The organism is bacterium, assembly GCA_030693205.1.
Classification (GTDB): domain Bacteria; phylum Patescibacteriota; class Minisyncoccia; order JAHIHE01; family JAHIHE01; genus JAHILZ01.
Genome location: JAUYBG010000006.1, coordinates 57,672 through 138,567, shown reverse-complemented (window position 1 = coordinate 138,567; position 80,896 = coordinate 57,672). Strand labels below are relative to the sequence as shown.

At 38.4% G+C, this 80,896-nt stretch carries 78 protein-coding genes and 5 tRNA genes (1 of these 83 running past the window's edge); 62 read left to right on the top strand and 21 right to left on the bottom strand.

The window, feature by feature from the left end; translation table 11 throughout:
- Positions 1–123 precede the first annotated feature (123 nt).
- The 5 genes from Q8N37_01555 to Q8N37_01535 form a co-directional block, all read right to left on the bottom strand.
- Positions 124–1,044, bottom strand: a complete 921-nt coding sequence (locus Q8N37_01555) for an FtsQ-type POTRA domain-containing protein (GenBank protein MDP3057190.1) — start codon at positions 1,042–1,044, stop codon at positions 124–126.
- A gap of 42 nt (positions 1,045–1,086) precedes the next feature.
- Complete coding sequence (locus Q8N37_01550; protein MDP3057189.1) at positions 1,087–2,121, bottom strand: peptidoglycan bridge formation glycyltransferase FemA/FemB family protein; 1,035 nt, start codon at positions 2,119–2,121, stop codon at positions 1,087–1,089.
- Between the two features lie 5 nt (positions 2,122–2,126).
- The gene (locus Q8N37_01545; GenBank protein MDP3057188.1) at positions 2,127–3,422 is read right to left on the bottom strand and encodes a DegT/DnrJ/EryC1/StrS family aminotransferase; all 1,296 of its coding nucleotides are present in this window, start codon (positions 3,420–3,422) and stop codon (positions 2,127–2,129) included.
- Positions 3,423–3,427: 5 nt separating this feature from the next.
- Entirely contained in the window at positions 3,428–5,104 is a 1,677-nt protein-coding gene (gene murF / locus Q8N37_01540) for a UDP-N-acetylmuramoyl-tripeptide--D-alanyl-D-alanine ligase (protein MDP3057187.1), read from the bottom strand.
- Positions 5,105–5,327: 223 nt separating this feature from the next.
- Complete coding sequence (locus Q8N37_01535) at positions 5,328–6,002, bottom strand: alpha/beta hydrolase (GenBank protein MDP3057186.1); 675 nt, start codon at positions 6,000–6,002, stop codon at positions 5,328–5,330.
- Between Q8N37_01535 and gatA the strand changes: the two genes are divergently transcribed.
- On the top strand, positions 6,001–7,512 hold the full coding sequence (gene gatA, locus Q8N37_01530; protein MDP3057185.1) for an Asp-tRNA(Asn)/Glu-tRNA(Gln) amidotransferase subunit GatA: 1,512 nt from the start codon (positions 6,001–6,003) through the stop codon (positions 7,510–7,512). The two genes, Q8N37_01535 and gatA, sit on opposite strands and share 2 nt — an antisense overlap.
- Positions 7,513–7,547: 35 nt before the next feature.
- Entirely contained in the window at positions 7,548–8,117 is a 570-nt protein-coding gene (locus Q8N37_01525) for a hypothetical protein (protein ID MDP3057184.1), read from the top strand.
- Between the two features lie 86 nt (positions 8,118–8,203).
- On the opposite strand, the gene Q8N37_01520 is transcribed toward Q8N37_01525, so the two are convergent.
- From Q8N37_01520 to Q8N37_01510, 3 genes are all read right to left on the bottom strand, one after another.
- Positions 8,204–8,278: transfer RNA gene (locus tag Q8N37_01520), tRNA-Asp, on the bottom strand.
- Between the two features lie 49 nt (positions 8,279–8,327).
- Positions 8,328–8,401 (bottom strand) — tRNA-Met (locus tag Q8N37_01515).
- An 89-nt stretch (positions 8,402–8,490) separates the two neighbouring features.
- Positions 8,491–8,562: transfer RNA gene (locus Q8N37_01510), tRNA-Met, on the bottom strand.
- Between the two features lie 183 nt (positions 8,563–8,745).
- Between Q8N37_01510 and Q8N37_01505 the strand changes: the two genes are divergently transcribed.
- From Q8N37_01505 to Q8N37_01450, 12 genes are all read left to right on the top strand, one after another.
- Positions 8,746–9,147: a hypothetical protein gene (locus Q8N37_01505; protein MDP3057183.1), complete on the top strand. Its 402-nt coding sequence runs from the start codon at positions 8,746–8,748 to the stop codon at positions 9,145–9,147.
- On the top strand, positions 9,116–10,189 hold the full coding sequence (gene pheS, locus Q8N37_01500) for a phenylalanine--tRNA ligase subunit alpha (GenBank protein ID MDP3057182.1): 1,074 nt from the start codon (positions 9,116–9,118) through the stop codon (positions 10,187–10,189). Before Q8N37_01505 ends, pheS begins: the two co-directional genes overlap by 32 nt.
- Positions 10,190–10,400: 211 nt before the next feature.
- On the top strand, positions 10,401–12,914 hold the full coding sequence (pheT, locus tag Q8N37_01495; GenBank protein MDP3057181.1) for a phenylalanine--tRNA ligase subunit beta: 2,514 nt from the start codon (positions 10,401–10,403) through the stop codon (positions 12,912–12,914).
- 116 nt (positions 12,915–13,030) lie between these two features.
- On the top strand, positions 13,031–14,680 hold the full coding sequence (locus tag Q8N37_01490; GenBank protein ID MDP3057180.1) for an ABC-F family ATP-binding cassette domain-containing protein: 1,650 nt from the start codon (positions 13,031–13,033) through the stop codon (positions 14,678–14,680).
- Between the two features lie 9 nt (positions 14,681–14,689).
- Positions 14,690–16,756 carry a DNA topoisomerase (ATP-hydrolyzing) subunit B gene (gene gyrB, locus Q8N37_01485; protein MDP3057179.1) on the top strand — a complete coding sequence of 689 codons (2,067 nt, stop codon included), beginning with the start codon at positions 14,690–14,692 and terminating at the stop codon, positions 16,754–16,756.
- Positions 16,757–16,813: 57 nt separating this feature from the next.
- Positions 16,814–17,665, top strand: coding sequence for a DNA damage-inducible protein D (dinD, locus tag Q8N37_01480; protein MDP3057178.1), 852 nt, complete (start codon positions 16,814–16,816; stop codon positions 17,663–17,665).
- Between the two features lie 26 nt (positions 17,666–17,691).
- Entirely contained in the window at positions 17,692–18,249 is a 558-nt protein-coding gene (locus Q8N37_01475) for a hypothetical protein (protein ID MDP3057177.1), read from the top strand.
- 109 nt (positions 18,250–18,358) lie between these two features.
- Complete coding sequence (locus Q8N37_01470) at positions 18,359–18,925, top strand: SprT family zinc-dependent metalloprotease (protein MDP3057176.1); 567 nt, start codon at positions 18,359–18,361, stop codon at positions 18,923–18,925.
- A 383-nt stretch (positions 18,926–19,308) separates the two neighbouring features.
- Complete coding sequence (gene uvrB, locus Q8N37_01465; protein ID MDP3057175.1) at positions 19,309–21,273, top strand: excinuclease ABC subunit UvrB; 1,965 nt, start codon at positions 19,309–19,311, stop codon at positions 21,271–21,273.
- A gap of 215 nt (positions 21,274–21,488) precedes the next feature.
- On the top strand, positions 21,489–22,019 hold the full coding sequence (gene rplJ / locus Q8N37_01460) for a 50S ribosomal protein L10 (GenBank protein ID MDP3057174.1): 531 nt from the start codon (positions 21,489–21,491) through the stop codon (positions 22,017–22,019).
- A 184-nt stretch (positions 22,020–22,203) separates the two neighbouring features.
- Complete coding sequence (gene rplL / locus Q8N37_01455) at positions 22,204–22,617, top strand: 50S ribosomal protein L7/L12 (protein MDP3057173.1); 414 nt, start codon at positions 22,204–22,206, stop codon at positions 22,615–22,617.
- Between the two features lie 125 nt (positions 22,618–22,742).
- Positions 22,743–23,375, top strand: a complete 633-nt coding sequence (locus Q8N37_01450; GenBank protein ID MDP3057172.1) for a hypothetical protein — start codon at positions 22,743–22,745, stop codon at positions 23,373–23,375.
- A 259-nt stretch (positions 23,376–23,634) separates the two neighbouring features.
- On the opposite strand, the gene Q8N37_01445 is transcribed toward Q8N37_01450, so the two are convergent.
- Positions 23,635–24,207, bottom strand: coding sequence for a hypothetical protein (locus tag Q8N37_01445; GenBank protein MDP3057171.1), 573 nt, complete (start codon positions 24,205–24,207; stop codon positions 23,635–23,637).
- A gap of 343 nt (positions 24,208–24,550) precedes the next feature.
- Here Q8N37_01445 and Q8N37_01440 point away from each other — a divergent pair, with 343 nt between their 5' ends.
- Positions 24,551–26,353 carry a NosD domain-containing protein gene (locus Q8N37_01440; protein MDP3057170.1) on the top strand — a complete coding sequence of 601 codons (1,803 nt, stop codon included), beginning with the start codon at positions 24,551–24,553 and terminating at the stop codon, positions 26,351–26,353.
- 124 nt (positions 26,354–26,477) lie between these two features.
- Here Q8N37_01440 and Q8N37_01435 read toward each other — a convergent pair whose 3' ends face one another.
- Positions 26,478–28,751, bottom strand: coding sequence for a hypothetical protein (locus Q8N37_01435; GenBank protein ID MDP3057169.1), 2,274 nt, complete (start codon positions 28,749–28,751; stop codon positions 26,478–26,480).
- A 133-nt stretch (positions 28,752–28,884) separates the two neighbouring features.
- On the opposite strand from Q8N37_01435, the gene Q8N37_01430 reads away from it, so the two are divergent.
- The 3 genes from Q8N37_01430 to Q8N37_01420 all read left to right on the top strand — a co-directional run bounded on the left by Q8N37_01430 (position 28,885) and on the right by Q8N37_01420 (position 30,543).
- Positions 28,885–29,478: a hypothetical protein gene (locus tag Q8N37_01430; GenBank protein ID MDP3057168.1), complete on the top strand. Its 594-nt coding sequence runs from the start codon at positions 28,885–28,887 to the stop codon at positions 29,476–29,478.
- 6 nt (positions 29,479–29,484) lie between these two features.
- Positions 29,485–29,558: transfer RNA gene (locus Q8N37_01425), tRNA-Val, on the top strand.
- Positions 29,559–29,925: 367 nt separating this feature from the next.
- A complete protein-coding gene (locus Q8N37_01420) occupies positions 29,926–30,543 on the top strand; it encodes a M23 family metallopeptidase (protein ID MDP3057167.1) in 618 nt (205 codons plus the stop codon).
- Between the two features lie 77 nt (positions 30,544–30,620).
- Here the strand turns inward: Q8N37_01420 and Q8N37_01415 are convergent, their stop codons facing one another.
- A complete protein-coding gene (locus tag Q8N37_01415; GenBank protein ID MDP3057166.1) occupies positions 30,621–31,274 on the bottom strand; it encodes a hypothetical protein in 654 nt (217 codons plus the stop codon).
- Positions 31,275–31,602: 328 nt separating this feature from the next.
- On the opposite strand from Q8N37_01415, the gene Q8N37_01410 reads away from it, so the two are divergent.
- The 15 genes from Q8N37_01410 to Q8N37_01340 all read left to right on the top strand — a co-directional run bounded on the left by Q8N37_01410 (position 31,603) and on the right by Q8N37_01340 (position 45,991).
- Entirely contained in the window at positions 31,603–32,013 is a 411-nt protein-coding gene (locus Q8N37_01410; GenBank protein MDP3057165.1) for a hypothetical protein, read from the top strand.
- A 114-nt stretch (positions 32,014–32,127) separates the two neighbouring features.
- Positions 32,128–32,778: a hypothetical protein gene (locus Q8N37_01405; protein ID MDP3057164.1), complete on the top strand. Its 651-nt coding sequence runs from the start codon at positions 32,128–32,130 to the stop codon at positions 32,776–32,778.
- A gap of 328 nt (positions 32,779–33,106) precedes the next feature.
- On the top strand, positions 33,107–33,229 hold the full coding sequence (locus Q8N37_01400) for a hypothetical protein (GenBank protein ID MDP3057163.1): 123 nt from the start codon (positions 33,107–33,109) through the stop codon (positions 33,227–33,229).
- Between the two features lie 139 nt (positions 33,230–33,368).
- Positions 33,369–34,811: a fibronectin type III domain-containing protein gene (locus Q8N37_01395; GenBank protein MDP3057162.1), complete on the top strand. Its 1,443-nt coding sequence runs from the start codon at positions 33,369–33,371 to the stop codon at positions 34,809–34,811.
- Positions 34,812–34,825: 14 nt separating this feature from the next.
- The gene (locus Q8N37_01390) at positions 34,826–35,164 is read left to right on the top strand and encodes a hypothetical protein (GenBank protein MDP3057161.1); all 339 of its coding nucleotides are present in this window, start codon (positions 34,826–34,828) and stop codon (positions 35,162–35,164) included.
- Positions 35,165–35,250: 86 nt separating this feature from the next.
- On the top strand, positions 35,251–35,466 hold the full coding sequence (locus Q8N37_01385; protein ID MDP3057160.1) for a hypothetical protein: 216 nt from the start codon (positions 35,251–35,253) through the stop codon (positions 35,464–35,466).
- Positions 35,467–35,553: 87 nt separating this feature from the next.
- Entirely contained in the window at positions 35,554–36,507 is a 954-nt protein-coding gene (locus tag Q8N37_01380) for a hypothetical protein (protein MDP3057159.1), read from the top strand.
- On the top strand, positions 36,504–38,489 hold the full coding sequence (locus Q8N37_01375) for a GAF domain-containing sensor histidine kinase (protein MDP3057158.1): 1,986 nt from the start codon (positions 36,504–36,506) through the stop codon (positions 38,487–38,489). Before Q8N37_01380 ends, Q8N37_01375 begins: the two co-directional genes overlap by 4 nt.
- Before the next feature lie 173 nt (positions 38,490–38,662).
- Entirely contained in the window at positions 38,663–40,147 is a 1,485-nt protein-coding gene (locus Q8N37_01370) for an SPASM domain-containing protein (protein MDP3057157.1), read from the top strand.
- Positions 40,148–40,221: 74 nt separating this feature from the next.
- Complete coding sequence (locus Q8N37_01365; GenBank protein ID MDP3057156.1) at positions 40,222–40,974, top strand: hypothetical protein; 753 nt, start codon at positions 40,222–40,224, stop codon at positions 40,972–40,974.
- On the top strand, positions 40,975–41,181 hold the full coding sequence (locus tag Q8N37_01360) for a HAMP domain-containing sensor histidine kinase (GenBank protein MDP3057155.1): 207 nt from the start codon (positions 40,975–40,977) through the stop codon (positions 41,179–41,181).
- Positions 41,182–41,528: 347 nt separating this feature from the next.
- A complete protein-coding gene (locus Q8N37_01355) occupies positions 41,529–42,848 on the top strand; it encodes a radical SAM protein (protein MDP3057154.1) in 1,320 nt (439 codons plus the stop codon).
- 97 nt (positions 42,849–42,945) lie between these two features.
- Positions 42,946–43,689, top strand: coding sequence for a class I SAM-dependent methyltransferase (locus Q8N37_01350; protein ID MDP3057153.1), 744 nt, complete (start codon positions 42,946–42,948; stop codon positions 43,687–43,689).
- A 14-nt stretch (positions 43,690–43,703) separates the two neighbouring features.
- Positions 43,704–44,381, top strand: coding sequence for a class I SAM-dependent methyltransferase (locus Q8N37_01345; GenBank protein ID MDP3057152.1), 678 nt, complete (start codon positions 43,704–43,706; stop codon positions 44,379–44,381).
- Positions 44,382–44,569: 188 nt separating this feature from the next.
- Positions 44,570–45,991 (top strand): hypothetical protein, encoded by a 1,422-nt coding sequence (locus Q8N37_01340; GenBank protein MDP3057151.1) that lies wholly within the window; start codon positions 44,570–44,572, stop codon positions 45,989–45,991.
- A gap of 26 nt (positions 45,992–46,017) precedes the next feature.
- Here the strand turns inward: Q8N37_01340 and Q8N37_01335 are convergent, their stop codons facing one another.
- Positions 46,018–46,806, bottom strand: a complete 789-nt coding sequence (locus Q8N37_01335; protein MDP3057150.1) for a hypothetical protein — start codon at positions 46,804–46,806, stop codon at positions 46,018–46,020.
- 649 nt (positions 46,807–47,455) lie between these two features.
- On the opposite strand from Q8N37_01335, the gene rplU reads away from it, so the two are divergent.
- The 3 genes from rplU (at position 47,456) to Q8N37_01320 (ending at position 50,389) form a co-directional block, all read left to right on the top strand.
- Positions 47,456–47,773, top strand: a complete 318-nt coding sequence (rplU, locus tag Q8N37_01330) for a 50S ribosomal protein L21 (GenBank protein ID MDP3057149.1) — start codon at positions 47,456–47,458, stop codon at positions 47,771–47,773.
- A 444-nt stretch (positions 47,774–48,217) separates the two neighbouring features.
- Positions 48,218–49,606, top strand: coding sequence for an SPASM domain-containing protein (locus Q8N37_01325; protein ID MDP3057148.1), 1,389 nt, complete (start codon positions 48,218–48,220; stop codon positions 49,604–49,606).
- 81 nt (positions 49,607–49,687) lie between these two features.
- Positions 49,688–50,389 (top strand): hypothetical protein, encoded by a 702-nt coding sequence (locus Q8N37_01320; protein ID MDP3057147.1) that lies wholly within the window; start codon positions 49,688–49,690, stop codon positions 50,387–50,389.
- On the opposite strand, the gene Q8N37_01315 is transcribed toward Q8N37_01320, so the two are convergent.
- The 5 genes from Q8N37_01315 to Q8N37_01295 all read right to left on the bottom strand — a co-directional run bounded on the left by Q8N37_01315 (position 50,381) and on the right by Q8N37_01295 (position 55,596).
- Complete coding sequence (locus Q8N37_01315) at positions 50,381–50,956, bottom strand: non-canonical purine NTP pyrophosphatase (GenBank protein MDP3057146.1); 576 nt, start codon at positions 50,954–50,956, stop codon at positions 50,381–50,383. The two genes, Q8N37_01320 and Q8N37_01315, sit on opposite strands and share 9 nt — an antisense overlap.
- Positions 50,957–51,060: 104 nt before the next feature.
- Positions 51,061–51,705 carry a recombination mediator RecR gene (recR, locus tag Q8N37_01310; GenBank protein ID MDP3057145.1) on the bottom strand — a complete coding sequence of 215 codons (645 nt, stop codon included), beginning with the start codon at positions 51,703–51,705 and terminating at the stop codon, positions 51,061–51,063.
- A gap of 4 nt (positions 51,706–51,709) precedes the next feature.
- Positions 51,710–53,170, bottom strand: a complete 1,461-nt coding sequence (gene dnaB / locus Q8N37_01305; GenBank protein MDP3057144.1) for a replicative DNA helicase — start codon at positions 53,168–53,170, stop codon at positions 51,710–51,712.
- A 99-nt stretch (positions 53,171–53,269) separates the two neighbouring features.
- The gene (gene cysS / locus Q8N37_01300; protein MDP3057143.1) at positions 53,270–54,655 is read right to left on the bottom strand and encodes a cysteine--tRNA ligase; all 1,386 of its coding nucleotides are present in this window, start codon (positions 54,653–54,655) and stop codon (positions 53,270–53,272) included.
- 14 nt (positions 54,656–54,669) lie between these two features.
- Positions 54,670–55,596 (bottom strand): magnesium transporter CorA family protein, encoded by a 927-nt coding sequence (locus tag Q8N37_01295; GenBank protein MDP3057142.1) that lies wholly within the window; start codon positions 55,594–55,596, stop codon positions 54,670–54,672.
- A gap of 304 nt (positions 55,597–55,900) precedes the next feature.
- On the opposite strand from Q8N37_01295, the gene Q8N37_01290 reads away from it, so the two are divergent.
- Positions 55,901–56,443: a nucleotide exchange factor GrpE gene (locus tag Q8N37_01290; GenBank protein ID MDP3057141.1), complete on the top strand. Its 543-nt coding sequence runs from the start codon at positions 55,901–55,903 to the stop codon at positions 56,441–56,443.
- 160 nt (positions 56,444–56,603) lie between these two features.
- Here the strand turns inward: Q8N37_01290 and Q8N37_01285 are convergent, their stop codons facing one another.
- Entirely contained in the window at positions 56,604–56,780 is a 177-nt protein-coding gene (locus tag Q8N37_01285; GenBank protein ID MDP3057140.1) for a hypothetical protein, read from the bottom strand.
- A gap of 285 nt (positions 56,781–57,065) precedes the next feature.
- On the opposite strand from Q8N37_01285, the gene dnaK reads away from it, so the two are divergent.
- A complete protein-coding gene (dnaK, locus tag Q8N37_01280) occupies positions 57,066–58,916 on the top strand; it encodes a molecular chaperone DnaK (GenBank protein MDP3057139.1) in 1,851 nt (616 codons plus the stop codon).
- Between the two features lie 87 nt (positions 58,917–59,003).
- Here the strand turns inward: dnaK and Q8N37_01275 are convergent, their stop codons facing one another.
- On the bottom strand, positions 59,004–59,183 hold the full coding sequence (locus tag Q8N37_01275; GenBank protein MDP3057138.1) for a hypothetical protein: 180 nt from the start codon (positions 59,181–59,183) through the stop codon (positions 59,004–59,006).
- Positions 59,184–59,345: 162 nt separating this feature from the next.
- On the opposite strand from Q8N37_01275, the gene Q8N37_01270 reads away from it, so the two are divergent.
- The gene (locus Q8N37_01270) at positions 59,346–59,519 is read left to right on the top strand and encodes a hypothetical protein (protein ID MDP3057137.1); all 174 of its coding nucleotides are present in this window, start codon (positions 59,346–59,348) and stop codon (positions 59,517–59,519) included.
- Between the two features lie 169 nt (positions 59,520–59,688).
- The gene (dnaJ, locus tag Q8N37_01265) at positions 59,689–60,813 is read left to right on the top strand and encodes a molecular chaperone DnaJ (GenBank protein MDP3057136.1); all 1,125 of its coding nucleotides are present in this window, start codon (positions 59,689–59,691) and stop codon (positions 60,811–60,813) included.
- A 136-nt stretch (positions 60,814–60,949) separates the two neighbouring features.
- Here dnaJ and Q8N37_01260 read toward each other — a convergent pair.
- Positions 60,950–61,022: transfer RNA gene (locus Q8N37_01260), tRNA-Lys, on the bottom strand.
- A gap of 126 nt (positions 61,023–61,148) precedes the next feature.
- Between Q8N37_01260 and Q8N37_01255 the strand changes: the two genes are divergently transcribed.
- The 18 genes from Q8N37_01255 to murD all read left to right on the top strand — a co-directional run bounded on the left by Q8N37_01255 (position 61,149) and on the right by murD (position 76,386).
- The gene (locus Q8N37_01255) at positions 61,149–61,523 is read left to right on the top strand and encodes a hypothetical protein (protein ID MDP3057135.1); all 375 of its coding nucleotides are present in this window, start codon (positions 61,149–61,151) and stop codon (positions 61,521–61,523) included.
- Positions 61,524–61,678: 155 nt separating this feature from the next.
- Positions 61,679–62,596 carry a phosphoribosylaminoimidazolesuccinocarboxamide synthase gene (locus tag Q8N37_01250; GenBank protein MDP3057134.1) on the top strand — a complete coding sequence of 306 codons (918 nt, stop codon included), beginning with the start codon at positions 61,679–61,681 and terminating at the stop codon, positions 62,594–62,596.
- A 106-nt stretch (positions 62,597–62,702) separates the two neighbouring features.
- Positions 62,703–64,442 (top strand): arginine--tRNA ligase, encoded by a 1,740-nt coding sequence (gene argS / locus Q8N37_01245; GenBank protein ID MDP3057133.1) that lies wholly within the window; start codon positions 62,703–62,705, stop codon positions 64,440–64,442.
- A gap of 170 nt (positions 64,443–64,612) precedes the next feature.
- Positions 64,613–64,807 carry a hypothetical protein gene (locus Q8N37_01240; GenBank protein MDP3057132.1) on the top strand — a complete coding sequence of 65 codons (195 nt, stop codon included), beginning with the start codon at positions 64,613–64,615 and terminating at the stop codon, positions 64,805–64,807.
- Positions 64,808–64,908: 101 nt separating this feature from the next.
- A complete protein-coding gene (locus tag Q8N37_01235) occupies positions 64,909–65,397 on the top strand; it encodes an NUDIX domain-containing protein (GenBank protein MDP3057131.1) in 489 nt (162 codons plus the stop codon).
- Positions 65,398–65,592: 195 nt separating this feature from the next.
- Positions 65,593–65,799 (top strand): hypothetical protein, encoded by a 207-nt coding sequence (locus tag Q8N37_01230; protein ID MDP3057130.1) that lies wholly within the window; start codon positions 65,593–65,595, stop codon positions 65,797–65,799.
- Between the two features lie 10 nt (positions 65,800–65,809).
- Positions 65,810–66,136: a hypothetical protein gene (locus Q8N37_01225; protein MDP3057129.1), complete on the top strand. Its 327-nt coding sequence runs from the start codon at positions 65,810–65,812 to the stop codon at positions 66,134–66,136.
- 169 nt (positions 66,137–66,305) lie between these two features.
- Positions 66,306–67,673, top strand: coding sequence for an aspartate--tRNA(Asn) ligase (gene aspS / locus Q8N37_01220; protein MDP3057128.1), 1,368 nt, complete (start codon positions 66,306–66,308; stop codon positions 67,671–67,673).
- Positions 67,674–67,701: 28 nt separating this feature from the next.
- Entirely contained in the window at positions 67,702–68,421 is a 720-nt protein-coding gene (locus tag Q8N37_01215; protein MDP3057127.1) for a protease complex subunit PrcB family protein, read from the top strand.
- A 98-nt stretch (positions 68,422–68,519) separates the two neighbouring features.
- Positions 68,520–69,056 carry a YbaK/EbsC family protein gene (locus Q8N37_01210; GenBank protein MDP3057126.1) on the top strand — a complete coding sequence of 179 codons (537 nt, stop codon included), beginning with the start codon at positions 68,520–68,522 and terminating at the stop codon, positions 69,054–69,056.
- A gap of 82 nt (positions 69,057–69,138) precedes the next feature.
- Positions 69,139–69,852: a segregation/condensation protein A gene (locus Q8N37_01205; protein MDP3057125.1), complete on the top strand. Its 714-nt coding sequence runs from the start codon at positions 69,139–69,141 to the stop codon at positions 69,850–69,852.
- A 46-nt stretch (positions 69,853–69,898) separates the two neighbouring features.
- Positions 69,899–70,429, top strand: a complete 531-nt coding sequence (scpB, locus tag Q8N37_01200; GenBank protein MDP3057124.1) for an SMC-Scp complex subunit ScpB — start codon at positions 69,899–69,901, stop codon at positions 70,427–70,429.
- 5 nt (positions 70,430–70,434) lie between these two features.
- The gene (locus tag Q8N37_01195; protein ID MDP3057123.1) at positions 70,435–71,469 is read left to right on the top strand and encodes a serine hydrolase; all 1,035 of its coding nucleotides are present in this window, start codon (positions 70,435–70,437) and stop codon (positions 71,467–71,469) included.
- Between the two features lie 28 nt (positions 71,470–71,497).
- Positions 71,498–72,541 (top strand): phospho-N-acetylmuramoyl-pentapeptide-transferase, encoded by a 1,044-nt coding sequence (mraY, locus tag Q8N37_01190; GenBank protein MDP3057122.1) that lies wholly within the window; start codon positions 71,498–71,500, stop codon positions 72,539–72,541.
- Between the two features lie 22 nt (positions 72,542–72,563).
- On the top strand, positions 72,564–73,562 hold the full coding sequence (locus Q8N37_01185) for an NlpC/P60 family protein (protein MDP3057121.1): 999 nt from the start codon (positions 72,564–72,566) through the stop codon (positions 73,560–73,562).
- Positions 73,563–73,587: 25 nt separating this feature from the next.
- Positions 73,588–74,304 (top strand): HD domain-containing protein, encoded by a 717-nt coding sequence (locus Q8N37_01180; protein MDP3057120.1) that lies wholly within the window; start codon positions 73,588–73,590, stop codon positions 74,302–74,304.
- Between the two features lie 26 nt (positions 74,305–74,330).
- Positions 74,331–74,867 carry an isopentenyl-diphosphate Delta-isomerase gene (idi, locus tag Q8N37_01175; protein MDP3057119.1) on the top strand — a complete coding sequence of 179 codons (537 nt, stop codon included), beginning with the start codon at positions 74,331–74,333 and terminating at the stop codon, positions 74,865–74,867.
- Between the two features lie 19 nt (positions 74,868–74,886).
- Positions 74,887–76,386 carry a UDP-N-acetylmuramoyl-L-alanine--D-glutamate ligase gene (gene murD, locus Q8N37_01170; GenBank protein MDP3057118.1) on the top strand — a complete coding sequence of 500 codons (1,500 nt, stop codon included), beginning with the start codon at positions 74,887–74,889 and terminating at the stop codon, positions 76,384–76,386.
- A gap of 102 nt (positions 76,387–76,488) precedes the next feature.
- Here murD and Q8N37_01165 read toward each other — a convergent pair whose 3' ends face one another.
- Entirely contained in the window at positions 76,489–76,644 is a 156-nt protein-coding gene (locus Q8N37_01165) for a lysine biosynthesis protein LysW (GenBank protein MDP3057117.1), read from the bottom strand.
- Positions 76,645–76,989: 345 nt separating this feature from the next.
- Here Q8N37_01165 and Q8N37_01160 point away from each other — a divergent pair, with 345 nt between their 5' ends.
- From Q8N37_01160 to ftsW, 4 genes are all read left to right on the top strand, one after another.
- Positions 76,990–78,069 carry a pyridoxal-phosphate dependent enzyme gene (locus Q8N37_01160; GenBank protein ID MDP3057116.1) on the top strand — a complete coding sequence of 360 codons (1,080 nt, stop codon included), beginning with the start codon at positions 76,990–76,992 and terminating at the stop codon, positions 78,067–78,069.
- Between the two features lie 103 nt (positions 78,070–78,172).
- Complete coding sequence (locus Q8N37_01155; GenBank protein ID MDP3057115.1) at positions 78,173–78,634, top strand: small multi-drug export protein; 462 nt, start codon at positions 78,173–78,175, stop codon at positions 78,632–78,634.
- Positions 78,635–78,733: 99 nt separating this feature from the next.
- Positions 78,734–80,158, top strand: a complete 1,425-nt coding sequence (locus Q8N37_01150) for an ATP-grasp domain-containing protein (protein ID MDP3057114.1) — start codon at positions 78,734–78,736, stop codon at positions 80,156–80,158.
- On the top strand, positions 80,155–80,896 hold the 5' portion of the coding sequence (gene ftsW, locus Q8N37_01145) for a putative lipid II flippase FtsW (GenBank protein ID MDP3057113.1). The gene runs 368 nt beyond the window's last position; the window shows 742 of its 1,110 coding nt (coding positions 1–742); the start codon lies at positions 80,155–80,157; its stop codon lies beyond the right edge, outside the window. Before Q8N37_01150 ends, ftsW begins: the two co-directional genes overlap by 4 nt.

The window sequence follows — 80,896 nt, the reverse complement described above, 5'->3', positions numbered from 1 at the left end:
TTAAATTTTAAGGGAACAATTTTTATCCCGAACCTTATATGGTTTGGGGCCTCCTTATTAAAAAAGGAAGATAAAATCTCCCCTCGAACCAAAGATTAGCACATTCAAATACGTATGTCAAATTCATTGTTTTGCCTCATTTTTCGGTTTTACATTAATCCTGTCGACGATTCGGAGATCGATATATTCATAATTCATGCTTTTATTACCGTTTTTCTTCAATTCATCTTTTATAAATGCACTTAAATCACTGATCTGCTCGTCAGCACCGCGATTCAGATCGAAATATATTTTCAAATTCTCATTTGTTATCAAATGTAATTCCCTTTCAGCCAATGGAAGAATATATAAATAAGCCAGGTTTAAACCGGTTTTATTGTTAAAATCATATGAAATTTTCCGAATGAAATTTTTCAGATTTTCATCGCCAATTTTAATCCCCATTTCAATCGGCTCATCCCGAAAAACTTTTACAGAACCGCCGGAGACACTGTCGCCAATTTTTTCATAGATCAAACCATTTTCATCGCTTAAATAACATTGTGGGATCTCGTATGACAATACTTCATCGCTTGGAGCATTTTTATCATTTGTAATTTTTTCAATTTTTATTTTATTGCACCAGGAAATATCTGCCGGTTTTTCAGTGATAATAACTTTGATGGTTTGAGGAAATTTTTTTTCGATCTTGACAGCATTAATATTGCCAAACCGGTTTATAACAGCGCTTTCCATGCCGGCCGGATCAATTAATAAAAGGTTATTGTTGATCATTTTAAAAATTTTCTGATTGGCGCGCGATATGATCATTTCCCTGATCTCATCGCTATTTACAACTTTATTTCCTTCAACGATAACATTTTTTACGGCTAATATCGGCGTAAAGAAAATTTCATAAATTATTCCGCCAATCAAAAAAACAACACTCATTCTAATAACAAAATTTTTTATAGCATGAAGTTTATTGCTTAGCGCCCGCCGACCCCGCGGTTCGCTTCCGCGATTCGAATAATAATTTTGACTGGATGATCGCCCTCTGAACATTTTTTTAAAAAATAATTAGAAATTAGAAATTAGAAATTTTATCTAATACCCTCTTTTCCATCGCCTTATTGATTCTACTGTCCAGTTCAACCAATATTTTAGCGTGATCGGCAGGTCCTGGCAATGCAAATACTCTTCTTTGTATCCGCCAAAGCCGGTTTTAAAAAGGGTCAGCCCCGCCCAGGGATGTTTTGGTTTATTCTCCGGCGCAATCCCCCAAAAATTGAATATTCGGCATCCGCGTTTTTTTGCTTCCAAAATTATCTTCCAGAGCAATAAATATGACGCGGGAATTTTAGAAGCCTCGGATGCGCCATGATGATAAAAAGCTGATCCGCCGCAAAATACGATGATCGCCGATGACAGGATTTTTCCATTATGTCTGGCAAAAAAAACGGATATCTCGTTATCGGGCATAAACGCCTCAAATTCTTTTTTTAAATAATCTCTGGAAAACGGCACAAATCCATGCCGGCCGACAGTTCGTTCGTGAATTTTGTAAAACTCTTCGATTCCCGCAATATTTTTAACTTCCGTAATCTCAATATTCTCGCGTTCGGCCCGGCGAATGAGATTGCGCGTGGTTTTTCGCATTGATTGCAAAATCTCATCTTCGTTTTTGGAAATATCCAAAAGCCAAGAAAGTTCCGGATGCATCATGTGAATTGGCGCGTTTCGAAAACCGTAATCCTGGAATATCATTAAATTATCCGGCGTGTTTCCCGCCAACGGACAAATTCTCACAAAATCCACCTTTTCCGAAATTGCCAAATTTTTCAAATGATCAAATAACGAATTCCAATATTTTTTATTTAATAGCAAGTGCGGACAAAAAAGAAACCTGACTCGCTTTGCGATTATTTTAATTACAAGCACGACACCAACCAGTTCTTCACCGTCAAAAAACCCCAGCCGCCAAATTTTTCTTGCCCCGTTGGCTTGTCCTGCGGGGTCTCCCATTTTTTCATTAAATTCGCCCCAATTCCACGATTGTAAAAATGTATTCGGTCCGCCAGCCGGCGGATTGTAAATAAAATTTTCCCATTGAATTTTGTCGGTTATCTCTTTGATTTCCATTTTTTTTACGATTTGAAAAATTCTTTGATTAAATCTGCCACTTTTCTCGCATCCTCTTCACTTGTGTTTATATTCGTCGGAAGATCAAGCGATTTTAATCCTACGCGCTCCGCAATCTGACAATCGCCTTTTTTATAACCGAATTTTTCTTCCTCGATCCCTTTTGGCCCCAGCGCGCCCGGAAACCAGTCTCCTAAAATTATATGCTTTTCGGCGGCAAAATTCAATAACTTATCGCGGCGCGCAACCTGAATAGTATAGTATAAAAAAGTTGATTTAGCGGCGGAAGAAATTGCGGGCATTATTATTTCAGTATGATTTTTAAAAGAACTTCCGTAAATCTCTGCGATTTTCCGCCGATGATCATTAAATCGTTCCATTTTTTTAAATTGATTGAACGCTAAGACAGCCAAGATATTTGGAAATTTATAGCCGTAAAAATCAACAGCATTCCCCGTTTTTTCTTCCGCGCTATATGCTCGGCTTATTAATCCTATTTTCTGCCAAAATAAAATTTTGATCTTGCCCAAGGAAAAAAAATAATAAACCGGCAAAGAACACCAGAATACGAGCGGGTGCGCCAGCTGCTGAAAAATCCATTTTAACGGCGGAAAATCCATGTTACTTTGAATTTTTTTTATTTTTTCCGCTAATATTTGATCTTTAACGATCGCCATCCCGCCGCTTGTGGAAGAAATTATTTTATCGCGGCCAAAACTGAAAAAAGCAGCGTCACCGAATGTTCCTGTTTTTTTCCCGCCAAATTCTGCGCCGAGAGAATGTGCGCAATCCTCGATCAATAATAAATTATGCTTCTGGCAAAGCGCTGTAATTTTATCCATTTCCGCCGGAATGCCGAAAGTATGCTGAACGATTATCGCTTTGGTGTTTTCCGTAATTTTTTCCTCAACTTTAACAGGATCAATATTATAAGTATCCTCCTTGATATCTGCATATACAGGAACAAAACCTGCCTGTTTAACCGCGATAGGAATAGCAATAGTGGTATAGGCCTGAATAATAATCTCTGAGCGCTGAACAGTGAATGCCGAGCCTAAAAAAATAGAAATACTTTTCAAAATCGCATATAATCCAACCCGGCCGGAAGAAAAACTAAACGCATGCTTTACACTAAAATATTCCTTGAATTTTTCTTCCAATTCGCTAATTTCTTTTCCTGACCGCCATTTGCTCCAATTCCACGGCAAAAACATGCTCAAAACAAGCTTAATATCGTCAAATTCGGCGTTTGGCAAAAGCGCGGCAGAAACAGGAGCATATTTTTTAAAAATCCTATGCATAATAATTAATCATATTTTAGCAATTCTAAAATTTTTCCCGCTCCACGGCTGACGAATAACACTGTATCACTCGACTTTAATTCATTTTCTAAATATTCCGAGATTTTTTTAGCATTCTTTTCATTTTTTATTTCTATGTTCGACTCTTTGTTTTTCGCTGCACCTTTCCTGATATCCGAAATATAATAATTGTCAAGGAAAAAAAGCTTCGCGGCGATCGCGGAAATTTCCTTTCCAAGCTTTTGATGGATTTCATGCGCGCGAGAACCCAATTCGATCAATGACGACATAACTATAATTTTTCTTCCTCGCTGATTCTTAATATAATTCAATGCGGCAAATACTCCGTCCGGATTTGCGTTGTAAGTATCGTCAACCATGCTTGAACCGTTCGGCCCGGCCAAAATTTTAAGGGTAAAATCCAAATGGCTGATTTTTTTAGCTATTTGGGAAATTTCATCCAAATCCATGCCAAGCTCTTGTGCGGCAATAATTGCCGCTAATACATTGGAAATATTATGCGTGCCTGTAATATTGACGGCAAAATCCTTGATATCAGCCCCTGAAATAAATTTAAATTTTATATTTTGGCGATCGTTCGCTTCGCCAATCGCGTAAACATCCGACTTAGCGCCGACCGAATATAGTTTTATTCTCGCTTTGATCTTTTCAGCCAGTGAATTACTGAGCTCCAAGCCATCCTGAATATTCGCATCTCCAGCATTCAAAATCGCCAGTCCGTCTTTCGGCAATGAATCGACAAGTTGAAATTTCGCCTTAATTGTATTTTTAATACTCCCGAAAAGCGCCAAGTGCTGCTCATTTATGGCGGTAATTATGCCGATTTTAGGCTTCACTATGTCGCAAATTTCTTTTATCTCGCCGATTTTATACGCGCCCATCTCCACCACGAAAATTTCATAATTTTTATCCAGTTTATCCAAAATTAATTGCGCTATGCCGATCGCCGTATTGATATTGGCAGGGGTTTTAAGGATTTTTTCGCCCACGGCGGATCCGCCAGAGGCGGAATATTTTTTAGATTTAGATAAAATTTCATAAAGTATTTCCTTGGTCGTGGATTTCCCATAGCTTCCGGTAATACCGATTACTTTTAAATTTGAAAATTTGGCGATCTTCACTCTTGCCCTTCTAATCGTCCAGGCTTTAAAAATTCCGCTTATGATGTTTAAAATAGTTACAAACAAGAAAATAACCGCCGGCATAATGAAAAAAATAACCGCCATAATTATCATTACCATCTTATAATCATCCAATGCGCTAATAATATTTAAAAGTAAAGATCTTACGACCAACAGATTAACTGAATCTATTGATAGGTTTAATTTTGAAAAAGAAAATGGATCAAAAGAAAGAATGGCTGAAAAAGTTTGCGGTAAATAAATTTGAAACGCTAAAATCAATGCCGCAATTCCGGATAAAAATGAAAGAATACCGATAATAATTGCCTTTACGGTAAACTTAAAAAACTTTTTTTGCCTTAACGCGGAATAACCAATCAGCGTCAAAAAAACGTTTTTGGCGCCAATGTCCTGAAAATGCGCCCGCACCCTATCACAGCGATATTCTTTTAATTGCCAAAGCCAGCACCAAAACAAAACTTGTTTTTGAATACCCAATATAAAAAATACCGCTAAAACAATAGGAATAATTTGTTGCATAATCGTGAAAAATATTTTATAATGCCTTTAGTAGGAGGAGAATGGATCTTTTGATCTTGCTTAAAACCGCCATAAACGCCATAAAAAGCAAAATGTTCCTTACTATTCTAATAAACTTATTCTTTACTGTTACGTTTATTGCGATAGTATTAATAACCATTACTGGAACAAGCGCTTATTGTATAGGCATAAAAATAAAAAAAGCTTTAAAATGACATGGTTTTTAACCATTGTCTTTTTTTATAAATTCCGATACAATTTTAGCAAATTTTTCGGGATATTGATAGGGCAAACTATGATTGGCCTCATTGATAATTTTCAATTTACTCCGCCCACCGGCGGATTCAATTTTCAAATTCATTGCTTTGGCATCACTCAAGGACGTTGACCGGTCTTGTTCACCCCAAATCAGCAACGCTGGAGTCTTAATTTTTTTCAAACAGTCAGTCAAATCTTCATCGATAATCTTTTTAAAAGTTTCTCTCATTACGCCTTTCGTCTCGTAATAATCATTCTCCCGCGCGGCTTTGTATAATATTTTTTGCGCTGATTTTTCCAATCGGTTGATCAACGGCAAAGAAAATACTGTTTTCCCTGCTTTTGCCAGCACAAAAAATATTTTCTGTTTTAACGTCGGACTATGCTTGATCCCTGCAGCGCCGGTTAAAACCAATGCCCTTAATTTTTCCGGATATCGAGCGCTAAACTTTATAGCAATGCGTCCGCCGAATGAATGTCCGATCAAAATAAACTTTTCTAATTTTAAAATATCGCTCAGTTTTTTTACCAATTCAACATAATCTTCTACGCCCCACGCTTGCCGCGGATTATCGCTTTTGCCAAAACCTGGCAAATCCGGAATTAAAATCGTAAATCGTAAATCGTAAATCGTATTCATGAATTTAACTGACATAACAATTGAACAGGCGCATTCTGGCTTGGTAAAGCGAGAATTTTCTGCCTTAGAGTTGGTAAAAAGCTGTTTGACGCGAATTAAAAGCATTGACAGCAAGACAAAATCTTTTATTACGGTTACCGAAGAAAAAGCGTTAAGTGACGCAAAAAAAGCGGATAAAGAGATTAATCAATTATTGGAAGACGGGGAAGAGATTGATTTTTTGACGGGAATTCCGGTGGCAATAAAAGATAATATTTTGGTAAAAGGAATTTTATGCACCGCTTCTTCCAATATTCTGGCAAATTATGTTGCTCCTTATAACGCGACAGTGGTTGAAAAGATAAAGAATAAAAAAGGAATTATTCTCGGCAAAGTTAATCTGGATGCTTTTGCGCATGGAGCTTCGACAGAAAATTCCGATTTTGGCCCGACTCATAATCCTTGGGACTTAGACAGAACTCCGGGCGGGTCATCCGGCGGATCAGCCGCCAGTGTGGCCGCCGGCGAGGCTTTATACGCTTTGGGAACGGATACGGGAGGTTCAATAAGATGTCCGGCGTCATTTTGCGGCGTGGTCGGATTAAAGCCCAGTTATGGCCGAATATCCCGTTATGGCTTGATTAGCATGACTTCATCCACCGATTGCCCGGGAATTATCACTAAGACAGTAAAAGACGCGGCGATAGTTTTGGAACGTTTGGCGGGTCAGGATAAAAAAGACCTGACAACGCCGAATATCGCGGTGTTTGATTATGTAAAATATTTGGATAAGGAAAATATTAACGGCTTGAAGATCGGCGTGCCCGATGAGTATTTTGCCGAAGGATTAGATCCGGAAGTTTTGAAAGCGGTTAGGGAAGCCATCGCGCTTTTGGAAGAAAAAGGCGCAAAGGCAATTCCTGTCAGTTTGCCCAATACAAAATATGCTGTTCCGGTTTATTATATTATCACTCCCGCCGAAGTTAGCTCGAATTTGGCGCGTTTTGACGGGATAAGGTATGGTTACTCGGTGGAGAACGACGGCAAGTATAGCTCGGAAATAAAAAATCTTTGGGAAGTTTATTTAAAAAGCCGGCGATATGGGTTTGGCGATGAAGCCAAAAGAAGAATAATGCTGGGAACCTATACGCTTTCCGCCGGTTATTACGATGCGTATTATTTAAAAGCGCAAAAAGTCAGGACTTTGATCAAAAAAGATTTTGATGAGGCTTTTAAAGAAGTTGATTGCCTGATAACCCCAACCGCGCCTCATGTGGCTTTCAAGATCGGCTCAAGAGCTACTCCTCTGGAGATGTATTTGGAAGATATTTTTGTCAGCGCGGTGTCGCTGGCCGGCCTTCCGGCAATTTCCATTCCTTGCGGTTTTGCCAAGCCTAAGGACGGGGATATTCCTATGCCGATCGGCATGCAGATAATCGGAAAAGGCTTTGATGAGCAAACTGTCTTATCGGTGGCTAATATTTACGAAAAAGCGACGGACTGGCATAAAGCGAGGCCGAAATTAAAATAATTAGATCAACCAATAATTAGTTTAATTTACAATATATGTTTTTACTACAAGTAGCCGCTATTACCGCCAACGATTTTGCTTCCGCGACAAACATGGTTTCATCTTTGCAAACATCCCCTTTTGCTTTGAAGGTTTATTATTTTTTTAAAATCATTTTAATTATTTATAGCTTTGTTTTGCTGGTGGCGATCATTTTGATCGTATCCGCCGCCAGGCCTAAAAAAACCGCCTTGGAAGTCAAGGCAGGCATCGAGAATATCATAGGCCAAGGAAAAGGCGAAGAAAGAAAAATTACAATTAGCGGCTGGAGTGAAATCGCTAAATTAGTTCAAGCGGGGCAGGAATCGAGCTGGCGTTTGGCGGTTATCGAGGCTGATAAGTTTTTTGACGAAGTGTTAAGGCGTCTGGGTTATAGCGGAGAAACTTTTAACGAGAGATTAAATCAGGTTCATCCGAGCGAAATTCAAAATATAAACGATGTCTGGAACGCGCATCGAGTGAGAAATTCTTTGTCGCATGATGTAAATTTCAAGCTTTCCGAAGGAGAAGCGAAAAAAGCGGTTGCCGCTTTCGAGAGGGCGATGGAAGACCTGGAAGTTATGTAGGAATATTTTCGCAAATAATAAAAAGCGCCAAAAGCGCTTTTTATTATGATTTATAAAATTCAATAAATTTTTCATTCCAATCAAAGCGGACCGTGCGGGATTTGAACCCGCGGTCTTCTCCGTGACAGGGAGACGTGTTAACCGGGCTACACCAACGGTCCGCCTTGCGCGGAATAATCAGGTTTTAAAATTTCAAATCAATGATTTTTGTGCCGGGAGAGAGAATCGAACTCTCGACCTTGGGCTTATGAGTCCCACGCTCTAACCGGCTGAGCTATCCCGGCCTAATCAATTCATAATCAATAACCCATAACTTATAACAAAAAATTTTTTATCGTTATTAGTTATATGTTATGAGTTATGGGTTTGATAGTTGCGGGGGCTGGATTCGAACCAGCGTCCTCAAGGTTATGGGCCTTGCGAGCTGCCGCTGCTCTACCCCGCGATAAAAACACTCTAAAAGTATACAGTTTAAATGGATTTTTGGCAAGTATTTGCAAGTATTTTCCCTTGCCTTTTGATGAAAAATAGTGTAAAATATAAGTAAGTAAAAGGCTGTCTTTTTATTCATATAAAAAGAAACGTTTATTTAAAAAAGAATTTTTGACCATTAGTTTAGGCTATTTTTATGACTATTCGGAGTTTTTTGGTTGGAATAGCGATTTCAACTTTAATTTGTTTTATAGCCTGGTTCGCGGTGATCGCGCTCAGCGATCCGGCCGGCGCCGGGATAGGCGGTTTATTTCTTTTTTATTTCAGTCTTTTTTTGTGGCTTTCCGGATTTTTAGTTTTGATCGGTTTTTATTCCAGAACTATTTTTTCTCCCCAAAAAATGCCTTTTAATGTTCTATCCAATTCGGTGCGCCAGGCGATCATTTTCGCGCTGGCGATCGATACCCTGCTAATTCTTAAAAGTCTGCAGATGCTGAACTTGGTTAACGTGATTTTATTGATCATTTTCGTAATATTTATCGAAGCATATTATTTAAGCTCCAATCATGAGTATAATAGAAGAAATCGAAAAAATTAAATCATTCGCCTTGGAAGAAATTTCCAAAGCGCAGGAAATAAACGGATTGGAAAATCTGCGGGTTAAGTATTTGGGCCGCAATGGTGATTTGACGCATATTCTCAGAAGTCTCGAAAAATATCCGCTGAGCGACAGAAAAAACATCGGCAAGCTTGCTAATGAGATCAGGTTGATATTAGAGAAACAGATGAATGAAAAGAAAAAATATTTGGAAAATCTCAAATACGGGAAAATACTTGAAAGCGAAAAGCTTGACGTAACCGCTTCGGTAAATAAAATTTCTGCCGGGCATTTGCACCCGATCACTCAAACTTTAAAAAAAGCGGAAAAAATATTTTCTTTTCTCGGTTTTGAGATCGTGGAGGGTCCGGAGATAGAAACCGAGTTTTACAATTTTGACGCGTTGAATATTCCTGCCAGCCATCCGGCGAGGGATATGTGGGATACGTTCTGGTTGCGCGGCAACCATGAAATCCCAAATCCCAAATCCCAAATCCCAAACAAATCAGAAAGATTATTGATGCGGACTCATACTTCGCCGATGCAAGTAAGATATATGCAAAAAAATAAACCGCCTTTCAGGATTATTGTTCCAGGCAGGGTTTTCCGCCATGAAGCGACAGACGCGCGGCACGCATCGACTTTTTTTCAGCTGGAAGGATTGATGGTGGGAGAGGATATAAATATAGCCAATATTAAAAGTGTTTTTGAAACATTCTTTAGTAATTTTTTTGAGGCTGATGTGAAAATAAGATTACGGCCGAGCTATTTTCCTTTTGTCGAGCCCGGACTGGAAGGAGATGTCAGTTGCATGATCTGCCAGGGAAAAGGCTGCCGGCTTTGCAAAGGAACCGGATGGCTTGAGATTTTTGGCGCGGGAATGGTCAATCAAAAAGTTTTTACCGCCGCCGGATATCCGAAAAATAAATATCAAGGGTTTGCTTTTGGTTTTGGTTTGGATCGGTTTCCGATGATGCTGCATGGCATTGATGACATTAGATTATTTCACAGCGGCGATTTGAGATTTTTGAAACAGTTTTAGTTAGTAGCTAAAATAAAGTTAAAGCAATGTTTAAATTTTATTTAAAGACGCTCGGACGGTACCATATTTTTTAAAAAGCTTAGTCACACCTCGCTCTAATTTTAGCTCTTCAAAAGAATAAATAAAAATACTTGTTTATTTGAGTCGCTAAAATGAGCTTTAAATAAAATTTAAACATTGCTTTAACAGAAGAGTTAAAATATTAAGATCTATGAAATTTTCCTATAATTGGCTGAAAGAATACGTTGACATCAAAGAATCGCCGGAAAAACTGGCTGAAGTTTTGACAATGCATTCTTTTGAAGCGGAAGGGGTTGAAAAGATGGATAAAGGTCTGGAAAAGGTTATTGTTGGCAAGGTCTTAGAAATCAAAAAACACCCTAATGCCGATAGATTGACGGTTGCAACGGTAAACACGGGCAAGAAAGTTTTAGAGATAGTCTGCGGCGCTCCCAATGTGGCGGCAGGGCAAAAAGTAGCCGTGGCATTAGTTGGCGCGGAACTCCCCAATGGCATAAAAATTGAAGAGCGGGAGGTGAGGGGAGTAAAATCTTATGGTATGATCTGCGCGGAGGACGAGTTAGGTCTGGGCGTTAATCACGCGGGAATTTTTGTTTTGCCTGCCTCGACTAGCGCGAGTCTAGGCGGGCCTGCCTCGCCGGTAGGCGGGCCGGAGGAGGCTAAGATCGGAATGTCCGTTGCTCGTTTTTTGAATTTAGAAGATACGCTTATAGATCTGAATATTTTGCCTGACAGAGCTCATGATGCTTTGAGTTATTGGGGCATCGCTCAGGAAATTGCGGCTGTGCTTGCCAGGAAGACGAAAAAAGGGATCTATGATGGCGCTAAGAGTGAATTCGCGGAAAATAAAAAAGAAAGCGTAAAAAAAATAATTGACGTGAATATACAGGATAAAAAATTATGCCGCCGCTATTCAGCCAGAGTGATTAAAAATGTATTGGTGGCGCCCGCGCCGCTTTGGATCCAAAATAAGCTGAAATTGTCATCCATCAGGCCAATCAATAATTTGGTGGATATCGCCAATTTGGTGATGCTGGAAACAGGGCAACCTTTGCATATATTTGATTTTGACAAAATTGAATCGAAAAAAATCATTGTGCGGAAGGCGAAAAAAGGCGAGAAAATATCGGCACTGGACGGAAAAGAATATATATTGAACGAGAACAATCTGGTTATTGCCGATATTAAAAAACCGCTGGCTATTGCCGGAATTATGGGCGGGGAATATTCCAGTGTAACAAATAAAACAAAAAATATTGTGATCGAAGCGGCGAGTTTTGATCCTGTGAATATTCGGCAATCTTCGAGATCCTTAGGGTTAGTTTCAGATTCTTCTTATCGTTTTGAGCGGGAAATGGACAGGAATTTGACATTGATAGCGTTAAACAGAGCAGCTGAATTGATCCAGGAAATTTCCGGCGGCGAGGTTATGCGCGGCGTGATCGATGCTTATCACGCGAAAACCAGGCCGATAAAAATAAAGCTTGAGCTACTCGCGGTGGAGAAACTTTTGGGCGTTAAAATTCCCGCGGAAAACATTATCAAAATTTTAAATGATCTGGGATTAAAAGCGCGAAAAATTAAAAAAGAAACTTTGGAAATTATCGTGCCGACTAGAAGATTGGATATTACGGGGCCGATAGAAGTAATTCGCGAGATAGGCAGGATCTATGGCTACCAGAAGATTGTTCCGGCGCCGCCGAAAGTGGATTTATTTTTGCCGGAAATAAATTTGGCCGTAAGCTATCGGAACAAGATGAAAAACGCGCTGATCGCCAATGGTTTTACCGAAACATATAACGATTCATTTATCGGAGAAAAAGATCTATCCAACGCGGGTACGGGCAGTAAGCATCATTTGGAGCTGGCCAACCCTCTTAATCCGGAGCATAAATATTTACGCTTGAGCCTGATTCCCTCCGTCCTGAATAATATATCGGATAATAGCCGGACTTTGGCGGATGAAAAAATAAAAATTTTTGAACTGGGAAAAGTTTATTATCGAAATTATATGGGCAATAATACTTGCGCTCTTGATGGATCGTTTGCGCCGGGCGCGAGCGGCGTTGACGAAAAATTTATGCTGACCGGGGTAATTTATGATAAAAATTCCAAAGAGCTGTTCTATCAAACAAAAGAAACAGTGGAATTGCTATTGAATTTTTTGGGAATAAAAAACGCCGTATATTCTTCTGTCTCGGAGCAATGCGCGCATATGCCGGTTTGGCATTTGGGACGGACTGCATTTTTATCAGTTAACGGGAGCGTTGTCGGTATTATGGGCGAAATAGATCCGAGAATAAGAGAAAATTTTAAAATCGAAGGAAGAGTCGGATTGTTCAATCTGGATTTTAAAAAGATCGCGGCGATCGCCGCCGCCGAAAAAATTACTTATAAGAAATTTTCTAAATTTCCGGGCGTTAAGCTGGATATTGCCGTATTGGCGCCGAAAAACATTTTATGGAGTCAGATCGAAAAAGCGGTTTATGGCGCGGGAAGCGGATTGGTCAGGAATATTGAATTGTTCGATATTTACGAAGGAAAAAACATTATTACCGATAATTTAGCCGGCAAGAGAAGTCTGGCTTTCCATATTGTTTTTCAGTCGCCGGAAAAAACCCTGAAAGACGAAGAAGTAAAGAAAGTTATGGATAAAATAATCGCGGAATTAAAAAATAAACTCGGCGTAAGCCTGAGAGTATAAGAGCGAATATGACTTTTAGACAATATTATAAAATTTTAACTGATTGTCTCGAGGGTTGATAGAGATAAGAAAGCGATAGTTGCGCGGTAATTTTTTATTTGGTTAATTTTTTATTTATGTTGAAAAGTGATATTGAAGTTAATTATGAATATATTGATGAACCATTGGTGATATTGAACGACATCTCAATGAAGTTTTTGGGACAGGAAGTTTTTTCCGATGTCGAGATGGTGGTGAATAGCGGAGATAGGATTGCGATAATCGGTCCGAATGGCGCGGGAAAAAGCACTTTGCTTAAAATAATCATCGGATTGTTCCAGCCGGATAGCGGGTCTGTTGCCAGATATCGAGATATTCGTTTTGGCTATTTGCCGCAAGAAACGCACTGGGATTCTTTGGATAATGAAATATTGAAAGAAGCAAAAACCGCCGATTCCAAGATTTGCGATCTGATAAATAAAAAGAAAGAATACGAAGCGCTGATCGCGAACACGAAAAGAAAAGATTTGAAAGCAAAAGTTGCCGAGTATGGCGCAGTGAGCCATTTATACGAATCGAGCAAGGGTTATGAATATGAAAGGCAGGTGGAAGAAACCTTGAAAAAATTCAATTTTCCTGAAAAAGACTGGAAAAGAAAAGTTAAATCTCTAAGCGGCGGAGAACGCACTCGCCTGGCATTGGCAAAAATTATTTTATGCCGGCCGAATATCCTGATTTTGGACGAACCGACCAATCATCTTGATTTGGAAACAATCGAATGGCTGGAAAGTTTTTTAGCTGAATGGCAGATGGCGCTGATCGTAGTTTCCCATGATCATCAGTTCTTGGATAAGATATGCGACAAGACCTATGAGCTTAATAAAACCGGAATTGAAAAATATTTCTGTAATTATTCGGAGTATCTGATTCAGAAAGCGGAAAATCTCAAGAAACAAGAGGAAGCTTTTAAGAGGCAAGAAAAATATTTATCTCAGCAGTCAGAATTTATTGAGCGATTCAGATATAAAGCTACAAAAACAAGGCAAGTGCACAGCAGGATTAAATTACTTGATAAGATGGAAAAAATAGAAGATCCCGAAACGGCGAAGAAAAAAATTAAAGTCAAGCTGAAAGATTCGGAAGGATTGCCGGCAAAAGTTTTGGAAATTGAAGATCTGATGGTTGGGGCAAAAGATATGCCATTATTGACAATGGAAGGAGTTTGGGAGGTTGAAAAGAACGATAAGATTGGTATAATCGGGCCGAACGGCGCGGGAAAATCGACGCTTCTGAAAACGCTGGTTTATAAAGAAAAAGCCCTGGAAGGAAAAATAAAGTTTTTTGGAAATACTAAAATAGGTTACTATGCTCAAGCGCACGAAGAGCTTGATCCTGATAAGAATATTTTGGATGAAGTGCGGTCGAAAACCGAAGTCGCCGATGGGGCGATCCGGAGTATTCTTGGTTCTTTGCTTTTTTCCGGGGAAGATGCTTTTAAACTGGTTGGGGCTTTGAGCGGAGGCGAGCGGGCCAGAGTGGCAATTGCCGAATTGATCCTGAATAATTCCAATATTCTTTTGCTTGATGAACCGACCAATCATTTGGACCTGGCCAGCAAAGACGCGGTGGCGGAGGTTCTGAAAAATTTTAAAGGTCCGATCATTATGGTTTCTCATGACAGGCATGTTCTGAATAAAGTCGTTAATATCATTTGGGAGGTCGGGAACAACGAAGTCAAGAAATATCTTGGAAATTACGAAGATTATAAGTATAAGTTAAAACATTAATTAAAAACTATGGTAAACAGTAAAAATGAAAAAGCGGCAGCGAATAAAGGCGAATATACCGCCAAACAGATCCAGGTTTTGGAAGGTCTTGAACCTGTCCGAAAGCGCCCCGGTATGTATATCGGCGGAACCAGCTTGGAAGGGTTGCATCATTTGGTCTGGGAAGTTGTCGATAATTCCATTGATGAGGCGATGGCCGGATACGCTAAAAATATTATCGTTGAATTATTGCCCGGCAATCAGGTGAGAGTGGCGGATGATGGACGCGGCATTCCCGTGGATAAGCACGCTCAGACCAAAAAATCAGCCTTGGAAACTGTTATGACCATGCTTCACGCCGGCGGAAAATTCGGCGGAGAAGGGTATAAAGTTTCCGGAGGTTTGCATGGAGTCGGCGTATCGGTAGTTAACGCGTTGAGCTCATGGCTCCGGGTGGAAGTAAAACGCAACGATAAGATCTACGCTCAGGAATATAAAAAAGGCAAGCCGTCTTTTGAGGTGAAAGTGGTTGGTAAGGTGGAAAAAGATGAAACCGGAACAACGGTGATCTTTGAGCCTGATTCGGAAATTTTTCCTGAGATAAAATTTGATTATAATAAGATATTGTCTCATCTTCGCCAGCAGGCATATCTGACCAAGGGAGTGCATATCAGCGTCTTCGACAGGAGAGAAGTAGCCGTTGGGAAAAAAGTAACGGAAGAAGCTCCTGATTTATCTTACGCGCATTCGTTCTATTTCGAGGGAGGCGTGCGCACTTATGTCCGATATCTTAACAGCGGGAAAAAAGTCATTCATCCGACAGTTTTTTATTACGAGAAAAGCGGCGAGGATACTTCTTGCGAGATCGCTTTCCAGTACAATGAGCATTTTAATGAAAATATTTATACTTTCGCCAACACCATTTATACCGTTGACGGGGGAACTCATTTGGTGGGTTTTAAATCGGCTTTGACGCGCGCGGTAAATGATTACGCCAGAGCGCAAAGCTACTTAAAAGAAAAGGATGAAAATCTTACTTCTGATGATATGAAGGAAGGTTTGACTGCGGTAGTTTCCGTGAAATTGAGAGAACCGCAATTTGAAGGCCAGACCAAGGCAAAACTGGGAAACGTTGAAATTAAATCATTCGTAAGCTCGGTGTGCCTGGAAGGATTAAAAGATTTTTTCGATACTCATCCGGCAGATGCCAAGGAAATTATCGGCAAGGGTTTGCTTTCTGCTCGGGCACGCATGGCGGCTAGAGCGGCTCGAGATTCAGTCATCAGAAAGGGTTTGCTGGAAGGTTTGGCATTGCCGGGAAAATTAGCCGATTGTTCGGAACGCGATGCGACAAAAAGCGAAATATTCATCGTTGAAGGAGATTCCGCAGGCGGCTCGGCTAAGCAAGGGCGCGACAGGAGATTTCAGGCGATCTTGCCTTTGCGGGGGAAAATTTTGAATGTCGAGCGTGCCAGAATAGATAAAATGATCGCCAACAATGAAGTTAAGTCTTTGATCATCGCTTTGGGCACGGGAATCGGCGACCAATTCGATATCAAAAATCTTCGTTACGGAAAAGTCGTGATTATGACCGATGCCGATGTTGATGGAGCGCATATTCGGACGTTGCTTCTGACGCTTTTTTATCGGCATTTCAATGGTTTGGTAGGCGCAGGCAATATTTTTATCGCTCAACCGCCGCTTTATCGGGTCAGCCACGGCAAGACTTTTCGCTATGCTTATTCCGATGAAGAGAAAGACAAGCATATTAAGGATCTTTTAAGCGAGAAAAAAGCAAAAGGCGAAAAAGCGGAAGTGGTGGAAACGGAAACCGATGTGCCGGAAGCTGCGGAAGAAAACGAAAAAGACGTAATAAAGGGAATTTCGATTCAGCGGTACAAAGGTTTGGGAGAAATGAACCCCGCGCAGCTTTGGGATACCACTATGGATCCGGCCAAGCGTTTTATGAGAAAAGTGACGGTTGAGGACGCGGCGGCGGCGGATCAGGTTTTTGATATCTTGATGGGATCGGAGGTGGAACCTCGCAAAAAATTCATCCAAACTCATGCCAAAGCGGTCAAGAATTTGGATGTATAGTTTTTTGAAAATATTAAAGAAGGGATTTTGTTTTTAACAAAAAATCATCATAGAGTCATGGAAAAACAACTAATTGTTAGGTTGCATAAAAATTTTGAAGATTGCGCTCATGAAAAAGACGGGGTGGAGTTTTGGTATGCTCGTGAACTGCAAGGATTATTGGGTTATGACAAATGGAGCAATTTTGAAAATGTTATCAATAAAGCAAAAACAGCTTGTGAAACCGCTAAGCAAAAGGTTTCCGATCATTTTGCCGACGCCGGCAAAACGATACCGATGCCTAAAGGAGCTAGCAAAGAAATAGCCGATATTATGTTAACTCGCTACGCCTGTTATCTTATAGCTCAGAATGGTGATCCACGAAAAGATGAGATTGCTTTTGCTATGACTTATTTTGCCGTCCAAACCAGAAAACAGGAAATCGTGGAACAGCGTTTGGCGCAATGGGAGCGAGTGCACGCCAGAGAGAAACTTTCAATTTCTGAAAAGGAACTTTCTGGGGTTTTATTTGAGCGTGGTGTTGACGGCCAAGGATTTGCTAGAATTCGCAGCAAAGGCGATCAAGCTTTGTTTGGCGGATACAATACTCAAGAGATGAAAAAGAAACTCGGCATACCGGATAAACGGCCGCTGGCGGATTTTTTGCCGAGCGTTACTATAAAAGCTAAAGATCTGGCTACTGAAATTACCAGTTTTAATTTAAAGAAAGACCAAGCGCTTAAAGGCGAAACGCCAATTACTTCGGAGCATGTAAAGAATAATAAAAATATGCGGGATATGCTTGTTAAAAGCGGTATTCGTCCGGAAGCTTTGCCGCCGGAAGAGGATACAAAAAAACTTGAGCGAAAATTAAAGTCGGAAGACAAAAAATTACCCAAAGCGGTTAAGAAATTGAAAGAGGAAAATTAAATTTTTGAAGATTAGGAGATAAAAATATGAGATTATTTTTCTTAAAAAATTTATTTTCCGATAGTGTAAAAACAATAAAGGGATCGTTGACTGTTTCATGCGGCATGAGAGAAAATCTTATAAAACTGTTAAGACATTTTGAAGAAGAAAGTGGTTTTCAAAACTCTTATGCCGATAATTTTGGAGATCTGCTATGTGATTATTCAGTTGAAGAATATCTTGATTTTCCAAATTATAGACTAATTACAAGGCGTTATAATGAAAAATATCCATTGCTTAAACATAGAGGTCAAACTCCTGTAATCCTAAGTAATAGTATAAGAGCGGAATTAAAAAGAATGGAAATGGATGGTTTTTTAATGATAAGTACACAAGAAGCTATTAAATACGCTTACGCAGATAGTAAATATGGACCTGATTATGATGAAGGTGTTAGCTTTACTTCCGAAAGCATTATATTGACAACCAAAGGAAAGAGTGGTTGGATATATTTTTTAGAGGATGCTAAAAAAAATCCTTTTGCTACATTACTATCAATTGCTGCTATTATTATTTCTATATTTGCATTATTTTTACGAAAGTAATAAGTGTTACGTAAATATTATCTTTTGTAGTAAAAAATTAAATTTAAGATTTTTGAAGTTTAGGGAGAAAATAATATTTTTTCCGAGAACTGTTATCGGATATATTTTTATGAAAAAATATATTGAACTTCGCGGCGAAAAGATAGAGTATATTTTAAAAATAAGCGTTCGCGCGAGAAGAATAAGATTCGCGATCTATGGCGGCGGGAGATTTGTGGTGACTGTGCCGCGCAAATTCAGAGAATCAGATCTGGAAAGATTTATGCGCGAGAAAGCGGGTTGGATTTTGGAAAAAACCGCCGAGTTTAAGGATTTTAAAAAACCTTTATCTTTTCCAAACGAAAGGCATGCTTATCTGACCCATCGCCAGACAGCCTTGGAGATGGTGCGAAAGCGTTTGGAATATTATAATAATATTTATAATTTTGCTTTTAATAAAATTCGGGTAAAAAGCCAGCAAACTTGCTGGGGAAGCTGTTCAAGAAGGAAAAATCTTAATTTTAATTTTAAGCTGGCGTTTCTTCCCGAACACATAGTTGATTATGTCGTGGTGCATGAATTATGCCATTTGGGAGAAATGAATCATTCGAAAAATTTTTGGAATTTAGTCGCGAAAACAATTCCGGATTATTTGCGAATTAGGAAAGAATTAAGGCGGCATAGTTTAGGGTGTTGACTTTCGGTTGATTTTGGTTTAGGATTTGGGATAAGGAGGAAAAAATGACAGTAGATGCATCATTAATTTTAATAGCCGTTATTATAATCGCAATATTGACCATTGTGGCTATAATATTACTCTGTATATTTGTTAGCAGAATGAATAGAAAAAAAGCGAAACCGATAATACCAAGCAGCGATTTTGACAGGGGACATTAAACCCCTTCTTTTTTTGCCAAAGTTCGCCAAAATGCTACAATAAAACTAGTAAATACTTTCATTTGTCATTGCGAGGAGCCGAAGCGACGAAGCAATCTATAGTCGAGTTTTGAGATTGCTTCGCCCTGAATACAGGGCTTGCAATGACAGAAAAAAAGCGAATTTGCAATAACAGAGAATATTATGCATAAATTTAAAATACAATCCAAATTCAAACCCAAGGGTGATCAGCCTAAGGCAATAAAACAGCTTATTGATGGGGTGAAGAAAAAATATCGGCATCAGACATTATTGGGTGTGACCGGTTCAGGCAAGACTTTTACTGTTGCCAATGTAATTGCGGCCGTTCAGCGACCGACGCTCGTGATCGCGCCGAATAAGACTTTGGCCGCCCAGTTGACTAGCGAGTTTCGCGAATTTTTTCCGGCTAATGCCGTGGAATATTTTGTCAGTTATTACGATTATTATCAGCCGGAGGCGTATATTGCTTCCAGTGACACATATATTGAAAAAGAAGCGGAGATAAACAAAGAAATTGACCGATTGCGCCATCGCGCCACTTCAGCGTTGATGAGCCGCCGCGACGTGATAATTTGCGCCACGGTTTCTTGTATTTACGGTTTAGGTTCGCCCGGGAGCTATAAGGATTTTGTGACGCAGTTTGCGGTCGGACAGATCATCGGGCGAGATGATATTATTGAGAATCTCGTAAAATTGCATTATGTCCGCTCCGTGGTTTTGAAGCGGAGCGTGTTTCGCGCCCAAGGCAATATTATCGAGATTATGCCGCCGTCGGATGATTGGATAATTCATATTGAGCTTGACGGCGATCGAATAAAAAAAATCCAGATCCTCAATGAATTAAACCGGAATATTATTCAAAACCCAAAGCACGTTGATATTTTTCCGGCCAAGCATTTTGTCGTGCCGGAACCGATAATGGGAGAGGCGCTTGATAAAATTGAAAGCGAGCTGGAAGATCGCCTCGGTTATTTTAAAAAACATAATAAATTTTTGGAAGAGGAAAGATTGCGGCGCCGGACTCGCTATGACTTGGAAATGATGCGCCAGATCGGCTATTGCAACGGCATTGAAAATTATTCGCGGTTTCTGACCGGCCGCGCGGCAGGCGAGGCGCCTTATACGCTGATGGATTATTTTCCTAAGGATCTATTGATTGTGATCGATGAATCGCACATTACGATTCCCCAGCTGGGAGGCATGTATGAAGGCGATAGATCGCGGAAAACTAATTTGGTGGAATATGGATTTCGGCTGCCTTCGGCGATCGATAATCGCCCGTTGAGATTTGCTGAATTTGAAAGCAAGGTCAATCAGGCGATTTATACGACCGCGACTCCCGGAAAATACGAGCTGAAAAATTCCACTCAAGTCGTGGAACAGATCATCCGGCCTACCGGATTAATTGATCCGGAAGTTGTCATCCGTCCGGCACAAGGCCAAATAAAAGATCTGCTAAAAGAAATTGAAAAAGTGGTGGCGCGCAAAGAAAGAGTTTTAGTGACGACTCTGACCAAGCGGATGAGCGAAGATCTGACCGAGCATCTTGTCGAGCTTGGAATAAAATCCAGATATTTGCATTCCGAGGTTTCCACGCTTGATCGAATAGTGATCCTGGAGGATCTGCGAAAAGGAAAATTCGATGTTTTGGTGGGTGTTAATCTTTTGCGGGAAGGCCTTGATCTGCCCGAAGTGTCATTGATCGGGATCTTGGACGCGGACAAGGAAGGATTTTTGCGTTCGGAAACTTCGCTTATCCAGACGATGGGCCGCGCGGCGCGCCATATCCGGGGACGAGTAGTTCTTTACGCGGATCGAGTTACCGGTTCGATGAAGCGGGCGATCAGTGAAACTAATCGCCGGCGCGAGATCCAGAAAGAATATAATACGGCGCACCATATCACTCCGGCTTCGGTCGAAAAATCCATCAAATCGATCATTGATCACGAGTTAAAGCCGGAGGTCGCGCCGGAATTCATTAATATCGAGCATTTGGAAGACATTGACGGATATGTGAAGATAAAAGAAAAAGAAATGCGCGAGGCGGCGAAAGATCTCGAGTTTGAAAAAGCGGCGCTGATTCGGGATGAGATTATGCAGTTAAAGAGATTACAGCTGAAAAGTTGATATTGCAGGCGAAAAATCACATAAGGCTTGACATAATTTTATATAGTAGTATACTTAATTTATCAAAAATAAAGTTATCCACAGACAACAGGCGAATGGCTTTAAAGCCCGAATAAGACCTGTCGAGGATGAAAAAACTGAAATATTCGTATTTTAGTTATTCAAACAAATTCTGTGGACGGCACAGATTTTTTTAATTTAAATTAATAAAATTTATGGCATCATTATTGCGGCAAAAAAAAGAAGATGAAGTAAAAAAACTTAAAGAAAAACTTGCCAAGATCAAAGCGGCGGTTTTTATAAGCTATAAAGGTTTGACAGTGGCGAACGCGGAAAAATTAAGAAGAGCGCTGCGAGCCGAGAAATCCGAATATAAAGTGGCTAAAAAAACTTTATTGGACGTGGCTATCAAAGAAGCCGGATTGCCTGAGACGAAGATCAGCGAGATGGAAGGGCAGATCGGCGTCGCGCTCGATTATGAAGGGGAAACTGGAGCATTAAAAGTGGTCGACCAGATGATAAAAAGCGGAGTTACGGCGCTGAAAATTGTCGGGGGTATTATTGAAGGGAAGATTTTTAACGCTATCGATATTAAACTATTGGCCGGATTGCCGGGCAAGAAGGAATTAAGAGGCCAGGTGGTAAATGTCATTGCTTCGCCCTTGACCGGATTTGTAAGAGTGTTGAACGGAAATGTAGTTGGTTTGATCAATGTTTTAAAAGCAAAATCCGAATTAAAAAATTAAAACAGAATTATCTTGTTTGGAAAAATAAGATAAAGAAGAGAAACTAAACGATCAAAGCAGTCCCGTAGCATCCGCTTGATGGCGGATTGGTACCGGGACGCAGAGCGAAAAAAGCAATAAATAATTGCGAACAGCGAAGTTAATTAATAAATTTTAATAAATTAATAAAATAAATAATAAAAATATGGCAGAAGAAACAAAAAAAGAAGAAGCAGTTGTAGTTCCGGCGAAATTCGCGGATCTGGTTGAAAAAATCGAGAAGTTAAGCGTTCTTGATTTGGCGGAATTAGTGAAAGTTTTGGAGAAAAAATTCGGCGTATCCGCCCAAGCTCCGGTAATGATGGGCGCAATGCCTGCCGCCGCTGGCGCTGCCGCCGCTGAAGAAAAGACCGAATTCAATGTTGAATTAAAAGCCGCTGGCGATCAAAAAATTGCCGTGATCAAAGTGGTCAGGGAAGTTACCGGCAAGGGCTTGAAAGATGCCAAAGATCTGGTTGATGCCGCTCCAAAAATGATCAAAGAAAAAGCTTCAAAAGTTGAAGCTGAAGAGATCAAGAAAAAATTGGAAGCCGCTGGCGCAACCGTAGAATTAAAATAAGAACAAGAGCAATTTATGCTTAAAAACTCTACAGATTTATCTGTGGAGTTTTTGCGTATTAGACGTAGTGGTTGTAAGCTTTGCGTTTTTATGTTAGAATGAAAATATAATTGTTAAAATAATTTATGGCTGAAAATAAATCATCATCTTCAAAATCACTTTTAATTTTTGTCATTGTTTTGTTTGCTCTTATTGCGGCGTTGTGTATAAATATCTATATCTATTATCCACTTAAAAATTATCCGCTGGGTACGGTTCAACCGACGGTAGAACCAACGCCTGTTGTTAATATTTCGGACTGGAAGACTTATGGGAACGAAGAATATGGGTTTGAAATAAAATATTCTCAGAATCCTGAATGGGTAGCTGAAGAAGCTAAAATAATAAATCCAGAAGCAATAAAACCTATTATAAGTCTAATTAATTTTTTCCCTAAAAATAAAGTTTATTTGTTAGAAGAAAGCAGAGTAGATCCAATTGCAATAATAGTAAGCAGTGGGTCACTCGAAGATTACTATAAAGTATATCCAAAATCGAAGAACACAATAGAGAAAAAAGTTTTGATTAATGATTTGTCATTTATTCGTCAAGTGGATGAAAAATGGGGGGGTACTTCTTTTGCAGTTGAGTACCCAAAACAAAACTTTTCCTTTATAATAACTAGTCGTATTAATGCATTGGCTCTTGGTGTCTCTGAAAAAAAATTATTGGAAGATACTTTTAATCAAATGCTCTCTACTTTTAAATTTATAGAATAGATTTAAAATTTAGACTTAGAATAATTTTCCAAAAAGCGAGTAAAATCTCGCTTTTTAATTTGCTTTTTACAATAACAAACTCTTGACAAATACTCCATTTCCTTTAATATTACCAACGGAGGAAAAATAACACAGTACCTTCAAAATCGAATAAATTTGCCTTAAGGCAGGAGAAAAAGTGATCAGAAATGAAATAAATCAAACAGAAATGTAAAATTAATTTAAAAAAACAACCCGCGAAAGGTTGTTTTTTCTATTATTATTTGTTTAAAAATTTAAAAGTAGAAATAATTGTTTCAAACAAATTTGCGATCTCTTTTTCACCAAAATAACTGATATGTACCCATCGTTTTTCGTCTAGAATAACAACGTAATCTGTATAAGAAGTATTTTCGATTATACCTCCCTCGCCCTGCGGATTATTGGTATAATATTTATCCGCCTTTTTATCGCCGATATTTACTGTACCAACAAATTTTGCAAGATTAGGAATATAGTTTTCTGGTCTTGGCGGTATTGTATCGCTAGCATTAGAAATTTGTAGATATTCTATATTGTTTGGTGCATAGATAATAAAAACATTAGGAACAGGCTGTTCAGTTTTTAAATTCTCAGGATAATTAATTTCAAATCCATATTGATTATTGGTGTAAGTCTTCCAGTTTGATATATCAGTCTCGGGAGTAGTTAATAATATCGAAGAAGCATTTGGAGTGGGAGTTAAACTGACAGGTGTCTTTTTTCCACTTTCATATACAGCTACAGTGTAAAGTAGTATAGCTAAAATTATTCCGGCTAGAAGTAAAGTTTTTTCAGTAATAGATAATTTCATATGAATTTTAATTTATTTATTTTAACATTATAAAATTACCATAAATAATCTTTTAAGTCAAACTATTGCTATAATAACTATGTGTGCAAATTATTGACAAATTAGCTAAGATATACTAATCTACATAGGTTCACTTTAAACAAAAAGTGATAAAAAGGAGCTAAAATGCACACTAAAATTGAGAATAAAAAAAACGAGGAATCTAACAGATTTCCAAGGTATCGATAGAGAAATAAAAAACAATATAGGAGAAAAGTGATCAGAAATGAAAGAAAAAATTAGAAATACAGTAAGTGCAGTGCTTGTATCTGGAATAATAGTAATACTATTTTCCAGCATAGCAATGGCAGCAAATAACACCTTTCAATATCCACTTGATATACCGTGGAACGAATCACGTGGCTTTGGTTTAAACTGGTGGATAAATAACTGGGATGGAAATGGATCTAGCGGTTACCATTTGGGCGTAGACATACCCGCAGATCCACTTATACAAGTTAAAGCCGCTTCCGATGGTATTGTCATATTTGCCGGTCCAAAGAAAGGGTATGGAAATGTAGTTATAATCAAACACCCAAATAGTGACGTAACTACTCTCTATGGCCATTTAGGTAAAGGTCTTAATGTAAGCAATAAAGATTCTGTAAGTAAAGGACAAATAATTGGATATATTGGAAATAGTTCAGAAAATGGTGGGTGGTTATTTACACACTTACATTTTGGTATCCGCAAGGGATTAGATTCTATAAATGCTAATGTTTGCGGTAATTGGCCATATGTAGGGTACTCGCAACCATGTAAAAAATTTACTCATGAACAACAGGTTGATACATGGTATAATCCATCAGCGTTTATTAATGAACACCTATTACCACCAATTCCACCAAAACAAAAACTCACAGTTCTCTCTCCCAACGGCGGAGAAAACTGGCCAGCTGGAAGCGAGCAAAAGATCCAGTGGAAGTATACAGGAAAGCAGACAACTTCGGTAAAAATTGAACTTCAAAAAGGTTCTTCTTCCTTGTTCACCGAACTCATTGCCTTTTTTGTCCCGACAGACTATAACGGCGATGGCTCGTATCTTTGGACTATTCCTGCCACTCATGAGACAGGAACAGACTACAGGATAGTTGTTACCAGTATGGAGAACTCAAAACGTACCGATGCTAGCGATGGATATTTTACTATCAGCGCGCCAGCACCGCCTCCAACACCGACCCCAACACCCACGCCAACACCAGCACCCACCGGACCTGTGCATAATGTCAATAAAAATACTGACTACACAAGTATTCAGGTAGCCATCAACGATGCAAGTATTGGAGACGAGATTGATGTTTACAGCGGCACGTATTATGAAAACGTAAATGTAAATAAGCAGTTAATACTGAAAGGAATTGGAAATCCTGTCATAGATGCCAATAGTAACGGAAGCGCGATTACGCTTTCTGCCGATGGAATCACTCTGAAAGGCTTTAAAATGATCAAGGCTAATATAGGAATTAGGGTTACTTCTGATAACAACAGATTAAGCGATAATGAAGCCAACCTTAATGCCTACTTCGGCATATCTCTGTATTATACCAATAATAATACGCTGATAAACAACAAAGCCTCGAATAATTACTTCGGTATCAGTATGGTATCTTCCAGCAATAATATGCTAATTGGCAACAATATTAGCGCGAACAATGCCCACGGTATTCTGACGGAAGACGGAAACAATAACAATACTCTGATTGACAACAATGTCAGCTCGAATAATTTTGATGGTATATTCCTGCACTCTTCCAACAACAACACTCTGACTGGCAACAATGTATCAAACAACTATCGTAACGGCATCTATCTGTGGCAGTCCAGCAATAACAACACATTGAATGGCAACAGCGCCTCGAATAACAGCTATGGGATCGTTTTGGAAGCTTCTGTCTACAACAAAGTTTACCAAAATAATCTTGTTAACAATAGTCTCAATTGTTACGACACAGGCAGCAATCAGTGGGACAATGGCACTGTAGGCAACTATTATTCAGACTACACAGGCATAGACTTGAATGGCGACGGCATAGGTGATATCCCGTATCCAATACCCGGAGGCAGCAATAGAGACAGATACCCGCTGATGAATCCATATACTGGCTAAATGGCAAAGTTAGAAATTCACGAAGGTGAAAAATAGAAAAGCAATTAATAAAATTAAACATAAATAAAACCGGATTTAGTGAGTCTAAATTCCGGTTATTTTTTATTAAAAAATTTAATTTTGATTATAGCGCGATTTCATACACCGAAGTGCCGTTCAGGACATAGATATCTTTTTCCGCCGGGCTGATCGCGATATCGGTTAAATTGTCGAATTTATCGCTGACAAATTGTTTTACCACTTTTCCGGTTTTGGCGATCACCACCACCCGCTTATTTTTCGGATCGAGTATATAAAGATTCATTGCTCCGATTTCCGTGGCTATTTTCGTAGCTTCATTGAGCGGTATGAAAAGGTCGGGAGTTGAAAAATCATTTTTTGATCCTTTGGTCAATCTTACGATCGGATCGATATTGTTGTTTTGCAGGACATAGATATCGCCATCTATCGCCAGGGATACCGGATTGATAAGCAGTGGATTTTTTTCCGTTCCTTTCGTCCATTTTTCTCCAATCGTAAAGCCCGCGGCAATCGAGCGGTGCCTGTAAATTTCATTATCGTTTTTGCTAAGGGCGTAAAGGCTGGAGTTTTGTTTATAAAACGCAATGCCGGCTATATCGCTTTCTTTTTCGGCGAACTTAATTGATAATTTTTTAATATCGCTTTTTGAAGGTTCGTAAGAGGCGGTTCCCGGCAGATCGGTGAAGAAAACTATTTCAGCATTGGCTATTATAGAGATCTTAAGATGCCCGATGTCTTTGGAATTTACCGCCATGATCTCGCCGGTTTTCAGAGCGAGGTCGTATTTATAGATAGCGTTGTTGGCGGAATTGAATGAATATAATTTTTTCCCGAGCCAAACAAGGCCGTCAGTGCGGATATTTTTGGAACGGGCGGCAAAATCAAAAATTTTAGAGATGCCGTTCAGCCTGGTGATCCCTTCCGCTTTATCCATTTGTTTCAGCGCGTTTTCTTTTATCGCTCGCGCTTCATTTACAAAATAACCCGACTGGATGATTTTTTCGGAAGTGGATAAAGCGGTTCTGACAAAGCCGATAGTTTTATCTTTTCCCTGGTAAATTTCATTCGCTTGGGCAATTTCAGCGTCTTTCTGGGCTTTTTTGGCAGTTTCAAGAAGCGCGGAAAAAGTGCGGATATTATTTTCTTCTTTTTTCTTATCGTTATAAAGAGAAACGCTAAAAACGGCCCCGGCCACGATGATTAGGGCGGCGGTAATTATTATTTTATTTCTAAGAGAGAGGTTCTTGATATATCGGGGAGTGGCGCTGCTGATTTTTTCTCTGGCGGTATCCGACACGCTTCCTATTGTTTCGATGATCGCTGCGAATAAGGAAACAGACCTGATGAAATTACCGATTTTCGTTAAAAGATAATTTATCAAGGCGCTTATTTTCGGCCCCAAGAAAGAATAAATGTAAATTATAATTTTTCGAACAAGAAAGTAGAAAAAAATGATTATTTTTTTGATACTTTCAACGACGAACTTGACCGTTTTTGCCGCCCTTCTGATCTTCTGGCTTACCGGCATTTCCATTTCTTGCAAGTTCAGCTCGTTGATCACTTCTTCGACCCGGTCATTGTCTCCCGGGAATTTCGGAGAGAATTTTTGCGTCTCGCGGAGATCCAATTCCTGCCTCGGGTTTATTCCCAGATTTTCGAGATTCGGTTCCGTTAGTATTTTTATGAAATTGATGCCCGTCGAAGACGCCTTTTTTTTGACTTCCAGAAATATTATCGCGACGTTTATATTTTTACCCAGATTGGATTCTATTTTTTCTTCAAAAAATTCATTCACTCCTTCGCCGAAAATTTTTCTGATCTTCAGTTCGGTGGCGATATTTTTGAACTCCGACGTGGCCAATACTATTTTATCGCCTTCGCTGATCTGTCCGCTGGCAATATTGGAAAAAGTTTTAAGCGGATGGGGTTTCGGATCGCTGACCAGATCCAGTCCGATATTGATCACATTTTTGTCTCGAAGAAGAAAAGTTTGCGCGAGTCCCGTCTGGCTGAAATAGAGAGTGTCGTTTTTCAATACGGCAATGACTATGTGCAAATTGCCGATCCATTCAATATTGCCTTGTTCGGCAAAATCCGCCAGCACTTCGTTCGTCTTGCTCAAGCTTTGCTCCAGGCTTTCGATAGGAGAGCGGCTGGTATTGGAATAATATTCTTTTCTTATCGTGGAAACCAGGAGGTTTATAAGATATTCCGAGTTTGAAGGGATTTTAGCGATTTCGCCGGTAATATATAGATTGCCCAGGTTTTGTTCTTCGATATTTTCCGGTTCAAAAACGCAGGTATCCAAAAAAGCCCTGGATCTTTCGTTCTTTGGCGCGATAGTCAGCTCTACGGTTTTGATTTCTATATTTGACATAAGGCGTTATTGCTAATATAATAACATCATACATTATTATACAGTTTTTGGGGCTATTAAGCAAACACGGCTATGTTTTTAGCGTAATCTCGCGTTTTTTTAATTTTAAGGGCGAGTTTATAATCATTAATTTATGTCGAATTTAGAAATTTTTTTTGGTTCAAAGTTTTTTATCAGGATTTTGAAATTATTTATCCAGAATCCCGAAAACATTTTTACTCAAGCGGAAATCGGGGAAAAAGTAAAAGGGAGAGTAAAAACCATTTCCATTTTTTTGCGCCGGCTTTCAAGGGTGAAGTTTATAATTTCCAAAAACACAAAAGGAGCCAAAAAATATCAGCTTAATCCCAAATTCTCCTATCTCCTTGAAGTTAAAAGATTGATTTTAAAAGAAACGCCGATGGCGAATAGTTCCGTCTCCGGCGTGATCAAGAAGATCAGCGAGATCCGGTTTGCCGCCGTGGGGGGCGTATTGCTGGGAAATCAAAAAGGATCGGTGGATCTTTTGGCGGTAAGCGACAAGCTGAACAAAACTCGGTTTAAAAAAATCGTCGAGAATTTGGAAGCGGAGATCGGGCAGGAAGTGAATTTTACCCTGATGGACAGCAAAGAGTTTCTTTATCGGTTTGATCTTTATGATAAATTTATTATGGCGATGCTGGAAGAGCCCAATATGGTAATCGTCAATAAGATGAAGCTGGAAGAAAAAGACAGGCGGGACGAATAAAGGCAAGGGCATATAGCTCAGTTGGTTAGAGCGCGTCGTTCACATCGACGAGGTCTCTGGTTCGAGTCCAGATATGCCCACCGATGTGTGAAACAACAAAAGGTCATAGGCCTGCCCCGTAGCTTTGCCGAAGGCAAATGGTATCGGGGTTCAAGTCCTATAATTGTGAAACGAGGAAAAAGCAAAAGTTTACTTTTATTTTTTCCGAGCGAGCAATTATATCGCTGATATACCGCCCACAATTTTTTAATAAATTTATTGGGAAGTTATCCCCAATTTGGACATTGACGAAATGGCCTTTTTTTTTGTATCATTAGAAGTATCATTTTAACCTCAAGGGGTGAAGGATGATAAAAATGGAGGAATTTTAAAAATAGCCCGTAATAAATACGAGGCGAGCACACTAGAAATAAAAAAGCGCAAAAAACGCATAGACGATTAAGTAATTTGAACGCAGAAAAACAAAAAAAGAAAATAAAACAAGAAGTGGTAGAAATGAGGAAAATCAGATTTGGATTGCTAGCAATAATAATGCTAGCTGCGATAGGGCTTCTGGCAATACAGCCAGTTATGGGATCATTCGGACAAACAATGGTAAAGCCAATAACCGCATCAAGCGCAGTAATAACACAAGAGTATGGTGATGCTCACACAGGTATAGATATATATGCACCACTAGACACTCCGGTATATGCTCCCTCAACAGGCGTTGTGAAAGAGATTAGAACAGGATCTTACAGATACGACACAGGCGCATATGGAGCTGGAAACTATGTTATTATCCAACATAATCCAGGTGACTCAAACAAATATAGAAATTATTGTCCAACGGAAGAATGGACAAAATATTACCACCTAAATACTGTAAATGTTAACGTGGGAAATACGATCTACGCTGGAACGCAAATCGGAACAGTAGGTAATACTGGAAACACAGTAGGCGTTACTGGACTGCATTTGCATTTTGAACTCAATGAAAATAGCAGGTATGGGACTTTCCGTAATCCCAGAGAATACATCAGATTCGGCTATGCCCCACAAACAGGAGGAAGTGATCTCTGGTAAAATACAGAGAAATATACAAGGAGCAGTAATAAACAACTGCTCCATTTTTTTATTTAATTTTTAGTTACCACACTCGGCTATTCTTCAAATTTTGTTAATTGTTTTAAACCGCTACCGTCAGTATTAATTTCCCAAAGTTCATAAGGAAGATCATACATTTCAGGCTGAGTAATTTCTTTAATAGAAGCTTTAAAAGATATTTTTGATCCATCAGGATTCCATGATAAATCTTTTTTGTCTTTTAAATCTTCGAATATCTTTTTTTTGTTATTTCCATCGCTATCCATTATCCATATCTCATACGGTATTGGTTGCCATTCGTTATAGCTCATGAGTTTTATACTTTTAGCTGCTACGTAAACTATTTTACTACCGTTAGGACTCCACGCTGGAAACCCATTACTATATTCGTCATTATTCACTAGAACTATTTGATCATTTCCGCTAGAGTCCATTGTTAATATTTCTCCTTTTCTACTAAAAACAATTTTTGATTCATTGGAATTAAAAGAAGGAGTCGTGTCATATCCCGTGTCTGTTAATTGTTTTTTGTCCGTTCCGTCGGAATTCATAACCCAAATATTATTTGACGATAAAAAAACTATTGGCTTTTGCGGTAATTTATTATTATTCTTGCTTACTAAATAGTAACTTAAAAAAACAGCAACAATAGCAATCGATAAAATTAGTATTTTATTAATTGTTTCTTTTAAAATATCTTTTATAATCATAAATTTATTACTATATTTTATAAAATTTATTTATTTAGTAATTCCAGTTTATCATTTAAATCGTCGTCGGTCAAATTTTTATTTGCCGCTTTTTCCGAGCGAGCAATTATATTATTGATATACCGCCCATTTTTTTATTAATTATTTATCCCCCAAAAAGCGTTTGACAGAACGGCTTTTTTTGTTAGTATTAGTGGTATTGGAGGCAAACAAAATGTAGCTCTCTAAAACAAAAAAAACGCGCAAAAAGCGCAAAGAAGACTGGGGAAATTAAAAGCAGAAAAACGAAAAACGAAAATAAATCAAGAAGTGATCAGAAATGAAGAAAATGAGTTTAGCAGTCATCGCACTGCTGATAGTGGCAATGTTTGCCATGATACCAAATGCATCAGCATATTCAATCGGTCCAAGAAGTGCAAGTAATCCTTGCAATGGCTGGGGCTCAGGAACACAAGTTATACAATTATGTTCCTATACCTACTCTGATGCATGGCAAATGTATTATTTCCCACAATATGCAGCAGATGTAGTTCTGCAAGTAGCAAAACAGCAAGGAATGACCATTGTCAGGGACAAGAATTCGATAATGGCAGAAATTAGGGGCCATGCAGCAATAAGAATGGCGCCCAATGTTTTGGTTCCAAGAAGCGGATCGTGGCGCTGGACATGGGAAATAGCCGATCCGATGGATATCGAAATGGATAAAAAGATGGAGCCGATCTTTTACCTGTTCGATTAAACAAAGAGCAAGCGATTAAACAATCTTTAGGGGATAATCATCGTATTATCTTCTAAAGATTTACTTTTTACCATTTATAGGATAAACTTAAATTATAAAAATTAAAAAAATACTATGAATAAAAAACTTATTACAATTATTATAGGAATAGCGCTTGTTGTAGGCGTTTTAATGTTTTTTGTTGTACAACTTCAAACTTCTTCGGATACTTATGGATTGCTTGAACCAATACTTGGTGTTAAGGTTTTTAATACTTCAGAAAAACATAATAAAAGCTTAGGTATTGAAACTGCTAAAATATCGGAAGAAGAAATCAAAAAGTTTAATGGAATTATAGAAAAAATTATTAAAGCGCAAGAAGAATATAATTCTACTAAAAAAGAAGAAAGCTTAGAGAAAGTTAAAAACTTATATTTACCAGGAGTATTTGAGGCGCATAAAGAAGAGTCAAAGAGGCTAATTACTCGTTATCCGTTAGAAGTAAACGATACAATTGGAACATTAAAATTTAGTTTACCAAGAATCTATAAAAATTTGTTTGATAGAATTGGAATAATAAGTCTTGTTGATTTTAGTTTTAGTCAAGAACTTGACGGGTGGCCAGGAATCATACTTCAGGTTTTTATTTTCAAAAATGTTAATGGGGAATGGAAAATTGAAAAACAACAATTAAGAGATGTCGTGATAGAGACAGAGAATGAACAATCGGGATTAGAAGCGACAGAATCAAGATTAATAAAACAAATTTTAGATTCGCAAAAATAAAAATAATAAAATAAAAAACAGGTAAAGATTCGCCTGTTTTTTTATCGCTCACAATTGTTAAATTTATAAAAAATCCAGGAATTGCTCTTGGAGTTTTTTATTTCCGTATAAATTCATTCTATATTCCCGTTTTTGGTTAATGTTATACGGGTATTTTGTTTATTTTGGCAAAATATGGTATAATCTAAAAAATGAAAATCAAAGGATTAATTTGTAAAAAATTTATAATGGACGATAAAATTTTACAGAATGTTGATAAAGTTAATAAAGAAGTTCGAGAAAAGGAAATTAAAAATGAGAAAAAAGTTTAATTAATATTTTTTTTAAAATGGCTAAAGAAAAAACAGAATCGCTTCTCGGTTATTATGGTTTTACAGCAATGGAGCAGAAAAAATATCCGGTGGTGGCGGGAATTCTGGGGGAATTAATTCCGGGAAGGATTGAAAAATAAATCGAGGAAGTTAAAAATTAAAATTAAAGTTTTTAACTGAAATAAAAAATATGTTGTAAAATTAACCGTATGTCATCAGGGTTTATTTTAGGATATGATCAAAACTAAAGTTTTTTATTAATTAAAAATATTCACATTTATGAAAAATATCTACTATGTCATAGTGTTTGCGCTTGCAATAACTGCGCTTGCGTCCGGCTTCGACTATTCACAACTAACGCAGGCAAAAGCGGGAGATGCAGGTTTGCTTAAAAACAACACCTCAACTGTTCAAATTGAACTTAAAAATCCTATTGCGCTAGATGCGCTTTTTGCAGGAGGAAACAATACTTTCTTTGATGAAATAATATTAGAAAGCAACTTTACGGTTAATAACGAAGCCGTTCATGATTTTTACGTGGTTGATCCTAAAAACAAAAAAAACATCAAAGAAGATTATATAAAAAACCGCAAAGCATTCCTTGCTGATGTTAAAGGTATTAACCAGTTATCGTCCGGCAGTTCTGGTAATATCGAAAATATTTTAATAACGAAAATCACGGTAACAGGCGAGAACAGCAGTATCGATCAAATTAAAAAAGGTCTTGTAGTAGACAAGATCAATGTCAAAAATAATCAGCATGATATTGCTCTGCAAACTCGCGGGAAAACTGCTCCAAAAGAAGCGTACCTTTCAGGTAGTGAAACTATAAGTACCGCAGCATTAACGACAACACCGATGTACCTGTCACTCCCAACCTCTGGTACTTCATATTTCTATCCTTCTTCCTATGGTGGAAGATACACGCAACAAAATATGATATGGAATACAATAAATTTTGCTTCCGACCAGACTTATGAGCATAAAATTATTCTTTATAATTACGACAGAAAAACATATTTAGACGGGAATAGCACATCATATCCCGGGTGTTACCCGACAACAACTTATGCAGCTACTAGTTGGCCAGCAGCATCTAAACCATATATTGATACCAGATTTATGGAACCAACAAAAGGAATTGGTTGTGAAATTGATGAGTTATCTTATACAATAGGAGCTGCTCAAGCAGATGCCTTGCAAGCAAATACAAATTATTACACATATATTCGTACTGCTGACGGAAATGATGCGTCTGACAAGTTTAAGCTTCAAGGGCAGGTCGGGTATCGTAGTCCAAGTTTTTGTTACACAACTTGGTGCAGTGCGAAATATAAAATTTATACTCTAATTCCCGCGTGGAGTACCGCTGTGCCGGGAACACAATCATGGACATATAATGGTCAAGTGCCTGATGCACCAAGTAATGTATCGGTTACAAATCCAACAGCGACTAGTTTGCAAGTGAATTTTACCGATAATACATATGACGAAACCAATATTTGGATAGAAAGAAAAACTGGCACAGGTGGAAGTTGGGTATCTCTTGGCAGTTTTGGGGCTCTTGTCGGAGCATATGATGAACTTTTGCCCGGAGCAGGGAAATGGTATTGGATAAATTCTTCTCTTTCGTCGATGACTCAATACTGCTACCGCCTAAAAGCAACAAATAACATTGGCGGTTCTGCATACTCAAACGAAGCATGCGGAATAACGTATTGATAATATAAACCTATATGCGAAAAAAAATATTTGTCCAAGTTTTCTTTATCGCGCTTTCTTTTATAGTTGCATTAGTATCTACCTATCCAAAAGTTGAGGTAACTAAGCACTCGGATTTAAAAAATCTTTCGTGCGGCTGGCCGCTAAAATTTGTTGTACACGATGATAGTTTGTTGGATCCGCCTATGCCATGGAAAGTTTCGTGCGGTTTTTTAAGAGGTCCTTATGGACAGGGCAGTACAAAAGAATTTAACTGGCAGTATTTTATTCTTGACGCGGCATTTTTCTATCTGCTTATATTGGCACTGTATCACGGTAAAGATTTAGTTATAAAAAAGAAGCAGGAAAAATAATTAAAATTTGCAGGATAGTCACCTTGCGCCAAGGCTACGGCTTACCAAGGGAGGAAAAAGAGAACTTAATTAATAATTTTTTTAAAATGGCTAAAGAAAAAACACAATCGCTTCTTAATTATTACGGTTTTACCAAGGCGGAGCAGAGAAAATATCCGGTAGTTTGCGGAATATTAAGAGAATTGACCCCAAAGAGGATCGAAAAAGAAATTGAGGAAGTTAAAAACGTGAAATTGCCGGCGGAGTTGCAAAAATGGGTGAAGGAGTATGAGAAAGTGGGAAAACAAGGTGGGTTTATTTAGAAAAAGGTGTATTACTTGTCTTTCATTTTCTAGACAATCTATTCTAGCAAATGTCAGTTACTAAAGTAATATAGACCTTTATATATTATGGAGTCTATGATTGGGTTTCGTAAAGGTATAGAAATATCACACATAGATAAATTACAAAAGCTTTTCTCTAGAGTGAAAGAATCGAATCAAATAATGAGAGCAGTAAATAAAGCTGAAATGCAATTTAAACGAGATGTTGCATTAATTGGATTCAATGATTTTTTTCATACAAGTTCGGTTCACGGATTTAATGATTCGAAAATACAAGCATTTATTATGGCTATTCCTTCTAACGACAAGGAAGAGATGTGTAAGAAGGCGTATCTGGCGTTTGCTACACATTTTATTGATGATTTTTTTGATAGATCTGATTTTCCTCCAACTCCTCAGCAAATGAAAGAAAAACGAAATGATATTCGTTCTTTAGTTAATTCGGTGAAGGGTTTAGGTGAATTTGTTGATATAATAGCGGCTTCTAGAATCAAAAATGTGACAGGTTTTAATAATGGTCTTAAAAGATTAATGTATGGAGGTTTAATTCAACTTGCAGGGACAGAGAACGAACAACACAGTTATCTTTCCGAGTATAAAAAACTTGGGGTAGAGTATGTAGATAAAGAGGTTGCTGGTGACATTTTAAAACTCAGAGATATTCCTTATTGGATGACTACCAAAACTATACAAGAATTTTTTTTCTCCGTTGAGCCTACTGAAAATTTAACATTAGCAGAATTATGGTCAATTGCTTATGCTCCGGCAATTTATTTGCATGATTGGAAGGAAGAACAAGAAAAAGGCGAGCTTAATTTTTATACTCAAAAGTTGCCTGAATTAACAGAAATGAAAAATATGTTAAAGCTCGCAAAAAAACACCTTCCAAACTATAAAGATAATTTAGGGAATCTCAGAAGGGCTCAGCTTAAAATTTTGATAGAAGTATTCTCTCCTGTTTTTCCTCTGGAAATTTTAACTGCTTATCAAGATTTAGCCGATAACCTAAAAAACAAATGAACTTAATCCAAGGTATAATAAGAAAGCTTATCTTCCCAAACATTGATACCGATAGATTTAAAGGTAGACTTGTAGAAAAACCAACCTCAAAAGAGATGCGCTACAAGACTTTGCAGAAAATATTCTCTATGCTTGTTACTATCAAAGATTATGAAGCATTGACCCAAAAGATGGTGAACGTTATGGTTGAAGAGATGGATTTCATAGGAGGAGTGTTGTTTTTACCTGACGAAATTAATAAGCAACTTATACCTTGGTCTTATACGCAATCATATTTAGGCCAAAAAGTTGTCGGATGGCTGAATAAGCCATTCAAAGAACACACTTACCCATTAAATCTTGATGATAATTTAACCGTACAAACTTACCTTACAAGAAAAATTCATGTAGGGGCACATATGAGTGAATTTATCAGTCCCGCTGTAAATGCATCATTGGCTGATACTATGCAGAAATTTATGGGCATGAATCTTTGTATTTCTCTTCCTGTTATATTTTTAGACAAAATTTTGGGAGTAGTATTCTTTACCTCAACCAGAAAAGAATTTTCTCAAGAAGAGCAGGAAATGCTTAAAACTTTTTCTGATCAAGTGGCTATTGCAATCAATAATATTCGTCAATACGAACAAATTAGAAATCAATTAAAAAATCTTGAGGAAAAAACGCAGGATTTGGAATCCCTTCTGTCTTTAAACAAAATGGTTTCTTTGGGAGTGGAAATTGAAAAAAGCGTGCAGAATATTATGGATGCTGTGCCGGCAAAACTCGGGCATCTTGGTATTATGGGAACATTTTTAATTCGCTACGATGAAGATAGTGGAAAAGCTTGCGCTTATATTACCACAGAATCAGATAAAATGAGGCAAGCAAGGTGTTTATTATCTAAGCCTGAATTAAGCGATTACAGCTTGATTGTTGATAGCAAAAATTCTAAAAATTGCGGTCTGGTTATCAAAAGTATTCTCAATAACGAAATTGAAAAAGGGTCGAACATAGCGGATTTTATTTGTCCGCCGTTGGATAAGCCCACGTCCCTATTGATACAAGAGAAACTTGGCGGAAAAACATTCGCATCGGTTCCAATGACAATCAGAGGCGAGAAAAAAGGAGCTTTGATTTTTATTTTTACCAAAGAAATTACGGAAGTCAGCCCGAGAGATTTAGATCTAATCAATGCTTTTACCCAGCATGTAAGCGTAGTTATGGATAACCTTCAATTTTATCAAAATTTGAATAAAAATATCGAAGAGCTTACTATAGCCAAAGACAAGCTTAAAAACGCATTGGATGTGAAGAGTGATTTTTTACATATCGTCTCTCACCAGCTTAGGACTCCCTTGACTGTAATGCGGGGATTTATTTCAATGTGGAATGCCAAGGATTTTGACAAAGCTACTCCGGAAAAAAAGTTGGAAGTAAAAGCGAGAATCGTGGATAATACAGAGCGTCTTAACAATATCGTCAACGATATGGTGACAGCGACGGAAAGCGAAGGGGAGTTAAAATTGAATTTTCAGCCAATTGATATACGGAAGATGCTTCAGGAAAATATCGAAATGCTTAATCTTAATTTCAAAAAAAAGAATTTATATTTGAAATACAAAAGATCTTCCCAGAAGATTCCGAAGATCGAAGCTGACGAAAAGCTTCTTCACAATGTTTTTATGAACTTAATAGATAACGCAGAAAAATATACCGAAAAAGGCGGATTGATTATTGAAGTTAAGCGGGAGAAAGATAACGTGAATATTTATTTTACTGATACGGGCATAGGCTTGAGCGGGGATGATAAAAAAATTCTTTTTCAGAAATTTTCCCGCGGGAAAAAATCCAATTATATCAATCCGAACGGTTCCGGCCTGGGACTTTTTATCGCCAAGCAGATCATAGCTAAGCATCACGGAAAAATCAAAGTAATCTCGGAGGGGGAAGGCAAAGGTTCGACTTTTATCGTGTCTTTGCCGGTGCGGCAGGGAAGATAGGGGATAAAACTTGCAAAATCTATAACTTGTACATTAAAGCTAAAGATTGACAAATTATTGAGATTTGTTAAGGTTATTGTAAGGAAGGATGACCAAATAGAAGCTATTTAGTCAGATGAGTTCTTTTAAAATTTGAGGAGGTGAAAAAATGAGCAATGACGGCAACCAAGATTTTGAAGTGCTCCAAAAAGGCACTGATTCCGGAACCCGTACCGGCGATATGGGTAAAGATGGCTGCGGTTATTAACCGCATAAGCAAAGGGGGAGGTTTAATAAAACTTCCCCAAAAATATATCAATGACAAAGAGGTGAACGATGTGAAACTGAAATGGTCTCGATTTGTGTTTTGGATTGAATATGAAAACAGCGATAAAATCATCGCTAGAAATACGCTGACTACAAGCACAGTAAGATTAACCGGACGGCTAAAAAGAGAAATCGATGAAATTACAAACAATGGACAATCTAATATTACTGGTTCGTATTTAGGCGATTACATAAATGAGCTCGTAAAAATGGAAATGCTCGTTCCTGCGGAATTAAACGAAAAGCTAAAATACAAAGAGCTATTCCATAAGGCCAGATTGGATGATAAAACTTTCGGAATATATCTTGTCCTTACTAGAAATTGCCAGCTGGCCTGCCCTTACTGTTTCGAGAGAGGAATAGAAAAACATAAATCAATGTCAATTCAAATAGCCGATGAAATAGTGAATTGGTGTGATGCTTATCTAGGTAACCATGCTGGTTGCAATAAGCTAAGAGTAGTTCTGTACGGGGGCGAGCCGTTATTGAATAAAAAGACAATCAGATTTATTTTGCCAAAACTGCACACGATAGCCAAGCAAAAAAACTTAGCACTTGAACTCGGCATAATGACAAATGGTGAATTTTTTGATAAAGAAATTGCCTCTTTCTTAAACGGATGCAACCTTGATAGAGTTCAGATAACTCTTGATGGATACGGAAAAGTACACGACTTAAGAAGGTTCAGAAAAGACGGCAAGGGTACATTTGATAAAATTTCAAAAAATATCTTGAGTTCTATAAATCAAGGTTTTGTTAAAAAAATTCACCTTAGAGTCAATTTTGACCGGCAGAATGTTGATTTAATACCGCAGCTGTTTGATTTTTTGGCAGAAAATAAACTGCAGGATAAAATAGAATTCTCTTTTGGTATAGTGGCTCCAACTATTTGCGGAGATATGGGCAAGCGAGCGCCGGACTCTTACCTTAATGAATTTGGATTAAGTTTTAGCGAGAGCGCTGATAAATATCTGTGGCTTTGCAAGGAAGCAAAGAAAAGAGGATTTGTAATTCCTCAAGAATATTTAGTCGGTCCTTGGTGTACCGCGAGAGCTATAAATTCGGCTACAATAGAGCCAGACGGAGCATTGCTTAAATGCATAAGCACAGTAGGAAGAGATGGATTTTCTTTTGGAAACATAGATTCAACGGCTAATACCGATGATGCAAAATTTATGGATTTTAGCTATCTGGATAAATGTCTTTCAGAAGATTGCCCGTTCGTTCCTATTTGTGGCGGAGGATGTCGGTTTGATGCCTATGTAACAATAGGTAGTCTATTAGAACCATATTGCAGGCGTGAACTTGTGGAAAAAATAAATAAGGGATTAGTAAAATTAAACTTTGAATAAAGCTATAGCCATTTAAACACAATAATGGCTAATTTTTTTATTGTTTGGTATAATATTTAAGCTAATATATCAATATGAAAATAAAACAAGAAATTCCGTGGTATAAAAACGATTATTTGAGGCAAAAATGGATTAAACAAAAAAGCAACCATTATGTTTTTTACTATCTCAAAAATTCTTTAGCTGAAAATGATATTTATAAAATTATTAAGCTAAAAGAAAAACATCACAATAAAATTTTATCGTTTCTTGATTTAAAAAATAAGCAAATTATTCATTATTATATTTATCCGTCCTTAAAAAGCAAAGCATCTTTAATGGGCGATGACAGCCCTGGTAATGTGATTTGGGGAGATTTTGAATTAGTTAATAGCGAACCAAAAACAAACAAATTTGAAATTCATACGATTTATAATGATAAATGCCAGTTTATCGGCGAGCATGAAGATACTCATTTTTTGTCTTTATCCCTTGGGTTATCGATATATTTGTTTTGCGAGGGATTAGCTCAGTTTATGGAAGGAAATTTATTCGGTAAGGATATTGATATAATTTCCAAAGAGTTATTGAGTCAGAAAAAACTGTATTCTATCAAAAACTTAATTGATAATAAAAATTGGGAAAAGGTTGATTCTAAAATAATTTATCCGGAAGTTGGCTCTTTTGTCAGATTTTTAATCAATACTTACGGATGGGATAAGTTTAAAAAAACTTACCAAAGATTGTCGCGATTAAATAATTCCGAGGAAAATTTAAAAATTATTGAAAATGGTTTCGAAAAATCGATCGAAGAATTAGAAAAGGAATGGAAAGGTGGTCTAAAATAGATTTTTCAAAAATTTTCACGCGGGAAAAAATCCAATTATATCAATCCGAACGGTTCCGGCCTGGGACTTTTTATCGCCAAGCAGATCATAGCCAAGCATGGCGGAAAAATTAAGGTGGTCTCGGAAGGGGAAGGCGCGGGCTCGACTTTTACCGTAATTTTGCCGGTGCGGCAGGAAGATAAAGATAAAATTTGGGAATATATATAGTTCGTGCTTGTCTAAAAACCCCAATATAAGTAATCAGCGGGAGTCAGTATTTGACAAAACCCCTGGATTTGCTAGGGTTATACGCAAGGAAGGATGGCTAAATAGAAACTATTTAGCCAGATGAGTTCTTTTAAAATTTGAGGAGGTGAAAAAATGGGTTTAGAAAATTCTAAGACAGAGAAAGATTCGGAGCAAGAAAGTCCAGTAATAGAAAGGATATCTACAGGATGCGTAATGCTCCCAACTTATGCCGGAGATTAGACGGGTTTTGGAATTATTGTTTTTTAAAAGGCAATAATTCCAAATATTTTATTTAGACAAGAAATTGAATTATATGGAGGTTAATAATGGAACAAGATTTTAAGCCACACTTGACAAAAGGGGTACGCCATCGCAGAGAAAATTTTGGTGGATTAGTTAAACCGCCAGTAGAGCTAGCCATAGAAACTGATCAAATATGTTTTCGGGTAAATAAAATTGGAATAGAAATTATAGAATTATGCACAGGAGAAATCAGTCTTAGTGACATTGTTCAGGAAATAAAAAGAAGGCATAAAAATATAAACGATGAAACAATTATTGCTTTCGTAAATCAGATTGGAGAAATTGGTTTATTTGATAGCTGTAATAGACGCATAATATTATCAACTAAAAAATTTTCCAATAATACAGACGATAAACCTATTGTATTTCCCAAATTAAAATTCCCTTCAATAGTTTTTTGGGAATTAACTGATCTTTGTAATTTAAGATGCAAGCATTGCTATACAGGATCTGGTTTAACAAAAAATGCTTTATCTGCAGAGCAAATATTTGCGATAGAAAAGCAGCTATTGGATAATGGAATATTCTATCTTGGTCTTGGTGGCGGAGAGCCATTGCTTGTCTGTTGCCTTGATGAAATAATCGAAAGAGCAACGAAAGAAGGTGTCAGCGTTTCGCTTAGCACCAATGGAATATTGGTAACTAAAAGAAGAGCGGCAAAACTATCGAGAACAGGTTTATCGGTAATTCAAGTAAGCATTGATGGTCCAGAAACGATACACGATTTTATTCGAGGAAAAGGAGTATACGAAAAAGCCATTAGAGCGATTACGATTCTTAAAAATCAGGGAATGAATGTTCGCTGCGCAATGACGGTTAATAATCTAAACTTTGATAAAATAGAAGAAACATTTTTAGCTGTTTATGATTTAGGAATAGACTGGTTTATTGCTTTTAGATGTATGCAAGAAGGAAGAGCAAATTCTCTTTCTAAATTAACAAGCGACCAACTCAGAATCGCGACCGAAACATTGGTTTTGTTAGAAAAAAAATACCCCAAAATGATTTCTTACGAGAAATTGGTATTTTTTCCTTTTCTTATAGATCAATCTATAAAAGCAATAAGAGGATGTGAAGCAGGAAGAAGTATTTGTAATATAACTTTCGACGGAAAAATTACTCCTTGTCCACATTCGCGACTTCCGGTTTTAGGAAATTTGACGAATAATAATATCCGTTCGATTTGGGAAAAAACAAATCCGTTTTCGATGGATATAGTACAAGAATGTCTAGTATGTAAATTTTCTTTGTCGTGCAATGGAGGATGCAAGGGAATATCTATGTCAAAATTTGGCGATGATGTTCATGCCGATCAGACTTGCTGGAATTTAAAAAGTTTATAACTGTAAAATTCAAATTTTACAGTTATTTTTATATTGATAAAATTTTTATTTATGCTATACTAAAATAAACCAAAGGTTTAATAAATAAAAAAATAAAATGATTAAAAATAATTGGTGGAAATACTATTTTAATAAAGATTATTTAGAGCTTTATTATTTTCTTTTTGACGACAAGAGAACCAAAAAAGAAATTGATTTTATCATTAATATTTTAAGATTAAAAAAAGAAGACAAAATTTTAGATTTATGTTGTGGCTGGGGCAGACATATGATTGGATTAGCAGAAAGAGGATATAATGTGGTGGGCATTGATTATTCAAAACCTTTTTTAAGAGTTGGAAAAAATATTGCCAAAGAAAAAGGCGTTAAAGCAGATTTTATTTATGGGGATATTTGTAAGTTTTTATTTAAAAAAAGATTTGATGTTATTCTTAATCTTTTTACTTCATTCGGATATTTTAGCGATAGCGACAACAGAAAAATTATTGAAAATATTTCTAAATCATTAAATCGTAAAGGGAAATTTATAATTGACACTCGGAATATTTGTTATTTTTTATCTCATTTTAAAAGTGTTTTTAAATACAAAAATGGTAAAAAAAATATTTTGGAAAATCATGCTTTTAATCCAATTACTTTCCAAGACCATGTAAAACTAAAAATTACAGAAAAAGGAAAACAAAAAAAATCCGAATATATTTTAAGACTGTATTCTTTTCCAGAAATTAAAAAAATCTTAGAAGAAAATGGTTTAAGGATAAAAAAAGTTTATGGATCTTATGAAGGAGAGAATTTTGATTTTAACAGCAAGAGAATGATTATTGTTGGAGTAAAAATATAATTATAAATAAAATTATGAGTCTAAAACGGTATTATGGTCCAAAAGGTTCTTATCTAGAAGAGCATAAAGAATATTTTTCCCCGGAACAGCTGCAAAAAGACGTTGATTTTCTTATTAAATCCTTAAAATTAAAAAAGAGAGACAAGATATTAGATGTTGCTTGCGGTAACGGACGGCATACTATTGAGCTTAAAAAAAGAGGATATAATATTGATGGTTTGGATTTTTCCGATTATTTGATCGAGGTTGCCAAAAAGCACGCCAAACAAGAAAATTTAGAGATAAATTTTTTTACACAGGATATTCATAAATTAGATCTTAAAAAAAAGTATAATAAAATATTCTTATTTTTTTCTGATCTTAGAATGATTGAGCCTGACGAAACATTGAAAAATATTACTAAAATAATGGAAAAGAATGGAATGTTTTTACTGGACTGCGATAATGTATTTAGGGTTATCGGCTATTTAAGAGAAAATCCGAAAGCTCCATATAAATTTGATTTTACCAAGATGGAGCTTGTCGTAGACAAAGATCATAGTAATAAAGGAGTAAGGTATTATACTTTTCCAGAACTTAAAAGAAAGTTTAACGATAATAACTTATTCATATCTTCAGTATATGGAAATTATGATATGGAGAAATTAAATATTAATAGTCGGCGAGTAATTATTATTGGAAAGAAAAAATAAAAGTACTGTCACGGAAAAATTAAGGTAATCTCGGAAGGGGAAGGTAAAGGCTCGACTTTTACCGTAATTTTGCCGGTGCGGCAGGAAGATAAAGATAAAGATAAAATTTGGGAAAATATATAGTTCACGCTTGTCTAAAAACCCCAATAATTGTATAATAACGGTATAGATAATTTCTTTAAAACAATATGATTTTAAAAATTTTTAGCAAAAACAAAAAAATAGTTTTAGCTAGCATTATATTTTTACTAAGCTTATTTTTTTATTCGAATTCCGCTTTAGCTCAGACAACTTATAACGCTTTGGTCACTATTCCCGGCATTCCACCCGGCGCAAAAGTTCAAGTCTATCTTTCCGGGCTTTATACTTTTCTTATTTCCGTAGTCGGTATTGTGGCGATGGGCGCGATCGTCATCGGGGGCGCAAGATATCTGACTTCCGCCGGCAATCCTTCAGCCATCGAAGATGCCAAACACACGATTAATTCGGCAATTATCGGCCTTCTTCTGGCCATTTCTTCTTGGGTGATTATTAACACGATCAACCCCGATATTCTAGTGCTTAAAAATCCGGCGATGCCGTGGAGTGCGGTAGGTTATAGTCCGACGGCAAGCGATCCGCTTGAGATGTGCGATGGACCCGGTTCATTGGGAAATGGAACAGTTAATGCGCCGTGCCATTGCATAGATAATATGGAAGCAGATGTTTTTGTCAGTCCTAATGCTCCCGCTAAAATCACTTTAACCTCTCCCGCAGACGGAGCATCCGCGGCTGTTGGCGCTTCTGTAACTCTGGCAGGGAAGCTTACTGATGCAAGCGGTAATCCCGTGGTTAACACCAATATAAGAGTATATGTTATTAATGATGGGGCAGGAATTGATGGAATGAGATATACTCAAATACAAACGAACGCTAGCGGTATTTTTTCTATTTTGTCTACGCTTCCTACATTTTGTGCCGATGATGTAAAACTTCAGGCGATTTTTCCGGAAACTGATCCGTATTCCAGCTCAACTTTTATTGCCAGTAATGTAGTAAATTTTACCGCTACCGGAGTTCCTGCCTGCATCGCAACCGATTACCCGCGACATCCGGCGAAAATTTTTGTTTCGGGAAAGCTTGCCTGCAAAGATATTTGTTCAAATCCGTCTTGGGCAAGCGATGGGTTGTATCATTGTATGAAAGCGGATTTAAGGGTAGGGACAACTTTTATGCCTATGGGAAAACAAGTAAGCGTTAAAGTGGGTGAAACTGTTTATTTCGATGGAAGAACTTATTCAGCGGACTATGCTTATCCAAATTTAAAAACCGATGTTCTCAGTGATGGTCCGGGTTTTGATAACGGGGTAGATAGATATGAGATCGATTATACTACCCCATGGTTAGGATGGACATCAGATTATGCAAAAAGTGAAACAACGAATTGTGATTTATTACTTGGTGTTTTAGGTGTTCTCGGTAATGCATTATTTGATGTAACATATACTGGAGGTATGACATCGACGACATATGCGGCAGCTGGTAAGTATGAGGGGTGGTTAAGAATAACTAGTAAGAATGGTTGTTACGGTCCTATTATGGATAGAGTTCAGATCAACGTTAATCCATAAAAAATAAAAAAGATGCATATACTTACTTATGCATCTGAAGTGCTGAATTCGCTTATTTGTATATAAGCGGATTGTTTTACTAAATTGTTTATTTTTAAGAGATCGTCTTTTAATCCTCCAAGCTTTTGATATTCGTTTATGTTTTGCGTATCAATTGTCTGGAATGATTTTTTTTCTCCAGCTTTCAAAAAGGTGGAAGCGCTTGAGCTACTTTGGCCGTTTATATAAATTATAGGTAATTCCGTTAAATATAGATAATCTTTCGTTATGAAAGTGAATTTTTTTTCACCTATTATATTTATATTATTGGCGCCACGATTTTCTAAATAGCCGCTAACTTTATTATTGACAATCATGCTTGTAATATAGAGATTTGATTTTCCAATTCTTATCTCTTGCGGAAGATTGCCAATTGGCATTAAAGATTTTCCGCCTATTTCCAGACGGTTAATTCTTTGCGCAAGAATCGGGTCATTACGATCCGCACTGATCTGATTCTTCTCCTTCCCCTCTGTCGGGGTTGGAGTTGCCGTTCCGACTACAGGTTGACTATTACCCATCATTCCGCCGCCAGACGAACTGCCGCCAGACGAGAGCGAACCATCAGTTGCAGTTTTAGCAAATATTGCATTTGCAATATTGTCTCGCGTACTTGCCGGCAATGAGAATCCGATAACCATCACAAGCACTACAGCGGCAAACAGATACAGAAACCATTTTTTCGTTATCAGTTCTTCGAGCCACTTTGGCAGTTTAATCTGTTCAATTTTTCCTACTTCGCCATTGCCTTCTTTCTTGATTACCATTTCAATCACTTTTATCCTGCCCTAAGGGGCTTTATTTTATTTCGGTTCTGTTTTACTTCCAGATGAAGTATTCGTATTCTGTACATTCCCATTCTATCCTATTCGTGATTTTCATTCTGCTTCGAGATTTTTGTATCTTCAAGACAGTTATTGATTACATTTTTGTGCAATCAAATTTCTGCCCTGAAGAAAATTATTTAAATTGTAAAAGAACGACATCCCCTCCTTTTTTAAAAAAATACGGGAATTGCTCCCGCACCGGATTCACTATTAGATTTTTTCTGCCATCTCTTTTATGTCGCCTAGGTTCGCGCGGTAGCGGAATTGCACGGTTTTTAAGCCGGTATTGAGCATTTGACCCTTTTTGCTTTGATTGCAGAAACTAATCATAGGTAAATCTAGTGCGTTAGTAAATTATCTAAAGTATAGCAGAAATTCAGGATTTGTCAACCCCGGTCAGAAGTTTTAGGAAAATCTCATTTATTTCCTTATATTTAAAGATAAATCGGCTTCGCCTTCAGTTTTCATTTAAAAGCAAGGTTAGATTACAACTTCTGACGGGGTAAAGCATTAAGAGGGCTTACAGACTAAAGAGGTTGACATTCCACCCATTATTTGTTAAAGTAAATATTATATTAATTCAGATAATTATTTTTATATGAAAATTGCAGTGATTGAATCCGGAGCGAAGCAGTATTTGGTTTCTCCCGGCGATAAAATTAAAGTGGAAAAATTAAGCGTCAAGGAAGGCGATAAGATTGATTTTAACAATGTTTTGCTTATTAACAATGACGGCAAGACGGTCATTGGCACTCCTGTCATCAAAGGCGCGAAAGTGACCGGCGATGTCTTGAAACAAGGAAGATTGCCAAAAGTGACTTTGACCAAATACAAGGCAAAGGAACGCCAAAGAGTTCACAAAGGGCACAAACAGCCTTTTACCGAAATTAAAATCGTAGATATTGTGGAAAAATAGAATGAAAGATCGGCGAGGTTTATTCTGGTTATTAAAACATTCTTGTATATAAATGCGGGAATGTTTTTTGTAAGATTATTTTATATGGCAACTTGTCATTGACAAAACTCCCGGATTTGTTAGAGTTGTGCTCAAGGAAGGATGGCTAAATAGAAGCTATTTAGCCAGATGAGTTCTTTTAAAACATACAGGAGGATGTAAAAATGGATGTTATTTCGCCAACAGCGGTAGATGCCGCTAAGGTGCTAGGTAATGCTGCAAATACTGTACATGCAGCCAAATGTGGTACATGTGCGTGTAAGTGCGCATGTAGATACAACAAGGGCATAGATAAATCGCTATGGTAAAAACCTGTTCGGCCGAATAGGGATGGGGAAGCAAAGGTTTCTCCTTCCTTGTTCGAATAAAGGAAAATAGATTATATAGAAATAAAGGAGGTAATGTATGGAAAGAACAACCCTTTTCCTTTCAAGATACGCTCATTTTTTTGAGCAAAAACCTGTAATAGCTTGCTATCATTCTCTTCGGATGATGCCAGTTTATATTCCGGATGCGCTTCTGCCGATAATTAAGAAATTTGAGGGAGGCGCTGATTCGCAAAGCCTACTCGCGCTTGTTGGCTCAAAAGATCAAGAAACTTTTTTAAGAGCGGTTGATGCCCTTAAAAATGTAAAAGTTTTGATCCAGGATCCCGCAGAAGATAAAAAAGCTATTGATTATTTCATGGATTTGCTTGGCAAGCCTTATCCCCACTTAGCCTATGTCATCCTAACAGAAAGGTGTAATTTCCGTTGCGGTTATTGTTTTGTAAAAAATAATAATCCCATGGGTAATATGACAGAGGAGATAGCTTTTAAAGGACTTGATTTCTTTTGTCGATTAATTGCAGAAGATCCTGAACAGTTTGATCTAGAAAAAACAATTGTTTTTTATGGCGGAGAGCCCTTGTTGAATTGGACAGTACTTGAGATGCTTTTAAATAAGATTAAAAAGTACATGGAAAGTGGTAAGCTTCCCAAAAAAACAACCCTTAATCTAGTGACTAATGGAAGTTTATTAAATCACGAGATTGCCAGAATGCTTAAGAGCCACGATGTTCAGGTCTCAATATCAATTGACGGCGATGACTTTGCAACTAACTCCAGCCGGATCTATGCAAGCGGAGAGCCCGTTTATCAAGACATCAAAAGAGGCTTTCAGGTTTGCAAAGAAGCAGGTATGAATATCGGTGCGTCATGCACTCTTTCAGAGGCAAGTATCCGTGATTTCGACGCTACCATACGGGTTTTACTGGATGAATGCGGAATATCCAATTTAGGATTAAATCTGCTGATTAGTAATGACGGAAAAATGGATAATGGTTACAACGAAAGAGCGGCAAAATTTATTCTTGATGCTTTTCAAGTTTTTAGAAAAAGAGGCGTCTACGAAGATCGCATAATGAGAAAAGCGAATGCTTTTATCGAAAAGACAGTTTGGCCATTTGACTGCGGAGCAACTGGGGGCAATCAGATAGTGATTGCACCTGATGGAGATATTGGAGTTTGCCATGGGTTTGTTGGTAAAAAGAAATATTTCCCAACAAATGTCTACGACAACGACTTTAATATCAGCAATGATAAAGATTTCAGAGAATGGAGTATGAGATCGCCTCTGAATATGCCGGAATGTCAAAGCTGCCCTGCTTTAGGTATTTGTGGTGGAGGCTGTCCATATCAAGCAGAGCTTGAAGAGGGTTCTATTTGGGCACTCGATAAACGCTTTTGCGTACATGCGAAAATGACGCTCGAATGGCTTGTTTGGGATCTTTATAAGCAAGCGCAGGTTAGTTAAATAGTGAAATATAAAAAGGGAGGTTTTATACCCACTGGATTTTTTCTTAAAAAAAAGATAGAATGATAGTGGGTTTTATTTATGAAGCAACCAATTATAAAATTAAAATTTGATCAAAAACTAGATCAAGTCAAAGCTTGGGATTTTTACCTTAGCTCAAATTTTGGAGGGTGTGATTTTTGGAAGGAAAGAGCTTTGAAGTATCATCCGAAACTTATTGAAATTAAATCAGCTGAAAATCCAAAGAAATTTTTAAATAAATACATTATAGATTTTTATAAATCTAATAACAGAGAAATAAAAATTCTTAGTGAAAATACTATTAAATATATTAATCAAGAACAAAATAATTTCTTTTTAGTGGTAAGTAAGTTATTTAATGGGTATCCGTGGCCAAGGAAAAAATATATTGGCGATTTTTCTATATTTGATTTTTGTCCTCGTTTTCTTGATTCAGGTGAGTTTCAGGTTTTTATTTATAATAATCGCAGTTTTCAGCTTTTTACTATTTTTCACGAAATGCTCCATTTTATATTTTATGATTTTGTGCAAAAAAACTTTCCCGAGACTAGAAAGATGGATACTGAACAAGGAAAGTTATGGGGTATGGCAGAAGTGTTTAATGCTGTAATCCAAGATACTGAAGATTTTATTTCTTTGCATGGAAAAATAAAAAATATCGGTTATCCAGATCATAAAGATTTGATTTTACAAGGTAGTCGTTTGTGGAAAAAGTATCCAAGTGTTTATAATTGGGTTAACGAGATGTTAAAATTATTTTAAATATTTTTCTTTATTTTTAATTAAGAATTCAGCGATAGAAATATAATTTTTATTCCATATATTCACTCGTTCTTCTTCAGGGTATTCTGTTAATGTTCTTGTTTCGTTTGCGAGTCTGATAATTCCGCTCCAGCCATTTTTCGGGTCAGGAATATTAATTTTATTTTCAAAATAAATAGGTACTTTGTACATATATTCTAAAGTAAAGCCGTTTGGTTCAGCAAAAACAGTTGCAACTTCCATATAGCCGCTTCTGTCTTTTTGGGTCTTAAGAATTTTCAATAATTTTTCAACTGGCAGATGTTTTTCTATAAAATTTGCGTATGGACCGGGAATGCCTAGTGCGTTTATAAACATACTGTGGTCTTCTCTGATCATAGGCATTTTAAATTCTTTAGCAGCTTGTATTGCTGTATATTTAGCTATTTCCAAGCTTGTGTCCGCTTGAATTTCGGGGAATTCTTTATTAATTTGGTTTATTAAAATTCCATATTTACTAAATGCGTTTTTAGCGGCAAGTAATTTTCCCGGATTTTTGATAATAAGGTTGATTGTTATTGACGTCATAATTAGAAAAGATTATTTTTTCTTATATAAATATAGCATTATGGTTGAATAAAAACAATAATTTTACTTTTTTATAAATTTGTTAAAAAGAATTTCTCTATTGTTTATAAATTTCTTCTTCCTGCCAGCGCGCTGGAGATAGTTGCTTCATCCATATATTCCAATTCGCTTCCACTGGGAAGGCCTCGGGCGAGGCGCGTGATTTTTACTCCCAAAGGAGATAAGACCCGGACCAAATAAAGCGCGGTGGTATCGCCTTCGGTGTTGGGATTGGTGGCAATTATTATTTCCTGGATCTTGGGATTATTTTTTTCTTTGTCGGGAGATGCGGTGGAGGCAGGGGAATTATTGCGTTTTGAAATTCTCGCGATCAATTGTTTGATTCGCAGATTTTCCGGCATAATATGCTTGTGAGGGCTGATCACTCCGCCCAAGACATGATAAAGCCCTTTGTATTGGCCGGATTTTTCGAGGATTATAATATCCAAAGCGCTTTCGATCACGCAGATCTTTGTTTTGTCTCTTTTGGGGTCGGCGCAGATCAGGCAGAGATTTTCTTCGGAAATATTGCCGCATTCGGCGCAGTGCTTTATTTTTTTCGTGAAATCGATCAAGGCATAAGCGATAGCGCTCGAATATTCCTTGGGCTGGCTGGCTAAGAAGAACACCAGCCGCTCGGCGAATTTCGGGCCGATCCCGGGAAGTTTTGACAATTGTTTGGATAATATTTCTATCGGTTTTGCAGGCATTGTTTTAATACGTAGTTAGGTCTTTGTAATCTTGAGAATTAATATAATCTTGATAAACGGAATCTTTTTGGCTAAGATTTTCGAATGAAGCCCTTTCGCTTCTGAAGTATAGCTTGATCGTGCCGATCGGGCCGTTTCTGTGCTTGGCGATTATGATATCGACAATATTCCGGTTTTCTTCGGTTTCATGCACGCGGCTTTCGCGATAGATCATCAGGACGACATCGGCATCTTGTTCGATCGTACCGCTTTCTCTAAGGTCTGAAAGGCGCGGTTTTTGCCCTTCCCGCGATTCTACGGCTCGGGATAACTGGGAAATGGCGATAATCGGAATATTTAATTCTTTGGCCAGCGATTTCAAAGAACGGGTGATTTCGCCCAATTCTTGCACGCGGTTGTCAGAGTAGTTCGATCTTTTCGTCCGATCGGATTGCATTAGCTGCAAGTAGTCGATGATTATCAATCCCAGATTTCCGGTTTCGTTTTGGAGCCGGCGCGCCATAGTGCGCATAGCCATTACGTTGGTTGATCCCGCGTCATCGATATAGATCGGGGCGCCGGACAAAGTATCCATGGCTTCGCTAATTCTTGAAAATTCATCGTTTTCTCCTTCACTGGATAGTCGGCCGCTCCGGAGGCGCCGTAAGTCAACTTTGGCTTCCGAGCAAAGCAATCTGTCGACTAATTGTTCTTTGCTCATTTCAAGCGAGAATATCCCCACGCCTTTTTTTTCTCTGATGCTGACATGGCGCGCTATATCCAAAGCAATAGAGGTTTTTCCCAAGCTGGGGCGGGCGGCGATGATAAGCAGGTCGGATTTTTGCAATCCGTTCAAGGCCATATCCAGATCCTGAAAACCGGTCGCGACTCCCCGGAATTTATCTTTGTTCTGGTGCAAGCGGTCGATCCGGTCAAAAGTTTCCTGCAAGATCGGTTTGACATGGAGAAAACTTTGGCTTAAATATTTTTGCGAGATTCCAAAGATCAATTTTTCGGCATCGTCGAGAAGCTTGTCGACTTCTTCCGATTCCTCGTATCCCAGAGTTAATATCTGTCCGGCGGTATTGATCAGGCGGCGGAGAGTCGCTTTTTTCTGGATGATCTTCGCGTAATAGACGACATTGGCGGCGGAAGGCACGGAATTGACGAGGCTCGCCAAATATCCGCTGCCGCCGATCTCTTCCAGCTGGTTTTTTTCTTCCAGCCTATTGGTCAAGCTTAGCATATCGATCGGTTCCTGGTGGGCATATAGTTCAACCATAGCGGAAAATATTTTAGCGTGGGTGTTTTTGTAAAAATCATCCGGGACGATCATATTTTCGATTTTGATGATCGCGTCTTTGTCCAGCATTAAAGATCCGAGTAGCGCTTGCTCGGCTTCCAGATTTTGAGGCGGAAGGCGATCGAAAGCCGCGAGGTCGGAAACAGGAATAATGTCTTTTTTGTTTTTATTGTCAAAAGCCATTTTTTTATTTAGTATACAAATTCTATCACTATTTTTATTCCGTGTAAATACATAAAAAGAGGTTTTTTATCCTCTTTTTATGCACGAGTTGATAACATTCTATTTATTCTTTACCTTGGTCTTCCCGTCCGTATCTTCCACTGCAAACCCTTCTTTTTCGATTTTTTCCCGCAATTGATCCGCCAGCGCCCAATTTTTTTCTTCTCGGGCTTTTTCACGCTGTTCGGCCAATTTTTTAATTTCCGGCGGGATCGTTATTTTTTTCTTTTTGATCTTATCCAAGCCCAGCCCGAAAATTTTATCCATAATTAAAAGCGATTGCTTTTTGGCCGAATCCGGATATTGGGATTTCATAAGTTCCCACATTATGGCTATAGCTTTCGGAGTGTTAATGTCGTCATTGATCGCTTCGGTAAATTGGCGGTCGAATTTCGCGCAGTTGATCTTGGAATCGTTTTTTTTGATTTTCATCCGGCCGACGGCGTCGTATAAATTGTTCAGGGCGGTTTGAGCCGCTTCCAGTGATTTCCAGGTAAAATTAAGATTGGTCCGGTAGTGCGCGGTCAGGCAGAGATAACGCATAGCCAAAGGCGAGAAGCCTTTTTTTATTACATCATCCAGCGTATAAAAATTTTTCAGGGATTTGCTCATCTTTTGCCCGTTGATCATCAGGAATCTCGTGTGGAACCAGTAATTCACGAAAGTTTTTCCGGTTGCGGTTTCGGTTTGGGCGATTTCGCATTCATGGTGGGGAAATTTATTGTCTTCGCCGCCGCTATGGATATCAAAAGATTCGCCCAAGTATTTCATGCTCATTGCCGAGCATTCGATATGCCAGCCGGGAAATCCTTTGCCCCACGGCGAATCCCATTCCATTTCTCGTTTAGAATCAGCGGGACTGAATTTCCAAAGCGCGAAATCAGCCGGATTTTTCTTCTCCGGATTAACTTCAATTCTCGCTCCGGCTTTTAACTTTTCCAAAGTATTGCCGGATAATTTTCCGTAGGCGGGAAATTTGGAAATATCGAAATAAACTCCGTCGGTTATGACATATGTCGCGCCTTTGGCTTCCAATTTTTTGATCAGATCGATCATTTCGGGAATATGATCGGTGGCTTTGCAGATTACGTTGGGTTTCAGCAAATTCAAATCATTGCGATGTTTTAAAAAAATATCAGTGTAGTATTTGGCGACTTCCCAAACAGTTTTTCCTTCGCGGCGCGCGCCTTTTTCCAGTTTGTCCTCGCCGGTATCGCCATCGGAGGTCAGGTGGCCCACATCGGTGATATTCATTACCTGGCGCACTTTGTAGTCATTGAATTCCAGAGTGCGGCGCAATAGATCGGCAGTAGTATATGTCCAAGCGTGGCCGATATGGTCATAATCATAAACCGTCGGTCCACAAGTATAAAGACCCACTTCCGGAGGGTTAATGGGTTTAAATTCTTCTTTTTTTCTGGTCAACGAGTTGTATAGTTGCAGCATAATTTTAAATTTTATTACATCCATTTTTTATTTTTGTAATAAGCCAGCAGAAGAGCGCCCGCCAAAAACATTACCAGCAGTATTATGGAAAAGCCAAAAGGATCTTCGGTAAGGGGAAGTCCGCCGATATTCATTCCCCATATATTTACGATCAAAGCCATTGGCGCCAGTATCACGGAAACAACGGTAAGAACTTTCATTGTTTCATTGAGCTGGTAAGACAAAAGGCTTTCGTTTGTTACCTCGATAGATTCTATCATTTCTTTGTGGTTTTCTATCGTATTCCAAATTTTGATATTTGATCCGATAACTTCTTGGGCGTGCCTTTCGATCTTTGCAGTGTTTTTTATTCCGCAAAAACGATAAGCTTTTCGCATTAATGATTCCAAAATCGCGTGCTGAGGCTTGATAATTCTTCGAAAATTTATAATATCGCGTTTTACAATGGCAATCTCTCTTAGCATTTCTTTTTCTTTGCCTTTAAATACATTTTCTTCGATCGCATAAATATTATCGGCAATATGATTAAGCATAGGCATTTGAGCATCAATCAAAGAATCAAGCAGATGATATAAAAGATGAATATGTCCTTTGCCCAGATAAGCGCTTTTGTCTTTCAAGCAATTATTGCAAATACGAAAAAAATTATTATGTTCGGAGAGATTTCCGTCGTGAGAAGTGATCAATGTGTCGTTTGTAATTACTATATCAAGTTCTGTCGAACGGCTCTGGCGGCTTTCGGAACTATAAAGTGGAAAATGAAGGATTATAAAAAGATAGCTTTTGTACTCTTCGATCTCGGATCTTTTGATGGGGGGTACTAAACGCTCAAGAACACTGTCTCTAATTACGAATTCTTTTTTTAATTGTTTGATATCTTCGGCGGTTGGGTGGTCGATATCGATCCAATTAAATCCTTTGGCGGTAAGTTTTTTGAGCATAAAAAAGTTGTTTAACTGATTGCTTGTATTATATTACAAAAATCAAACCTTGACAAATGGGTAAAAATTGGTATAATTCAATGTTACTTTTTTAAAGGGAAGCTCTTGAATTTTTTTAAAAACTATGTTAAATTGGATTAGCAGTTTAGAGATTAATAAATTATTAGGGAATTTTGTTAAAGTCGTTATTTTGTCATTGCGAGGAGTGAAATGACGAAGCAATCTATAGCCGAAAAATGAGATTGCCGCGCCCTGAGTACAGGGCTCGCAATGACAAGTGGCAGCGAGGCTTAATAAAAAAATTATGTTTTCAACTAAAAAAGAAGATGATGGGGTAAAATCAGGCGCGACAAGCGACGAACAGGATGAAAAAGGCGGAAACGAACTAGAGCTATTGAAAAAACAGCTGGAAGAAGAAAAGAAAAAATCAGCCGAATATCATGACCACTGGAAGCGAGCAATGGCGGATTTTCAAAATTATAAAAAAAGGCAAAGCGAATTATTCGGGGAATTGGTGGGCGCGGCCAATCAGGAATTGATTTTGGCGTTGCTTCCGATTTTTGATACTTTTACTTTGGCAGTGAAGCACATTCCGGAAGACTTGAAAGATAAAGAATGGACAAAAGGCGTGACCCAGCTAAAAGAACAATTGGCGAGTTTGTTGAAAAGCAAAGGGTTGGAAGAAATTAAATCAATCGGCGAGAAATTCGATCCGGAATTTCACGAAGCGGTAGAGATAGTGGAAAGTAAAAAACAGGAAGGCGAGATTTTGGAAGAAGTTCAGAAAGGATATAAGCTGAACGGAATGGTGATCAGGACGGCGAAAGTGAAAGTGGCAAAAAAATAAATATATTTTTTGCCATTCCGAATTTGCCAGCAGGCAAAGAGGAATTCCCCAAACATGATTATGCGATAAGTAGTTTATTTTGTAAGTATTCGTCGTCTCTAAGGGATTTCTCCTTATAGTCGAAATGACAGAAATAAAAAAAGAGGAACCGAAGTTCCTATTACGCAAGTTTGATATCTTTTATCGCGCAAGCAATTTTGATAATTATCGCGCAAGCAGTAATTATCAAAGCAACCGGCGTTAGTATAAAAACAATTGCATGCCAAACTAGATTGCCAACAGTTGTTTCCTTAAGATGTGGTTTTGGATCATAGCCGAAGTTACTGCCAAGTTCCATGAAATCCCGCCATAAAAAGATATTTATAGCTGCTAAAAGGTTTCTTGCCCACTTAAGTATTGTTTTAATGTTCGTTTACTTCACCTCCTCTTGAAATTTTATTGAATCAATAGTATAATAAAATACACAAGAAGTCAACATAAAAGAATAATTAAAAATAATAAATTCAAAATTTAAAAACAATTTCAAGTGATAAATGCTTAATTCTAAAACTTTTAACATTTAAAATTTGATATTTAAGATTGTTTTTGGATTTAAAATTAGTAATTTATAATTTTCAAATACATGTCAAAAATCATAGGAATCGATCTGGGAACTTCAAACTCGGCTGCGGCGGTAATGGAAGCGGGAAAACCGACTATTATTCCTTCGGCTGAAGGAACTTCTGTGGGCGGAAAAGCTTTTCCGTCGGTGGTGGCTTTTACCAAGACCGGCGAGCTTTTGGTGGGCGAACCGGCGCGCCGCCAGGCGGTAACCAATCCGGAAGGAACAGTAATGGCCGCCAAAAGAAAAATGGGCACGGATTTTAAATATAAAATATTCGGCAAAGAATATACGCCTGAGCAGATCTCCGCTTTTATTTTGCAGAAGATCAAGAAAGACGCGGAGGCTTATCTCGGACAGAGAGTGGAAAAAGCGGTGATCACGGTGCCGGCGTATTTCAATGATTCTCAGCGCCAAGCAACTAAGGATGCAGGCGCGATCGCGGGATTGGAAGTGGTGCGTATTATAAATGAACCGACGGCCGCGGCTTTGGCTTATGGATTGGATAAAGTCGGCAAAGATCAGAAAATTTTGGTTTTTGATCTCGGCGGTGGAACGCTTGATGTGACGATCATGGATTTTGGCGAAGGAGTTTTTGAAGTGGAATCCACTTCCGGCGATACCCAGCTGGGCGGGACCGATATGGACAAAGCTTTGATCGATTTTATAGTTGAAGAATTTAAAAAAGACAATGGCATTGATCTGTCTGCTGATAAAATGGCGATGCAAAGGATCAGAGAAGCGGCGGAGAAAGCCAAAATTGAATTGAGCACGACGCTCGAAACCGATCTTAATCTGCCGTTTGTTACGGCGAATGAAGCCGGGCCGAAACATTTAGCTTTGAAACTTACCCGAGCCAAGCTCGAATCTCTTATCAAGCCGATCATCGATAGAATGCGCCATCCGGTGGAGCAGGCGCTTAGCGACGCGAAATTGACCCCTCAGCAAATCGATAAAGTGATTTTGGTCGGCGGGCCGACCCGAATGCCGATCGTGCAGAAATTCGTGGAAGATTATGCCGGAAAAAAGATCGAGCGGGGCGTGGATCCGATGGAATGCGTGGCGGTTGGAGCTTCGATCCAAGGCGCTGTGCTGGGCGGAGAAGCGAAGGAAGTTTTACTTTTGGATGTTACTCCGCTTACTCTTGGCATTGAGACGATGGGCACGGTCGCTACTCCTTTGATCAATCGCAATACCACTATTCCGACTTCAAAGTCGCAAGTATTTTCCACCGCGGCTGACAATCAGACTTCGGTAGAAATCCATGTTTTGCAAGGCGAGAGGCCGATGGCTTCTGATAATAAATCATTAGGCAGATTTATTTTGGACGGGATCCCTCCGGCAGCGCGCGGCATTCCGCAAGTCGAAGTGATTTTTGACATTGATGCTAATGGAATTTTGACGGTTACCGCGAAAGATAAAACTACAAGTAAAAGCCAAAATATTACCATTCAAGATTCTTCAAAACTTAGCAAGGAAGATATTGAGAAGATGAAAGCGGAAGCGGAAAAATTCTCCGCCGCCGATCGGCAAAGAAAAGAATTGGTGGAAGTCCGGAATATTGCGGATAATTTGATGTATACTGCTGGAAAATCCATTAAAGACGCGGGCGCAAAAGCGCCGGAAGCGATGAAAAAAGAAGTGGAAGAAAAAATTGCCGCTTTGAAAAAAATAAAAGACGGCGACGATTCTGCCGCGATCAAAAAGGCTACTGATGAATTATCCCAGTCGCTGCAAAAAATAGGCGCGGAATTGTATAAAGCCCAGCCGCAAGGTCCAAGCGCGGGAGAAGCGCCTAAAGGAAAAGCGGATGATAAATCCAAGGAAGGCCCCGTAGAGGGGGAATTTCAAGAAAAAGATAAGAAGAAATAGGAGATGAATATTAAAAAACTCGCCGAGAAATTCGGCGGTTTTTTTTAATTTAGAAGATTCTGATTTAAATTTTTATTCAATGTTGTTTTAGAGTCCTAAGATTCTTGCGTTTTCGTTGAATGAATCTATCCAGTGGTTCGCAATAGCGATTTTAATCAGAGCGGCCAAAGCCAAAAGCATTATAAGCGCGAACATTCTTATGCCGATTTTTATATAATCTATTTGTCCGTCGTTTGCCGGATCATTCCAACGTTTTTTGTCGCTCATAGTAAAAAATAAATTATAAAATACGAATCAAAATAATTGTAATAACCTTTTTAATTATACACGATTTTTCTTGACAAAACAAGTTTTTTGAGTATAATATGAGTTAGGAATACTTGGTACATTTAAAATAAGAGAAAGAGAAAAGTTAAATGGAGGAACAGTATGGAAATAAAAGTAATAAATAAAGAAAAATTTTATTGTGGGTGTGGTGTAGAAATCGGAGCTTCTCAAACAGCATGCGGAGCATGCCAAAGAGAATATAATGAAATACAACCTTGTCTTGTAGGACACGGTTTGCCAGACTTTTTTGAGGCAGGGGTGAATATCCGTTTTTAACGGAAAGTAAAACCAAGTATTCTAGGACGGGAATTAAGTTAATAATTAATAAAGATTGTAAATTAAATTCCCTTCCTTCCTAATTTCGGGGTTAGTATAATTTTAGACACTTCAAGGTCTTTTTTATTTTGTGTAAGCAGTGTATAATAGATTTATTAGATTTTTTATTATGGCTCGAGATTATTATGAAATTTTAGGAGTTGGCAAAGGCGCGTCGGATGAAGAGATCAAACGCGCTTATCGGCGTTTGGCGCAAAAACATCATCCGGATAAGCCCGGCGGGGAAGAAAAAAAATTCAAAGAAATAAACGAAGCTTATCAAGTGCTTTCCGACAAGCAAAAAAGAGGCCAGTATGATCAATATGGCCAGACATTTGAACAAGCTCAAGCTCAAGGCGGAGGCGGATTTGGCGGGGCTCAAGGTTTCGGGGGCTTTGAAGATATATTTCGCGGCGCTGGCGGCGAAGGAATAAATTTTGAATTCGGCGGGGAAGGGTTCGGCGATATTTTTTCCGATATATTCGGCGGCGGCAGGAGCCGGGGCGGGCGAGGCGGAAGAAGGGCAAAGAAGGGCGAAGACGTCGCGATTGATATCGAATTGACCCTTGAAGAAGTTTTTAGCGGGATTGAAAGGGAAATAAATTTATATAAAAGAGCGGTTTGCGCATCGTGCAAAGGAAGCGGCGCCGAAGCCGGATCAAAAATCGTGGAGTGCCAAAAATGCAAAGGAACAGGCGAGATCCGCCAGACACGCCGGACAATTTTGGGAAGCTTTGCCCAGGTTTCAACCTGTCCGGATTGCGGAGGGGAAGGAAAGACGGTGGAGAAAAAATGCAAAGCTTGCGGCGGCGACGGCAGAGTTCGGGAGAGCGTGCCGATAAAGTTAAAGATACCCAAAGGCGTGGAAGACGGAATGACTTTGACTTTGCGAGGAGCCGGCGAGGCCGGACCAAAAGGCGGAGTGAGCGGGGATCTGTATATCAATATTCATATTAAGCCGCATAAAAACTTTAATCGTCAGAACGCCGATATTATTTATGAAGCGGAAATTAATTTTTCAGAAGCTAGCCTTGGCGCAAAAATTGATGTGCCGACGATCGAAGGAACTGCGGTTTTGACCGTGCCGGCCGGCATTGAATCGGGAAAAGTTATCCGGATGACGGGCAAAGGAATGCCGCGCATGGATAGCTATGGCCGCGGCGATCAATATGTGAAAATTAAAATTAAAACGCCGAAATCTTTGACCAAAAAGCAAAGGGAATTATTGGAAGAATTAGGGAAGGAAGGACTTTAACGAATAATTTTCAATTCACAATTTTAAATTTTCAATGAATTTTCAATTCTTTAATTTTCAAACAAAAACCGGCGCTTTGCCGGTTTTTAATATATAGCGTTATAAGTTTTTAATTACAAGTTATGCGTTATTTTAGTGGGTCGGGTGGGAATCGAACCCACGACCATCAGCTTAAAAGGCTGTTGCTCTACCGACTGAGCTACCGACCCAAAATAAAAACTACTTTGGAACTATTTTCATATTATACGCATTTTGAGAAAAAAAGCAAGAGCAAGAGTTGACAAAATTCCATTTTTATAGTAGCTTGAGTTTACGAAATCATAGGAGGCAAAAAAGTGAAAGAAAAAGATAATTTTAATCCCTCGATAGAAAAATCGAATAAGTTTTTTAATAAAGCTTCGCAGGAATCGCTGCATTTGATTATCTTGCGGTGTTTGGCGAGTAAAAAATGGTATTCGCATCGTAAGAAAATTTGGTCAAAGGAAGAGATTGTAAAATCAATAAACGGATATGCGGTCGGCATTGAGACGGATAAAAGCATTAAAATCGAAGAAGTTATCCGTTGGCTTGTTAAGGAAGATTGGGTGGAAGAAGTTATTGCGGAAATCGGCACGGATACCGGTCAATTGTATAAGTATAGGATCACTGATTCGGGCAATGATCTAATGATCTTCCTGATAAGCATATCAAAAAACAAACGTAAATTTTAGGCGCATAGACGCCTTTTTTTATTGACATTTTAGAGATTTTCATTTAAGGTTAATATTAACAAGGAGGCGGATTAGAGTATAATCTGTTTATTTTTTGCTCTTTGAAAAAACAGAGAATAAAAGGAAAAGGTGATTGAAAATGGAAAAAGAAATTAATGGAAAAGGTGGTTGAAATGGGAGAATTTAGAGAAGTAAAAAAAGGAAAACTTATAATAGAAGGAAAGACAAAAAGAGTCTTTGAATGTGCAGGCAACGAACTTCCGCATATCGGTCAAATTGCGGTAGCGATTCAGTTTAAGTCCGATATTACCGCTCATGACGGCGAAACGCGGGAAACGATACCGGGAAAGGAAATAATAGACTGCAGAACAAATGACAACTTTTTCCGTCTGCTGAATGTATGGGGAATACCTACGCATTATATGGGCAAGGTGGGCGATGCCGAATTTTTGGCAAGGCGATTGGCTCAAAAGGCGCCATTTGAAGTCGTCACCAGACGAGTTGGTACGGGCTCTATTTTGGAAAGAAATCCAAATATCAAGGAAGGCCATCATTTCAAGGATCTTTACACAGAATTCTTTTACAAAGACGATTTCTTCCACGATCCAATGATTGACCCAAATTTCATAAGGGTAAAAGACAAAAAAGGGCATTTTGCGGCAATGCGGAATATTAACGAGCGAGCCTTTCTGGTTGCCGAACAAGTGCTTCATGAACTTGACTATCAGCTGATTGACTGGAAGCAAGAATATGGCTGGCCCGTGGAATTGAAATCTCAAATAATCAAGAATATTTCCACATCGTCTTTTGCGGCAGAAGACCTGATAATGATTGATGAGATAACTGCGGGAAATATAAGAATCTGGCCGATAAAAGCAAAGAAGTTTGATCTTTCAAAAGATAATCTGATGGATCAGCTTGATCCAAAAGGAAATCTTGATAAGCAGCGTTTCCGGGATGGCGAAGATCTTGTTACGGTAAAAAATGCTTTTGAAGCCCTTGCCGCATTGACGGATCAATTCTGTAAATTCTATCCTGAAACAAACACGATAGATAACAGCACGACAATATAAAATTTCAAAGGCATCTGATCCAAATTTTTTGGTAAATTAAACTCACCATAAATTGCGGATCAATGCCTCTTTTTTTTATTTCACTTTTGAGATATACTTAAGTTATATGTATAAACATCAAATCCACGATCTAATTGCTAAAGCTTTGAAAGACATGGGCATTGCCGAAATGCTCAATTTTAACGTATCTTATCCGCCTGATTCGAAATTAGGCGATTATACGAGCAATGTCGCTTTGGTCGCGGCGAAAATTTTGAAAAAACCGCCGATGGAGATTGCAAATGCCATCAAGCTGAAAGTCGTCCTTCGACAAGCTCAGGATGACAAACTAGGAAAAGGGATTATTGAGAAAATTGAAGCTGTACAGCCGGGTTTTATGAATTTTTATTTGAAGCCGGAAATCGCCGAGAAAAACTTGAATGTGATTTTAAAACAAAAAGATAAATATGGAAGCGCAAAAATAGGCAAAGGAAAAGTCGTTGTGATAGATTATTCACAGCCCAATATTGCCAAAAGAATGCACGTGGGCCACTTGCGGTCAACGATCATCGGACAGGCGATCTATAATATTTATGCACTGGAAGGATACAAAGTCAAAGGCGTTAATCATATCGGCGATTGGGGCACGCATTTCGGAAAGCTTATCTATGCGTATAAAAATTTTGCGGATAAAAAAGCGTTAAAGGAAAATTTTGCCAAAGAAATGAACCGGCTTTACGTGGATTTTAACGCGCGGGCGAAAGAAGACGAGGAATTAAACGATTACGCGAGAGCGGAAACCAAGAAATTCCAGGAAGGAGACAGAGAAAGCGTGAAGATCTGGAAATATTTTGTCCGCGAAAGCTTGAAAGAGTTCAATAAGATCTATAAAATTCTTGGCGTAAAAATTGATCATACTCTGGGCGAAAGTTTTTATCAGCCAATGCTCAATGACATTATTTCCGAAGCTTTGGAAAAAAGAAATATCGCGATTCACTCGCAAGGCGCGGTGATCATTCCGCTGGATAAGTACAATCTGCCGCCGCTTATGATCCGGAAAACCGATGGCGCCACGCTTTACGGGACGACAGATCTGGCGGCAATGAAATATCGGGTGGAAAAATGGAAAGCGGAAAAGATCATTTATGTCGTCGCGAACGAACAAGCCGGACATTTCCAGCAGCTTTTAAAAGCAGGGGAACTTATGGGCTATATAAAACCGGGGATGGCGGAACACGTGAAATTTGGCATGGTGCTGGGCGCCGATGGAAAGAAATTTTCCACTCGCGAGGGAAAAGTGATCCTTTTGGAAGAAGTGCTTGGCGAGGCGATCGGCCGCGCCAGGAAGATCGTGGAAGAAAAAAATCCGAAATTGCCTGACGCGGAAAAGAAAAAAATTGCCAAAGCGGTCGGGATCGGCGCGATAAAATACAATGACCTGTCGCAGAATCGCCTGACTGACATTAGTTTTAACTGGGATAAAATGCTTGATTTGCGGGGAAATTCGGCGCCGTATTTGCAGTACACTTACGCGCGCATAAAAAGCATTTTGAGAAAAGCGAAAACAGCCAAAACTTTTAAATTCAAGCCGGAGTTATTAAAAGATACTCGCGAGTCGGCAGTGTTGCGGCAATTGGCTATTTTTGATGAAATCATTGAGCGGGCGGGCGAGGAACGTATGCCGAACATCTTAGCCGATTATATCTATAAACTGGCGAATAATTTTAACGCGTTTTATGAAAATGTCCAGGTGTTGACTGTTGAGAAAGACCTGCGCGCGGCGCGGCTTGGGTTGGTTTCGGGCGCGGCGATCGTGATAAAAAACGGATTGAAATTGCTCGGGATCGAGACGCTAGAGAGAATGTAAAAAAATTGGAATAAAAATCATATTGGCAAGCGGCGAGATGATATCGAGCCGCTTTTTAATGGTTTATTTTTTTTAAATCTATGGCTTTGCAATAATATATAGTGGGGTTGATTTTTTATGAACTTTTTATTATAATATATTCAGAGGTGAATCAAGTGTTAATAATAAGTATGTTTGTTCCGGCGGAACAAGCCGTCACAGGTGTGCCTTGTGACAGCGATAAATGCCACGGAGGGATAATAATCAAGAACCCTTCAGGCGTAAAAGGAGCGCCGTTTCAATGCAATAAATGTATAAAAGAGTTTTCTGAGGAAAAATTCCGCATATTGCGTGAAAAACACGAAGTGTCAAAAGGCCCTCCATAAAAACCGTGCTTGCTACTGTGCGCCAAACAGTAGCTTTTTTTCTTGATTTTTTAGAGGGAAAAAGGTAGGATTAAATTAAAGTTAAGATTAGAGTTTTTATTATGATACGAGAAAAATCAGCCGGGGCGATAATTTTCCGCCGAGCCGGCCCGCCTAAAAACGGCGAGGCCCGCTTCGACTCGAGCGAATCGACTCGAGCAAGAAAAAAAATCAGATACTTGCTTCTTCATTACGAATCCGGGCACTGGGATTTTCCCCGAGGCCATATTGAACGCGGAGAAACGGAGCAGGAAACCGCGCGGCGCGAGATCCGGGAAGAAACGGGAATTAAAAAAATAAATTTTATTCCCGAGTTTCGATTTGCCATTTCCTGGTTCTATCGGAAAAAAGTCGGCAAAAAAACACTGATGAGCAATAAAACCGCGGTGCTTTTTTTGGCGGAAACCAAAGTGCATCAGGTTAAAATTTCCGACGAACATATCGGATACAAATGGCTGGATTTTAACAAAGCTATCAGCGAGCTCACTTTTCTTAAGTCGCAAAAAATACTGCAAAAAGCGAACGAATTTTTAGAAGAAAAAACCATATAAGGGGTTTGACCCCGTTAGAATTTTTTAAATTACTCTCATCATTAAATCTGGTTGTAAGGCGAAGCCGCTTCGCTTGACGATCTAGATTTTTGAAAGTTCTGGTTTAAATTTCTAACGGGGTTGACAAATTATAAATTTTGTGTATAATGAAGTAAAATCAAGGAGAATTAATAAAATATTAATTTTTATAAAATTATGTTTGGAGAAGGACCAGGAAACAGGGAGGACTTTATCAAAGCCGAGGCGGAAATTAAAACCGGTAGTCTTGGAAATGAAGGCGCGATGGCTTTGGCTAAAGAAAAAAGGCAAGCGGTTGAAGACTGGAAGACTTTGTGCGATAATGCTACCGAACTGGCAAAGTATTTTGTTGAATCTAAAAAAGAAAAAGCGGAAAATACTTAAAATGTTTTTTATGTCTCAAGTGCTTGATGAGTTTCAAAAAATAATTACGGAGTCGAATATTCCGGTGCAGGACCAAAATGATATTTTGGTTGTTTTGCCGACTTTGCCCGAAGAAGCGATTGGCGTATTGAACAGGATCTTTTTTGGCAATCCGAAAATGGTCGTGGAATTCAATAAAAGCTTTAAATCAAAAGTGCGCGCCCTGACCAATCAGGATGATAAGGAGTGGGAAGATATTTTACAAAAAGAGCGCGAACAGCTTGATGGCGTTGCTTCGGAAGAAGGCGCAGAGGAAGAGGAAGAAGGAAACGGCGGTAATAAAGAGGAAAACGACTAGAGCCGGACTTAATATCTTTGATTTTTTGCGTTGCAGCCAAAGGGCTGTTTTTTCTTTGCCAAAAAGTAAAAGATTTGCTAGAATGAATTATAAGAAATGACGAATTTTGGCTGTTTTTAGATTTTTATATCTTATAGATTTATACTTAATAATACCTAATACTATGCATATGGAACGAATTTTAACCATAGATACTCCAAAAAATATTGGTCAAAAAGTGATGCTTGCCGGCTGGGTGAATGTCAGGCGGGATCACGGCAAAATAATTTTTATCGATCTTCGTGATCGCACCGGAATTATCCAGGTGGTTTTTGTGCCGAATAAGAAAAATCCGGAATTTCAAAAGCTCGCTGAAACCTTGCGAGCCGAATACGTGGTACAGATCACAGGCACAATCAATGAACGGCCGAAAAATATGATCAATGAAAAAATTCCGACCGGGAAAGTGGAAATGCTGGCGGAAGAGTTAGTAGTATTGAACTCCGCGCAGCCTTTGCCTATTGATCTTGGCGCGGAGAAACTTGATATGGGACTTGAAACACTTTTGGATATGAGGCCTTTAACCCTTAAGCACGCCAGAGTGCGGGCGATTTTTAAAGTACAGGCCGAGATTATAAAAACTTTCCATGATTTTTTTTCAAAAAATGGATTTACGGAAATTCAGGCGCCAAAAATAGTGGCGGAAGCAACCGAAGGCGGAAGCGAGGTTTTTCCGATCGAATATTTTGAAAGCAAGGCGTATTTGGCGCAAAGCCCGCAATTTTATAAGCAGATCATGGTGGGGGTATTTGAGCGCGTTTTTACGATTGGCAATGTTTATCGGGCCGAGCCGCACGATACCACGAGGCATTTGAACGAATACACTAGTTTGGATATTGAAATGGGTTTTATTAAAGATCATACGGATTTGATGAAAATTGAAACTGAATGGCTTAAGTTTTTATTTGCGCATCTGAGCGCTAATTGCCGAAGTGAATTTGAGACGCTTGGAGTGGCATTGCCTAAAGCAATAGGCGATATTCTCGCGATTACTTTTCCGGAAGCTAAAAAAATCGCCAGAAAAATTTCCGGTAAAAAAACCGACGATCTTGACTTGGAACCGGAAGAAGAGCGCATACTTTCGGAATATGCCGAGAAAGAATTCGGTTCGGAGTTTTTGTTTGTCACTCATTATCCGACCAAGAAGAGGCCGTGGTACACGATGCCGGACGAGAAAGACGCGGCTTACACCAAGAGCTTTGATTTGCTGTTTCGCGGCGCGGAGATCACTACCGGCGGTCAGCGCATCAATAATTACGATCAATTGGTGCAAAGCATAAAAAGCCGGGGAATTGATCCGGATAATTTTAAGTTCTATCTGATGGCTTTTCAATACGGCATGCCGCCGGAAGGCGGATTAGCGCTTGGCTTGGAGCGCTTAACCGCGAAACTTCTTGGACTGGCGAATGTGAAAGAAGCGACTCTTTTTCCGCGCGATATGAAGCGGATCGATTTGTTATTACATAAAGAAAAGATTATCAAGGAAGAAAAAAAATAATTTCATAATCATTAAAAAATTTTAAAATATGTTTGCACGAAAAATATCGCCAGCTCGAATATATTTACTTCTGATGATCATTCTAAGCATTAGCGCCGTACTGGGATTTATTTTGGCTTTTGAAAAGAAAGGGAAAAGTAATTTGCCGGTTGCGGTAAACCCCGCAGTTGATTCAAAAATAAAATCAGTTAATTCGCCGTGCAGCCAGAAAGCTAAAGTTAGCGATATTTGTTCGGCAATAGGATTTGAGTTTGATTCGATTGAAGGAAAATGTGTTGTTGTAAATGGCGCCGGATGCATAGATAAACTTCCTTTTGGCAGTTTGGAAGAATGCCGGAATACTTGCGAAGCCAATGCGATGCCGGGAAACGAATTGAAGTTTAAAACAATAATAAAGGGCTTAAACGGCAATCCAACAGGGCAAGGCAATTATGTGATAAAAAGCAAATCCGAATGGATGCCGATTTTGCAAAAAACCAACGCGGAATTACCGGCGCCGATAGATTTTGATAAAGATATGATCATTGCCGTATTCCAGGGCGGAAAATCCACCGGCGGATATGGCACAGAAATCAATATGATCGCGGAAAAAGGAAATACAATTGAAGTTTCAGTGCTTGAAAATTCTCCCGGGCGCGGATGCGCGGTAACCCAAGCGCTTACAAGCCCGTTTCATATTGTTAAGGTTCAAAAATCGGATAAAGAGGCTATATTTAATGTGGAAAAAGTGATAAACGATTGTAGATAAAAAGTGTCATGCTGAATTTATTTCAGCATCTAAAATTTTTTAAAGATTCTGAAACAAGTTCAGAATGACAGTTAATTAGAACAAGGAGAAATAAACTTATGGCTATTTTAAAAAACCTCGAAAAATTATTGAAAAATGCGAAAGTAAAATACGAGCTTATAAAGCATAAGACGGTTTACACGGCTTTGGATAAGGCTAATACGCTAAAGATCAAACCAAAGGAAGTGGCGAAAACCGTGGCGTTGAAATTAGGTGCAGGTAAATTCGCGCAATATGTGATCGCTTCGATTCCGGCGGATAAGAATTTTGACAAGGAAAAATTCAAGAAGTTGTATAATGATTGGCTGAAGAAAACAGCTAAAACGGAAAAGAAAGTTTTTAAAGCGGTTAAAGAAATTGATTTTGCAGCTGAGGCGATAATCAAAAAAAATATAATTAAAATTAAAAAAGGCGGGACAGTTCCGCCTTTCGGAAGCTTGTTTAAATTGCCGGCATTTATCGATAGATCATTATTGAAAGTAAAAAAATTGGTGATTAACGCGGGCGGATTTGAAGAGTCGATTAGAATAGCTGGTAGCCAGATTGAAAAGATTGAGAATATGATCAAAGGTAGTTTTTCAAAGACAAAAAAATGATTTACGATGTACGATTTAAGATTTACGAATGGGTTTGAATTTATTCTTAAATCATAAATCTTTAATCTTAAATCTCTGCAATATGCCATTTACAGTAAAACTTGAACAATTTGAAGGCCCGTTGGATTTGCTTCTGGAATTGATCCAAAAGGAAAAATTGGAAATTACATTGATATCGCTGGCAAAAGTTACCAATAGTTATCTCGGGCATCTTAAAGGGAATTTGGATATTTCGTCCGATAATCTTTCAGATTTTTTGGTTGTGGCCGCGAGATTGATTTTGATCAAATCAAAAGCGTTGTTGCCGATATTGGAATTGACGCCGGAAGAAGAGGATTCTATTGCGGATCTTGAAGCGAGACTGGCTTTATATAAAAAATTCAAGGAAGTCTCACAATTGCTTGGCTTGGAATTTGACAAACGCCAATTTTCTTTTAGCCGCAAGGGTTTCGAAGGAGTGAAACAGGGTTTTTTCCCTCCGCCGGATATTGATGCGGCAATACTCGAAAAAACAATGAGCCGGATTTTGGCGGAAATGCCCAAAGCGGAAAAGCTGGTTGAAGAACGGGTAAAGGAAGTAATTACTCTTGAACAAAAGATAATTGAATTAAAGTCGTCTTTGCAGCAGAGGATCGAAATGAGTTTCAAAACGCTTACCGCAAGCGCGAAAAACAAAACAGAGATTATCGTGACCTTTTTGGCGATTTTGGAGCTTTTTAAGGCGAAAATAATTAATGTTGAACAGAAAGAAATATTTGGAGAGATAATGATCAGCAAGAAAGAAATTGCGGTATAGTTAAACATAGTAATGCATTAAGTATAATAAATTAGGAGTTATTTTTATGGAAAATGAAAAAATAAAATCAATTATTGAAAGCATTTTGTTTGTTTCCGGAGAGCCGATTAAGATAAAAAAAATCGCCGCTATCGCCAAGCTCGGCAGCGGAGAAATAAAAAAAGGAATTGAGAGCTTGAAACAAGATCTTGCTTCAAGCCATCGCGGCATTAGAATTATTGAAAAAGACGAGGAAGTCCAGCTGGCGACTAATTCAGAAAATGCGGAATATATCAATGATTTCTTGAAAAATGAACTGGAGCAAGGATTGACTCGGGCGTCGCTTGAAACTTTGGCGATAGTCGCTTATCGCGGACCTTTGAGCCGAATGGAAGTGGAGCAGATCAGGGGGGTAAACTGCACTTTTACTTTGAGGTATTTATTGCTTAGGGGGTTAATTGACAGGATTGAGAATCCCAATGATTCAAGAAGCTGGCATTATAAGATAAGCTTTGATTTTTTAAAGAAACTGAATTTCGCTCGCATAGAGGAATTGCCCCGATACGAAGAATTAAAAAAAGAAATTGAAAAAGCATAATCAATATGAAAAATAAAATCGCTGTTTTAGTGAGCGTGCCATTGGTTTTTTTCGGGATATCGTTCGAAATCATTTCCCGTCCGGTTTTATCCGTAAAACCGGAAAATATTGAAATTGATCAAGCTGCGCCAAAATGGCCGGAAACCGGGAAAAATACATTTTTTTTGCGTCAAAATTATGTTTTGCCGTTTGAGAAAATTTTAGTGCCGGTTAGAAAAGAGGGGAAAAATGATATTTTAATTAATGCCAAATCGGTTTTGGCGGTTGATGATTTTAGCGGCCAGACGCTTTATGAAAAAGACGCGGAGCAAAAAGTTAAGATCGCCAGCCTTACCAAGCTTGCGACGGCCAGCGCTATGCTGGATTTTATTAAAACCGAGAATTCTAATTTGATAATTAAGGCAGGGAATTATAATTTTAGTGAGATCGTGGAGATAAGCAAAACAGCGCTTGGGGCTGAAGGAGACAGCGGTTATTTATTAATTGGCGAAAAAATAAAAGTCGGCGATCTTTTAAAAATAATGCTTATCGCTTCAAGCAATGGCGCCGCCCGCGCGATCGCGGAAGATATTACGAAAAAAAATAATTCAAAAGAGCAAGGAATCCGTTACTTCGTCGGATTAATGAATAATTTCGCGGAAAAAGAGGGATTGACCGGCACTCATTTTACCAATCCTGATGGCGTTGATGAAAGAGATAATTATTCTACGGCGAAAGATGTCGTGACGTTATCAAGAGGCCTTCTCAATGACTATCCGGAAATTTTTAGCATAACCATAATTGATAAGATAAATATAAGATCAGCTGACGGCAAGAACGATCATTTTATAAAAAATACCAATAAACTTTTGGGGAATTTGCCCGGAATAATCGGCGGAAAAACAGGATATACGGATGAGGCGGGAGAGAGCTTGCTTTTGGTAGTCGAAGATTCAACGCGTCAGCATCGAATAGTGGCTGTGGTGATCGGCGCTAATGGCAGATTCTCGGAAATGGAAAAATTGGTAAAATGGATCTGGGATTCTTATGAATGGAAATAAAAATAATTAAAAATTGAAAATTAAACTTATGTTTTATTCGCGAGAAATAATCGGAGTTTTAATCGTTTTTATAATTGCGTTTATTGCCGCTTGGGCGATCACGCCGGCATTTATCAGGTTTTTAATTCGCCATAAATTAGGCAAAAGTATTCGCGCCGAGGGCAATACGCCGGTTTTTACCGCGCTTCATCAAAAAAAAACAGGCACTCCGACAATGGGCGGTCTGATAATCTGGGTGCCGGTCTTGGCGCTCGCCCTAGGTTTTGCTTTTTTAGCGCATATTTTTTCGGACTCAATATTCGATCGATTGAATTTTTTAAGCCGTGAGAAGACATGGCTTCCGATCGGCGCAATGGTTATCGCCGGAATTATCGGGGCGCTTGACGATATTCTGAATATTTTTAAGATCGGTCCGAATGGCGGAGGGTTAAGCGTGAAGATCAGGCTATTGCTTTATACGCTGGTTGCTGTCGGCGGAGCATGGTGGCTTTACTATAAGCTTGAATGGAACGCGATCAGTATTCCCGGATTGGGCGAGGTGTATTTGGGTTTATGGTATATTCCGCTTTTTATTTTGGTAGTGGTAGCGACATCTTTTTCTCTAAATGAAACTGACGGGCTTGATGGTTTGGCCGGAGGCGTAGCTTTGACATCATTCGGCGCTTATGCGATGATCGCTTTTATGCAAGGGAATATCGAACTGACTATTTTTATCGCGGCGATCTTGGGCACGCTGCTTGCTTTTGTCTGGTATAATATTTATCCGGCGATGTTTTTTATGACCGATACCGGTTCGATGGCGCTGGGAACAACTCTCGGAATAATCGCAATGCTTACTGATACGGTTTTTATATTGCCGATCATCGCGATCATTTTGGTGATCGAGTCCGGGTCGGTAATTATTCAGACGATCTCAAAAAAATATTGGGGCAGGAAAATATTCTTGAGTACGCCGATCCATCATCATTTTGAAGCTTTGGGCTGGCCTGAAACAAAAGTAACGATGCGATTTTGGATAATTTCCGGAATGGCCGCGGCGGTAGGATTGATCATTGCGACAGTGGCAAGGTAGTTTTTAATTTAAGAAACAAAAAATGATAAAAAGCATCTTGATATCATCGGTGGAAAAAAAAATAAAAAATATTAAGTCACGCTATAAAAAAAAGTACGGCGCGGTATTTTTTGACGTAAAAGTAAAAAGTTTTAACGATTTTATTATTCTCGAGGGCGCGGTTTTGTCAGAGAAACAGAAAAATGAAGTTTTTGTAACCGTAAAAGAAATCATAAAAAACAATAGAGTTAAGAACAGCATCAGGGTTTTAAGCGATCCGAAAGATGATTTGGAAATCGGATGGGGTATAATTACGGCCGATGTTGCCGATATGCGGGTAAAATTGTCAGATAAAAAAAATACAACCGGAGAATCACCAGCCTCGAATAAATCGAGTCTAGGCGGGTTGGCTAGCCAGGCGATGAAAGGTGATTTTGTGAGAATATTACTCAAAGAAGGTATTTGGTATCTGGCGCAAACTCGCGATCTGACGATCGGCTGGGTGGATTCTTCCCGGATAGCACTTAGCAAGTGGGAAATAATAAAGAAAGAATGGATAAAAACAAAAAGGGTAAGGGCGGGCGAGGTGGTCAGAAAGCGTTTGGCAAAAAATATTCAGAGCAAGTTCCTTCGTTTTTTGGAAAAATATTTGAATGCTCAGTATTTATTGGGAGGTATGACCGGACAAAGCATTGACTGCTCGGGATTGACGCAGAAATTTTATTCGGATATTTTTGGAATTCTTTTGCCGCGACATTCCAGCGATCAAGCGCTTTGCGGCGAAAAAATCGAGCTGAGCGCGGCGCACTTCGGCGATCTGGTGTTTTTGCGCCGCAAGGCGACAAAAGTTGCGCACATCGGCATAGTTGTGGAAAAATTCAAAACGCCAAAAGCCAAACGCCAGACTTCTAACAGCATTTTAATTCTAAATGCCCGGCGGGAAATCGGAGGAGTCGCGATCGAAGATTTGCCCGATATTTTAAAGTTTTATAATTTGATTTCTGTCCGAAGAATAATTAAACAGGTTTTAATTAAAAAATAAATTCAATAATAAGAAAGGAACAAAAATGATAAAAAAAATAAATTTAGGATCGGATAGGCCGGAAAATAATTTAGCGAATTTTAATTTGTTGGCAAAAATCAAAAGCCATCCGATGGTTTTGGAATTTATCAAGCAGTCAGAAGCTTCTTTAAAGGCGCTTTCGTATACCGAGCACGGCTTGCGGCACGCGACGTTGGTTTCCGATCGAGCCCGCAATATTGCCCAAGATATGGGATTAGGATTAAAAGATATGGAGCTTGCCGCCATCGCCGGCTATTGCCATGATATTGGAAATTTTGTCGGAAGAACGAGCCATCATTATTGGGGGGCGCTTTTATTCAGTCAGTTTTTTTCCACCGATCTTTCTCCGGAGGATTTAACGCGGGTAATGCAGGCGATTGCCAATCATGACAAAGAAGAAATGCGTTTTACCAATATTATTTCAGCGATTGTCGTTCTGGCCGATAAATCCGACGTGTCGAGAAAAAGAGTTTTTTCCAAAAATTTGGACGAGATCAAGGAAGACATTCATGATAGGGTCAATTACGCCACCACGGAAGCGCATTTAAAAGTCAGCAAAGATAAGAAAAAAATAATTTTAACCATTAAGATCGATACGAAATTTGTGCCCATAATCGAGTATTTTGAAATATTTACTGGTCGAATGACATACTGTCGCAGTGCGGCTGAATATTTAGGTTATGATTTTGATCTGATAATCAACGATGTAGCATTGTTGTGAAACGCGATTCCGATAAATAAAATATTATGGAAGAAAAAATCATACTTGTCGACAAAAACGATAAAGAGATAGGTTTGGGAGAAAAATTAAAAGTGCACCAGGAAGGAAAGCTTCATCGCGCATTTTCAATTTTTATTTTTAATTCCAAAGGAGAATTGATGTTGCAGCAACGCGCCAGATCAAAATACCATTCCGGCGGGCTTTGGACCAATACGTGTTGCAGTCACCCGGGAAGCGGAGAGAGATTTGAAGAGGCAGTGCATCGGCGGCTTCAGGAAGAAATGGGCTTTGATTGCGAGATGAAAGAAATTTTTAGTTTTATTTATAAGGCAAAGCTTGATCATGGGCTTTGGGAACATGAATTTGATCATGTTTTTATTGGAAGATTCGATGGCGAGCCGCGCATTAATCCGGAAGAGGCTGATGACTGGAAATGGATCAATTTCGACGAATTAAAAAAAGATATTTCAGAAAATTCCGGAAATTATACGGTATGGTTTAAAATAGCAGTGGATAAGAATGGCGAGGATATTGCCAAAGCGATCGGAAGTTTTATTGCATAAAATCTTTTAAAGAAAAAACGTGAATAAATTTTTAGAAAAAATTAAAACCAAGAATATTCATATTGTCGGCGTTTCGGGAACGGAAGGAAGCGCGGTTTTGGAATTTTTCATTAAAAACGGGATTAAAAGCATTACGGCGCATGATTTTTCTCGGGATCAGGAAGAATTTAAAAATAATTTTTTTAAGACGCATTTGTGGCTGAAAGGAAAAGAAAAAATTAAAGCGTTTGAAAATTTTTTACAATTGCCGATAAAATTAAAACTTAAGGATAAATATCTTGAAGGTGTGGATAGCGCGGATATTGTTTTTGTGCCGTCATCTTGGTATTTGTACAAACCCAATTTCCCCGGACTCGAAGATGCGAAGAAAAAAAGCATTGAATTTTCTAGTCTGACTAAATTATATTTTGAGATGGCTAAGGGAAAAATAATTTCTGTTACCGGCACAAAAGGCAAGGGCACTACCTCGCGGTTGATCTATGAAATTTTATTAAAATCCGGCAAAAAGAAAAATGTGTATTTGGCGGGCAATGACCGGCGAAGCGCGCAAGAGCCGGATAAGGTTTCAAAAATGGGGAAAGACAATATTTTAGTATTGGAAACAAGCAATCGCCAGCTAACGATTGATTTGGGCAGAAGCCCTGATATCGGAATAATTACCAATATTTCGCCTGATCATATTGATGAGCATGGCAGCTTTGAGAAATACATTGCGGTTAAAAAAAGCCTTTTTCAATATACGAAAAAAGATAATGTCGCAGTCTTGAATTATGATAATGAAATTACAAAAAAAATTGGCGAAGAATTGATTACGCGAGGCATAAAAGTTTTTTTCTTCAGCAGAAAAAGTGAAGTTAAAAGCGGAGCTTGCGTGGAAAACGGAAAAATTTTTGTAAAAATTAAAAGTGATAAAAAAGAGATTTGCGATTTGAGGGATATTAAGCTTCTAGGTGAACATAATATAGAGAATGTTTTAGCCGCAGCATTGGTTGGTTCTTTGGCGGGCGCGGAGCCGGAAGAAATAAAAAAAACAATTCAGGATTTTCAAGGCCTTCCGCATCGAATCGAATTTATCGGTGAATATAATGGGGTAAAATTTTATGATGATCTGGCTTCTACCAACCCTGATTCTACGATCGTGGCGATAAAAGCGCTGAATGAGTTAAGGATCAAGAGCCAAGAGTCAAGAATGATTTTAATTATGGGCGGGGACGATAAAGGGATGGATTATGCAGGGATGACGGAAGAGATTGTCGGCAAGGTGGATATCTTGATTTTATTGCCGGGAACAGGAAGTGATATTATTAAAAACCAAATTATAAACGCCGAATGTCAAAAAATGAAACTTTTTGAATATAATGATTTTTTAGAGGCGCTGGATCTATTAAAAGAGCAAATAAAAACAGGCGATATTGTATTAATTTCGCCTGCCTCGGCGCATTTTCAAGCGAGGTACATTGATATTCTTAAAAAACCGATAAGGAATTTAATTGTGGAAAAGTTTAATCTGTCATCCTGAACTTGTTTCAGGATCTATAGGAACTACTATATTGCACAATAGAATCTATGAAAATAGAAACAAGCATTAAAGATCCCGAAATAAATTCGGGATGACCAAAGGTCATTTTTCTTCCAGCGCTTGCACTTCCAGAGGTTCGATGCTTATCACTTCCAGTTCGCACCCGCAGTGAGGGCAGCTGATAACATCTCCGATGGTGATATTAGGAAAATCATCGGCTAAAATATCTTTTTTACAAACATCGCATTGTGAAGACATATATTTACATGTTAAAATGTTAAAATTCTAGTATTATAATATCTAAAATCAGCTTTTGAGTCAAATAAAAAAAGGACCCAAGCGAGTCCTATAAGCTCATATCTACATCTTTTAACATGTATTTCCAAACTGTTAATATTGCTATACAAGCAATTATGACAATGATTACTTGCGATAGCGGATTAAAAAGTGCAGCTGTGCCAAAAAGTGCAATATGGATCTTTACAAGCGCTAACATTATCAATACCGGAACAATAGTCGGCGCGGAAAACATTTTTAAAAGATCGATTAAGTCACCCATTTTTTACCTCCTATTTTTCTTTAACTTTAACATAAAATTTTAAAATGTCAATTTTTCGATCAAAAATTAATTCTGAGTTAAAAAATGTCTGGCGTTACGCTGGTTTTTATCCGATGATCAAAAAAGAAAATCGGCTGACTTTGAATGAGGGAAATACGCCGGAGATCAGTATGCCGAATATTGCCAAAGAGCTAGGTTTTAAAGAGCTGATTTTTAAGCGTGAAGATCTTAATCCCAATGGTTCACACAAAGACAGATTGCTTGCTTATCAAGTTTCACGCGCCAAAGAGAACGGAGAAAAAGTATTGATCATTTCTTCTTCCGGCAACGCGGCAGTATCCGCTGCGGCTTATTGCCAGCTAGCCGGCATAAAACTTTTTATATTTGTTTCGCCCAAGATCGATAAAGAAAAATTAATTAAAATGGCGGGGTGCGGCGCAAAAATAATAATTTCCAAACACGCGCTCACTTTGGCGGATCTGGCTTCTAAAAAGTTTAAAATCAGGAATCTCCGGCCAGGCGCGGATGAAAAATCTTATTACGGATTAAAATCAATCGCTTTTGAGATTTTTGAACACTGCGGCGAGATTGATGCGATTTTTATTCCTACTTCCAGCGCCAGCACGGTAATTGCTATTGCTGAAGCCTTTGATGATTTGGCGCAATCCGGAGAGATTAAAAAAATTCCTGCCATATACGTGGTGCAGACCGCCAAAGTTCATCCGATCGCCGGGCATTTTGACAAAAAATTTATAGGCGGAAATGAAAGTTTGGCGCGCGGGATCGTGGCAAAAAATATTCCGGAAGAAAAATTAGTAAATATTTTGATGGTGATTAAAAATTCCGCCGGCGGAGGAGCGGTAGTGGCTGATGTCGATATTACGGAAGCAAGTAAAATTTTAGAAAAAAATAATATTGAAACAGGCTATGAAAGCGCGGCCGGTTTTGCCGGCGCGATAAAACTTAGAGAAAAAGTGAAAGGCAAGAAAGTCGTAGTGTTGCTGACAGGAAAGAAAACAAATGGTAAAATAGAGGATATTGAAAGCAGGAATATTTTTAGAGCGGAGAATATAGATGAAGTTGAAGAAGTATTTAAAAGGCTGGAGTTTAATTTTAAAGTCTAAATTTAAAATTTAGACTTATTTAAAGTAATTCCATGACCGCATAATTATTATTCGATAGTATAATGCAATTCATTTCGCAACTTGATCATTAATATTTTATTTTATGAATCAGGAGTTAGCTACATTTTTAACAGCAATGACGCCGATAGGCGAACTGCGCGCGGCTATACCGCTGGCTATTGGCGTGTATAAAATGTCGCCGGCGAACGCGCTGTTTTGGTCAATATCAGGCAATATCGCCATTGCGGTGCTGCTTATTCGCTTTTTATGTCCTGCGGTAAAAATTTTAACGAGGCGTTTGCCTTTTTTAAAGCGGTTTTTATGGAAAGTTCTTTTGAAAACGAGAAAGAATTATTATAAAAAACACGAGAATTGGGGCAGTTTGGCTTTAGTTATGTTTGTGGCGATTCCGCTGCCTATGACTGGCGCATGGACAGCCGCGATAATCGCGTTTCTTTTCGGAATTCCTTTTTGTCGGGCGCTGGCTTTAATCAGCGCGGGAATTATTATCGCTGGATTTTTGGTGCTGGGAGTTACTTTGGGCGCGTTAAAAATTTTCTTTTAGGGCCGCTTTTTTAATTTGCAGGTTAATTTTAGTTTTCGCGCATTTTTTGTTTTTTTCCTAAAAAAATGATAGAATATCAATATTCATATAATTTAATATATGGCATATACAATAAACAATTTAGCTGACATAAAAAAGATTTTTGAGGGTTCAAAAACTCCGATTTTTTATGTTTCAAACGTTGTTGACAGAGGCATAGGTTTGGAGAATATTATTCCCAACTACCACATTATTTGCATTGATTATGATGACGAAGTGGACTATCTGGAAAAGGCGGGCGCAAAAATTTTTTGTCTGGAAAAAGAATTTGGCAAGAAGAACGTGATCCTTAGGAGTTCCGCGATATTGCTGGGCCAAGAATCGGTTAAAAAATATATAAAGGAAAACACTCCGCCGGGCGTGCAAGCGGCAGTGGTCGTATTCAAGCCGTCACTGGCGGCCGAAAAGATCGCTTTGGAAAATAATTGGAAATTTTTGAACAACACGACAGTTTTGTCGAAAGAGATCGAGGATAAGTTCAATTTCTTGTTTATCGCCAAAAGTTTGCACATAAGAACTCCCGACGCGGAAACGATAGATTTCGGGCGCATCAGTTATTGGGAGTTGAAAAAATATTACGATTATTTCGTCATTCAGCTTAAAAGCGGTTATGCCGGCAGTTCCACTTTTTTTATCAGAAGCAAAGATGACTACGGCAGGTTAATGGATACTTTTTTTCGCAATCCGTCCGGCAAAAAATCTTTTATGGTAAAAGTTTCGAAGTTTATTCGCGGCATTCCTGCAACGGTTAATGCTTGTGTTACTTCATCGGGGGCTTATGTGGGTAAGCCGTGCTATCAGATTACCGGCGAAGAATTATGCACGAATAATCTCGGCACAACTTGCGGAAACGATTGGGGAGTCCTTTCTGTTTCAGCCAAGGCACTGGATGAAATGAACGGAATTGGTAAAAAAATAGGGATGTATCTTAAAGGAAAAGGATATAAAGGGATTTTTGGCTTGGATTTTATCATAAGCGAAAAAAACGAAGATGTTTATTTAATCGAGATCAATCCGCGATTTGTCGCTTCCATACCTTTTTACACAAAACTGGAAATTAAAAATTTAGCAATTCCCATGATCGCTTTGCATTTTCTTGAATTTTTAGGAGAAAAATATGATGTTGATCCCAGAGCCAAAGATCTATCCAACAAGAATGTTTTAGCCATTTCCGGTTCACAGCTGGTTTTAAGGAATAAAGAAAAAATGGTGTGTGCTCCAAGCAGCGAATTAAAAGCAGGAGTTTATTGTCTTGAAAATGACAAGTTGAATTTTTTGCGGCCAGGGTATTCTGTTCTTGATTTAAAATCGCCAAATGAGCTTATTGTTCTGGCGGCGGCAAAGGGGAGAAAGATAAAACCGGAAAGCGAAGCGGCTCGAGTTGAATCTACGGGGTCGTTTGTTTCAGCTGATTATCATCTTACGGCGGATGCCGAATTAATTATTCGGGAAGTCTATGATAAATTAAAGCTGACTGTTTTATGATTAAATCTTACAGGCCAGACTACGTTTTAATCGGAACAGTATTGCTTTTATTGCTGTTTGGTTTGATAATGGTGGCCAGCGCTAGCGTCATTAAAGGGTTTCAGGAATTTGGCGATCGCTATTACTACGCCAAGCATCAGCTTATTTACGGAATTATTCCGGGAATTATTTTTTTTCTTTTCGCTTTAAAATTTTATTATCGCCGGTGGATAAAATTATCCCCAATTCTTTTTGTTGTTAGCGTTATTGGTTTAGTTGTTGTTCTTATCCCGTCTCTGGGCTTTTATCATGGCGGAGCGGCAAGATGGATCACTATTGGTTCCTATACGCTTCAGCCGTCTGAGTTTGTTAAGATGTTTTTTATTATTTATTTGGCGGCATGGCTTGATAAAAAAGGCAGCAAGATAAACGATATCAAAGCGACGCTTTTTCCATTTTTGGCCATCGTAGCGATTTTAAGCGTTCTTATTATTGCTCAGCCGAACCTGGGAATGCTTGGCATTGTTACGCTGTCCGCCCTGGCACTTTATTATGTTTCCGGAGCAAAAATAATTCACGTTTTTTCGTTAATAATTTTGGGGATTTCCGCTTTGGCGGTTTTTATTAAAACTGAACCTTATCGATTGCAACGTTTTGTGACTTTTTTGGATCCGAAGGCGGATTTGTTGAATACCGGCTATCAGATCAATCAAGCGGTAATTGCCATAGGTTCAGGCGGATTATTCGGCCTGGGTTTGG

Excerpts from the sequence above, each read along its gene's own strand:
- Q8N37_01395 (MDP3057162.1), top strand. The coding sequence starts at position 33,369 with ATGAAAAATATCTACTATGTCATAGTGTTTGCGCTTGCAATAACTGCG.
- mraY (MDP3057122.1), top strand. The coding sequence starts at position 71,498 with ATGTTTTATTCGCGAGAAATAATCGGAGTTTTAATCGTTTTTATAATT.
- Q8N37_01150 (MDP3057114.1), top strand. The coding sequence starts at position 78,734 with ATGGCATATACAATAAACAATTTAGCTGACATAAAAAAGATTTTTGAG.
- Q8N37_01490 (MDP3057180.1), top strand. The coding sequence starts at position 13,031 with ATGTTGAAAAGTGATATTGAAGTTAATTATGAATATATTGATGAACCA.
- Q8N37_01290 (MDP3057141.1), top strand. The coding sequence starts at position 55,901 with ATGTTTTCAACTAAAAAAGAAGATGATGGGGTAAAATCAGGCGCGACA.
- pheS (MDP3057182.1), top strand. The coding sequence starts at position 9,116 with ATGAGTATAATAGAAGAAATCGAAAAAATTAAATCATTCGCCTTGGAA.
- cysS (MDP3057143.1), bottom strand. The coding sequence starts at position 54,655 with ATGCTGCAACTATACAACTCGTTGACCAGAAAAAAAGAAGAATTTAAA.
- Q8N37_01160 (MDP3057116.1), top strand. The coding sequence starts at position 76,990 with ATGTCAATTTTTCGATCAAAAATTAATTCTGAGTTAAAAAATGTCTGG.
- Q8N37_01385 (MDP3057160.1), top strand. The coding sequence starts at position 35,251 with ATGGCTAAAGAAAAAACACAATCGCTTCTTAATTATTACGGTTTTACC.
- Q8N37_01165 (MDP3057117.1), bottom strand. The coding sequence starts at position 76,644 with ATGTCTTCACAATGCGATGTTTGTAAAAAAGATATTTTAGCCGATGAT.
- scpB (MDP3057124.1), top strand. The coding sequence starts at position 69,899 with ATGGAAAATGAAAAAATAAAATCAATTATTGAAAGCATTTTGTTTGTT.
- aspS (MDP3057128.1), top strand. The coding sequence starts at position 66,306 with ATGGAACGAATTTTAACCATAGATACTCCAAAAAATATTGGTCAAAAA.
- Q8N37_01535 (MDP3057186.1), bottom strand. The coding sequence starts at position 6,002 with ATGAATACGATTTACGATTTACGATTTACGATTTTAATTCCGGATTTG.
- Q8N37_01155 (MDP3057115.1), top strand. The coding sequence starts at position 78,173 with ATGAATCAGGAGTTAGCTACATTTTTAACAGCAATGACGCCGATAGGC.
- Q8N37_01505 (MDP3057183.1), top strand. The coding sequence starts at position 8,746 with ATGACTATTCGGAGTTTTTTGGTTGGAATAGCGATTTCAACTTTAATT.
- Q8N37_01415 (MDP3057166.1), bottom strand. The coding sequence starts at position 31,274 with ATGATTATAAAAGATATTTTAAAAGAAACAATTAATAAAATACTAATT.
- rplL (MDP3057173.1), top strand. The coding sequence starts at position 22,204 with ATGGCAGAAGAAACAAAAAAAGAAGAAGCAGTTGTAGTTCCGGCGAAA.
- dnaK (MDP3057139.1), top strand. The coding sequence starts at position 57,066 with ATGTCAAAAATCATAGGAATCGATCTGGGAACTTCAAACTCGGCTGCG.
- Q8N37_01470 (MDP3057176.1), top strand. The coding sequence starts at position 18,359 with ATGAAAAAATATATTGAACTTCGCGGCGAAAAGATAGAGTATATTTTA.
- Q8N37_01350 (MDP3057153.1), top strand. The coding sequence starts at position 42,946 with ATGATTAAAAATAATTGGTGGAAATACTATTTTAATAAAGATTATTTA.
- Q8N37_01285 (MDP3057140.1), bottom strand. The coding sequence starts at position 56,780 with ATGGAACTTGGCAGTAACTTCGGCTATGATCCAAAACCACATCTTAAG.
- rplJ (MDP3057174.1), top strand. The coding sequence starts at position 21,489 with ATGGCATCATTATTGCGGCAAAAAAAAGAAGATGAAGTAAAAAAACTT.
- Q8N37_01410 (MDP3057165.1), top strand. The coding sequence starts at position 31,603 with ATGAGTTTAGCAGTCATCGCACTGCTGATAGTGGCAATGTTTGCCATG.
- Q8N37_01380 (MDP3057159.1), top strand. The coding sequence starts at position 35,554 with ATGGAGTCTATGATTGGGTTTCGTAAAGGTATAGAAATATCACACATA.
- Q8N37_01320 (MDP3057147.1), top strand. The coding sequence starts at position 49,688 with ATGAAGCAACCAATTATAAAATTAAAATTTGATCAAAAACTAGATCAA.
- argS (MDP3057133.1), top strand. The coding sequence starts at position 62,703 with ATGTATAAACATCAAATCCACGATCTAATTGCTAAAGCTTTGAAAGAC.
- pheT (MDP3057181.1), top strand. The coding sequence starts at position 10,401 with ATGAAATTTTCCTATAATTGGCTGAAAGAATACGTTGACATCAAAGAA.
- Q8N37_01525 (MDP3057184.1), top strand. The coding sequence starts at position 7,548 with ATGTTTTTACTACAAGTAGCCGCTATTACCGCCAACGATTTTGCTTCC.
- uvrB (MDP3057175.1), top strand. The coding sequence starts at position 19,309 with ATGCATAAATTTAAAATACAATCCAAATTCAAACCCAAGGGTGATCAG.
- idi (MDP3057119.1), top strand. The coding sequence starts at position 74,331 with ATGGAAGAAAAAATCATACTTGTCGACAAAAACGATAAAGAGATAGGT.
- Q8N37_01450 (MDP3057172.1), top strand. The coding sequence starts at position 22,743 with ATGGCTGAAAATAAATCATCATCTTCAAAATCACTTTTAATTTTTGTC.
- gatA (MDP3057185.1), top strand. The coding sequence starts at position 6,001 with ATGAATTTAACTGACATAACAATTGAACAGGCGCATTCTGGCTTGGTA.
- dnaB (MDP3057144.1), bottom strand. The coding sequence starts at position 53,170 with ATGGCTTTTGACAATAAAAACAAAAAAGACATTATTCCTGTTTCCGAC.
- Q8N37_01390 (MDP3057161.1), top strand. The coding sequence starts at position 34,826 with ATGCGAAAAAAAATATTTGTCCAAGTTTTCTTTATCGCGCTTTCTTTT.
- Q8N37_01325 (MDP3057148.1), top strand. The coding sequence starts at position 48,218 with ATGGAAAGAACAACCCTTTTCCTTTCAAGATACGCTCATTTTTTTGAG.
- dinD (MDP3057178.1), top strand. The coding sequence starts at position 16,814 with ATGGAAAAACAACTAATTGTTAGGTTGCATAAAAATTTTGAAGATTGC.
- Q8N37_01365 (MDP3057156.1), top strand. The coding sequence starts at position 40,222 with ATGAAAATAAAACAAGAAATTCCGTGGTATAAAAACGATTATTTGAGG.
- Q8N37_01345 (MDP3057152.1), top strand. The coding sequence starts at position 43,704 with ATGAGTCTAAAACGGTATTATGGTCCAAAAGGTTCTTATCTAGAAGAG.
- Q8N37_01210 (MDP3057126.1), top strand. The coding sequence starts at position 68,520 with ATGGCTATTTTAAAAAACCTCGAAAAATTATTGAAAAATGCGAAAGTA.
- Q8N37_01475 (MDP3057177.1), top strand. The coding sequence starts at position 17,692 with ATGAGATTATTTTTCTTAAAAAATTTATTTTCCGATAGTGTAAAAACA.
- Q8N37_01225 (MDP3057129.1), top strand. The coding sequence starts at position 65,810 with ATGTCTCAAGTGCTTGATGAGTTTCAAAAAATAATTACGGAGTCGAAT.
- rplU (MDP3057149.1), top strand. The coding sequence starts at position 47,456 with ATGAAAATTGCAGTGATTGAATCCGGAGCGAAGCAGTATTTGGTTTCT.
- Q8N37_01250 (MDP3057134.1), top strand. The coding sequence starts at position 61,679 with ATGGAAAAGGTGGTTGAAATGGGAGAATTTAGAGAAGTAAAAAAAGGA.
- Q8N37_01355 (MDP3057154.1), top strand. The coding sequence starts at position 41,529 with ATGGAACAAGATTTTAAGCCACACTTGACAAAAGGGGTACGCCATCGC.
- Q8N37_01340 (MDP3057151.1), top strand. The coding sequence starts at position 44,570 with ATGATTTTAAAAATTTTTAGCAAAAACAAAAAAATAGTTTTAGCTAGC.
- Q8N37_01555 (MDP3057190.1), bottom strand. The coding sequence starts at position 1,044 with ATGTTCAGAGGGCGATCATCCAGTCAAAATTATTATTCGAATCGCGGA.
- Q8N37_01315 (MDP3057146.1), bottom strand. The coding sequence starts at position 50,956 with ATGACGTCAATAACAATCAACCTTATTATCAAAAATCCGGGAAAATTA.
- Q8N37_01550 (MDP3057189.1), bottom strand. The coding sequence starts at position 2,121 with ATGGAAATCAAAGAGATAACCGACAAAATTCAATGGGAAAATTTTATT.
- Q8N37_01195 (MDP3057123.1), top strand. The coding sequence starts at position 70,435 with ATGAAAAATAAAATCGCTGTTTTAGTGAGCGTGCCATTGGTTTTTTTC.
- Q8N37_01185 (MDP3057121.1), top strand. The coding sequence starts at position 72,564 with ATGATAAAAAGCATCTTGATATCATCGGTGGAAAAAAAAATAAAAAAT.
- Q8N37_01400 (MDP3057163.1), top strand. The coding sequence starts at position 33,107 with ATGGCTAAAGAAAAAACAGAATCGCTTCTCGGTTATTATGGTTTTACA.
- Q8N37_01270 (MDP3057137.1), top strand. The coding sequence starts at position 59,346 with ATGGAAATAAAAGTAATAAATAAAGAAAAATTTTATTGTGGGTGTGGT.
- Q8N37_01235 (MDP3057131.1), top strand. The coding sequence starts at position 64,909 with ATGATACGAGAAAAATCAGCCGGGGCGATAATTTTCCGCCGAGCCGGC.
- Q8N37_01405 (MDP3057164.1), top strand. The coding sequence starts at position 32,128 with ATGAATAAAAAACTTATTACAATTATTATAGGAATAGCGCTTGTTGTA.
- Q8N37_01215 (MDP3057127.1), top strand. The coding sequence starts at position 67,702 with ATGTTTGCACGAAAAATATCGCCAGCTCGAATATATTTACTTCTGATG.
- Q8N37_01375 (MDP3057158.1), top strand. The coding sequence starts at position 36,504 with ATGAACTTAATCCAAGGTATAATAAGAAAGCTTATCTTCCCAAACATT.
- Q8N37_01435 (MDP3057169.1), bottom strand. The coding sequence starts at position 28,751 with ATGTCAAATATAGAAATCAAAACCGTAGAGCTGACTATCGCGCCAAAG.
- Q8N37_01180 (MDP3057120.1), top strand. The coding sequence starts at position 73,588 with ATGATAAAAAAAATAAATTTAGGATCGGATAGGCCGGAAAATAATTTA.
- Q8N37_01295 (MDP3057142.1), bottom strand. The coding sequence starts at position 55,596 with ATGCTCAAAAAACTTACCGCCAAAGGATTTAATTGGATCGATATCGAC.
- dnaJ (MDP3057136.1), top strand. The coding sequence starts at position 59,689 with ATGGCTCGAGATTATTATGAAATTTTAGGAGTTGGCAAAGGCGCGTCG.
- Q8N37_01445 (MDP3057171.1), bottom strand. The coding sequence starts at position 24,207 with ATGAAATTATCTATTACTGAAAAAACTTTACTTCTAGCCGGAATAATT.
- gyrB (MDP3057179.1), top strand. The coding sequence starts at position 14,690 with ATGGTAAACAGTAAAAATGAAAAAGCGGCAGCGAATAAAGGCGAATAT.
- Q8N37_01205 (MDP3057125.1), top strand. The coding sequence starts at position 69,139 with ATGCCATTTACAGTAAAACTTGAACAATTTGAAGGCCCGTTGGATTTG.
- Q8N37_01240 (MDP3057132.1), top strand. The coding sequence starts at position 64,613 with ATGTTTGTTCCGGCGGAACAAGCCGTCACAGGTGTGCCTTGTGACAGC.
- Q8N37_01430 (MDP3057168.1), top strand. The coding sequence starts at position 28,885 with ATGTCGAATTTAGAAATTTTTTTTGGTTCAAAGTTTTTTATCAGGATT.
- Q8N37_01275 (MDP3057138.1), bottom strand. The coding sequence starts at position 59,183 with ATGAGCGACAAAAAACGTTGGAATGATCCGGCAAACGACGGACAAATA.
- Q8N37_01440 (MDP3057170.1), top strand. The coding sequence starts at position 24,551 with ATGGCAGCAAATAACACCTTTCAATATCCACTTGATATACCGTGGAAC.
- recR (MDP3057145.1), bottom strand. The coding sequence starts at position 51,705 with ATGCCTGCAAAACCGATAGAAATATTATCCAAACAATTGTCAAAACTT.
- murF (MDP3057187.1), bottom strand. The coding sequence starts at position 5,104 with ATGCAACAAATTATTCCTATTGTTTTAGCGGTATTTTTTATATTGGGT.
- Q8N37_01230 (MDP3057130.1), top strand. The coding sequence starts at position 65,593 with ATGTTTGGAGAAGGACCAGGAAACAGGGAGGACTTTATCAAAGCCGAG.
- Q8N37_01545 (MDP3057188.1), bottom strand. The coding sequence starts at position 3,422 with ATGCATAGGATTTTTAAAAAATATGCTCCTGTTTCTGCCGCGCTTTTG.